The following is a 115,343-nucleotide window of genomic DNA, read 5'->3' as shown; positions in this document are numbered from 1 at the left end:
TGACGCATTTTTGGCTTCGTTGACGGAAGCAGAACGTGAAATGCGTTTACAATCACGGAGTTAATTTATGGAGATGACTCAAATGTCTCCACGTCGCCCTTATCTATTGCGGGCACATTATGAGTGGTTGTTGGATAATGAAATGACCCCGCATATTGTTGTGGATGTTAGTCTTTACGGCGTAAACGTTCCATTAGAATATGCACAGAATGGGCAAATTATCCTGAATATTTCACCGAGGGCAGTTGGTAATTTGGAATTGACCAACGATGAAGTTAGATTCAATGCCCGCTTTGGTGGTGTTGCACGTCAAGTCACTGTCCCAATGGAGGCTGTTCTTGCGGTTTATGCCCGTGAGAATGGCGCGGGAATGATGTTTGAACCCGAACTCGCCTATGAAGAGAATAGCGAGTCAGAAGAAGTGGATTCGCCGGTAGCAGACAATTTGGTACTTATCCACGATAAGAAAATTTCTCGTGATGATAAGTCACCAGACGATGAACCACCTCAACCACCAAAAGGTCGCCCAACCTTGCGTGTCGTAAAATAATTGCGCAGTGAACGACATTCCAATCTGAATTTCAAGTTGCAGCCTATAAAAGCAGCAGTTTGAAATAAGAAAGGAATAGCAATGGTGTAAAAATAAAGGAGACATTGTTCTCCTTTATTTTTTAGATCCGTTTATTTTTTTGTCAAAAATAGATACTGGCTGCCTTTTCAATTTCCCATCGACACGTTTCGATATTGTCCCGATTTTTTCCACGCTTAGACTGATCTGCCTCTTTTAGGCTGTCCATCGCGCTGTTAAAAAATGCTCTCTTTTTCGATATTCCTATTATCGTTGGAGGAATATTACAGATATCAGCAAATGAAAGAACGCGATGTTTGTTTGTCAATTCTAATACCTCAGCAGGATTATTAACCAAAGCAAGTGATAAGGCGTTAGTGATCTGTTTTGAAACGGTTGGGTGAATATTTTGGGATAATTTGAAGGCAAGTTGTATCCATTGGCTATCACCAGTTGCGATGTTATGGGTAATATTACTCCATTCTCGTTCTTCGCTTAATTCAGCCACAACAGCATTCACCCCTCTTTCCTGCACTTGCTGCATGATCTTTTCGGGCGTAGCGAATCTGGCAACCGATGGCAAACTTATCAAGCAGATGAAGGAGAAGAAGAGTACCTGTGTGAATAAGCGCATATATTTCTTCCTAGTTATTATCACTCTAATGGTCTTTTAATTTAGTTCTATTTAATCAGTTACACTGAAAAGTTTTCTGTTCGAAAAAAATAAACCTTGTTGCTGTATTACGGTATTGCACTATTGTTGTATTGCTGTAACGAGTGGGTGATTAAATTGGAATATTTGACTTTAGGATATAAGAATAATCGCATAAATCCAAAAAAGAAAATCAGTGTGGTAGTAAGAACAAAATAAAAAAACAGGATTATTTTAATTTATTGAAATTTTCTCCGGCAGAAAGCCGGAGAAAATAGGGGGAAATGAAGAGGGAAAATTAAGTATTACACTTCAAGATAATCAAGAACGCTGGAAGCGGCTCTTCTGCCTTCAGCGATTGCAGTGACTACTAAGTCAGAACCGCGTACTGCATCTCCACCTGCGAATATTTTGGGGTTACTGGTTTGGAAAGGTAATTCACTGGATTCGGGGGCGATAATACGTCCCTTTTGATCGAGAGCGACTTGATGTTCGTCCAGCCAGCTCATCGTGTGAGGCTTAAAACCAAACGCCATAATCACCGCATCAGCTTCTATCAGGAACTCGGAGCCTTGAATGATTTCAGCTTCACGACGGCCTTTTTCATCCATGGCACCTAGCTGTGTTTTCACGACCCTGACGCCACAAACTTGTCCAGTGCTATTAACTTCAATACTAATTGGCTGAAGATTGAAGCGGAACTCAACACCTTCCTCTTTAGCATTTTTCACTTCCCGGCGAGAACCGGGCATATTTTCTTCATCCCGGCGATAGGCACAGATAACGCTCGTAGCGCCCTGGCGAACTGAAGTACGAACGCAGTCCATGGCTGTATCACCGCCACCCAGAACCAATACACGTTTACCTTTCATATCAACATAAGGCTGTTCTGGCAGAGAAGAGAAGCCCATCAACTGACGGGTATTAGCGATTAAAAAAGGCAGGGCATCATATACCCCGTCTGCATCTTCGTTTTCCAGCCCGGCGTGAATGGATTGGTAAGTGCCCACGCCAAGAAATACAGCATCAAATTCTTTTGTAAGTTCGGTCAGTGAGATGTCTTTACCGATTTCAGTATCTAAGCGGAATTCGATCCCCATATCGGAGAACATTTCACGGCGACGAATCATCACCTCTTTTTCCAGTTTGAAAGCAGGGATGCCAAATGTGAGCAAGCCTCCGATTTCAGGATGGCGATCATAAACCACGACTTGTACGCCGTTACGGGTGAGGACATCTGCGCAGGCCAATCCCGCAGGGCCAGCGCCAATCACTGCCACCCGTTTGCCTGTCGGGGTTACATGTGACATATCCGGTTTCCAACCCATGGCTATCGCCGTGTCGTTAATGTAGCGTTCAATGTTGCCAATAGTGACTGCACCAAAGTCATCATTCAGCGTACAGGCGCCTTCACACAGGCGATCTTGTGGACAAACCCGTCCGCAGACTTCTGGCAGGCTGTTGGTCTGGTGTGATAACTCTGCGGCTTCGATGATGCGCCCTTCATTGGCAAGTTTCAGCCAGTTTGGAATATAGTTATGTACGGGACATTTCCATTCACAGTACGGGTTCCCGCATGCAAGACAACGATCTGCTTGTGCTTGCGCCTGAATTTCTGAAAATGATTCATAAATTTCCACAAATTCTATTTTCCGGATTTTCAACGGCTTCTTCGGCGGATCGACACGCTGTAAGTCGATAAATTGATAAACATTCTGGCTCATTATTGACTCCTTACTGTGCCTGAACCCGCAATTCCGCAGAAGAACGGCTACGGTGTCCCAACAACGCGCTGACATCACTGGATTTGGGTTTAACCAGCGCAAATTTATTGACCCATTGTGACCAATTCTCCAATAGGCTTTCGCCATGTTGAGAACCTGTCAGACGGACATGTTCGGTGATTAATCCCCGCAGATGTTCCTTGTGAATGGCGAGGGCATCCATGGAGAGAACTTCCACCAGCTCTGGATTAACACGTTTGCGGAAATCATCGGACTCATCAAGCACGTAAGCGAATCCGCCGGTCATGCCTGCACCGAAGTTTACCCCGGTGTTGCCGAGAACACAGACGATACCGCCGGTCATATATTCACAGCCGTTATCGCCGATCCCCTCGATCACAGTGATAGCACCGGAATTACGTACTGCGAAGCGTTCGCCAGCACGCCCTGCAGCAAATAATTTTCCACCTGTCGCGCCATAAAGACAGGTATTGCCGATAATGGTGGCTTCGTTACTCTTGAAGGCTGAGCCAACAGGAGGGAGGATAACGATTCTGCCTCCTGCCATACCTTTACCGACATAATCATTGGCATCGCCGGTTAAGGTCAATTCGACGCCACTTGCATTCCAGACGCCAAAACTTTGCCCGGCCGTACCGGTGAAATGCAGTTTGATTGGATCGGCAGCTAACCCTTGGTCGCCATATCGCGCCGCAATCTCGCCGGAGAGGGATGCTCCCACAGAGCGGTCAGTATTTTGGATATCAAAATAGAACGTCTTACTCTGCACATTTTCCACATAAGGCATGGCTTGAGTGACAATGGATTTATTTAACCCACCTTGATCGAAGGGAGGGTTATCCTCCGTACAATGTAAATCTTTGCCCGCGTGAGGCTCTGCGGTTTCCAGCAAAGGCTCAAGATTGAGCTTACTTTGTTTGGCAGAAATCCCCTCAAGTATTTCCAGCAGGTCTGTTCGGCCAATCAAATCAATAAGCCGCTTCACGCCTAATTGCGCCATCAACTCACGTGTCTCCTGCGCAATAAAGTGAAAGTAATTAATGACTCTTTCTGGCAGGCCATGATAGTGAGACTGACGCAGTTTTTCATCTTGCGTCGCAACGCCTGTCGCACAGTTATTTAAGTGGCAGATACGCAGATACTTACAGCCAAGGGCCACCATCGGGCCAGTACCAAAACCAAAACTTTCCGCCCCTAAAATAGCTGCTTTGATGATATCCAGACCTGTTTTCAATCCCCCGTCAACCTGAAGGCGGATTTTATGGCGCAGCCCATTGGCAACCAGTGCCTGTTGCGTTTCCACAAGCCCCAATTCCCACGGACAACCGGCATATTTTACGGAAGACAAGGGGCTCGCACCGGTTCCTCCGTCATAACCGGCAATAGTAATCAGATCGGCGTAGGCTTTGGCGACACCTGTGGCAATTGTTCCCACACCCGGCTCTGAAACCAGTTTCACTGAAATCAGCGCCTTCGGATTCACTTGCTTAAGATCGAAAATCAGTTGAGCCAGGTCTTCGATAGAATAAATATCATGATGTGGTGGTGGCGAAATCAGTGTGACTCCCGGTACAGAGTAACGCAATTTGGCGATATAAGGCGTTACCTTATCTCCCGGTAACTGACCGCCTTCCCCCGGTTTTGCGCCTTGTGCGACCTTTATCTGAATTACATCGGCGCTGGTCAGATATGCTGGCGTAACCCCGAACCGACCCGAGGCGACCTGTTTAATGCGGGAAACTTTCTTTGTACCGTAACGAGCGGGATCTTCCCCGCCTTCGCCAGAATTGGAAAAACCACCCAAGGTATTCATCGCTTCTGCCAGCGCTTCATGAGCTTCAGGGCTTAGCGCCCCAATCGACATGGCTGCTGTGTCAAAACGTTTGAACAGGGCTTCTGCGGGTTCAACATCCTCAATGGCTATTGGCTCGCCTTTCGGTGCAATAGCCAGTAAATCCCGCAGCGTTGTGACAGGGCGTCCATTCACCAATGCGGAATATTTTTGATAATCGCTGTACTTGCCGCTGTGAACCGCAGCCTGCAAGGCATTGACGACATCAGGGTTATAAGCGTGGTATTCCCCATTATGGACATATTTCAGCAGCCCGCCCTGATCGATGGTGTGACGATGTAGCCATGCGCGTTTGGAAAGGTTCCGCAAGTCTTGTTCAAAATCGCTGAAATCCGCCCCTCCAATACGGCTGACAACGCCATTGAAACAGACATCTGTCACCTCAGGATGCAGGCCGACAGCTTCGAACAATTTAGAGCAGCGATAAGAAGAGATAGTGGAGATGCCCATTTTGGACATAATCTTATACAGCCCTTTATTAACCCCGTTGCGATAATTCAGCATAACGCGGGCATATGGCGTGTTGATTGTGCCATCATCCACCATTTTTCCCAGTGATTCATAAGCCAGATAAGGGTAAACCGCAGTAGCACCAAAGCTCAGCAATACAGCAAAATGATGCGGATCACGCGCGCTGGCCGTTTCTACGATCAAATTGGCATCGCAGCGCAGGTTTTTCTCAACCAAACAGTGCTGAATGGCACCGACAGCCATTGGGGCAGGGATTGGCAGCTTGTCGGGTGAAATATTGCGGTCGGATAGCACCAGTAATACCGCGCCATTACGGACGAGTTTTTCGGCACTTTCACATAAGGTTGCAACTGCACTTTTAAGGCTGGTTTCCTGTGGATTGAAGGTTAAATCCAGCGTATCAGCACGATAATAGGATTCTTGCTGCGTAGTCAGTTGCACGAAATCAGAGTAGAGCAGAACCGGAGATTCAAAACTCAGTCGATGCGCTTGCCCTTCCGCTTCACAAAAGACATTCATTTCTCGCCCAATACGGGTAGACAATGACATAACATGGGCTTCACGCAGTGGATCGATGGGGGGATTGGTGACTTGGGCAAATTGTTGACGGAAATAATCATAAATGATGCGCGGGCGGCTGGATAGTACAGCAAATGGCGTATCATCTCCCATTGATCCGGTAGCTTCCTGAGCATTTTCACCAAGGGTACGGATAATCTGATCCAATTCCTCATTACTGTAGGCAAATTGCTTGTGGTAAGTTGCCAACAGCCGATCATCTAAATCCCTTTGACCTACTTGATCCTCCGGCAATTCCTCAAATGGGGTTAAACGCTTAACATTCTTCTCCAGCCATTCTTTATAGGGATGTCTGAGTTTCAAATCATTATCCGTTTCAGCGGAATGAAGAATGCGGCCTGCATAAGTATCAATGACCATTAACTCACCCGGCCCAACGCGGCCTTTCTCCACGACTTCATCGGGCTGGTAATCCCAAATGCCCACTTCAGAAGCACAGGTAATCAGCTTATCTTTGGTAATCACATAACGGGCAGGGCGCAGGCCATTGCGATCCAGATTACAGGCCGCATAGCGCCCATCAGAAATAACGATGCCGGCAGGGCCATCCCACGGTTCCATATGCATGGAATTGAAATCGAAGAATGCGCGCAGGTCATCATCCATATCCGGGTTATTCTGCCATGCTGGCGGAACCAGCAGTCGCATCGCGCGAATTAAATCCATACCGCCATTGAGGAACAGCTCCAGCATATTGTCCAATGAACTGGAGTCTGAGCCTGTTTCATTTACGAAAGGTGCCGCGGTATGCAAATCAGGGATCAGTGGCGTGCGAAACTTATAGGCTCTCGCTTTCGCCCATTCACGGTTGCCTGTAATGGTATTGATTTCCCCATTATGCGCCAGATAACGAAACGGTTGTGCCAGAGGCCAGCGGGGAACCGTATTGGTCGAAAAACGTTGGTGGAATAAACAGATGGAAGATTCCATCCGCAAGTCGGCCAAATCTGGATAGAAACGGGGTAAATCCGCAGCCATGCACAGCCCTTTGTAAATTGTGACCAGATTAGACAGGCTGCAAATATAAAAATCATTGTCAGTGATGCGTTTTTCTATACGACGCCGGGCAACGAATAACCGGCGTTCTAAATCCTGCGAGCGCCATCCGGCAGGTGCATTGACAAAAATCTGTTCAATGCGAGGCAGGCTTGATAGGGCAATATCCCCCAAAATATCGCGATTGATGGGAACTTCCCGCCAACCCACAATAGATAAGGTTTCGTTTTGTAATTCTTGTTCGATGATGTCACGACATGATTGAGCTATTTTGGCATCCTGACTTAGAAACAGCATACCGACAGCATAGTTCTTGGCTAGCCGCCATGAATGTTCGTTGGCGATCATCTGAAAAAAACGATCGGGCTTTTGCATTAATAAGCCACAACCATCGCCCGTTTTTCCATCCGCTAAAATCGCGCCCCGGTGCTGCATCCGAGCCAGTGCATGTATGGCGGTGCGCACCACTTTGTGGCTTGGCTCCCCTTCAATATGTGCGATTAATCCAAAACCACAGTTGTCTTTTTCCTGCAAATTATCATACAACATTGTAAAGCTCCCCAAGTTCTGTCCAGCTCTCACATCACTCGCGAGATGATATAGATATATTATTTCTACGGGCGTCTGATTTGCGCCCTCAGTCAATCGCCACTTGTTTTATTGGCAATAACTTTATTGGCAATAACAAGCGGTAAATCAAAATGATGTTGTGTTACTGCATAAATGTGTTACTGCATAAATATGAGCCGAGTGATTATCCGGCAGGTGATTTTCAGTGAATTCCCAACTTAACGGTAAAAAGAGAGCAGGTCAAATAGTGTCAAATGACGTTTATTGCAATGATATTTTATTTATGTAATTGAATTTAAATAATAAATAATGTTGTTTTGTGTTTTGTGACCAAGATCATAAGCCTTAACTGGTGTGAGCTATATCACTAAAATTGTCGCATTATCTATTTTAGATATGCTCTAAAATACGACATTACTAGTGTTTTAATCTAAATTTTTTTATTTTTTGGGAATTTTGTTGCATATTTTATGTTTGATAAGAATAAATGATTGATTGTTTTTTGATCCAAAAAAGAGGTTAAAAAAATTGAATGAATAATTATTCTGTTTTTGTGTGTTTTTATTCTCTTGCGGATTAGAGGTGATATCCCTCAACGAAGTCGAGCCTTTTTTACGTTATGATTCAATCTGGTGACTTTACTGGAAATTATTTTACTGGGAACGGTTATGAAGCTGATTCGAGGGCTTGCCCGATATTATGTAGATTTGATGATGAAGCTAGGGTTGGTGCGTTTTTCGATATTGCTTGCCTCTGCTCTGGTTATTCTTGCGATGGTCATGCAAATGGCAGTTACATTTGCATTGCATGGGGAAGTGCAGCGCATTGATTTAATTCGCTCTATCTTTTTTGGTTTAGTGATTACCCCTTGGGCCGTTTACTTTCTTTCTATCGTTGTGGAGCAACTTGAAGAGTCTCGCCAACGTTTATCCAGTCTGGTCGATAAGCTGGAAGAGATGCGTCAGCGTGATGCTATTTTGAATCTGCAACTCAAAGAAAATATTGCTCAATTGAATCAAGAGATCAGCGACAGGGAAAAAGCGGAAAAAGCGCATCTGATATTGCTGGATAAACTTAAATTGGAAATGGAGCATCGTGAAAAAACGCAGATTGAGCTTGAACAGCAATCAGTACTATTGCGTTCATTTTTGGATGCTTCTCCGGATTTGGTTTATTACCGCAATGAAGACAATGAATTTTCCGGCTGTAATCGGGCGATGGAACTGCTGACTGGCAGAAGTGAAAAACAGCTTATTGGCCTGACTCCGACGGAAGTTTACGATAAAGAAATTGCCAGTAAGGTGATGGAAACTGACGAAAAAGTATTTCGCCACAATGTCTCCCTGACTTACGAACAATGGCTGGTTTATCCCGATGGGCGCAAAGCCTGTTTTGAACTCAGAAAAGTCCCTTTTTATGATCGTGTTGGAAAGCGGCATGGATTAATGGGATTCGGACGGGATATAACGGAGCGTAAGCGCTATCAAGATGCTTTGGAGAATGCCAGCAGGGATAAGACCACGTTTATCTCTACGATTAGCCATGAGCTTCGTACGCCTTTAAATGGCATCGTTGGCTTGAGCCGGATCTTGATGGATACCGACCTGACACCAGAACAGAGTAAATATTTGGAAACTATCCATGTCAGCGCCATTACTCTTGGAAATATTTTCAATGATATTATTGAGTTGGATAAAATTGAGCGGCGTAAAATCCAGTTGGACAATCAGCCGATCGATTTCACCGGCTTTATGGTGGATTTGGAGAACATCTCAGGATTACTGGCACAGCCGAAAGGCATTAAATTCGTACTGGAACCTGCATCGTCACTGCCTGCTAAGGTTTTGACCGATGGAACTCGCCTGCGGCAAATTCTATGGAACCTGATTAGCAATGCCGTGAAATTTACGCCTAAAGGGGAAATTCGGGTGCGTATCTGGCGTGAAGAAGGAGAGCGGCTGTTATTTGAAGTTACGGATTCTGGCATCGGTATTCCTTCTGATGAGCTGGAAAAGATCTTTGCCATGTACTATCAGGTGACAGACAGTGCTGGCGGACGCCCCGCGACAGGAACAGGGATTGGTCTGGCTGTCTCGAAACGCCTTGCTCAAAGCATGGGAGGAGACATTGCTGTGACAAGCACGCTGGATCAAGGCTCTTGCTTTACTTTGTCTGTGGTTGCTCCGGCCATTGATGAACATCCTGAAGGAAAAGAAGAGCAAGATACCTTGCCATTGCCTGCTCTTAATATTTTGCTGGTAGAAGATATTGAACTGAACGTCATCGTTGCCCGTTCGGTATTGGAGAAATTGGGAAATAGTGTCGATGTTGCCATGAACGGGCATGATGCGCTGGCGATGTTTGATCCTGATGAATATGACTTGGTGTTACTGGATATCCAATTGCCGGATATGACAGGGCTCGATATTGCGCGTCAGTTACACCAGCGTTACTCCTCTCAATCCTTACCTCCATTAATCGCCCTGACAGCCAATGTGTTAAAGGATAAGAAAGAATATCTTGATGCAGGTATGGATGACGTTCTCAATAAGCCGCTTTCCGTCAAGGAATTGATTGCCACAATGGAAAGATATTGGGGTAAGACATCTGATTCTGAAGGCAAATTACCAGAGGCTGATATTGTGAAGAAAGATGAAGAACGACTCGATATGGAATTGCTTAACCAGTATATCGAATTGGTTGGGCCAAAGATGATTGCTGACAATCTGGCTATTTTCGAAACCATGATGCCCGGTTACCTCGCTTTACTGGATTCGAACATGACTGCCAGGGATCAAAAAGGCATTACGGAAGAAGCGCATAAGATCAAGGGTGCTGCGGGTTCTGTTGGATTGCGTCATTTGCAGCAGTTGGCCCAACAGATTCAATCACCTGATTTACCGGCATGGTGGGATAATGTGCAGGAATGGGTGGATGAGTTAAAGCTGGAGTGGAAGAATGATATAGAAATATTGAGAAATTGGTTGTCGGACGCTACAAAAAAATAACCCCAACCGAAGTTGGGGTGCGCTAATACTGCGCCAACACCAGGGAAACTTGTTTACCCGCTTATCTAAGATTTATTTTCGATGCGAGTAATGAAAGAATTCTTCTACACAGAACACAGGTACCAACATAGCAAAGATAAGATTTTTTGTTACAAGATTCATTAAAATCTGTGATGAAGATTGGTGTTTAACCCTCTAAGGGGTTAAGCATTAATCTACTACAAATGGAGAGAAATATGAAATCTATTGCCGTTATATTGAGTGGTTGCGGAGTGTACGATGGAAGTGAAATTCACGAATCAGTTCTGACTATGCTCTCTTTAAGCCGTCTTGGCGCTGAAGTGTCTTTTTTTTCACCTGATGAGGTACAACATCATGTTATTAATCACCTTAATGGAGAAGAGAAAGAAGAAAGCCGCCATGTAATGGAAGAATCTGCCCGAATAACACGGGGAAATATACAACCTTTATCGCAAGTTGATATTAATGAGTTGGATGCTTTAATTATTCCGGGAGGATTTGGTGCAGCCAAGAATTTATGTAATTTCGCATTTAAAGGATCAGATTGCGAAATAAATAAAGAATTATTAAGTATTATACAGGGAATGTATCAACAAGGCAAACCTATGGGGTTTATGTGCATTTCGCCTGTTATGGTACCTAAAATATTAGGCAAACCGATAAAAGTCACCATAGGTAATGATCCTGAAACGGCTGCACAAATAGAGAAAATGGGCGGTATACACGTTGAATGTCCTGTTGATGGTATTGTCGTTGATTTTGAAAACAAAATTGTAACAACCCCGGCCTATATGCTCGCAGAATCTTTGTCCCAGGCAGAAAAAGGTATTGATAAATTGGTTAGGAAAATATTGGAAATGATTGAGTAAGCGGATGAAAAATCCTTTTTCAATATTATGGTGCTGGCTGAAAAGAATTGTCGTATGGTTCACAGTTCTATGGTTTGTTGCTGTAATCGCGTTTTCATTTCTGCCGGTGCCGTTTTCTATGGTGATGATAGAGCGACAAATAAGCGCCTTAATGTCAATTAATTTATCTTATGTTTCTCGTTCCTCATGGGTGGATCAGAATCAAATTTCGCCTTATATGACATTAGCCGTTATTGCCGCCGAAGATCAAAAATTCCCAAAACATTGGGGATTTGATTTTGATGCTATCGAAACTGCAATGGAGCATAACAAAAAATATCAGTCGCGCATGCGGGGAGCATCGACGATTTCTCAGCAAACAGCCAAAAATTTATTTTTGTGGGAAGGGCGTAGTTGGGTAAGAAAAGGACTGGAGGCGGGAATAACGGCAGTACTGGAATTACTGTGGTCAAAGAAGCGTATCCTGACGGTCTATCTCAATATTGCTGATTTTGGCAATGGCATTTTTGGTGTGGAAAAAGCGGCTCAGCATTACTTCGGTAAACCCGCCAGCCGATTGACCGCGTCTGAAGCTGCTTTGCTCGCGGCTGTATTACCAAACCCTCATCGTTATAAGATCAATGCCCCTTCTGCCTATATATTGCAACGTCAGCAATGGGTTTTGCGGCAAATGCAGTTAATGGGGGGAGAGCATTTTCTCAAGCAACATCATTTGAGATAGAAAATCAACTCAGGTAAGAGTGGGGAACCAGTAAAAAAGCGGCACTGATTTGTGCCGCTTGTAGGTTGTCGTTGAGCGTTTAAACCGAATTCTTTAGTTGAGGTCAGTAAAGGCTGTTGTCACGCGTCTGACGCCGCTGGTTTCACTGGCTATTTTCGCTGCGGCTGCCCCTTCTTGTTTAGTCACAATGCCGAACAAGAAGACCTCACCGTTTTCAGTCACGACTTTGATACTGGAGGATTTGACTGTATCGCTGGTTAAAATTTTCGAACGCACTTTGGTTGTCAGCCAAGTGTCTGCGGAGGCAGTACCCAGAGCAACCGGGTTGCCTTGGCGGATCTCGTTATATACCACGTCGGTGCCTTCAACTTTTGAAGCAATCTGCTTTGCCCGATCAGCCAGAGCCATATCGGGGCTTTGCCCAGTCAGAAGAACTTTGCCTTGATATACAGTGACCACTACCCGGGCTTGTGCCTTAATTTGTGGGTCCTTGCTAATCGCATTGCTGACCCGGGCTTCCAAAGTCGTATCGTCAACTTGCTGCCCGATAGTCCGTGGATCTGAACCTGCTTTTGTCGCAATCGCGGCGGAACCCACGACAGCAGCGCCAATACATCCTTGTAATAACATTGCACTGAAACATACCAATAAGAGAGAAAATAATCGCATTAGTTGGCTCCTTACTCGTCCTGATGAGGAAATAACGTATTGTCGATTAAGTCGCACAGACAATTGATTGTCAACATATGAACCTCTTGGATCCTGATGCTATGGTGTGAGGGGATCCGGATTTCAACATCCTGCGGCCCCAATAATCCCGCCACTTCTCCACCATCGTAACCTGTTAGCGCAACAATCGTCATATCACGCGTGACAGCCGCTTCCACTGCTTTAATGATATCCCGGCTGTTTCCATGCGTAGAAATGGCGAGCAGAACATCTCCGGCATGCCCTAATGCTCTGACTTGTTTGGCGTAGATTTCGTCAGGCTGTTTACTACTGGTGATGGCAGTGATCACCACATTATCAGTATTCAATGACAACGCTGGCAGACTTGGGCGCTCTGTTTCAAAGCGATTTATCATGCTGGCGGCAAAACGCTGTGCGGTTGCGGCAGACCCGCCGTTACCACAGCAAAGAATTTTGTTGCCGTTCAGCAGTGATTGAACCAGCATCATTGCGGCGCGTGATATTGCGTCGGGTAATGCTTCTGCTGCTGCGATCTGAGTTTGAATACTTTCTGTGAAGCAGACTTTAATTCTATCCAGCACGTTATGACCTATGTATATTGGGTATGTTTATTTAGCGAGAAAACTGAGAATCTACAGGAATAGGTTCTCATTCAGGGTGAAAGCATTTTTCAGCCATTCAAATTTCTGACCTGTTATCGCACAAACATCAAAGCGGCACGAGGCCGTTTCCAGACATTCATTGCGTTGATACAACCAAACAGCGGCTGTATGCAACAGCTTCTTACGCTTGTTTTTGGTAATTGTAGCAATGGCATCTCCGTATTGTGAGTTCTGACGGAAACGGACTTCAACGAATACCCATGTGTGTTTATCACGCATGATCAGATCGATTTCCCCGCCACGAATTTTCACATTCTCTGCAACAAAGGCAAGCCCTTGTTTCTGTAAAAACTGTTTAGCCTGATGTTCGTAATGGCGTCCCAGCGCATAGCGATTAGTTGTTAGTTTTTTCATCCTGAAATAACCAATAAAACATGATATCTATTGATTTACAGTCAGTGAGGCAGAAGGCGCGTCAACCGTTGAACGCGCCTATATTCATGCCATGTATTTGCGTTATTTATTACGTCAGTGCGGTGCTTATTGTACCGCATTACTTTGACCCGAATTATTCACATTATCTGAATCGTTCACATTGTCGGGGTTATTTATGCCGTCAGTGCCAGTGCTATTTTCCACGCGATTGGAATTTTCAGGTGTGATACGGCCATTGCTGAACTGCATCCAGGGTAGCTGTCGCGAAATAATGCAATTATCTGTGACAGAAAGTTCCCCTGATGCGCCATTCAAACGGAACCCACTCTCTTGTTGCATCTGCGTAAACTGATTTGCCAGTGACCATGCGTCTATCCCCATTGCGTAAAGGCGCATCAGGCTGTAATCATTGGTAAATTTTTTGGCAGCTTGCTGCATCAGCGGAACGTTCGTACCTGTCAGCAATGGGATGTCGCTGAACTGCATGCCATCCATTTCTAGTCGGAAATCCGGGCCTGTACCTGATTTATTACTGCGTGAATTGGCATAAAGAGCTGGTTTTTTGCGGGAACTGATCGCCATATCGATCATTGGCTTAATAATTGACAGTTCATCCGCTGTTGCAACAATGTAAACCGCATCCACTGGGCCATTGGCAGAGCTTGGGGAAATAACCTGTGCATTGGTATTGTTCTGAGAAATATTGTTCTGAGAAATATTGCTCTGAGAAATATCGTCCTGAGAAATATTGCCCTGAGCTGAATCTGTCACAGAAGCACTGACCGGAACCCGTGTGCCAGACATGCGAATGCCAACGCCACGGTTCATGGATTGTCTCATTTCTCCTGTAGTCCCGAAAGTTTGCTGTAATACCGCCTGACCGCCTAGTTTCTGCCATTCTTTTGCAAAGGCTTTTGCAACCCTGCTGCCCAAATCGGTACGAGGTATTAAGATCAGGGGATTACGCTTCTGTTGCTGCCAAATATGTATGGCAGCACTTTTCGCTTCATCTTCAGGAGACAGTGAGAAATAACAGATATTCGGCCGTACTTGTGGCGCATCCAATTCATTGAGGGCCAGAATATTCAATGGCGTCTCAACCTGTACCAATTGTTCCACATTCGGTTTCAATAATGGCCCAACAACCAATGTCACGCCATCTTGCTCAGCTTGCGCGAGTAGATTTGCGAGTGGCTGGCTGTTGGTATCATAGACTTTTACGGCTGGATCATTAACCGGGGCATCATTGATTGTGGAAGAAGCAGTGGTTGCTGAAATTTCGGTTGAAGATAATTGGTTAGTTTCATCCGCAAGCGGTGTAGTACGAGTAACTGAAGTATTAGTAACTGAAGTACCAGCAACTGATTCTCCTTCTGGTGTTGATACCGCCGTGGTGACATCTGTATTCTGAGTACGTGCAGCGTTGGTTGTATCGTTACTGCCTGAATCTGAAACATTGGCTGGCAATGATGGCTTTGGCAATCCTTTTTGTGCATCAAGGAAACCCTGACGAATAGCTTCACCAAACACTTTTGCCTGACCACTCAAAGGCAGGAACAGGCCAATGGTTGCATGACCATCTTTTGATTTTTGCAGCATGTGTTGCAGCTCAGTAGGTAAGCTACGTGCAGCAGGATTATTTGAATAGCGGATTTGCCAATCGTGGATGGCAGAACGCAATTTATCGAGATCCTGCCTATTAGTCTGGTAAGCATTGAGTAAATCGAGCCAGCCCTGCAACGTATATTCATCGGCGTTAATTACCAACTCACTGAGTTGTTGTGGAGAAAGATGCGTCAGAACTTGCCATGTCTCATCAATATTCTTCTGTCGGCCAGCTTCATCTGTCGCATGAGGCTCCAGTGCAATGTAAGCACGGATCACATCAAGTGATGGTTGGTTATGGGCTGCGTCAATAATGGCCTGATAGCGGTTAATCTCTGCGCTGATCTTGTCTTGAGGCTGAGAAGTTGGTTGCCCTTGCCGTTCGGGCATGGTACACCCTGCAATAATCATAGTCGACAGTAAGGCTGTGTAGACTAAAACAGTTTTGAAACGCACAAAAATTGAGGGAAGCATACTGTATCCAGTGATGTTTTTTTCAAAGATGCTCAATTTTAAATCGGTCATTCGGATGAAACAATGAATCAAACCAATCGAGCAGTGGTTACGACATCCACGCTGTATGTTGTGCCAACCCCTATTGGAAATCTGGGGGATATAACTCAGCGTGCTCTTGAAGTTCTTAAACATGTCGATTTGATTGCAGCCGAAGATACGCGACACACTGGCTTGTTGCTTCAACATTTTGCCATTAATGCGCGCATGTTCGCACTTCATGATCATAATGAACAGCAAAAAGCAGATCAATTAATTGCGAAGCTGAAACAAGGAACGAGCATTGCATTAGTCTCTGATGCAGGTACGCCTTTGATTAACGATCCCGGCTATCATCTTGTTCGTCGTTGTCGTGAAGCAGGCATCAATGTAGTCCCACTGCCGGGCCCTTGTGCAGCGATCACGGCACTGTCCGCTGCCGGCTTGCCGTCTGATCGTTTCTGCTATGAAGGCTTCCTTCCTGCAAAAAGTAAGGGGCGCCAAGATACCTTGCGTGAGTTGGCGCAAGAAACACGCACATTGATCTTCTACGAATCGACACATCGGTTGTTGGACAGTTTAGAAGATATTGTGAAAGTGTGGGGGGCAGAACGCTATATCGTGTTGGCACGGGAGTTGACTAAAACGTGGGAATCCATTCAGGGGATGCCTGCGGGTGAGCTTCTGGCATGGGTCAAAGAAGATGAAACTCGCCGCCGGGGTGAAATGGTGCTGATTGTGGAAGGGTATCGCAAACCGGCAGACGATAGTTTACCGTTGGAAGCTCTGCGGACACTGGCATTGTTGCAAAACGAGTTGCCATTGAAAAAGGCAGCGGCATTGGCTGCGGAAATCCACGGTGTGAAGAAAAATGCGTTGTACCGCTATGCCTTGGATCAAAATTCAGCCCTTGAACAAATTGAAGAAGACGCGTGAAAACCCCTATACATTGGATAGCAAACCTCTTATAATCCGCGCCGGAGTTGACCAGACAGTCGCCGCTTTATCTCTCTTTCGGGAGAATTTTCTTTCAGGAGAACTTTCTTTCAAGAGAAATAGAGGGGAGGAAAGTCCGGGCTCCACAGGGCAGGGTGCCAGATAACGTCTGGGAGGTGAAAGCCTACGACCAGTGCAACAGAGAGCAAACCGCCGATGGCCCGGCTTTATTTGCAAAAATAAAGTTGGGATCAGGTAAGGGTGAAAGGGTGCGGTAAGAGCGCACCGCGCGACTGGTAACAGTTCGTGGCACGGTAAACTCCACCCGGAGCAAGACCAAATAGGGGTTCATAGGGTACGGCCCGTACCGAACCCGGGTAGGTTGCTTGAGCCAGTGCGCAAGTGCTGGCCTAGATGAATGGCTGTCCAAGACAGAACCCGGCTTATCGGTCAACTTCACAAATTCAGCCCTATAGAGCAAATGCTTTATAGGGCTTTTGTTTATTTCTGGGAAAATTTCCGGGAAAAAAGAAAATGATGCTGAATCAGTCAGCTAAATCAATCAAAAGCCCCCGGAATGGGGTATCTGCCAGCAATGTGACTTCCTGTTCTTCCTGAATAAAAACGCCATCCCCACATTTAATCTCAAGATTATTATGTTTATTGCCGTGAATGCGGGCATTGCCACTGATAGATTGCAGGTAGGCATGTTTGCCTCGCAAAGTCAGAATTTGGCTATCATGGTTTTTCACCGCAAGATAGCTTATCCATACCTGTTGGCGCAGATACATGCTGTTGTTTTCTGATGTAGGGGAAGCCAGCAATGTTAATGGTACATTTGGCAGAACCTTACGTTGTAATGGCTGGGGTTCTTGCTGGGGGCAGGCATTAAGCCAGAGTTGCAACCGTGTAAGGGGGATTTTGTCACTGGAATTGTGCTCACTGTAACTAATGTCCTGACGGGCAGAAAACAGCAGACAATCCCCTTGCTTCGCGTGGAAATGGTTTCCTTCGCTGTCACGGTATTGAGCTTCTCCTTGCAGGATAATATTCAGAATATCAACATGGGGATAAGACTTAGGCTGGAATTCGGCGTTAGGCGCTAAAACCTCCTGATTAAGAACACGTAGCGCCCGGTAGTTCAAAAATTTTGGGTCAAAATAATGGCCGAATGAAAAAGTATAGCGAGCTTGTAACCAGCCATAATCGGCTTTACCGCATTGCTTTGCTGTTCTCGTTATCATCATAGCTGTCATCTCTTTAACCAATAAACCTATTAGTCCCGATCTTAATTATCTGGACGTTGAAATGTTAGCCAGTTAATCTGGTGGCTATATTCAAAATTCCTGATTGAGAAAAATATGGGCAAAGAACGTGCGCTTACATTGGAATCCCTACGCGTCATGGATGCGATAGATCGACGGGGAAGTTTTGCGGCGGCAGCGGATGAGTTGGGGCGAGTTCCCTCAGCATTGAGTTATACCATGCAGAAGTTGGAAGAAGAGCTGGATGTGGTGCTGTTTGATCGTTCCGGCCATCGTACGAAATTTACCAATGTTGGCCGGATGCTGCTGGAGCGGGGGCGGTTATTGCTTGAGGCGGCGGATAAATTGACAGCAGATGCGGAATCGCTTGCTCGTGGTTGGGAAACGCATCTGACTATTGTATGTGAAGCTTTGTTTCCGATTTCATCGCTTTTTCCTCTTGTGGATCGATTGGCAAAAAAATCGAACACTCAGCTTTCGTTAATGACAGAAGTGCTGGCAGGAGCTTGGGAGCGCCTGGAAACGGGATATGCTGACATTGTGATTGCACCGGATCTCCATTTCCGGGCCTCGGCTGAAATAAATTCACGTGCACTTTATTCTATTAACAACGTCTATGTTGCCAGTGTGGATCATCCTATCCATCATGAACCTGAACCATTGTCTGATGCCACACGGGTGAAGTACCGTGGGATCGCGGTAGCTGATACAGCACGGGAGCGTCCTGTATTGACGGTTCAGTTGTTGGATAAACAACGGCGTCTGACGGTCAGTTCACTGGAAGACAAGCGCCGGGCGCTTTTGGCGGGATTGGGAGTGGCGACGATGCCATATCCGATGGTAGAACAGGATATTGCTGAAGGTCGATTGCGTGTTATTGGTTCAGAATATAGTCATGAAACCAACATCATTATGGCATGGCGGCGAGATAGTATGGGAGAAGCCAAGTCTTGGTGCTTGCGTGAAATTCCTAAACTATTTATGAAGAAGTAATGTTATGAAGAAGTAATGTTATGGAGAAGCAATGTCATAAAGAAGTAACGAAAGAATAAACCAAGATAAAAAAATCCCCTTGCTGATTATTCAAAGCAAGGGGATTTTGTATTATTTATTACCAGTTTTTCTTCAATGCACCATCAATACTAAATTTACCCGGCCCCATCATTGCCAGCATCAGATAGCCTGCACCAATGGAGAAGTTTTTCAGGAACATCGTCAGGTTCATTCCATCTGAAAAATCATTGTGGAACAGGACTGCTGTCAGGATACAGAAAATAAATATAAATACTGATGTGGTACGCGTTAACAGGCCGAACATCACAGCAAGTCCACCACCGAGTTCAAGTAAAATTGTTAATGGCAGTAAAATTCCTGGCACTTTCATGGCTTCCATAAATTCTTGCGTCCCCGCATAGGCATCACCCAATTTTCCATATCCTGCGATGATGAAAAGAACGGACATTAAAATACGAGCGATCAGCAAGCCATTATCTTCAAATTTTTTCATTATTGTCTCCAAGAATACCGCGGGTAACGATAAATAAGTTGTCTGTCTAGATTAAAATGACCAAAAAACGGACAAAAAAGCACAATTTGTTAATCATTATCTGATGGTGGCATTCTAAGGAGAGGCGTTATTTGTTGATAGTAAAGAATACTAACAATTTAATGCAGTTTTTTTGAAGGAGAGTTATTGAGGCTGGTTGGCTAATATCTATTCATCGTGTTTCGTATAGTTTTTATGACACCAAAAATACTGATCATTTGGCGTGACCAACGATAAAATTTTTGCGGATGGCGGCATAGCCCATAAAACAGCGTAATGCCAGCCCCGATGGCGACATAGGGTTTGAAGGCAAGGAGAGTCTGCCAGCCTTTATCATAGGGTTGTGTGATATCAAACCAGTGCTGACTGCAAGCAGAAAGTGATTGACGTTGCTGCTGGATCTCTTTCAATAACAGTTGCTTTCGTAACTCTCGTTGATGATGCCACGCTTTATTCATGATGATCATCCCCCAGCATTTTGCGATCAAGTTGCAGTTGTTCGCGGGTTGTATTAAAAAAAGTGAGTTTTCGGGCTTTTCTGACCGTCCAGATGGCACTAAATACGGCGAGAATCAGTAGCGTTCCGGCAGTAATAACCATTGCCGTTACCCGATAGGTCGGATCGATGGCCCAGAATATCAGCATGAGTAAGCACATCAGACCAAAGCCTGCGAATAACAATGTGAACCCTACCATCAGCAGGAGTTGTGCCAGCATCGCAGTACCTTCCTCCAACTCAACTGCAACGAGTTGGATACGCGTTTCAACCATGCGAACAATAATCGCTGCTACCCGCCGTAAAGTGTCAAATAGCCCTTTTCCCGGGCCTTGTGAATGGGATGGTGGAGTCATCTCAGCGCCTTGATAGCAATACACCTAAGACGATGCCAACGGCTGCACCAATACCAACACCTGTCCATGGGTTTTCACGGACATAATTATCCGCATGACCTGCAAATTCTTTCGTTTGATCGATCAGCTTATCACTGGCATCATTGAGGGTAACACGCGCATCTTTCAGCGTTTTTTCTGCTTTGCTCCGCAGTTTTTCCAGTTCCGCTTTTGATTTATCACCAGAATTATTGAGCACTTCTTCCAGAGTATCCGCAAGGGATTGTAATTCAGCACGTAGATCTTCAGAATTTTTTTTCTGTGGCATGACCTGGCTCCTTAAATATACGAGGGTTGAATTTCTACCATAGTCGCTTTTATAAGGAGTTTAAAGTGAGAATAGATGAAAAATTGTCACAATATATCGCAAATTAATCTTAAATATTGTTTAAGTGGATAAACGTAGCCGTTTAATGGACAAGATGCTGTGGGTAACCAAGCAGGGTGTCCTGCGGTATGTTTCTCCACAATATCAATCATAGGAAAAATACCACAGGAAAAAATGAAGGATTATGAAAGGGTATTATTGGAGCGTTTCTTGCGCCAAATAACGGTCAGGCTGCCAATTAAGCCGATAAGTAACAGACACACAGGTAACAGTACCAGAAAGTTCATCAGATACTCTTCGTATTGACGGAACAGAGGGCTTTTACCCAGCATATAGCCCAATGTTGTAAGAATAATCACCCACAAGAACCCGCTGAGCCAGTTGAATAGCTGAAATCGCCCGCTCTTCAGCCCCGCAAGGCCTGCCAATGTTGGCAGCAAGGTTCTGATAAAAGCAAGGAAGCGCCCTACCAGCAAGGCGGATAAGCCATGACGGTGGAATAAATTATGTGCGCGTTGATGATAATGGGCGGGGAGATGGGATATCCAGCCTTGAACTAATTTGGTATTGCCAAGCCACCGTCCCTGAAGATATCCAACCCAGCAACCAAGGCTTGCACCGGTGGTGAGAATGGCTAATGTCGCTGGAAAACTCATGGTTTCTTTGGCGATTAAGACGCCGACTAATATCAATAGGCTATCGCCCGGTAAAAATGCGGCAGGTAATATCCCATTTTCCAGAAACAGGATGATAAATAGCAGGATGTAGATTGCCCATACTAACGATGGATTAGCTAATGTTTCGTAATCCTGGTGCCAAAGTGCATAAATAAGGTCTGTTACAATTTCCATCAAATGTTCCTAAAACGCCGGTTAAGGACTGCATCTTACTTTTATGGTGCATTTATGGTGAATTTCTATTGGATGCTGAGTAAACACAAAGCATTAAATATCCGCTGTCATAAAATGCCCTCAAAATCCCTTCAAGATGGCATAAAGATTGACTGTGACACTTTAACAAAATCAGCACTGGCGAAACAGAAAATTTTGGTGATCAATTGAACATTAGTCAAAATGTGAAATTAAATTCATCCCGTTATATCGTTTGATTAATTATTTATTAAAGTTTTATAAAATAACATGAATATCCTATTTTACCTGCGGGTGGGTTGAATTTATGTTTTTTGCCAGTTAAATCCATTCCTGTTGATCGCTTTGTGCCGAAAAGTAATCTATCTGCACTTTTGGTGACAGAAAAACAATCTGTGATCATTATTGAGAGTATTATTTATTAACTTTATGAATATAAAGAAAAATAATAACTTTGAACGTAATGGCTTTTACTCCATGAGGCTATTTTAATGGGAAAACTGACGTTTTGATCACACAAATGTAAGCAATTTGTTATCAAATATTGCGTATTCTGTATATTGCAACTAGTTATTCTTTGCAGTTTTCTTAATTTCCTTATACTCGGGAAAGCAAACACAAAAACATCAGACTCATCGAACAAAAATATCAAATGGATAGGCTATGGAAAAACAACAAAAAGGCTTTGTGCAATATATTGTACAAGGAAGCCTAGTAAAACAAATCTTACTCGGATTAATTCTGGGAGTATTACTGGCATGGTTGGCGCCTTCTGCGGCTAAGTCAGTTGAACTGTTAGGAAACCTCTTTGTCGGGGCGCTAAAAGCGGTAGCGCCTGTTTTAGTATGGGTCCTGGTCATGTCTTCGATCGCAAATCATAAGGCAGGCCAGAAAAGTAACATTCGCCCCATATTGTTCTTGTATCTGATTGGCACTTTCTTGGCTGCGGTTGTGGCTGTTATTGGCAGTATGCTGTTTCCGTCGACGTTGGTATTGGTGACAAATGATGCTCAGATATCACCACCAGAAAATATTATTGAAGTGCTGAAAGGAGTGTTGCTCAACATCGTTGCCAATCCGATTGATGCAATCTTAAAGGGAAATTATGTCGGGATTCTGGCATGGTCAATTGGCTTGGGGATAGCTTTACGTCACGCTAATGAATCAACTAAGTTACTGGTTCAAGACTTATCAGAAGCTGTGACAAAACTCGTTCGTGTTGTTATCCGTCTGGCCCCTGTCGGTATTTTCGGTCTGGTGTCTTCAACCATTGCCACAACGGGTTTTGACACGCTATTGGGTTATGCTCACCTGTTAACGATACTCATTAGCTGCATGATTATCGTTGCGCTGATCGTTAATCCGTTGATTGTTTACTGGAAAATCCGTCGCAATCCTTACCCGCTGGTTTTTGAATGCCTGCGTGAAAGTGGTGTCACAGCATTCTTTACGCGTAGTTCCGCCGCTAATATTCCCGTCAATATGGCAATGTGTCGTCGGATGAATTTGGATGAAGATACTTACTCCGTTTCCATTCCTTTAGGGGCAACCGTCAATATGGCCGGGGCGGCAGTGACTATCACTGTATTGACACTGGCGGCAGTTAATACTCTGGGTATAACGGTAGATATTCCTAATGCAATATTGTTGAGTGTGGTTTCAGCCATTGCCGCATGTGGGGCATCAGGCGTTGCGGGAGGATCATTATTGTTGATCCCGTTGGCGTGTAGCATGTTTGGTATTTCCAATGACATTGCCATGCAGGTTGTTGCGGTCGGCTTTATCATTGGCGTATTGCAGGACTCTGCTGAAACCGGGCTGAACTCTTCTACTGATGTATTGTTTACCGCTGCGGCTTGTCAGGCAGAAGATAATCGCCTCGCGTCAGACCAATTAGCGCAACGTTAATTATTCGCTAGGTTTATTTGCTCGCTGGAATGAAACGGTGATAATAAGTTACAAATTATCACCGTTTTTTTATTAATCGCCACTTATTGGGCTTCTATCCATTAGATTTTAAACGCTAATCGCGTCCCTTGATCAATTGCTCGGCGGGCATCTAATTCAGCAGCGACATCCGCACCACCAATCACATGCACGCTTTTTCCCATTGCTTGTAAAGGTGAGTACAGCTCTTTCAGCGGCTCTTGTCCCGCACAAATAATGACGTTATCCACTTCAAGGCATTGTTGCTCATCACCGCGACGAATATGCAGCCCTTGATCATCAATTTTCAGATATTGAACGCTGTTTAGCATCGTCACGCCCCGCATTAACAGGCTGGCTCTATGTACCCAACCCGTGGTTTTTCCTAAACCATCACCGACTTTCGAGTCCTTGCGTTGCAGCAGGTAAATTTTCCGTGGGGAATGCTCTGCTTTTGCCCCTTCTGGGCATAATCCGCCCCGATGTATAATTGTTTGATCAATTCCCCATTCTTGTCTAAACGCATGGCTGCTCAAGCTGGAGCTTTGCCCGCTTTGGCTCAGATATTCTGCGGTATCAAAACCAATACCGCCAGCGCCGATAATGGCGACATGTTTTCCGACTTGCCGCTTGTGTTTCAATACATCCAGATAAGTTAGCACTTTTTCATGGTCAATGCCGTCAATATTGGGCATGCGTGGTGTAATGCCTGTCGCGATGACAACTTCATCAAATGAGGAAAGTTGATCGGTTGTTGCGGTCTGATTGAGACGAACTTCGACGCCATTCAATGCCAATTGGCGATCAAAATAACGCAAAGTTTCATGGAATTCTTCTTTGCCGGGGATTTGTTTGGCGATATTAAATTGTCCGCCAATTCTGTCCTCACGTTCAAATAGCGTGACATGATGTCCACGGCTGGCGGCTGTGACTGCAAAGGATAAACCCGCAGGCCCTGCGCCGATAACGGCAATGGTTTTGGGGGCTTTTGCTGGCTCGGCAATGAATTCAGTTTCGTGGCAGGCGCGTGGATTAACCAAACACGAGGTCAGCTTGCCGACAAAGATTCTATCCAGACAAGCTTGGTTGCAGCCGATGCAGGTATTGATTTCGTCCGCACGGTTCTGCTCCGCCTTCAATACAAATTCAGCATCAGCAAGGAAAGGGCGAGCCATAGAAACCATATCGGCACAACCTTCACTGAGAATTTGTTCGGCAACTTGAGGATCGTTGATACGATTGGTCGTAATCAAAGGGATGCTGACTTTCCCCATTAATTTTTGAGTCACCCAACTGAATCCGGCTCTGGGCACCATAGTTGCAATCGTTGGAATACGGGCTTCATGCCAGCCGATGCCGGTATTGATGATGGATGCCCCTGCTTTTTCAATCGCCAGCGCCAGTTGCTCTATTTCCTGCCAGTTAGAACCATCTTCCACTAAATCCAGCATGGAAAGGCGATAAATAATGATAAAGCGCTCTCCCGCTATGGCTCGGACGGCTTTGACAATTTCCAGAGCAAAGCGCATCCGGTTGTCGAAAGAGCCTCCCCATTTATCTTGCCGATGATTAGTGCGGGAGACCAGAAATTGATTGATGAGATAACCTTCTGAACCCATGACTTCAACCCCATCATAGCCTGCCTGTTGGGCAAGCCGGGCGCAGTGGGCAAAATCCTTGATTGTTTGCTGGATATCTTCCTCGGACATTTCCCGGGGCGTAAAGGGATTAATGGGGGCCTGAATGGCGGAGGGTGCGACAAGATTTTTTTGGTAGCTGTAACGTCCCGCATGCAGGATTTGCAGGGCAATTTTCCCACCAGCATGATGAACTGCATCCGTGACAATCTTATGGTGGGGCAGGGCATCTTCACTATTCAGGACGCTTGCTCCGGCTGTCACAACGCCCTGTGGATTTGGCGCGATACCGCCCGTCACAATTAATGCGACGCCACCGACCGCCCGTTCTGCATAGAACTGGGCCAACCGTTGGGCACCATTAGGATGTTCCTCAAGCCCCGTATGCATTGATCCCATCAATACACGGTTTTTTAACGTGGTAAAGCCCAAATCCAGCGGTGCAAGTAGGTGAGGGTAATTGCTCATTGCATTCTCCATCAAATATTTGGTTACTCAAAAAGTATTATTTTTTTCGTATGACTTAAGTTTTTCACTTGGTTATGGCTAAGTGGTCGGATGAGATAGTTATCAAATTTAGACAGTTCCAGCTTGATTGGAATCTCTTTGTTAATTGATTGTGACAAGTATCATGAAATCTATTGGGTATAGAATAAATATCAACGGCATTTGAATAAGAGCCTATTAGGCAAGAAATGGCTTTTATTTATGATTGTCGTGTATTTCTTAACTAGGCATACTGCCAATGTATCCTTCAACAATGGTCGATAAGCATGAAAAAAATCACTGATTGGATCACATTGGCAGGAAAAAGTGTAACCTTAGAGCCGTTGTCACATGATAAACATGATGAATTCGTTCGTGCCATAGACGATGGACAATTACATAAACTGTGGTATACCAGCGTACCTGATCCGACAAATGTCCAGGCGGAGATTGAACGTCGTCTGGCCCTGCATGCCAAGGGAAGTATGCTGCCTTTTACTGTCATCGATAATGCAACGGGAGCCGCCGTTGGGATGACAACTTATATGAATATTGATGCCAATACTCCCAGATTGGAAATTGGTTCTACATGGTATGCACGTTCTGTTCAACGCACTGCAATTAATACGGAAGCAAAGTTTTTGCTATTGCAGTACGCATTTGAAGAATTGGGATGTGTAGCAGTGGAATTTCGAACTCATTTTCTGAATCAACAGAGTCGCAGAGCGATTGAACGGTTGGGGGCAAAACTGGATGGTATTCTGCGCAGTCACTTGAGAGTTAAGGATGGTTCGATACGAGACACTTGCGTCTATAGTATCCTTCTTAATGAATGGCCCGCCATTAAGACTCATCTTACATGGTTAATGGCGCAGCCACGTTAAATGTCAGCCAAAGTATTCCTTTCTGACCGGGATCAGGCAGTAAGGGATGCTTTGATGCTGTTTTCCAATTCATCCAGTAATTGATAACGACGACGGTATTCGGCGCGTTTTTTACTGGGGATATCATCCAGCGCTTTTCTTTCTATGATTGAGGGTAAATGGAAATCATTATTTTCCTTTTTGATCCCACTTAATGATTCCCAGAAGGAGTTATAATCGGCCACCATCTGGTTTTTCTTTTTATGCCAATAACGAATGCTGCGGTAGATATGAGTCTCATTACTGACCGCCAAAATTTGCCCGCAATCCACATGTGCGGCAAAACAGCAGATAGCTTCAATCAATAGACGCTTAGGAAATAATCCATAACACTCTTTCGTTGCATGGCGGATAATCTCCAGAGAATTATCCCCTTTGGCTGGCCCTTGTAATACACCAATAAACAGCGTTTGTTTGCCATCCACCATTAATAAAGTAAATGCACACTTTGCCAGAATGACATTTTCTGCGGTGGTAATATATAAAGAAAGCTCCCCTTCTTTATTCAAATTATCCAGTGAATCAATGTAAATCATAAATGATTCATTCTTTCCCTGAATAGTTGCCAATAGATAAGCATGAATATCAAATATACGACTGATAACAGTGGGCTCTAATTGCTGGAACAGTAACTTATAATGTTCATTCAGCGCGCAGACAATCTGTTTGCGTTTAAAGTTAATACTTAAATACGGGCGATGTAATTTGCAAGGTAAACTGGGTTGTTTTTTTAAAATATCCAAATAGCGTGGCGTCTTGGCAAGACTATCCAAGAGCTTCAATGTAGAAACAGGTGTCAGGATGCTGCGAAGTGCAAATTTAGTGCGGTTACTGGAAGAATACCAGTGTTCCCCTGGAGTAACACGTTTCCCGATAAGATCGGCAAATAGCTTTACTCCTGAAGATGCAGATTGTTGTAGGTAATTCATTAATGCTCAGACTCAATAGAAATAAAAATACTTATACGCTCCTCATTATATCATTGATTTTGTAAACTTTACTTAAATGTTTACAAAACATTCCATTATTTTACTTTAGGTTTATTTATTTTATATAAAGCCTATTTGTTTTGTATTATTTTTAAATCTTATTGTAATGCAGATTAATTTATAATAATCATTCGATTAATGAATTAATTAGCGTTTGTTTACTTTTATTAATGATTGTTCTTTTTGTGTCCTATATAACTATTGGATAAGTCTTGTTTTTTCTATAGGATGGTTATTATTGATTATCCAGAAAACCTCAGAACGAGGTTTAGCATTCAGATAATGATTCTATTTTTATAGGAATATTGAGCGTTCAGACCAGTTTCATATGTGACAGTTTCATATGTAATAGTGGAAACGGATTTCCTTGCCCATCAAGCTCTGAGCGGGAAAAAACCTGAAAACCCATATGTTGGTAGAAGCCAACACCTTGTGTATTTTGTTCATTGACATCCAACTCACTGATTTTTAATTTATCAATGGCAAATTTCAGCAACATCTTGCCAGCCCCCGTCCCCCGGGCTTGTGGTGTAATAAACAACATTTCCACGCGATGTTGAGCGGTACTGATAAATCCGACGATGTTATGTTGCTCATCCAACGCCTTATAGACAGTGAGATTGGGCAAATAATCATTAAGGATTTGCGGACGCAAGATCTCAATCATGGTCTTAGGAAGAAAATCATGAGTAGCAAGTACGGAGGCTTCCCAAATCTGAATAAGTGTTGTGAAATCAGCTTTGGTGGCTTGTTGTATTTGCATTTAATACCTCCACATATTTTTATCGCTTTCGGTTTTTGGTTGAGCGTTTTTTCAGCTATCTTAAAGTAAAAAGTTACACTATCTGGTTAGGGCATTCTGTGAACTAATATCAATCCCAGAGAGCCACCATTCTAACACTTTCTCCAACTTCCTAATTTGCTCTTGGTACCTTGCTTGATTTTTAGCTAAGCACTGAATATTCATTAGCTTCCATCGGATTGCGGGAAGCTCAGCGGCTGATGATTCATCAAACAAAGACCAGTCAGGTTTACCTTGCTTGAACGATAACAGAAAGTCTCTATCTCGCTCGGTAAATTGAGCTTGTAGTTCAGCAACCATGCGAGAGCGAGTTTCTATTAGCTGATGTAATTCAACAGGTTTGTTTGTCATTCCGGTAAATTCAGAGTGAAAATTTTTTTCTATTTCTTGCCAGAGTGGTGCCATTACTTCGTGTATGGGACGTGGGTGACTTAACGTATAGGTAAGAAAACCAACAAATATTTCTCGAGAGATCCCTTCTTCTGCAAGTAGAATTTGTACATCAAATAAATCTCGTGGATGTTGCCTATCCATAGCTGCGCATAGCTTGCCTCCATATAAATCAGGCAGGCTAACTACAGAAATTTCGGCATAACCAAACTCTTCTTCGATTGATTCAACAACTGGGAGTAATTTGGGTTCGTGTAGTGTTCCCCTTGCGACGGGAGAAACTTCAATCTTGATCGTTGCTTTATCAGTAGTAACGATAATTCGTAACTCATCTCGCTTGTTATCCTGCAAGGTTGCTTTTACTAAGGGCTGCATATTTATCCGTTCAGTCATTCGCTCAAGTATTTCGCGAACATGGTTTAATGCTTCATCCCTTGGCTTTAGAGGAAGATAGGCGAGATCAATATCTACTGATAAACGAGGAAACTCTCGAACAAATAGATTAATTGCTGTGCCACCTTTTAATGCAAAGACTGTTTCCTCTGCAATCACAGGTAACATCTTAATTAATAAAGAAACCTGTTGGTAATAAACGGAGCTTCTATTCATAATTGCCTTCTTTTTTATTTCAGAATTAGCGACTCAGGGACGGTGATTTGGTAGCGATCATCATATCGACCATTTACAACCACCTGACGCTTGCCTGAACCGAGGATGATCTGTGACTCATCGAGTCGTTTAACCCATTGGTGACCATAATAATGGCTTAAAAAAAGAAATATACGGTTGGTTTGAACAGCGTTACTGCGATTAAGTAAAGATTGTACTTTTCGGGGACTCAAGTTGACTAATCCCTGAAATAATTCGGCGGCATGTTCAAAGCTGATGAACTTACCTATAGCATCTACTACTTCATAGGCTGCTAACTCTGGGCTGCTTGCTTTAAGTTCTTTTCCTTTAATAGAGATTGTAGTGAAGTCTTTTTCAGATAATTCACTGAGTTTGTGATTACCACAATATAGCCAGCGTTGTTCAGCAAACTCGCGAAACCATTTAGGCAAGGATTGCTTATTTTTAATACCAATCCAAACTTGTTCTGAGTTTAGCTGTAAATAGTGGCTCAGCCCTTGATGTGTAAGACTGCTCAAACCAGCCAAGTGTGCTGGCAAATATAATTGTTGAGTAATTGCTTGTAACGCATCGTCCCAGCTAGGTTTGAGCGTGCCACTTGATCCCGGGCGATAGTAAACGCCAGCACTAAATTTTTTAAGCCAACCGCTTTCTGCATATTTCTGCGCTAACGAATAACGGATACCATTTTTTGTCAGCCATTGCTGAACCACTAAGGAACCGGGATAGGTATGATTAACTAACCAGTTTATCTTCGATGACATTTTTACACTCTTGATTTGATCATCACAGTAAACATATTTGTTTGCTTTATTTGAAATATTAACACTTATGGTGTGAAAATCCAGTTTCGGATAAACAAGGGCTGATCTTGAAGAAGTTATTTGAGGGCTAAAAATAAAAAAACGCCACAGTTTGTGGCGCTTTCATCAGTTTCAGGATTATTTTGTATTAGCTTGCCAATACGCGGTCTTTGCGACGCAGGCTTGCCAGTAGCATATAAATTGCAGTAGCTAACAAAACAATAAAAAAGAAGCTCATTAACCCGTTATGCTGTCCATTGAAATAGTGTTGTAGCATAAAATGCCCCGCGCCCAGAGGCCCGATAGCAGAACCGATACTGTAACTTAACAGCATGACTTGGCTTGCGGCTACGATATAGGATGAATCCAGCTTGTCGCAAGCCAGGGTGATAGCAACGGGATACAGGGCAAAAGAAGACATTCCCAACAGAGCCAGCGCCACTATCGTCACAATATAATGTTCAAAAAGAAACGTCATTCCTACGGCAAACACACCCAGTAATGAAACTAAAGCCAGCAGGAACGTTTTGCTCATGATAACAGATAGCTTACTGATAATTGGCTGTATAACCATTCCACCCAGAATAATTGCAGCCATCAACACACCAACTTGATCGGCATTGAAATGACTTTGGCTTAATGACAAAGGCATCAACCCGTAGATAGTGCCCATGACAATGCCGGATGTTATACAACCAACGATAGCGGGCTTACTGAATTGGGTGATTTTTCTTAGTGATAAACTCTGATGATGAAGCGAAGGCGGTTGCCCATGACGCACAAATAATGGTGGCAAAATCGCTAATAGCAGCAGAGCAGAAACGACCATAAAAGGGAGCATTCCCTGAGTCCCGATAGTCCCAATCAACAACTGACCCAAAGTTGTTCCGCCGTAGAGTGACGTCATGTAGAAGCCTAAGCGTTTTGCACGCTCTTTGGGATTATCTCCAATCAATAGCCAGGATTCGACCACGACAAAAACCCCGGCAACAGCGATACCAGCCACACAACGAATAAGCAACCAGAGTTCTTTATTTGGAAAAAAAGGCAATACAATCACTGTTGCAGCCAGAAGCAATAAAAAAACAATAAAGGAAAGACGGTGACCTATCTTCGCAATAATAGGTTCAATCATCATTGAGCCTATTAATAGACCTGTATAATAAGCACTGGCTAACCAACTGGCATAAATCGTATCGATGTTGAAACTTGCCATCGACAATGGAATTAAGCTCATTAGGTAACCAGAAGCAATTGCAAAAACAGTCAAACCCGTAACAGGTACAAATGCACTGTTATTGTTGCGCAGCAGTTTCACTACTGTCGTCTCCACATAAAAAAATCAGCCAGAAATGCGCTGCTTCTCATCAAGATTTTGCCGAATGGCGATCACGATATATGCCAAGGACTGGGATATATCTTGGTGATTTAAGCAGTAGGTAAGTCACTCAATGACCTTGAGTGGTGCGGACTATAGCTGTTTCTTACACAGAGATACAACGAGAAAAACTGATACTCATGAGTGAAAAGATTTATGAAGGCAGATCTCTGTATCAGGGGAATCAAGACCGAAAAACTAGCTCTCTGCTTCAGAATTGATCCGTACTTTTCTACAGTAATTAATTTCTGAAATAAACAACGGAAACGTACTTAAGGCCATCGGGTTAACCATTCGATGGCCTTTAATGTTTATGCCCAGCGCTGGATCACTATCGAAGTATTGATACCACCGAAGGCAAAGTTATTACTTTGGATAAACTCGGTCTGGATTTGACGAGGCTGGTGCATGATGTAATCCAACTCACCACAAGCGGGATCAACGTCGTTGAGATTGATGGTCGGGGCAAACCAGCCTTCATTCATCATTTCCAGCGTTAACCAGGCTTCAAGCGCGCCACAGGCACCCAGTGTATGACCGAAATAGCTTTTCAGTGAAGAGATTGGCGTTTGGTTGCCAAAGATATTGGCAGTGGCTTGACTCTCTGCCACATCTCCCCGATCGGTTGCCGTCCCGTGAGCGCTGATGTAACCGATATCGTTTGGCTGTAAGCCTGCTGATTTCAACGCCATTTTAATACATATCTGCATAGTTTCGGATTTTGGCTGAGTGATATGGGAAGCATCACAGTTAGTCGCAAATCCGATAATTTCACCATAAATTTTGGCACCACGTGCTTTGGCGTGTTCCAGCTCTTCAAGGATCAGAGTGCCAGCACCTTCACCAATCACCAGCCCGTCGCGGTTAATATCAAATGGGGAAGGTGTGGTTTTTGGGGATTCATTTTTCTGGCTGGTGGCGAACAGGGTATCAAATACCGCTGCTTCGGATGGACACAGCTCTTCCGCACCACCTGCGACCATCACGGTTTGATAGCCATGACGGATAGCTTCCCACGCATAACCGATCGCCTGACTACCCGATGTACAGGCACTTGAGGTGGGGATCACTCTGCCACGCAGACCAAAGAACAGCCCTGTGTTGACGGCAGTGGTATGTGGCATCATCTGTACATAAGTTGTACCTGTGATGTTATTGGTGTGCTTTTCCGTCAGCATGGTTGCAAATTCACTGACCGGCTTGGTACTGCCTGTCGAAGAACCGTAAGCAATGCCTGTTTCTCCATTGGTCAGGATGGGATCATCCAGTAAACCTGCCATCTCTAAAGCCAGCTCTGTAGCGCGCGTAGACATCAGAGAAACACGCCCCATGGATCGAATGCGTTTACGGGTATAGTGTTCGGGCAAAATGAAATCCGTGACTGGCGCGCCAAGATGGGTATTAAGCCCGTTATATTCTGACCATTCTGGCATTTGTTGGATGGTGTTGATACCCGCTTTCAAGCCTGCGGAAACAGATTGCCAGTCGTGTCCCAGAGCGGTAATGCCGCCCATTCCCGTAATAACTACCCTGCGAGTTGTTCCATTATGGCTCATAGCATTCCTCCGTTGATTGAAATGACCTGACGGGTCACATAGCCCGCGATATCAGACATCAGGTAGCTGGCAAGGCCGGCGACTTCATCGGCTTGCCCCATGCGTTTCATCGGGATCATATTCATGGCCTCTTTCAAGGCGGCTTCTTCCATTTGGATCATATCCGTGCCAATTAATCCTGGCGCAATGCAGTTCACCGTGATTTTTCTTTTCGCCAGTTCGATTGCCAGCGCTTTGGTGGCCCCGATAATGCCCGCTTTGGCTGCACTGTAATTGACCTGTCCGCGGTTGCCCATCAAACCAGACACGGATGATAAGGTGATGATTCGTCCTCCCTGACGTAAACCGATCATTGGCATTACACAGGGATGGATAACATTGTAGAAACCATCCAAATTGGTATGGATGACGCTATCCCAGTCACTGCCTTCTAAAGCAGGAAAAGCCCCGTCTTTGGCAATTCCGGCGTTGCAGACGATGCCATAATAAGCACCGTGGGTTTCGATATCTTTTTCCAGTACTTCACGGCAGGTTGTGCGATCTGAAACATCAAATTTCAGTACACGGCCATGACCGCCATTTGCCTGAATTTGTTCCAGTGTTTTTTCTGCGCCTTTAGCATCGCTGTGATAATGAACGATGACGTTGAATCCGTCTTCTGCCAGTCGGCAGGCAACTGCTCTGCCGATCCCTTTGCTGGCACCGGTCACTAGAACTGAACGCATTATGCTACTCCATCCCTTTGAAATAATTGTTTAAGTTCTGTTTTATCTGGTTGGTAGGTATTTAGGCGGCCAGTTGTCAGCACAGTGCCGTTACAACTGATCGAACCTTCAAAACTGCCAACTTTTTCATCTTGTAGTAATAGATTCATCTGGATATCCAGCACACTGCCCTGTGTGAAAACAGGCGCCTGGCATCGTACTGCGCGCCCACCGAGTAACATGCCCAATGCGGAATCTTCTTCTTTTCTTTCCTTGCGATGCCAGCCAGACCAAACGCCAATGGTTTGTGCCATGATTTCAACGGCAAACCAACCCGGCAGGTGGCCTTCTTCGTTAAGAAAAGGAGACAGAACACCTTCTTTGCTGACGGTGACTTGGCAATGGACATGGTCACTGGAAACGTTGATCACGTTTTCCAGTAACACCATCGGTACTTCATGGGGGAGATAACAATCTACTGGTAAATAGTCAGGCATTATACGGCTCCCAATATCAGGCTGGTATTATTTCCACCAAAGGCAAAAGAATTCGACATGATGATCAGTTTTTCCAGTGGCTTGGGTTGAGCCAGAAGGCCACAGGCAACCAGTGAGGTATCAACGCCTGAACGCGAGAAATCTTGTACAGGCAGAGGTAAGTTGCGGGTAAGCAATAACCAGCAAAGACCGGCTTCACATGCGCCAGCCGCACCCAGAGTATGACCGGTTAAATATTTGGTTGAACTGCACGGAGTGTTTTCGCCAAAAATCTGATTGATGACGAGGGATTCCATTTGGTCATTTAATTTTGTGCCAGTGCCATGCAGGTTGATATAACCTATTTCGGCGGGAGATAACCCTGCGTTGTCCAATGCCATGTTGATGGCTTCAATTGCCCCTTTTCCTTCAGGATGAGGGGCCGACATATGCCATGCGTCGCTGGATTCGCCGACACCGAGCAGCGCAATAGGCTGAGTCTCCCGTGTTAGCAGCAGTAATGTTGAGGCTTCTCCGATGGTAATGCCTTCGCGGTTTTCACAAAATGGCTCACACAGCGTTGAAGAGAGAGATTCAAGGCTATCGAATCCATTGATTGGCATGCGGCTTAGTGTGTCTGCACCACCGACAATCGCCACATCCACCATTCCCATTTCAATCAGGCGCTGACCAGTGATAACCGCCCGTGAACTGGATGAACAGGCCGTGGAGATGGTAAATGCCGGCCCGTCAGTATCAAGGTAATTGGCAAGGAAGCGGGAAGGATCGCCCAGTTCCTGCTGGTAATAATGATATTGTTCATCAGGCTGCTGGTTAATTGTTCGGCTAACATGCTGATCACCTTCGTCAAGGCCAGATGTACTGGTTCCCATGATGATTGCGATGCGCTCCCGTCCGAAACGGGCGATGGCTTCATCCACTTGTGGTTTTATTTGCATCAAGGCAGCCAGCAGTAAGCGGTTATTACGGCTGTTGTGCTTATACAGAGCATCAGGAATGGCGGGCAATTCACCGTCAACGCTGCCCAGACAGCAGGTTTTATCAGGTTGTAACCAGCCAGAACGCGCATACATGCCGGGAGCTTGGCCGAGCACGAGGTTCTGGGCGATTTCATCCGCATTATTACCCAAGGCATTGAGCATACCCACGGCAGAAATATAAATCATGTTTTACTCTTCCAGATGCTGAATGGCGATGTCATAGCCAAAAATGAACTGCTGGACGCGAATCGGGCGTCGTTTGCCATTCACGGTATCATAATGAATTGCTGTGATTAATTTCCCATCCTTGTCATGTAGTTGGCGGAAATTGCCGCTGTCCTTGAGTGTCCAGCCAGAAGGAAGCCGGGTCTGCCAAACGGAAACAGGCCAATAACTCAGCATGATATCAGCCAATACTTGATTGGCGGGTGGAAGTTCCGGCAAAACAATAGACTGCTCGGTATGGATGCCGTTTTTGTCGTAATCCAGTTTGAATAACCGAATGCCTAACGAAGACAACCCTGCCAGTGATAAGTGCTGTTCATTGGCACTAAGCAACACAATCAATGATTGTTGTTTGCCTTTGACGGTGGCTGTTAACAATTGTTGCTCATTAATCGCAGGCGTAATGCTCGGTTCTGGCAGGGAAACACGTACACCCGGCTTTAGCCACGCACTGGTCGAGCTATCCTGTGGGAAATTCGTACACGCTGCCAACAGGCAAACCAGAGATAAGACAGCTATCCGTATCATGATTTCTTTTTCCTTTTTGGGCGCTCAGGCATTGCCAGTGGAGAGAGCAGGAATGCGGTAAAAATCCCACTGCATAACACAATGCCAAAGCTACTGATTGCTTGGGTACTACTGAATACCAACATGCCCAGCGTGAGCAATGAAGTACACATTGCTACGCTGATTGCCAACAAAGAGGTGAGTGGCGTACCACGGGGATTGCTGAAAAACAGGGTATAGTTGATACCAATACCTAGCACCAAAACCAGCGCCAGAATGGAGAATAAGTTAAGGCTATAGCCGCTAAAACCGAGAACAGCCAACCCACACCCTAATGACAGCAGTGATGGCAATATACTGATAACACCCCGGCGCAAGCCCAACCGGATAATATAACTGACGGCGATCAAGATAATTGAATCCACCAGCAACCAGCCAAGCATGGTGCGGTAAAACTGAAACATTTCATCAAAAGCCAGTTTACGGTCGATCCAACTGACACCTGCCTGTTTCTCCGCTAATTGGCGCATCAGCACACTGTCTTTAACATCGTTGACGGGTAGCAGGACGCCGCTTTGACCGTTTGGCAGGGTTATCCACATCAGACGCCAGCCTTCACTGACCACACTGTTGAGCCAGTCATTCGGCATGACTGTCATAGGATGGGTATCTGGCTGTTTGATTATCAGTCCTGCGTCTGACAAACGAGCGATGATATTGGGAATAGCTGCCTTGATAAGCCCAAGATCCCGCTGCTGTTGCGCCAGAGAGGAAAGGGGCAGACGCTGGTAATGGCTGATATTACCTTGCTGTTTTTCTGCATCCAGTTTGGGGATAAAAGACTCTAATCGTTGTAATGTTTGTTCTGCATTATCGCCATAAACCACGAACCATTTTTGGTCACTTCGCTGCCCGGTCAGCGCGGCAATGTGTTTTTCCTGTTGATGGATATCCTGTGGCAGAGCCTGTAATTGGGCAATGTCATCATTGACGTGCAAACGAGAGATTCCCAATAAGGCAAAAATGACCAGCATAGCGGGTAACCCGATATAAAACAGGCGATTACGTCTCCACAAAGCCAGCCAGCGCATTAGCATAATCATGGCAGGAATTGGGCGCACAGGCAGATTTTTAGCCAGTCGGGGATACCAGCAAACGACGGTTAAGCAGGACGCTGTCAACCCCGCAGCGGCAAATACAGCCAATTGGCGCAGGCCAGGGAAGGGGGCAAACATCATGATGAGATAGGCAATAACGGTGGTCGCTAATGCCATTAATAAGGCAGGCAGGACTTTTCGCATGCTTTGCCACGGTGTGACTTCCTGTCCATGCACCATGCGCTCAGTCAGATAATAAATGGCGTAGTCAGCAGAAATACCGATGATGCTGATGCTCATCACCAGCGTCATAAAATGCAATTCGCCAAAGACACCTAAAGTTGCTACGGTTCCGGCCAACGCGCCGATACTGATGGACAGAACACACAACAGCAACGGCTTCAAAGAGCGGAACATTCCATAGATGAGTAGCAGTACACCAAGTACGGTAGCGCTACCTAATGTCGAAATATCGTGCTTTGCCTGTTGTGTCGCGTAATCGCTGTAAAACAGGGTTCCTCGTGAAATGACTTCGGCATCAGGATATTGCGTTTTCAAGGTTTGCTGCAATTTATCGAGTTCAGTGACCGCATGATGTCCTTGCTGCATATCAAAAGAGGAACTGTTCAGCTCTCCGTGGAGCAGATACCAGTTTCTTCCTGACTCATCTTTAGCAACCAACCAGCCATCCTGAAGGCGTAGTTGGCTGGATGTTTGCTGAAGCGCCAGTTGCGAACCCCTGACCAGCATTAAGGGATCATTGTTGAGCTCTTGTCCACTGACACCGGAAAAGGCGGAGTAAACTTGAGACAGTATCCAGTTTGCCTGCTGATTGCCATCGTCTTTCAGCCTGTCACGGGTAGCAGGATCGAGCATCGCATTGCGGTGTTCATAGTAAAAGCGTCCCCAGGCTTGTTGCTGTTCTGCGGTCATTGGCCCTTTGACATGGGTCAGAAAGGCGGTTTTTTGCAGATGTTCCAGCCAATATTGCGCAGGTGCAGGATCTTCTTTCTTTCCCGGGCTGACCATCCAGACCAATTGGCGATCAAGACGTTGTATAAACTCTTCTTGCAAAGCGGGCGGCATCTCTCCGGCACTTTGTGCAGGCAGTAAGGCCAGTACGCTGGTGGATAAGCGGGATTGAGGTAATAAGGCTGCCAGTGATATCAGTAAGATAGTGCACATGAGCAGCCAGAATAATGCCAGCAGACGCGGCTCAGAATTTGAAGTGTTGCTCTTCTTCATGGCTTAGCGTCTCAGGAGTCAGTCGGTGTTGAGTAAACGATAATTCTGTGCGATCACCTTGGCGATCGGTGAGTAAAATAGCATCAAGATTAGTTTGACCGTTCAGGGTAATCGCTGTGAAAAGTTTGTCCAAAGGAGAGGTTTTTGGAGTTAATACCAAACGCCACTTTTCCTGTCCTAAGTCACTGAACTCGATTTTGAAATTTTCTTCCAGCACAGCACGATCGGCCTGAAACAGGGCCCGCATCAAATGATTGAACTGAAACAGTTGTGGATTAGAGTCAGCGGTAATTACCTGAGGCGCTTGCCCCGGCATGATTTGCACCATATGGCTGTCATCCAATACCAGTGTCAACGGGAAAGGTTTCTGCTGATGCCACCACAGCCCTTTATGCTGTGAAACCAACATTTCACCATTGGAACGCAGTGGTTGAGGCATACCCTGAATTTGGCGCTCCTGTGTAAAGTGAGCCCGAACAACAGGCTGGTGCGTAAAGCGCTGTTGTAACTCTTCAAGGGTAGTGGCATGTGCCACGTTATTGATTATCAGAAAATTTGCTGTCAGAAATAGCAGCATCCAGCGCCATTTTTTCACGGCCTAACTCCCATGCGTTCGAATAGAATGTCCGGGCTGACAAAACTCATCTCCTGTGTTTCTTCGGAAACGGCAACCTGAATGGTGTAGCCCATCGTTGTTTTTTGGCCGCTTGCAGCATCAAAAATCTGGTAGGCAATTTTCAGGCGGTTTTCAAATTCTTCAATGGTGGCCCTGACGCGTATTTTTTGTTCGAAGCGCACTGATGCACGGTATTTGATTCGGGCATCAACGACGGGCCAGACATAGCCGGATTCGCGCATTTCGCTATAACCATAATTGAATTGGTTCATCAGCGCTTCACGGGCAATTTCAAAATAGCGGAAATAATTCCCATGCCAAACGACACCCATGGGATCTGCGTCATGAAATGGCACGGTGAATTCGACCTCGGCGGTAAAACGGGGATCAGTCAGCATTTTTTATTCCTTATTTGTCCGATCGGCTGGCAATTGCCAGAAATCGAAAAAATTGAACCAATCAAGGGGAGATTGCAGGGCGTAATGTTCCAGACGGGAAGCGTAGTGATCCACGGCCTGTTGCAATGCCTGTTCTCTTTGTTTACGCGGCAATTCCAGCGGGTTGGCGAAGTGCTCGCAATAAATTCTGAATTGGCTATTTTGTCGGAGAGCGAACATTAACAATACTGGGCAGTGCAACACGGATGCAAGGATAAACGGCCCTTGCGGAAAGGGAGCGGGGTGACCAAGGAACTGGCTCCAAACAATACGTTGGGTATTGGCGCGGGAAGGATTAACCGCAATCCGATCACCGACAATAGCTACCCATTCACCGGCATCAATTTTTTCTTTCAGCATGATGGCGGTATCGGCTCCCACATCCGTCACAGGCAATAAATTGATTCCTGCCTGTGGTGAGACTTCTTCAATAATTTGTTTGAAACGTTGGGCATGTTCAGTAAACACCAGCGCATTGATAGTTTGTTTCCCTGTCTTTTGTGCCAGTGCCCGACAGACTTCAATGTCGCCCAGATGAGAAACCAGAAGCAGCTTGCCACCTGAATTCCCATCCAAAAGCGTCTGTTCTGCGTCTGGTGCAAATTCGATATCTTTTCCCCATTTCAAATCACCGCGCCAGCTTGCGATTTTATCCAACATGGCTCCGCCGAAACGCAGGTAATGGCGGTAACTATCAAGGCGTGGTGGAATGGGGAAACCTTTACGTTGCATGGTCTGTTTCAGACGCGCAAGATACTGGCGGGATGCCTGACGTTGTGAGCCGCCCGTGGCCCAGAAATAGCCAACAACAGGATAAAGCAGCCACTCAAAGGGTTTGCGTCCGAGCCATCGATAAACCGCCAGCATAAACTTCATGCCAAGCAGCCCCTTGCGCTCTTTAATATCAGACCAGTGACGCTGGTTGCGCCATAATCGTTTACGCCATAACAGCGAGGGAATACGTGGTAACATGCCGAAAAACAGACGGGTATGCATCCATGAGATGCTGAGGTTATCCCGCAGTGCATCGAAATGGGATAAGCCATTTTCAGGATAAATCACTTTTGTCGGCACAAACTCACTTTCTGTTCCTTGCCAATAAAGCCGCACCATGATTTCGATATCAAAATCCATCCTGCGACCAATGTCTTTTTTAGCCAACAGTTGTAGCGTAGGAGCCAACGGATAAACCCGGAAGCCGCACATACTGTCTTTGATGGAAAAAGAAAGCGTCTCTACCCAAACCCAGAAATGAGTGACATAGCGTCCATAAAGGCGGGATTTTGGCACGGAAACATCATATATCGGATTGCCGGAAATCAAGCTGTTGGGATACTGCTGCGCTTTTGCCAAAAACGCGGGAATATCGTCAAGACAATGTTGCCCATCTGCATCAACCTGCAAGGCGTGGCTATATCCTGAATCTGTGGCAGCTCGCATTCCTGCCATAACGGCACCACCCTTGCCCTGATTATGTGCAAGGCGGATAAGCGTCACATTGGGAAGCGATTTTGCCAAATCTTCAAGGCGATGTTGAGTATCCGCTGCACTTCCGTCATCTACGATAAAGCAGTGAAGTTGATAGGGCGATAACCTTTCTAATACAGCAGGTATGGTTGCGCCGTGGTTATAACAAGGAATAACCACGCAGGGCGTCATGATGTTCACGCTCAGCGACATAACTTTATCTTTCCTTGGCTTGCAGTCTGATATTCGCTGCCGTTTGGAACTTCTACTTCATAGCTAAAGGTCAGAAGCTGTTTTTCTTCTGTCCACGTCATTTTTAACAGAAGTTTGTCACCGGGTTGCAGGGGAAACTGGAATTTCACCATTTCAATCGAAGAGAAAGACCAGCCTGGCGCAAGTAAACTCTCAGCATAGTGCATAACCCAATCGATTTGGGCCACACCCGGCAAGAGTGGCTGAATGGGAAAATGCCCACGAAACCAAGTCAGATCGGGATCTAAATACAGTTGTATAATGGCCTCATTTTGAACAGGTTGCTCGCGGTGAATTTCAATGGGTTTCATTAAATAGCTCCTGTAACGCAGGCCATGCGCGTTTGCTTTGGGCATTCAAGGGAATGGATTCGATAACTCGCCAGTAACGGGGTAATGCGACGGGTTCCAGCCAAGGCTTCAATTGGCAACGCCAATGTCGGGAAAATTGATGAATACCTTGTTGCTGATAGCGTTCGTAGTCTTCGTGTTCTAAAACCACGACTGCGCCAATGTAGTTGCGTCTTCCCCGATTGATGAGCAGTGCCGCAGCATCAGCGATGCCATGAATGTCACACAAACGGCGCTCAATTTCAGACAGTGAAATGCGTTTTTCTTCAATTTTTACCAGCCGGTCACGACGTCCCAATAGAGTGAAATTACCCCGGTCATCGAAGGCAAACTGATCATCCAAAATTAAGCCTTTGGATTCAGTCACCAGCGGAGAATAAACGCGCAGATTTCCTTCCTCATCTTCGCGGAACGAAACGTCCTCAAATGTTGTCCATACGGCATTGTCTGTTTTACGCTTGCGCCAGGCCATGACGCCGGTTTCGGTACAGCCATAAATTTCATTGGGGAGAATATTGAGCCACTGTTGCGCCTGTTCTGCATGGACAAAATGCAAAGGGCCGCCCGCCGAAACCACAAAAGCGCATTCTGGTGCGGCAAGTTTGTCATCCAGCCTTTGTAAAAAGGCGGGGCTACTGATCAGGGCGCAACGTGGGCTACCGATAAGTTGTTCGGGAAACTCCACCATTTTGCGGTCAAATGGCAAACCCAATGACATAGGCAGCCAGATACGGAAGGTCAGACCATACAAATGTTGATGACTGACCGACGCTCTGACAACGCAAGATTGCAGTTTATCTCCCCATAAGGCCGCCAGCCATTGGGATTCAAGATCCATGGCTGCGACAGGTTTGATCACTTGCTGAGGTGTCCCCGTTGAACCGGAAGTAAACATCACCAAAGCGGCATCAGCCGGGATAATCGGTAATGTGATGTTAAGTGAAGTGTTTTCCATAACATCAACATCTGGATTAGGCAGTAAGATTTGCCAGCAAGGACAGGATAAGGCCAGAGGTAAATCGGTTAATACACCGTCAAACAGAGATTGTTGTTCCTGCAACTGAGCCTCACGGCAATGACCGGGAATCACGGGAGTCTGGCCGGCATGAAGTGTTGCCAGCAGTGCGACACAGAAATGGTAACTATCTTCAAAACACAGCGCCCAGCGGAGAGTTTTCCGTTCTTGATCTTGCAAACCCCGCTCTTTGAGACGCAAATACAGGGCGATGACATCCTGCCGGAGTGTATTCAGGCTGATAGCATGATTACCCCAACCGATGACTCTATTGGGGCAATTATCCTCTGATAGCCATTGGGATATGGGTTGTACTTTCATCTTTTCTTTACCCGTTGGCGTATCAGCCATTCAACGGTGATGAGTATCCCGATTAATAGATAACTCACCATTCCGTTCCACAATGTCCATAATGCCATATCGTTATACAGGCAAGTCCCAAGTGCGACAGCGCCATTGAACATAAAGAACAGGCACCAGATATGAGTGACTTTACGTGTATAGATAACGCCTTCTGGAGGTAAATTCGGCTCTTGGTAACGGGCCATTCTTTCAATGATGGGAGGCCCATAATGCAATGAACCACCGAACAGAATCAGCAGAACGGTATTAACGACTACTGGGTAGTACATCAGCAATTGATGATTGCGCAGGAATAAACTGGCTAGCCCCAGGATTATTCCGGCCATGGACAATATCCATCCGGCATTCCAACCCGTTTTTTGCTGATTTTGCGTTTGGTATTTGCTTAACAGTAATCGCAAAACAAAAAACAGAATAATGACAACTAATATTGCATAAAATTGCCCGTAGTTGACCATCGCCCACACCAGGAAAGGCCAGGCGATCAACATCACGGTATTGGCAATACGGAACAATAAAATCAATGGCTTCAATTAACTACCCAGATGCTTGTTGTGTTGTACTGATTATTGTTCTTTCAGTAATTGTTCCACGGCATCCACAACGTCCTGAACCGTGCGGACAGATTTGAATGCTTCTGGTTTGATCTTGCGGCCGGTTTTTTTCTGTAAATGGACGACCATATCAACCGCATCAATGCTGTCGAGTTCCAGATCTTCATAAAGACGTGATTCAGGCGTAATGTCTTCAGGGGACAGTTCAAACAATTGAACCAAGAGTTGTGATACTTCCTGAAAAATAGCTTCTTTTTCCATGATGACACCTGTTCTTATACTTGTTGTGACTGGATATAAGTTGCCAGTGCGGCGACAGAAGAAAAGTGCTGGCGCACCTCTTCACTTTCGGAAGATAAGACGATGCCATAACGATTTTTGACTGCCAAACCCAGTTCCAGCGCATCAATAGAGTCTAGCCCTAATCCATCGCCAAACAAGGGAGCATCGGTTTCAATATCAGCAGGTGTGAGCTCTTCCAGATTCAGGGTATCTATGATTAGTTGTTTTATTTCATTGTGTAATGCTTGCATCATCGTATCCGATATCGATTAATTTTATGGTGTTAATAAATGAGTAAGCTGGCGATTGAGCTGACGGGCAGCGATGGCGTGTCCGTTCTCTGTATCAACAGCAAAATTTTCATTGGTGAGTTGTTCACCAATGGTGATCGTATAAATGGGTTTTTGGGGTGGAATTTGATACCACTTGCTTTTCTTATCTAACATTCTTTGGCTGCAAGTAATATGTATGATCCGTAAATCGCACTCACATCGTACAGCGATATTGGCAGCCCCACGTTGAAGCGAAATAGGGTGTCCCGGAGTCGTGCGCGTTCCTTCCGGGAAAATCAAAATATTGTGCCCGGAAGCTAACCGTTCGCGGCAAACAGGAAGCAAAGTTTCTGCATCGCTGTTGATGAGGTAACGGGCTGAACGGATGGCACCACTGACAAACGGATTGCGCAGCAGCGCTGATTTTACGATGCAATCCACATCTGGCAGGGTTGAGGCCAGTATGACGTAATCCAGCAAAGTAGGATGATTCGCAACGATCAAACAGCCTTTGTCGGAGCGAATTTTTTCCAGACCACTAAAATGGTAATCCAGTGCGCCTAATTTTCTGGTTAAAAAGAGAAACAGACGGAAGCTGAACGAAATGCTGTGACGAGCAAGGCGGCAACGTTTGTCTTCATTGCGTTGAAAAAATAGCAATAAATTAAACCAGATAAGGGAAAGCAGTAGCCCACCTATGCCAAACAGGACGAAACAGAACCCCGTCATGAGCAGACGCCAGAGCCAGTGAGTTCGTTCAGCGATATTGACTATAATCCTTTTCGCCATCTTATCGGTTCCAATTCCATTGGCAACGATCCCCAGTAACCATGAAATTTTGCTCACCCCGCAGCCAGCCATGAAGAAACTGTAAGCTTTGGGGAAGATTAGGCTCGGTTTCCGGGGAAGACTGTTTTGTACAGCACAGGCCAGTACCCTGCTCCAATAGCAGCGCTACCGCAAACGGATAGGTTGGGGTATTGGCATCAATGACATTGTGATAAAAGCCGGGGATCTCACCATCAAAATCAACGAGCAGGATTTTACGCTGACCCGCGTGGAGCAGTGTCAGGGCTTCAAACAGACCTTGCTGAAAACTGTCAATGCCTGCCGAAATGGAAGAGGAAACCAGAGGCGCTTTAGCCACAATGGTCAGATTGCCGACTGAAGAGTTATGAACTGACATGGCAAAATTGGTTGGCGAAATGCTCTCTGCCTGTGCCAGATTCTGCAATATCTGGTAATTGCGTTCCAGCTCACCATGACGACTGCTATAAACAATAGCATCGACTTGATTGCGACGCAGAATACTCAAGCCACAATCGACGGCAAGGCGGCTACCTGAACTGAGACGACGCGCTGTCATCATGGGTAACTGGGTGCATTTTGCTGATCGGCATGAACCATCAATAACGGCAGGTGTTGTCGCAGACCACTCTTTCCATTCTTCAGCCATGGAAAGACCCGGTGCGATGGCTTGCCAATCTGTAATATCCAATGTCAATTTCATGAAATACCGTTCGTTACTGCTTTTTGCAGATCAGTAATGTGTGTCCAAGCCCTAACTGATCAATTTGGCTTTCTATCACCAACCCTGCTTTATTCAGGAATTGGGTAAAGTCATCAATACTGTAAAAACGGCTATTGCCATTTGCCATACAAGTAAAATAAAGCGAGGTCGCATTAAGACTATAAGCCGCTGCTTCAAAAGGCTGGCAGTCCCAGAACAGCTCCATAATGCAAATTCGTGCATCAGGTTTCATTGCTGCTGAGATCTTGCGTAAGATGCCTATAATTTGTGTTTCGGAAAAACAATCCAAGAATTGGCTCATCCACCAGATATCTGCTTCTGTGGGTAAATCGTTATCCGATAACATGTCAACAGGATAGCCGAAAATACGGTCAGCCATACCTTGGCTGCGTATATTTTCTTCAGCCAGTTTTATTTGCTGGGGTAAATCCAGAATAGTGACGCTGACTTTACTGTCATATCGGCAGCAGCGCAATGCCCATTTTCCTGTATTGCCACCGACATCATAAATCACTTTAGGATTCATGGAGAAAATGGCTTTCAAGGCTGCGCTAAAGGCGGAATCAGAATAAAAATGATCGAATGAAAACCAGCTCGTTTTTGCAGGTTCAGGCAATTGGCTAAGGGCAGGATAAATGGTTGGCCATTCACCGAATACTTTTAACCCGGCAGGCTTATTTTTCATAAGCGATTCTTTTAGATGAAATAACCCCTGATAACAAACGTCTTGGGTAAAATCCATATTGACGCGGGTCATCTTATCATGCAGCAAATAGTGGCCGATTTTACTGAGAAAATAACGATCCTCTTGTTTGATGATAATTTTACCGCTCAATCCCATATCCAGCAAAATACCCACGCCGTAGCTGTCTAATTCTGAATTGCTACAAATTTCATCTTTAGTTGCACCATTCTTATGATTTTTATCCAGGAAAGATAAAATTCCACAATCGCGCAATCCGATTGCAGTTTGAAATAGCATGGGAGCAAAAGCAATGCGCTGAGCTTCAGTAATCGCTTCCAGAGCACTGAATTCGTCTTTATCATAATTGTAGGGTGCAGTCATATATCCCAATATCCGATATGTCTATAGCCAGAAAATATATTTAAAGATTAAAGCCTATCTCATCAGGAATTTTTACCTATTGAAGTAGGCTCTAAGATGATGTTATTGATTAGCCAGCAGGGCTAAATTTGACTGAATATCTTTATCCAGGTTATTGACCCAACGATTGTAATTGCGGTGAATTTTGCCGTTACTTTCTCTCAATTCATGGCTGGTGACATAATTAATAGAGTAGTTTTTAGCGGTATAATTGATGCGTATTTGAACGTCATGTTTGCGATTTTTCAGGAAACCATCAATAACACCCGGAGAAACTTCAGTCATGACCCATCTGCGTTTTTTACCTGCTTCCAAAATAGCTTTTTTCACGGAAGGCAGGGAGTTATGTGTCGCGATAGTAGTTTGAGGCGTTAATATTGGCGCATTCCGTGCACAACCTGCGAGCGTGACGATGCAAGCCAGACTGATTAACAGTTTATGTAAAGTTTTCATCATTTTTCTCTTGTTAGATGAGGCAATATAGCTTGTGACATAATTACTTTGCGTAGAATATCTTAAATAAATTCTTACAATACTGCTACATCTATCATTTCACTATAAATATTATTAAGAAAACCTCCACTTCCCATCCGATTTTTATCTCTATGTTTTACTGTTTTTTCATGAATAATTGACTGTACAAAAGTACATTTGTATGTATTTATACTATTGGTTTGAGGTTGGATGATGAAGGTTAATTGTGAGTGTTTGCTTTGTATAATTAATATGAATTCTATTCTTGGATTTATTTATATGGTGAATGAATTATTTTGTAATATGAGTGATAAAAAGACAGCGAATAGTCACGTCTGTTATTTTTATTATTAATATTTTAATGGTATTTCAGGGAGGCTTTTCATCAGTAGAGAATGTAGTCATTTTTCCTTATTATTAAAAAGAAAATATAACTCATATTGGTTGGTTAGTAGTATCTGAGTGCAATAACCCCGCCATCCTCAGAGAAGTGTGCATCATTGATGTAATCTTTACTCGGTCAAGTTTTATCAAATTTTATTAATTCGTTATCTATTATTTTATGTCATCCTGCCAACAAAACATGCAACTCACCAAGCTATTAACCAATTGAATTTAGTCAAGCCGTACTCTCCAGTATTGATGAACCAATTTATTAATGTTCACAGGCGGAGAAGTACCCCACCGCCTTCATATTATTTAGCAATGTGTATTGTTGATTAAATGAGGGAATAAACTATGAATATTCAAGATAAAAAGCCTGACACACCTATCTCAGAAGATTGTGATTTAGTCGTAGTACCAACACCGGAATATGTTAAAAGTTCGGTCAAGGACGCGGTTGATAGGCATGCGAAAAGCCGTAACCATCCTGATGCAACTCTTAGAGAAAAGGGGTTCGTTATCTTAAATAACGAAGTAGATATATTCAGCTCATTTAATTCATTCGCTGCGTCGATAATATCCATGTTATTTCTCGCTATTTGTTGAGGTGACGGTAGAGAGGGAATATATCGTCAGCAATATCGGGGTGAGCTTCATTGAATTCTCGCCATTGTGATACTCTCTCTGATTTTGTTGTTGATTCCAGAGTGCGACTCATTCCAGTATTACGCCCCCAAGCCACAGGCTCCATATTTTCATATTCAGCGAGCTTTTCTACTGCATCGCAAAGTTGTATTATATTTTTAGGATATATCATTAAATCAAGGTTATTAACTTCTCTGAAATATCTTTTTATAACCTCAGTATCATTTGATTTCATGAATTCACTTTCTGCTAACAATACCGCTTCACTGCGTTTTTTCATTTCCCGCGCCAATTCAATCACATCATTTCTCATCCCCATTTCTCCGTAATTATAGTTTCTGGTAGTGATATGAAATATTTATCCCAAAATACATCGCAACTTCTCCAGTCAATAACCTATGAGGTACGCGAAGATGGATAGTTTCGTTGACGAAATCTTCGATGACGAGTTCTTCCGGCAGGAACAGGAATTCACATCGCCTGATGGTAATAGCCGAAAACTGGTCTGTATCGTTTTCCCAGCCGGAGAGGATGACCTGAAAATTCTGCCGGAAGGGGATCGCTATAACCCAACCGTCAAGGTGTTGACTCAGGAAGAAGTGAAAGTGAAAGACCTGCTTTTCTGGAATGGCTACCGCTGGCGCATCGTCAGTAACGCACGTTGGAATGACTATGGATACTACGACTCTCTCGCAACTCGATATGAGGGCAGTCAGACAGACGATAGCGACGGTTTTGAAATCACGTAAGGAGTTGCCAGTACTGGATGGTGATGGTGAAACTGATGTCTCTGATATGGGCCATTTTATTACGGTCAATCGGGTGACATCGGAACTGATAGGCGAAGAATACAAGTTCGATGCCAAACGTGAAGTCGAAATTATCACCGTCACCCGTGAGACGCTTATTTCTGTCAACGCTTTCGGCAAGAACTCATATCTCATTATTGAAAAACTCGCCACTGTTCTGAGAACCAGCTACGCGCAATCCCTGCTGACCCGTATCGGGGTTGGACTGGTCAGGAAATCCCAGATTCGAAACCTGCCTACCGCTATTGCGGGTGGTAAAGAGCAGCGGGCGCAAATCGATTTAACTCTCTCTCATATCCACCGAATAGAAACGCCAATAAATCAGGCGAGAACGGTCGATATTACTCTCTATGAGGATTAGCAATGAGCTTATCTATTAAAGAGGTGGTCAATGCTCAGATCATGCCACAGGCAATGGCGGCACAGCGCCGTGATTTGAGCATGGTCGCCATTTTCACGCCTGAAATCGGAAGTGTGTTCACGGATGACACGACACGTTACATTATTGTGTCCGGTGCGCAGGATGTGGCTAACCTGTTCGGGACGAAATCAGAGGCATACAAAGCGGCGCAATCGCTGTTTTCTGTGCGCCCTCAGCCAAAACGCGCCGTCATCGGTCGTTGGGCGAAGACAAAGCAGGAAATCCCCGCGACCGCCAATGCGTTGAGGGGTTCCACCCTCTCTGCGGGTATTAACGCATTCAAGACTGTCACTGACGGATCAATGACACTGAATGCTGGTGGTAAAGATGTGCTACTTTCCGCTCTGAATTTCAGTCAGGCGATTGATTTTTCTGATGTCGCAGGCGTTATACAAAAAGGCCTGCCTGAAAACAGTAACCTGTCTGTTATCTGGGATGCCACCGGGCATCGGGTCATCATTCAGGCGCAGGCAGCAGGAGTCAATCCAGCGACCAAACTCGGCTATGTCACTCAGTCAAATGCCGGAACCTATGTCGGCAATATGCTGAAACTGGAAGACGGGCAGGCATCGATTATGGTCGGCAAAGCTGCGGTGACTGTTGAAAAAGAACTCCCCTCCGAGGCGTTGCATAGCCTCAAATAAGGAGCTGATCACCAAGGGGCTAACTAAAGTTATTCAAGCAGGTGGCAAAGTCATTCAGGTTATCACTAACTCAGTGAGGGCGGTTGATAAAGTCATCTCAGGTACAATTGGCTGGAAAAATGCCTTACTGGTACTGGCAGGCGTATTGGCAATAGTGAAGCGCGGTATGATCATGGCTTTTATTACCAACCCTGTCACATGGGTGATTGCGGCTATTGCAGGCCTGCTTCTGTTATTGGATGACCTGATGGTCTACCTTGACGGTGGCGATTCCCTGTTCGGTGATTTCTGGGGATCCTGCATCAAGTGGATTAAGGACGTTAAATCATGGTGGGACAGTCTCTCTGGTGAAATGAAAACCTCCATTAAGTTGCTCAGCGGTATGCTGGGGGTGATGTTCAGCACCAATATGTTCTTGGCAGTCACAAAAGGCGTCGGCGGATTCGCTAAAGCACTTAAGTGGTTGTTCTCACCGCTGACCGCAGTCGCCAAATACGCCCTAACCGCAGGGAAAGCCTTTATCTGGCTGGGACGGGCGTTATTGATGAATCCCATCGGACTAGTAGTTGCGCTGATTGCCGGGCTTATCTATGTGCTGTATGACCTGTATCAGTGGATCACAACGGGTGAATCAGCCTTCGGTGGACTCTGGAAAGCGATAGCCAAAACATGGCAGGAGATTAAGCGGCTGTTCAGGGAGGGATTCCGGTATATCCTCCGGCAGTTTGGTGTGAGTGAGCGCGATGCAAACCGGTTCGTTGATACGCTGAGCGAGATATTCAGCACCATCTGGAACTGGCTCACTTATCCTTTCCGAGCCGCTATAAAACTAGTTACCGGCCTGTACGACATATTCACCGATGATTCGACCACCTGGACACAGAAGCTCGGCAAAATCTTTGACCTGATTTGGGACTTGCTGACTACCCCGTTCAGGGAAGCGTTTAAATTCATCCTGAGTCTGTTCGGACTGAACGAGAAAGACGTGAGTAAGTTTATTGATGATATCGGCAGACGGTTCTCTGAGGTGAAGGAGTTGATTAAGAAGCCGTTTAAAGAGGCTCTGGATTGGGTGATGGAGTATTACAACAAAGTTGTTGCTAAGATTAATGCGGTAAAGAATTTCTTTAAGTTTAATTCTGATGCTGAGATTGCTCAATTAGAGCAAATTGCCGCCACCGTTAATGCTGGTGATGGCTCCATGATCGGTCAATCTACTGCTTATTCAATAGCTAACAGTAGTAATCAGACAACAATTAGGCAAGGGGATATAAAAGTTGAGCAACATATCACTGCGCCTTCACCAGAGAGGGCAGGTCAGTATGCGGCTGATGGTATCGGAAGGGAGCTTAAACGCACGAATTATGCGTTAGTAAGTACCTTATCCCGTTAGTGATTAATTGCATGTGTTTTGACAAGAATAAAATAAGGAAATATTATTCTTATTGGTGTCAGAACCGCGACCACAAATAAATCGCTTAAATAAAGCGAATGCAAGTAAAACTTAAATTTAACAATGCCGAGATGGTGGTGAATATAATACCCTCACGGGAAATCAACCCAGCCTTTCATGTGGTAGGCTTCTGAACATCTTGGCGCCTTAATTAGGGATGTTTAAGAATGAAAGCATTAGCTATTATTGCTCTTATATTTTCTGCTCTGTCTGTTTTTATTCCTGTTGGTGGTGTATTCATCGCTATGTTCTGTAGTGTTCTTGCTCTTATCACATTTTATAAGAGTCCAACATTATCCGGTGTGACATTTGGTATTAACGTCATTGCTACAGCCTTTTTATCGCCAAGTATTATGGCTACCGCTGCTACAATGCACAGTAATGGCGAAGATGGTGTAGGGCTTTATTGGTTCTATGTTGGCTTCCATGTCGTTCTTTTTGTATTGGCAGTTCTCGCCTCAATGATTTTAAAGAAAAGAGCAAGCAAAAAACAAACTGCAACAGCGGGTTAATTGCAAGATAAGCCCCTTACGGGGCTTTATAATCGCACCATAACTGGATGAAAAAACACTAACAAAACTTGACGTTAGGTGCTTAAATGTGCAATCAAAATAGTTGGTTAATTTAATGGAAACAGGCATCTAAATGAAAAAAGTATTGAAATGGGTTGGGATAGTGTTTGTTGTCCTGTTCGTAATTGGACTTATTGTTGGTAAGGATGAAAATAAATCAGTGGAAGATATTTCTGTTTCTTCTGCACCTTCCAGCTCTTCTAATAGCAAGAAAACAATTTCTTTGACAGCAAAAGAGGCTGAATTTATCAACTTTGCTATTGAGGATGATGCTGATGTGGCTTTCAGTGGTGGGGATGCTTTGATTAAGCCTGATGTTATTTTTGTAACAGCTAAAGAATTACAGAAAAATTATGCTGCGAATGAAGCAAGAGGCGATAAGACATACAAGGATAAGGATATGGTTATTACTGGTGTTGTGTCATCTATTGACTCAAGCATTGGTGATATTCCTGTTGTTACATTAAAAACAAATGACATGTTTAATACCGTTCATGTTAGATTCAAAAAGCAGTATAGGGATATTGCTATTGAACTAGACAAAAATAAAAAAATCACTTTCTTCTGTAAGGGGGATGGTGTGATTATTGGTTCCCCTACAGTGAGTAGCTGTATGCCTGTTGATGTAGCTAAAAAAGACTTCATTAATAAGCAAAAACAATATGTAAATAAGGCACTTGAAGGCGATAAAAGCGTACCTGATGAAGTAAAGGGAATTATACTTTTGACAAAAATAGTTGGAGAGGAAACCAATGATTTTGCGAAATGTGAAAAATTTGGTAAGAAATGTCTGGACTCTACCATGCAAAAAATGAAAGCATCGGGAAAGGATTCGAAAAGCTATCTAGAATCATCACCGGTTGCACAAGAACTTAAAGAAATATTAGGCGAGAAGAAGTAAGCAACAGGGGTTTTACGTTTTGGTAAAGCCCCTCATACTTTCTGGATGCGCTGATTAAATAATCATTAACACGGTTTATCCCCGCACCTACGGGGAACACTAAAAGGGGGGATCTGGATCTGACCTATAACTCGGTTTATCCCCGTACCCACGGGGAACACAACGTGAAACCTGACACAGCGCCGGATAAACGCTTTGGCACCGTATATTCATGGCCTGCCGCAGCGTGGTTAGCTGTGTATGGTATCGATTTATCTGAACTGCTTTAGCGACTGATACTAAGCCACGGATGGCTTTAATTTCGAAAGAGGTTATTTTTTACCCATAAAAGTTGATAATAGGTATTCATTGAATTACAATTGAATTACAACGTCATTCAATGAGAGATATTATTATGGCTACAAACCAGCTAGTACAAACCCGTATTGACGGTGAAATTAAAGCAGAAGCGGCTGCTGTTTTGGCTGCGATGGGACTGACTGTATCAGATGCCGTCCGTATGATGTTAACGCGAGTGGCAAGAGATAAGGTATTGCCGTTTGAGCCTCTGATACCAAATGAGACAACAATAGCCGCAATGAAAGAAGCTCGCAAAGGTGGCGGTAAATCATTTTCCTCAGTTAAAGATTTAATGGCTGATCTCAATGCGGACGACTGATTATACAAGCCAGTTTAAGCGAGATTACAAGAGAGAAAAGAAAGGTCGTCATCGTGAAACTCTGGATGACGCACTTATGACGGTGACTGAATTACTGGCCTCTGATAGCTTGCTGGAACCGAAATATTGTGATCATGCCCTTTCTGGTGATTGGAAGGATTTTCGAGACTGTCACATTAAACCTGACCTGATATTGATTTATCAGAAGCCAGACGCTGACGTATTGCGTCTTGTCCGACTTGGTTCTCACTCAGAACTTGGCTTATAGCATTTTTTGACAGAACAGAATCAACTTGAATATAACCCGCCTTTGAGCGGGTTTTCTTTTATAGGTACTCTATGGACTTACTCAGTGGCTTTAACACCACGCGCGCCTCAGTAATCACTCGCTCTAATGGTCACACTGCCACAATCGAACTGATGATCACCCAAATATTACACAGTGGTGAGGTGCTGGAGTTGCCGCCGCTGGTGGATGTTCCTGTTCAGTTTCCGCGAGCGGGTGGGTTTTGTTTTACGGTTCCTGTTTCTGCGGGTGACGAGGGACTGGCGATATTCTCAGAGCGCTGTATTGATGGCTGGTATGCAACGGGTAACAAATCCGTACCACTGGATGCGCGATTGCATGATTATTCTGATGCGTCATTTATTCCCGGCATTTGCAGTCAGCCTAAAAAAATCCCCGCCTTTTTTCATGGTGGTGCGTCCATGCAAACTGACGACGGCTCAACGTTCATTCGTATGATACACGGGAAGATCACCATTCAGGGTGATATTGAACATCTGGGAAACAGCAAACAGACTGGAAATCATCAACAGGCCGGAAACTGGAACCAGACCAGCGGCAACAGTGAATCAAGTGGCACAATCACTGCGGCCAGGGTTATTGGTGGTGGTGTAGATGTTGAAAATCACACGCACCCTGATTCACACGGTGGCAATACAGGGAGGCCAAATAAATGAGAGTGAGGCGGCTGGACAACAATCATGATTGGACATTTGGTAACACAATCTCAGGATTCTATACCCCACCATCAACGAGCGAACAGGTCACCGCAACACATTGGTTTGTAAACGGAATTGCGAACTGAATGGTTCCTGATACCTGCGACCATCCATCAGATGGGGTACTGGGATGTTGTCCAATTGCCTGTCCCCATTGAATAATCACGCCGCTGGGCAGTTTTTGATATCCTGATTTGGCGTGCCGGGACTCAAAAAACGACATATCAGGGATCTGATTGTGTCCGTTGCCGATGGTTCTATATACAGCGTCCGATAAACCGACGAATACGATGGATAGAACATCATGAAGCAAAAAGGCTGATTGATGAGTGCCCAGAACCGTTAAAATCCGTTGTTAAATTTGCTCTGTCTACAGGGTTGCGGCGTTCAAATATTATTAATCTGGAATGGCAACAGATCGACATGCAGAGAAAAGTTGCATGGATTTACCCGGAAGACAGTAAGTCAGGTAGGGCTATAGGGGTAGCCCTGAATGATACAGCATGTCAGGTTTTGCGTAACCAGATAGGCAATCACCAAAAATGGGTGTTCGTGCATAAAAAATCCGCTAATCGAAATGACGGGACCAGAACGCCAGTCATCCGAAAAATGCGAGTTGATGATAACAAGGCGTGGAATTCTGCATTGAAGCGGTCAGGAATAGAGAATTTCAGATTCCACGACTTGAGACATACATGGGCCAGTTGGCTGGTTCAGGCTGGCGTTCCATTATCAATTCTACAGGAAATGGGGGGCTGGGAGTCAATCGAAATGGTTCGTAGATATGCACACTTAGCGCCAAATCATTTGACTGAACACGCGCGTCATATAGATGCGATTTTTGACACCCAAGTCCCATCTACGTCCCAAGGGACAGTTATGGCTAGGGTAAATGGTGTGTAAGTTACTGAATAGATTGGTGGCCCCTGCTGGACTTGAACCAGCGACCAAGCGATTATGAGTCGCCTGCTCTAACCACTGAGCTAAGGGGCCGTTGAAGTGGGACGATTATACGGCACACTTTGGTATTAGGTCTAGTCCCCAAAATTCATATGCGTGTTTTATATACAATAATTAGTATTTTTTAACATGTTTACCGTCACGGAAGTGGTTTGAAATTATTCTTAGTGATGTTTGTTGCTTTTTTAATAAGTCTTTCTGATTATTTTCCGTTCTTTGCTTAGACTTTAGCCAACGAAAAATACCCTTGTAAATTAATATGAAAAAATTCCCTTTATCTGCGGCTATCTTGGCCTATCATCAAATAGAAGATCACTTTTTCTCATCTATCAGCCAGATGTATCAATATATCAGCGAAGATGTTCGGGTTTATGTGACGGGCGTTGAAACCCCTGCGTTAAATTTGTTACTGGTAACAGGCAGCTCTGTCAAAATCGCAGAAGAGCTTAAAACAGCTATTCGGCTGCTGGATGAACACGTTAGCCTGCCTTTCATGATGGCTGCCGTCGATCCAGATAGTCAAATTCTGGCGGTTATCCAGCAGGCAGGATTTGTCCCCGATCCTGATAGTGTCACTACAGCCATGCAGCTTGATTTGGCGGGTTGGCAGATGAGTGATGAATCAACGATGGAATATGAAATCAGGCGTGTTGACCATTGCCTGGATGATTGGGCAGCTCCGGTAGAAAGCGCATTTGAGACAGACGGTTCTACCTCTGGGCAATATCGAAAATGCCATCAGGCAGCATTGGAAGCAGGAAAAGATCTACAACATTATGCGTTATATGTTGAAGGGCAACCGGTGTGCGCTTTAACCTTATCAAGACAAGGTAATATTGCTCGTTTTGATGATATCGGCACAGTAGTGGAAATGCAGGGCAGGAGATATGCTTCTGTCTTGATTAATCAGGTATTGCACGAAGCCAAACAGCAAGGCGTGACTGAGTGCTATTTAGAGGCTTCTCGTGATGGTAATGGGTTGTATCGACGCGTCGGGTTTAAGCCATTATTTGAATATCAGGGACTTATCCGTGAATAATAAAAAAAGCGTCTGCCGGAACAGACGCTTTTCGGATTGATCAGCAAATTCGTTGATTAGTCATCAAGGAAACTGCGCAGTACTTCAGAACGGCTTGGATGGCGCAGTTTGCGCAATGCCTTGGCTTCGATCTGACGAATACGTTCGCGGGTTACATCAAATTGTTTACCCACTTCTTCCAGTGTATGGTCAGTGTTCATATCAATACCAAAACGCATACGCAGAACTTTCGCTTCACGTGCAGTCAGGCCAGCCAGCACATCGTGAGTTGCAGAACGCAGGCTTTCTGAAGTGGCAGAATCCAGCGGCAGTTCGAGGGTAGTATCCTCAATGAAATCGCCCAAATGTGAATCTTCATCATCACCTACAGGTGTTTCCATGGAGATTGGCTCTTTGGCAATTTTCAGTACCTTGCGGATCTTATCTTCAGGCATCAACATACGTTCTGCCAGCTCTTCTGGTGAAGGCTCACGGCCCATTTCCTGCAACATCTGGCGGGAAATACGATTGAGTTTGTTGATGGTCTCAATCATATGTACCGGGATACGGATGGTACGCGCCTGATCAGCGATAGAACGCGTGATTGCCTGACGGATCCACCATGTAGCGTAAGTTGAGAATTTGTAACCACGACGGTATTCAAATTTATCAACTGCTTTCATCAGGCCGATATTACCTTCCTGAATCAAATCGAGGAATTGCAGACCGCGGTTGGTATATTTCTTCGCAATCGAAATAACCAGACGCAAGTTAGCTTCAACCATCTCTTTTTTCGCACGGCGGGCTTTCGCTTCACCGATTGACATACGACGGTTGATATCTTTGACCTGTTCAATGGTCAGGCCGGTTTCTTCTTCGATTTGGCGTAGCTTTTGCAGGCTACGCATGATTTCTTCTTCAACTTCCAGCAACTTATCAGACCATGGTTTGTTCATTGCTTTTGCAGCGGTGAACCATGTGTCAGTGGTTTCATTGCCAGAGAACAACGTGATGAAGTTTTTCTTCGGCATTTTGCACTGTTCAACACACATCTTCATGATTTGACGTTCTTGAAGACGAACACGATCCATCATGGAACGCATGTTGTTGACCAGATAATCAAACTGTTTCGGTACCAGACGGAACTGTTTGAATACCTCAGATAAGGTCAATATTTCTGCTGCGGTATTTGGATGACTGCGCCCGTGTTTCTTGATTGACTGACGGGTCAGTTCATATTGTTCACGTAGTTCCAGAAACTTCTGGCGCGCCAGTTCTGGATCAATGCTGTTATCATCTTCGCTGTCAGCATCATCATCGCGTTCTTCATCGTCATCATCATCGTCGTCGTCAAGCTCTTCCTGAGGAAGTTCTGAGCCAACGTGAGTCGCTGTTGGTGCGAGATCTTCTTCTGCATTAGGATCGACGAAACCCGTGATCAAATCAGACAGACGGCTTTCGCCGGCTTCAACGCGATCGTACTGCTCCAGCAGATAAGTAATCGCTTCAGGGTATTCGGCAACGGAGCACTGCACTTGGTTGATGCCATCTTCAATGCGCTTTGCAATGTCAATCTCACCTTCGCGAGTCAGTAACTCCACCGTACCCATTTCACGCATGTACATGCGAACAGGATCGGTGGTACGACCGATTTCTGACTCGACACTGGATAACACTTGCGCAGCCGCTTCCGCCGCGTCTTCATCGGTGTCGTTTGTGTTTTCTGCCAACATGAGATCATCAGCATCAGGTGCTTCTTCCATTACCTGGATGCCCATGTCATTGATCATTTGGATGATATCTTCTATCTGATCAGAATCGACGATATCTTCCGGCAGATGGTCATTGACCTCAGCATAGGTCAGATAGCCTTGCTCCTTACCTCGGGTGACAAGTAGCTTTAGCTGTGACTGCGGGTTTTGCTCCATAAGACGGTATCCACACTTCAGAGTATTGGTTGGTGTCGGTCGGCGAAACAAATATGCCAACAATAACATTTGGGGGCGTTTTCATTGTATTGCCGCTGCCCTCAATAGCGACAATCGTAGGGCTGTCTCCCTACCTAATGCGGCAGTTAAGCCGTGAATTCTGTATCAGTGATTTTACACTTGGTATAGAACCTGTTTCATCAAGCTATCTTTCTTTAAAAAAATATATTTTCAAAAATTTATGTTTTTCGAAGATATATTTTCATCCAGTGATGTTACGAACATAAACGTATTGAGTAAGTCAGCCAAGTAATATAGTCTTCATATAATATAGCTGGTTGAGACAGATTCTTATTTCCTCACACCAGATTCCGTAATTAAGCGGACTTCTTTACGTTCTTCTGGTGTCAGTCCTTCTGTCCTCTCTTTGGCCATCAGAAAGTTAAAACGTTCATCAAGGGCTGACGCGAAAAGATGGTTCAGCGCATCGCTGAAAGTTTTCTCAGCAATTTCTTCTACCTGTATATCGTTCCATGCAGCGAGTTTTTCAAGCTGTGCTGCATACTTATTATCGCGATACTGCTCCAAAAGTTGCCCGGTTGTTAAACCTGGTTGAGCAAGACACGTGTCGACAAGCTCTATAAATAACGGTAACCCCGCTATCTGAGCAGAAAACATTCCCTGTAATGAAGGAACTAATGTCGCTAAATGCGGATTCTGCACCAGCAATGCGATAAGAATACGCATTGTTGTTGGTTTCAGTTTTAGCGCCTGATATGTATTGGTATCTTTTTTGACAAGTTTTGCCAAAGATCGTTCCAATTGTGTTGTATCAGGTATGCCAAGCAGTTTTCCAATTTCCTGGAGCAAGTAGAGCCGCAGTGCTTCCCCAGGAATTTGACTAATCAGAGGCATGGCAAGCGAACTGAGTTTGGTCGCACCTTCTGGGGTACTCAAATCTACCTGTGGTAATAGTGATTCAAACAAGAATTCAGATAAGGTTAATGCTTTCTGCATTCTTTGTTCGAACGTCGCTCGTCCTTCTTTGCGAACCAGTGAATCTGGATCTTCGCCATCTGGCAAGAACATAAAACGTAACTGCCGGCCATCATTCAGATAGGGTAACGCTGTCTCCAGCGCACGCCATGCGGCATCGCGGCCAGCCCGGTCGCCATCGTAACAACAGATGACATTATCCGTTGTGCGGAAAAGTAGCTGAATGTGTTCGGCTGTCGTAGATGTTCCCAACGAAGCCACGGCATAATCAATACCAAATTGGGCCAGCGCGACAACATCCATGTATCCTTCAACCACTAATAGCTTTGAAAGCGTATTGTGGCTCTGTTGCGCTTCATAAAGACCATATAATTGGCGGCCTTTATGAAATATTTCTGTTTCCGGTGAGTTCAGGTATTTAGGAAGTGCATCTCCCAGCACCCGGCCACCGAATGCAATGACACGACCACGACGATCGCGAATGGGGAACATCACACGTTCGCGGAAACGATCATAAGTGCGTCCATTGTCGTTAGTGACCAGCATTCCCGCGTCGTTTAGCTGTTTGCGATCTTCCACATTATGGGCAAAGCGTTTTAGCGCATTGTCCCACCCAGCCGGTGCAAAGCCAATAGCAAAGCGGTGGGTTATCTCTTCACTGAGCCCGCGTTGAGCCAGATATTGCCGGGCTGACTGAGCGCCGGGGGTTGTCAGTGAATGCTGATAGAAGCCGTTGAGCTTATCCATCAGTTGATAAAGATTTTGTCTTTGGTGGCGTTCAATATGACCACCGCCAGAGCCTGCTTCGTAAGGCACTTCCAGCCCGTGCATCGCAGCCAGTTCTTCGATGGATTCGACAAAATCTAACCTGTCATAATTCATCAGAAAATCAATGGCATTGCCATGTGCACCACAACCAAAGCAATGGTAAAACTGTTTATCGCCATTAACGGTGAATGAAGGGGTTTTTTCGTTATGAAAAGGACAGCACGCCTGATGGTTCTTGCCTTTCTTTTTGAGAGGCACCCTTACATCGATCAAATCAATGATATCGGTTCTTGCTAATAAGTCATTGATAAATGCGCGTGGAATTCGTCCAGCCATAAGCCCTTTTACGCCTGTTGATGAACGAGAATAAGCCGCGCTTCCTGTTGGAAAGCACGGCCTTTAACTGCAGTAGTTTGTTAATACAACCACTAAGCGGATTGACCGCAAGGATTAGTACAAACGAGTGCGGCGTGCGTTTTCACGAGCCAGCTTCTTAGCATGACGCTTAACAGCAGAAGCTTTAGCGCGTTTGCGCTCAGTCGTTGGTTTTTCATAGAATTCACGACGACGAACTTCTGCTAATACGCCTGCTTTCTCGCAAGAACGCTTAAAGCGACGCAGTGCTACGTCAAATGGCTCGTTTTCACGTACTTTAATTACTGGCATGTGCCTCTCACCTCAATGGAAATCGGGTTTGTCGCTGGCGTGATAGTGCCAGCCGTCTCTAAAATGGTGCGGAATTTTACTTCAATGAACACGGCTTTGTAAAGTGCCGAGGAAAATTGAAACCTATAACGCTACGGGTTACAGGATGCTTTTTTATATGTAAAACAAGCAATCTGATGTCGGCGTTATTAACATTAACCACACAGGATATTCAAGTAGGGTACTGATTATAGACTAAACAGGAAAAATAGCCAGCATGTAATGGTTCATGGATAGTGTTAAGCAGATAGTGTTACACTGACGCCCGTTCAGAGGAATACGAATGTATAGTGACGAGACGAAAACAACGAGACGAATAGTGCAATGCGAGTTTTAGGTATAGAAACGTCCTGCGATGAAACCGGAATCGCAATTTATGATGACAAAGCCGGTCTGCTAGCGAATCAATTGTACAGTCAGGTCAAGCTGCATGCTGATTATGGCGGTGTTGTGCCTGAATTGGCGTCCCGTGACCACATTCGTAAAACGGTTCCCTTGATTCAGGCGGCTTTGCAGGAAGCGGGCCTGACAAATAAAGATATTGATGCTGTTGCTTATACTGCCGGACCTGGTTTAGTTGGCGCGTTGCTGGTTGGGGCAACCATTGGACGTTCACTGGCGTTTGCGTGGGATGTGCCAGCTATTCCGGTTCATCATATGGAAGGCCATTTATTGGCACCGATGTTGGAAGACAATAGCCCAGAGTTCCCTTTTGTCGCCTTGCTGGTTTCTGGTGGCCATACTCAGCTTATTAGTGTCACGGGTATTGGTGAGTACAAACTGTTAGGGGAATCCATTGATGATGCAGCCGGTGAAGCCTTCGATAAGACGGCAAAATTGCTCGGATTGGATTATCCGGGCGGCCCCGTGCTTTCCCGTATGGCGCAACAGGGCAAAGCAGGACGTTTTGTCTTCCCGCGTCCAATGACGGATCGTCCGGGATTGGATTTTAGCTTCTCTGGTCTGAAAACATTCGCTGCCAATACAATCCGCAATAATATTCACGGTCATGATGCGGTTGAAGATGAGCAAACCAAAGCGGATATTGCCCGTGCATTTGAAGATGCGGTTGTGGATACGCTGTCGATTAAATGCAAGCGCGCGCTGGAACAGACGGGATTTAAACGTCTGGTGATGGCAGGCGGGGTGAGTGCAAACCGGACATTGCGTACCAAAATGCAGGAATTAATGGAAAAACTGGGGGGAGAAGTTTTCTATGCCCGTCCTGAATTCTGCACTGATAATGGTGCAATGATCGCATTGGCTGGCATGATCCGTCTGCAAGGCGGAACTGCGGGTGAATTGGGCGTAACGGTAAAAGCACGCTGGCCGTTGGCGGATCTTCCTGCTCTGCAAAAATGATAAAAAAACACGCTGTTTGATATGGGCTGAACGTCATTTGGCGCTCAGCCTTTTAAATGTCTTATTACCCTTGTTGAGGCCATCCACATCAATCGTCTTGTTGCTCCTGCTCTTTGGCAGCTTGGATTTTCTCTTTGTCCGTCATTTCTTTTTTCTTTTTCAACTTCTGCCAGATGCGACTTTCCTGCCCTCGCCAAAGGCGCTGGATATTATCATGGTGACGAACCAGCACCAGACATGACAGCATGGCGACGGGAAAAGTGAATTCAGGTTTGAACCACCAGACGTAGAACGGAGCGATTAATGCACCGATGATGGCGCCTAATGAAGAATAGCCACTTAACAGCACTGTCAGCAACCACGTGCCGGCGATTAATCCCATGAGATCCCAACCAATGGCGGCAATGGCCCCGAAAGCGGTTGCTACGCCTTTTCCCCCTTTGAAATGGAAGAAAATGGGATAAATATGTCCCAGACAGGCGGCAATGGCGATAACACCTAAATAAAATGGGGGAATATTCAGTTTGTACGCCAGCCAAACCGGAACCATCCCTTTGAGGACGTCACAAATCAGCACGGCTAATGCGGCCCATTTACCGCCGATGCGCAGTACATTTGTTGCCCCGGGATTGCCTGAACCATGCTGACGAGGATCCGGAAGCCTTGCCAAACGGCAAATCAATATCGCGCTGGATATAGAGCCACATAGGTACGCGAAGATGATCATGCCAAGCGCGATTGCACTCATAAGATATCTCCAATGATAAGGGTCGTTTTCTTAAGTCTAACAGTGGATAATACGCACATTTCGTCGGAAGTGGTATCTGGCGAACCGAAAAACGGGGAAAAGGCGTGATGGATATCGTATTTATTGAAGAACTAGCAGTGATTACCACGATCGGTGTTTATGACTGGGAACAAACAATTAAGCAGAAATTAGTGTTCGATATCGAAATGGGATGGGATAACAAACGAGCCTCTTCCAGTGATAATGTTGAGCACTGTCTGGATTATGCTAAGGTGAGCCAAGCCGTGATTAACTATGTGGAAAACCAACGTTTTGCCTTGGTCGAGCGGGTGGCGGAAGAAGTTGCGGACATCTTATTGACTCAATTTCATTCACCTTGGGTAAGAATCAAAGTCAGTAAACCGGGAGCGGTTGCACAGGCAAAAAGTGTCGGTGTGGTCATTGAGCGGAGTGCAGGTTAATTGGCTGGTTACTTAGCCGCACATATTAAAAAAGCGTCCTAATTTAATGAATTATCGGGACGCTTTGTTATTTATTATCGGCAACTAATCGATTGAATGCTGTTTCCAGTTTTCAATGGCAAGGCGTCGCTGATGTTCTAATTCTGTGCGAATTTCCGCGCCTTGAAATCCACGGGCAATCACTTCTTGGACGCTGACTTGGCTGGCAATGGTAAAAACTTTGCGTAAATAATTGCCTTGTGGATAGGATGCAGCTTCCGAGCCGGTATAGCCACGGTTATCTGCTTCACTACAGATAATTAATTGTTCGATTCGTTGTGGCTTACGCCAGGCATCCACCGCATTAAACAAGGCCAGCAGGGATTCGGGAGATAATTGCTCTGCGGTATGTACCCAACTGTGATATTGCGCCACAATTGTGGCTAAGTCGCGTACTGAGTTGGGAATACGCAGCCGTTCGCACATTTGCTTCACTGACATAATGCCGATATGGCTGCATAGTGAAGCGAAACGAATATCGGTCTCTTCGCTCAATTGGGTAGATATGCGCAAAACTTGCAGTGAGTGAAGCCCGGCATCAAGTCTGAGAGGCGTTTTTTCCTGTTGTTCGTCCCGTAATGGCAGAGGAATGCTAAACAAGTTATCAATCTCAGGAAAAAGAACAGCCAATGCGCCGCAATCGCGTAGCACTTGAAAATAGACCTGTGGTGATTGTGTGGTGAGTGCTTTTTCAGTTTCCCGCCAAACTCGTTCAGCGGTCAATGATGATAACTCACCGCTTGCGACCATCTCTGCAATCAATGATTGGGTTTCCGGTGCAATGGAAAAGCCTAAATGGGCAAAGCGGGCGGCAAAACGAGCCAAGCGCAATACACGCAAGGGATCTTCTGAAAACGCGGCGGAAACATGCCGCAAAGTGCGATTTTTGAGATCATCGGCACCATGATAAGGATCGAACAATTCGCCTTCAGGTGTTTGGGCCATAGCGTTAATTGTTAAATCACGGCGCAGCAGATCTTCTTCCAGTGTCACATCGGGAGCAGCATAACAGGTAAAACCGGTATACCCCTGACCAGATTTTCTTTCTGTACGTGCCAGTGCATACTCTTCATAGGTTTTAGGGTGCAGGAAAACGGGGAAATCTTTCCCAACCTGTTGATATCCTTCTGATAGAAGTGTCTCTGGATCCCCGCCAACGATCACCCAGTCCCTTTCAGTAACGGGCAGCCCCAATAATTGATCGCGAACGGCGCCGCCAACCAAATAGACTTTCACTCTTGCTTCCTTAAATCAGCTCATCCAGCGATCTTTCTTTTTGCGGCGTGGAATAATGTGCGGCAATACCAATCCCAAAATCAGACCGATTCCGGCCACGCCACCGCCATAGGTAAACCACTGTAAGATAATTTCTCTTTGTTTATCATCCAGTTGTAAATTAGCAGCTTCTACCTTTTTCTCTGCGATGGTTAATTTACTCTGGAGCTGTGCATTTTCTTTTTTTAGATCATTGATGATCTTATCACTGGTCGCTACCTTGTTTTGTAACTCTGCGGTGCGTTTATTCCACGTATCATCAATATTTGCCAGATTTTCGGTCAGCGTTTGGATTTTTTGCTCCATAGCCGGCAGGCGTTCACGCAGGCTTGGAATGGCACTGAGTTCACTTGCGAGGATCCAGCTTGTACGTCCTTTGCGGTCTTTTACCTGAAAGAAACCATTTTCTGATTTTGAGCTGAGCAGGATGACTTCCTCACCGGCATTCAGTGAGCCAATGATACGGTTTTGAATGTTTGGGCCGCTACGAATGTAGGCTGATAATTCATCAGAAATATAACGTGTTTCTTCAGCATGTACGGATAATGGCAGCGTGAAACCCAACAATAAGATAAATAATCGATGTAGTTTTTTCATTCTGTATTCAACTGTCTCTTTGTGTATGGACCAATCGTGATTCAAACTACTCAAATAATAGTAAAGAGTTAAGTTTGTGGGTGCAATCAGTAAACCAGAATCAATCCTCTCTCAACTGACCGAATACAGACCTTGTTAGGGGGTTTTTTAACAAGGTGAGCATGATGATTGTTGAGATAACACCCTATTGTGGTTTATTTTTCTCTTTTGTTAACGCAAGTGTGAACAGTATATAAAAAATTCTGTTATATGAATTGAGGAATAAAAAAATATGAGTTCTGTAGAGATAGAGTTGAAACTGTCTGTTAAGCCTGATGCGATATCAGCAGTCCGCCAGCAATTATTTCAGCTTCCTCATCAACACACTTCACCAAAGCATCTGACAAATATTTATTTTGAGACGCCGGATAATAAGTTGCGGCGCTGGGATATGGGATTGCGCATCCGTGGTTTTGACGGGCACTATGAGATGACAATCAAAACCGCAGGTAAAGTGATTGGTGGGTTGCACCAGCGTCCCGAATTCAATGTACCTCTGCATCATCCTGAGCTGGATTTAGCACAGTTTCCCCCACATATCTGGCCTGAAGATACTGATCTTGCTCATCTGCAAGCTGAATTGACTGCATTATGCAGCACCGATTTCACTCGTGAAAGATGGCTTGTGACTTATAGGCAAAGTGAAATTGAAGTGGTGTTGGATCAAGGAAGTATTTTCTCTGGAAAGACAGGTACTGGAAAGCAGACGTTACCCATTTGTGAGTTTGAGTTGGAGCTGATAAACGGCAATATCACCGATATTCTGTCACTGGCAGATACACTGGCATCACAGGATGGGCTGCGTTTGTCGAATAAAAGCAAAGCAGCACGGGGATATGCACTTGCTCATGGTTTGTCGCATAAGGCGTTATCCTGTGTCCCTGATGAATTGGAATGGCAGCAGCCATTGTCTGTGCTTCTTCCTGAAATTTTGACGCAATGGCAGGAACAGGAAGAAGGGTGGTTGGCGGGACTGAACGAAGGTAAAATGGGATTGATTCGTGTTGTACATTCGGTGATGCAGCTCACTGAAAAGCAGGCCGGACATTTACCCGCACTGGAGCGATTGTCTGATTTACTCTCTGAATTAAGGAAGAGCTTATCTGCTGCCGATGCAGCAGCAGAAATATTGTGTTACAGCGCTTCATGGCTGCGATGTAAGCTGGCGTTAACCCAATGTTTGATGGCTCAGTCTCGATAAACGGTAATCAAGGGAAACCCAGTCATGTTGCTATTTTCATCACCTTTAGCTCAGCAATTACAGCGTGTCATCGCGAATTTCCAGCCATTAGAAGGAACAGTCGCACCTTTTTCACTTCATGAACAGGCTGTCCTGTCATTAAGTGATTTTGTGGCAGAAAATTTACTTTCTCACCCCGCATGGCTGGAGGATATCCGCCAGAATCCGCCGCAACCGGATGAATGGCAATGTTATTCCCACTGGTTAGAACACGCATTGTCTACGGCAAATGATGAAAATGGATTGATGCGGGTTTTGCGCCTGTTCCGTCATCGAATGTTGGTCAGGATTGCATGGTCACAGGTTTTGCAAAGCAGCACGACAGAACAGACTTTACAGCAGTTAAGTATGCTGGCTGAAACCCTGATTGTTGCCGCTCGTGATTGGCTTTACCAGCGTTGCTGTCAGGATTGGGGAACGCCGACCAATAGCGATGGCGTGGCACAACCGTTGTTAATTCTGGGAATGGGTAAATTGGGCGGCGGAGAACTCAATTTTTCCTCTGACATCGACCTTATTTTTGCTTATCCGGCAAGTGGCGTCACCCAAGGCGGGCGCCGTGAAATGGATAACTCCCAGTTTTTTACTCGCTTGGGACAGAAATTAATTAAAGTGTTGGATCAACAAACCGTAGATGGATTTGTTTACCGTGTGGACATGAGGCTGCGTCCGTTTGGTGACAGTGGGCCTTTGGTGTTCAGTTTCCCTGCTCTGGAAGACTATTATCAGGAACAAGGACGTGACTGGGAGCGTTACGCGTTGGTGAAAGCGCGTATTTTGGGGCATGACGAGCAGGCTTATTCACAGGAATTACGTCAGATGTTGCGTCCTTTTGTCTTCCGTCGCTATATCGATTTTAGCGTGATCCAGTCCTTGCGGAATATGAAGGGCATGATTGAACGGGAAGTTCGTCGCCGTGGATTAAAAGATAATATTAAATTAGGCGCGGGCGGGATCCGGGAAATCGAATTTATCACTCAGGTTTTTCAGCTTATTCGTGGCGGAAGGGAGCCGAGCCTGCAATCCCGTTCATTATTGCCAACATTGAAGGCCATCGAAAACCTGGCCTTACTGCCACCGGAACAGGTAAGGCAGCTCGAAGAAAGTTATCTGTTCTTGCGTCGGCTTGAAAACCTGCTGCAATCGATTCGCGATCAACAAACACAAACCTTGCCGGATAATATATTGGATCGTGCTCGTTTATCCTGGGGAATGGGTTTTCCGGATTGGGATGCGTTGATGGCAGAAACAGAACGCAAAATGTATGCTGTGCGAGGTATTTTCCAGTTATTGATAGGCGATGAAAGCGAAGAGAATGGCGAGGAAGCTAACCATGTGCCATTTAAAAGTTTATGGCAGGAAGCTTTGAACAGGGACGAACTCATCGCATTGATTCCTCATCTTGATGAAGCAGAAGCCCGGAAAATGCTGGATGTGATCGCACTTTTTCGTCAGGACGTCAGTAAACGCACGATCGGCCCAAGGGGACGAGATGTACTTGACCAACTGATGCCACGCTTGTTGGCAAAAATTGGTGTGCGGGAGGATGCTAATACCGTTTTGGAGCGGATTATCCCGCTGTTACTCAGTATCGTCAGCCGAACGACTTACCTGGAACTGATGCTGGAATCAGAGCAAGTCATGGTTCACGTGATCCGCCTGTGTGCCGCTTCCCCGATGATTGCCAGCCAGCTTACCCGCCACCCCTTGCTGCTGGATGAGCTGCTCGATCCAAAATCGTTGTATCAGCCGTTGCCGATGGAAGCCTATCGCGATGAGCTTTATCAATATTTGCTGCGTATCCCTGAGGATGATGAAGAGCAATTGCTGGAAGCCTTACGTCAATTTAAGCAGGCCCAATTATTGCGGATTGCAGCAGAAGACATTGTAGGCGCTTTGCCGGTGATGAAAGTGAGTGATCACCTGACTTATCTGGCAGAAGCCATTATTGGTGCTGTTGTGCAGCAGGCATGGAACCAGATGGTCAAGCGCTACGGCACTCCTGTTCATTTATCCCGGCGAGGGGGGCTAGGGTTTGCCATTATCGGTTATGGCAAATTGGGGGGCTGGGAGCTAGGTTATGGTTCCGATTTGGATCTGGTTTTCCTGTTGGATTGCCCAATGGGAGTAGTGACCGACGGTGCACGCTCTATTGATGCCCGTCAGTTTTATTTGCGCCTTGCTCAACGCATCATTCATCTGTTCAGTACTCGAACAGCGTCGGGAATATTATATGACGTTGACGCCCGCTTGCGTCCATCCGGTGAATCAGGAATGTTGGTCAGCACGCTTGAGGCTTTTGATGACTACCAGAAAAATGAAGCATGGACTTGGGAACACCAAGCGTTGATTCGGGCACGCATGGTTTTTGGCGATGAGAAAATGCGTAGTGACTTTGAGCGCATTCGTCGTGAAACATTATGTATTCCTCGCGACCCTGCGTTTTTGCGCCAGCAAGTGCGTGAAATGCGCGAAAAAATGCACCAGCATTTAGGCAGTCAGCAACAGGATCAATTTGATATCAAGGCTGATCCGGGCGGGATCACAGATATTGAGTTTATTGCCCAGTATCAGGTGCTGCGTTATGCGCCGGAAAACGCCAAATTGACCCGTTGGTCTGATAATGTGCGAATTTTCGAATTAATGGCGAATCATAATATTATGGATGAGCAGGAAGCGATGGCATTGACGCAGGCTTATATCACCATGCGTGATGAACTCCACCATCTTGCCTTGCAGACACTACCTGGCCGGGTTTCATCTGACCATTTTAGCCAGCAGCAGACATTGGTGCGTGATAGCTGGCAGAAGTGGCTAGCAGATAATCGTTGAAATGGCCGGTTTTGCTGTTGATCTTACTGGCATTCAGATGGGTTATGGTAATATCCACCACAGTTTATTTTGATATTTGGAGCATGGGATGAAAGTAACACTCCCTGATTTTCACCGCGCAGGTGTTTTAGTTGTTGGTGATGTCATGTTAGACCGCTATTGGTACGGCCCAACCAGCCGCATTTCACCGGAAGCACCGGTTCCCGTGGTTAAGGTGGAAACCATTGAAGAGCGTCCTGGTGGCGCGGCGAACGTCGCCATGAATATTGCGTCACTGGGGGCAAATTCACGTCTGGTCGGGTTGACGGGGGTTGATGATGCAGCAAGGGCATTGAACGAAAAACTCAGTAGTGTGAAAGTCCAATGCGATTTTGTTCCTGTTCCAACGCATCCAACTATCACGAAATTGCGTGTGTTATCACGTAACCAGCAATTGCTTCGTCTGGATTTTGAAGAAGGTTTCCAGAACGTAGATGCTCAGCCGATGCTGGAGAAAATTCAACAATCTTTGCCACATATCGGGGCGTTGGTTCTGTCGGATTATGCAAAGGGAGCGCTGAACCAAGTTCAGGCAATGATTAAGCTTGCCAACAAAGCCGATGTTCCTGTGCTTATCGATCCAAAAGGCAGCGATTTTGAGCGTTATCGTGGCGCAACATTGCTCACGCCAAATATGTCAGAATTTGAAGCAGTTGTAGGGCACTGTAAAGATGATGATGATCTGATACAGAAAGGCACGCAACTGGTACAGGATCTGGAACTGAAAGCATTGCTGATCACACGTTCTGAGCGTGGCATGAGCTTGCTGCGAGTCGGGCAGCCACCTCTGCATTTGCCAACTCAGGCACAGGAAGTTTTTGATGTCACAGGTGCGGGAGATACCGTAATTGGGGTATTGGCAACGGCTCTTGCTGCTGGCAAGCCGCTGAATGAAGCTTGTTACCTTGCCAATGCGGCGGCAGGTGTTGTGGTTGGCAAGTTGGGAACTTCTACTGTTTCGCCTGTCGAACTGGAAAACGCAGTGCGTGGTCGTGCAGAAACCGGGTTTGGCATAATGAGCGAAGCTCAACTGAAAGAGGTGGTTGCACAGGCTCGTCAGCGCGGCGAACGTATTGTGATGACTAACGGCTGTTTTGATATCCTTCACGCCGGGCATGTTTCTTATCTGTCCAATGCGCGCAAATTAGGTGATCGTTTGATTGTTGCCGTTAATAGTGATGCTTCCACCAAGCGACTGAAAGGGGAAACTCGCCCGGTCAACCCACTGGAACAGCGTATGATTGTGTTATCGGCACTGGAATCCGTGGATTGGGTTGTGGCGTTCGAGGAAGACACACCTCAGCGTTTAATTGCAGGTATCCTGCCGGATATTTTGGTCAAAGGGGGCGATTACAAACCAGAAGAGATCGCCGGTAGCGAAGAAGTTTGGGCGGCTGGTGGCGAAGTTAAGGTCTTGAACTTCGAAGATGGTATTTCAACCACCAATATCATCAAAACCATTAAGCGCCAGTAAGTTTGGCATTGTGTCCGTTATGCTTCTTTGTGAGCATAACGGCATATATCTTTTATTTCTTAAGTGACTTATCATTTTTTCTTCCGATAATACAAAAATGAATAATTTACTTGGATAAAATAATAATTATGATAATAAATTGTTTAATTTATTATTCGTGATGGATTTATGAGTCTATTTAAATCTGCTTTCTTGTTTTTGATATTATTTCCTGTTTGTGTTTCAGCGAAAATATCTTCAATCACCCAGAAAGATTGCCAGAAAATGGAATTATCTGGTGTGATAACAGAAAATAACCCCATTCCTTGCCATCGATTAAATGTCGTTAATTTTAAATACATTGATCTTTCCGGAAATGAAAATACGGGTAAAATAGTGGTGCTTGATATATTTTCACCACAGGTTGAGAATATTTTTAACGAATTATTGTTAGTCAATTTCCTGATACATAAGGCATTACCCATGGAACACTATAATGGTGATGATCAAGCCTCAATGCGCGATAATAATTCATCGGCATTTAATGGAAGGAAAATAATAGGGGCTTCATCATGGTCAAAGCATGCGTATGGTGCCGCCATAGATATTAACCCCGTGCAGAACCCATTTTTAGGCTTTAATCAATTTGGTGCTCCCTATGTTTTACCCGAAGCGGGTGCAGAAAAATACCTCAATAGAATAGAAAAAAGACCGGGAAAAGAGGTCAGAGAAGGGATGGCAGAAAAAGTCATTGATATCTTTCTGTCGAATGGTTTTATGCGGTGGGGGGGATATTGGGATACGCCGATAGATTACCAACATTTTGAAGTGGGAAGCGTCGATTTTATTGAAGACTTATTAAAAAAACCATTATCTGTAGCAAGGGCGGAATTCAAAGATTATGGAGATAAATATAAGGCGTGTATGAAAGACTCACATCAAAATGACAGAGATGTTATTAGAGTAAAATGTATAGAGAAAAATATAAGATAATTTTTTATGTTAAAAATGAAGGGAAACGTTGGAGGAGAACGAAGCTACGATAGCCATTCTCCTCACACCATTATTCAGCCTGCTCGGTTTTCTTGTCTGAACCTTCCAGACGGGTTTCCAATTCAGTCAGGCGTTGTTCCAGCGCAACCAATTTTTCACGTGTACGCAGAAGAACTTGTGTTTGGACATCAAACTCTTCACGGTTGACAAGATCCAGCTTGCTCAGTTGAGATTGCAGTACAGTACGCAATTTTTTTTCTACATCGTCACCAAACTCTTTAACACCTTTCGGCATTGCATTGTGGATTTGGCGGGCAATTTGTTCAATTTTCTTTGGATCAAGCATGATGATCATCCTTTTAGGCATAATTGTGTTGGCGGTATTCTAATACTTGATGATGAAAGCATAAATGATTGCGAGCCAGGTTTCATATTTGATTTTGTAGATTGCCCCTACAGATTATTAGCGCTATAGTGAAATTGTTTATCTCAGGGCAGGGTGAAAGTCCCTACCGGCGGTAACATGAAATGATCGAATGATAATTTTATGAAGCCCGCGAGCGCTCTGTTTGTTGTTATTCGTAACGAAATAAAACAGAGGTCAGCAGATCCAGTGTGATTCTGGAGCCGACGGTGATAGTCCGGATGGGAGAGAATAACAGCATCAATCGAGTGCTTGCGCTCGTCTGTTGTTTTTGTTGCCGTATTTTTGTGCAGCATGAACTCCTCAAAATTGCCCTGATTCTGGTAATCCATACATTTAAAGAGGTTTCTTTACCATGAATCAGACGCTACTTTCCTCATATGGGACGCCATTTGAACGTGTTGAACGTGCGCTTGTTGCTTTGCGTGCGGGACAGGGTGTGATGGTATTGGATGACGAAAATCGTGAAAATGAAGGCGATATGATTTTCGTTGCCGAAACAATGACGGTAGAACAAATGGCATTAACCATCCGTCATGGCAGTGGAATTGTTTGCCTTTGCCTGACCGAAGAACGTCGTCAGCAGCTAAATTTGCCCATGATGGTCGAAAATAATTCCAGTCAGTACCAGACAGCTTTCACTGTCACCATTGAAGCCGCACAGGGGGTAACCACCGGCGTGTCTGCGGCAGATCGCATTACCACGATCCAAGCCGCCATTGCAGACGATGCTCAGCCAAACGATTTGAATCGGCCTGGACATGTTTTTCCTTTGCGGGCGCAACCGGGAGGCGTTTTGACTCGCCGTGGTCATACTGAAGCCACCATTGATTTGGTTAAACTGGCCGGTTTCAGGCCTGCGGGAGTACTGTGTGAATTAACAAACGACGATGGTTCAATGGCCCGTGCACCTGAAGTGATTGAATTCGCAAAACTGCATGGTATGCCGGTAGTCACTATCGAAGACTTGGTGGACTATCGCTTAAAAATAGCAAAGGCGGCGAGTTAATAGCCTCCCTAATTAGTATGGATAGAAAACAGTGGATGGAAAACAAATCAGATAGAATATATCGGTTATACTCAACAGATTTTGAGTTACTGTGCGGTATCACAGTAACTTGAAAGATGGGGAAAAATATCGCATGCACGTATGAAAGGCTACAGCCCATCTTCTGTGGCCTTTCAGTATTTTTGAAACACTCCATCATTTTTGATTGACTGTATTCAGGGAAGAAAAGTCTTAATCTTGTCATAGTTTTTTTACCGTAACTCACAATCCATTATTCTAAATGTTTAATTTGCTGTATAAGGGGCGAGAATGAGTCTCCTGAGAATGCCTGCATTGTTCATTGGTCATGGTAGCCCAATGAATGCCATTGAAGATAACTGCTATTCACGCGCTTGGTTTGAACTGGGAAAAAAATTGCCCAGACCAAGAGCGATTCTTGTGATTTCTGCTCACTGGTATACGGAAGGTACAGCAGTGACAGCCATGGCTCAGCCCAGAACGATCCACGATTTTGGTAATTTTCCCAGAGAGTTACATGAGAAGCAGTATCCGGCCAAAGGGTATCCTGAGCTCGCTGTATTGGTACAAGATATTCTGGAGCCGATTGAAGTCGAGACTGATTTTAAAGACTGGGGATTGGATCATGGCTCTTGGGGAATATTGGCTAAAATGTATCCTGATGCAGATATTCCCGTTGTCCAATTGAGCATGGATCGCACTCAGCCCGCGTCTTTTTATTACGAAATGGGCAAAAAATTAGCCCTGCTTCGTGATGAAGGCGTCTTAATTATGGGAAGCGGTAATGTCGTACATAATTTGCCGGCCAGGGTATTGGGGGCAGAGCCTTTCCCATGGGCGCTCTCTTTTGAGCAGTTTGTGCGTGAGAGCTTAACTAGCTTTGAAGAGCCTCATCCTTTGGTTAATGCTCTGGATAGGGAAGATGGTCAGCTATCTAATCCAACACCAGAGCACTTCCTGCCGTTGCTGTATGTGATGGGGACATGGGATAAAAAAGAGCCGATTTCAACCCCGATTGAGGGTATTGAAGACGGCTCCTTGAGTATGTTGTCTATTCAGATTGGATAATTGAATTAATCCAAAATAATATGCGGGTAGAAACGTGAAAGATCTTGAGTTATTAACTCTCGATCTTCACGGATACAGATACCCGCCGATTGATCATTCACCAACCAACTTCCCACCAATACATAGCTATCACCAAATTTTGGCAATGAATGGAATTGCTGAACGATCGTGCCTTCTTCCCCATAAGGGCCATCGACACTGGCTATTTCCTGTCCATTTTCGATGATACGAATATTGGCACCTTCACGGGAAAACAGCGGCTTAATAACATAGCTATCCATATCTGAAGGGCGTTCATCCGCAAAATAAGCAGGCAGCAGATTAGGATGATTCGGGAACATTTTCCACAGCATTGGCAATAATGCTTTGTTGGAGATAATGCTTTTCCATGCCGGTTCCAGCCAACGCACACCCGCATCAGCCAGTTTGGTGGAGAACATCTCACGCAACATAAATTCCCACGGATACAGTTTAAACAGATTACCGATCACTTGATCCTGTAAGTCAGTAAACTGCCCTTTTTCGCCCAGTCCGATATCTTCAATAAACAGGAATTCAGTTGGAATACCGGCTTCCGCAGCACAGTCCTGTAAATATTGGATGGTGCCACGATCTTCCTCAGTATCCCGACAGCAGGCCATATGCAGCAGGCCAAATCCATGTTTTTCACGTAACTGTACAAAACGATCAATCAGCTTTTCTTGCAGGCTGTTGAACTGATCTGCATCTGACGGCAGGTTGCCGGCATTGATCTGGTCTTCCAGCCAGATCCACTGAAAGAAAGCGGATTCATACAGAGACGTCGGGGTATCGGCGTTGTTTTCCAGCAATTTGGGCGGATTTTTGCCATCATAGGCTAAATCCAGACGGGAATAGAGTGAAGGCTGGCTGGTTACCCATGAAGAACGGATAAACTCCCAGCAGTGTTTTGGGATCTGAAATTTTGTCAGCAGCTCTTCGCTGTTGGCCACTTTTTCCACGACCTGCAAACACATTTGGTGCAGTTCTGCTGTCGCATCTTCAATTTCTTCAATCTGGTTCAGAGTGAACTGGTAATAAGCATCTTCACTCCAATAAGGCTGACCATACATAGTATGAAAGTTAAAGCCATATTCTTCAGCCTTTTCGCGCCAATCCGGGCGCTCGGTAATACCAATGCGTTTCATCTTTAATTAACCACCCATAGAACGGGAAGAACTGGAACTTGAGCTGGCAGACGAACGCTGCATGGCTGATTGTTTCGCCACAGATTCACCGAATCCACCGCGGGTAATCGTGGTTGTGGTGGCGGGTTTTGGGGCCATCGCGGTTTTTGGCACAGTCATGCTGCGACCACCTGCGGTAGCAGAGCCATAGCTTTTACCTGTCGCATCAACAAACTTGCCGTTAGCCGGGCTGGAAGCTGATTTTGAGGTAAACAGCGGTTGTGATGGTGCAGAGCTGCCGCCCATTAAGCGACCCATCATATAACCTGCCATCAACGGCATCCAGAAACTGCCGCTGCTGCTGTTTTGTGCCTGAGCCTGACCGACGCCAGCCTGAGCCGGTGTTTGCGTACATTGTTGTTCACCAAACTCTGCAACACACTCTTCGCGAGAGGCATATTTCGGTGCGGTTTTTTCCGCTTCTTTCAAGGCATTGTTGTAAGCGACTTTACATTGTTCGCTTTGAGAAGGATTCGCCTGAGAACACTCATCGGCATTGGTATAGAGTGATACCGTTTCATCGTTTTGTTCACAGGCAGAAAGCATAAGCACAGCACTGACAGCAAGCGCTACCGGTGCCAGACGATAGCTTCGCCAGGTTTTGCGAAAAGAATCGCGGTTTATCTCTTTTGTCCGTTTCCTGGGTGTTAAGGAAATAATTGTCATAGGGGGCATCCATCTTAAAGGTATCTGATTAAGAGCGTGTCCCACGTAGGATATCCAGGGGATTGGCTCTCTGGGATATGCTTAAAAAGCAGCCCACACAATCGGCGGGCTGCTTTTTTAGTATAGCGTCTTTAATATAACGTTTTTTAATGTAAAACGATAGAACATTAAATCAGCGAATTGATGGTGTTTCCATCTCTTTAATGATATTGCTGGCAGAGGTTGAGATTTGCGTGCCTAACATCTTGTTCAACTCTATCAAATCATTTTCATTCAAAGTGCCACGAGCCAGTTGGTTACTTAATTGGGAAAGCAAGTAATCGTAGCGTGCCTTAGACAGATTTTGTTTGGCTTGATAAAGTTTGGTTGTCGATTCCAGCACATCAACGATAGTACGTGTTCCTACCTGATAACCGGCTTCCATTGAATCCAATGAACTTTGCGCAGAAAGTACCGCCTGCTTGTTGGCGTCAACACTACTGATCGCCGCAGAAATATTGTTGGTAGAGGAATGCACTTCTTGTGTGACTTGGCGATAAGTGTTTTCCAAATTCTGGCTGGCACTGACGAAATTATATTTCGCTTGTTCTACTTGAGAATAGGTAGCTCCACCACTGAATAAGGGGAGGCTTAAGGATACTCCAACAGAGTTATTTCCGCTGTAGGTATTTTCGTATTGAGCACCACGGCTATGATCGTTGCTGACGCCTGTAGACGCCGTTAATTCAACGGTTGGCATATAGCCTGTCTGTGATTCCTTGATCTGTTCGCGGCTTAGATCTTGTTTTAAACGCGCTGACAGCAGGCTCAGGTTACTGGCTTCTGCTTCTTTTAGCACCTTATCAGCAGACTCTGGTTGTTTAGTTTTAAATTGATCAATATTCAATGAAGCCAGTTGTGGATAGTAAGTACCGGTAATCATGCGTAGTTTTTCCAACGCATTATCCAGAGTGTTACGATCAGAAACTTCTTGTGCCCGAATTGAATCATACTGGGCGCGGGCATTTTGTACGTCAGTAATGGCAACCAGACCGACATTAAAACGTTGGGTAGTTTGATCCAACTGACGATATAGTGAGGCTTTCTGGGCTTCTCTATATGTCAAGGCATCAATACTATTCAGAACGTCAAAATAAGCTTTGGCGGTCTCCAGAATTAATTTTTGTTGAGCTGTTTGGTAATCGATATCGGCAATACCAGCACGTTTCTCAGATTGATTTAACTGATTCCATTTCGCCATATTAAAGATGGTTTGGGTCAATTGCAGTTTAGCACTGCTACCATGACTTTCTGATTGTTTATCTTTTGGAACTCGAAAACTTTTGTTGTAATCAACACCCGCGCTCAGCCCCAATTGAGGCAATAACGTACTACGCGTTTCATTAATCTTTTCAACTACTGAATTGCGGTCAGCTTGTGCCTTAAGCAATTCCGGGTTTGTTTCTTTTGCCTGCTGATAAATCTGGAGTAAATCCGCAGCATGGCTTGAAGTACTAAAACCTACCAGATTCATAGCAATAAAAAGAGAGAGCAATTTTTTCATTTGCGTTCCTTGTTGTGCAGCTATTTTGCTTAAGTTGCCTCTGCATAAAAACTAAGTACCACAGATTCTAGCAGAAAATACCAATAAGGCAGGGTGACTGTTTGTGCCATATTGCCTCATTTTTCAACTTGTTTGTATCATCAAAATGAATTTATTTAGACAATGTAGAAAAATACCTTTTAATAATAGGAAATTTTAAAAATAATCAGGAGCCTTTATGAGCGAAGATCTTTCCCCTTCACGTACTTTTACAAAACAAGATGTTGAAGTTATTTCCCAAAAAACGCTCTATCGCGGTTTTTTTTCCATGACGGAATATCAATTCAGGCATCGCCTGTTCCGGGGTGGTTGGAGCGAAACCGTTAAACGCGAGGTTTTTGAACGCGGTCATGCGGGGGTTTTATTGCCTTATGATCCGGTACGCGATGAAGTTGTTTTGATTGAACAAATTCGCATCCCTGCGGTTGAAACCAGTGATACACCGTGGTTGTTGGAAGTGATTGCCGGCATGATCGAAGAGGGCGAAAATGCTGAACAGGTCGTGCGCCGTGAGGCAATGGAAGAGGCAGGGATTGACGTTAAGCGCTGTCAGCCTGCGTTGAGTTATCTTTCCAGTCCTGGTGGTACAACAGAGCGCATGTATATCTTCGTTGGCGAAGTGGATGCTTCTACCGCGTCAGGCGTTCATGGTCTGGAAGGCGAGCATGAAGACATTCGCGTTCTGGTTGCCAGTCGTGAACAGGCTTATCAGTGGGTGGAAGAGGGGATTATTGATAATGCTGCTTCGGTTATTGCAATACAGTGGCTTGCGTTGCACCATGAAAAACTGAAGAGAGATTGGTTGGGGGAATAATTCCTAATTTATGCTGGAAAATGGGAAGTGTGCCCCAGTCAGCAGATCTTTTACATAAAGACACGCTAGAATAATCCTTATGATCGACAGGAAAAGGAAACCATTTGGAAAGCCTGCTTGAAATACCTGTGGCAGAAGGCGCCACAGCCAGAATACTGCAAATCACTGATACGCATCTTTTCGCCAATAAGGGTGATTCACTGCTAGGCATCAATACTTATCGTAGCTATCATGCTGTGTTGGATAAGATCCTTGGGCAGGATCTTGATATTGATTTGATCGTTGCGACAGGTGATTTGGTTCAGGATCAGACAATCAATGCCTATCAGCATTTTGCTGAGGGGATTGCCCGTTTGCCTGCGCCTTGTGTTTGGCTGCCCGGTAATCATGATTATCAGCCGGTGATGGTTGATACGTTGGCAGCAGCAGGGATTTCACCTTCCAAGCAGATATTTATCGGCCAGCATTGGCAATTGATTATGCTGGATAGTCAGGTGCAGGGTGTTCCTCATGGAGAACTGACGGATTATCAGCTCGAATGGATGAATAAATGTCTGGATGAGCACAGTGAGCGCCATACCATTGTCATGTTGCACCATCATCCCATCCCTTCTGGATGTACATGGTTGGATCAGCACAGCTTACGTAATGCCCCTGAATTATCAGAGTTTTTGAAAGGCAGGGCACAGGTAAAAGCCATACTGTGCGGGCATATCCATCAGGAAGTTGATGAAATGTGGAATGGCATTCGTGTTATGGCAACACCATCAACCTGTGTGCAATTTAAGCCACATTGTACTAATTTTATGCTTGATACAGTGGCTCCGGGATGGCGTTACCTTGAACTGTCTGTGGCTGGCAACGAAGAAGCAAGATTGCAAACACAGGTTCACAGGCTTGAGAGTAACGAGTTTTGCCCGGATTTAGATTCGGACGGGTATTAATGTCAACGTTACTTTATCTACATGGTTTCAATAGCTCACCCCAATCAGCGAAAGCCAATGCGCTGAAAACATGGTTGCACCAGCAGCATCCCGAAATTGAGATGCTGACGCCGCAATTACCGCCTTATCCTGAAGAGACGGCGATCTTGCTGGAAGAACTGGTGATGGAGCGCGCCGGTGAAAATATCGGTCTGGTGGGCTCTTCCCTTGGCGGCTATCTGGCTATTTGGCTTTCCCAGTGTTTTGGATTGCCTGCCGTGGTCGTTAACCCTGCGGTACGCCCATTCGATTTGCTTCAGGATTATCTCGGGGAAAACGTGAATCCCTATACCGAAGAGCGGTATACTCTCGAACAAAGCCACATACATGATCTCAAAGTGATGCACATTGACCCGCTGGAATCGCCCGATCTTATCTGGTTATTGCAGCAAACCGGGGATGAAGTGCTCGACTACCGCCAGGCCGTTGCTTACCTGATGCAGTGCCGGCAAACGGTCGAATCTGGTGGGAATCATGCTTTTGTTGGCCTCGAATACTATTTCCCTCAAATCATCAATTTCTTGGGTCTGACCAGTGGCAATAGTAAAAAAATTGCCAAAAATAGGTAAGCGACTGGTATTATCAACAGTATATCAATACTGATTGGCCCTCTAATAACGAAGCAACCGACAGAATTACAACATGACTCAATCTAGTTACAACGCAGAGGCCATTGAAGTCCTCAGTGGCCTGGAGCCAGTTCGTCGTCGTCCCGGTATGTATACCGATACAGCCCGCCCGAACCATCTGGCACAGGAAGTGATCGATAACAGTGTGGACGAAGCTCTGGCTGGTCACGCGAAGCATATTGAAGTAATCCTTCACAGCGATCAGTCTCTGGAAGTGATAGATGATGGCCGTGGTATGCCGGTTGATATCCATCCTGAAGAAAAAGTTTCTGCTGTTGAATTGATCCTCACCCGCCTGCATGCGGGGGGAAAATTTTCCAATAAAAATTACCAGTTTTCTGGTGGCCTGCATGGTGTTGGGATCTCGGTGGTCAATGCCCTGTCCAAACGGGTAGAGGTCACGGTTCGTCGCAACAGCCAGGTTCATCAGATCGCTTTTGAAAATGGCGAAAAAGTACAAGAGCTGGATGTTATCGGCAGTTGCGGTAAGCGCAACACCGGAACGAGTGTTCACTTCTGGCCGGATGAAAGCTATTTCGATATCCCCCGTTTTTCTGCCACTCGTTTGACACATTTGCTGAAAGCCAAGGCGGTATTGTGTCCGGGTGTTGAAATTGTCTTTAAGGACAAATTGAGCGATACAGAGCAGAAATGGTGTTATGCCGACGGGCTGACAGATTATCTGCTGGAAGCCGTTAATGGGTTGGTCACGTTGCCACAGGCACCTTTTGTAGGCACACTCCGCGGGGATACTGAAGCGGTTGACTGGGCATTGCTTTGGTTACCGGAAGGCGGAGAATTACTGGCAGAAAGTTACGTTAACCTGATCCCGACAGTACAGGGCGGAACCCACGTTAATGGCTTACGCCAAGGTTTGCTTGATGCCATGCGTGAGTTTTGTGAATTCCGCAACATCCTGCCACGTGGCGTTAAACTCTCGGCGGATGATATCTGGGATCGCTGTGCTTACGTGTTATCCCTCAAAATGCAGGATCCGCAATTTGCAGGGCAAACCAAAGAACGCCTCTCTTCGCGTCAATCTGCGGCTTTCGTTTCTGGTGTGGTGAAAGATGCGTTCAGCCTGTGGTTGAACCAGCATATTCAGGAAGCAGAACAACTGGCTGAAATGGCGATTGCCAGTGCGCAACGCAGAATGCGTGCGGCGAAGAAAGTTGTACGTAAAAAGCTGACCAACGGCCCTGCATTGCCGGGTAAATTAGCAGATTGTACCGCCCAAGATCTCAATATTACGGAGCTGTTTCTGGTGGAGGGGGATTCGGCCGGCGGATCTGCTAAACAAGCCCGCGATCGTGAATTTCAGGCAATTATGCCGCTGCGCGGAAAGATCCTGAATACATGGGAAGTTTCTTCCGATGAAGTACTGGCTTCGCAGGAAGTGCATGATATTTCTGTTGCGATTGGTATCGATCCAGATAGTGACGATTTAAGCCAGCTTCGCTACGGTAAAGTCTGCATACTGGCGGATGCGGATTCAGATGGATTGCACATTGCCACCCTGCTGTGTGCCCTGTTTGTCCGCCACTTTCCGACGCTGGTAAAACGTGGGCATGTCTATATGGCAATGCCGCCACTGTACCGTATCGACCTCGGCAAAGAAGTGCATTATGCGCTGGATGAAGGGGAAAAGAGCGCCATACTCGATCGCTTGAGTCGCAAACGGGGTAAGCCGAATGTCCAGCGCTTTAAAGGCTTGGGTGAAATGAACCCAATGCAGTTGCGCGAAACCACGTTAGATCCCAACACTCGCCGTCTGGTGCAGTTGACTATCGACGATGATAATTATCAGGAAACCCTTTCAGTCATGGATATGCTTCTGGCGAAAAAGCGCTCAGAAGATCGCCGCAACTGGCTGCAAGAGAAGGGTGATTCCATCGATATTGAAGTTTAGCGCATTGAGATATAGCGCAATAGATAGTCAATACAGATTCTGAGGAAATTAATACATGAGTGAGATAACTCACGATGGTGTGGAGCGTCAGCCGCTTCACACATTCACTGAAAACGCCTATTTGAACTACTCCATGTACGTCATCATGGACAGGGCGTTGCCTTTTATCGGTGATGGTTTAAAACCTGTTCAGCGCCGTATTGTCTATGCGATGTCAGAACTGGGGCTGAGCAACAGCGCCAAATTTAAAAAATCTGCCCGTACTGTGGGTGACGTGCTGGGTAAATACCATCCGCATGGGGATGGCGCATGTTATGAAGCTATGGTTCTGATGGCTCAGCCTTTCTCATACCGTTACCCGCTGGTTGATGGGCAAGGTAACTGGGGTGCCCCGGATGATCCGAAATCTTTTGCGGCAATGCGTTATACCGAATCCCGGTTGTCCAAATATGCTGAATTGCTGCTGAGTGAGTTGGGGCAAGGCACGGTGGATTGGGTGCCAAACTTTGATGGCACATTGCAGGAGCCGAAAATGCTGCCTGCACGCCTGCCCAATATTCTGCTTAATGGTACTACCGGCATTGCCGTTGGTATGGCAACGGATATTCCACCGCATAATGCCCGTGAAGTGGCGAATGCGCTGATTGCCATGCTGGATAAGCCTGATCTATCGCTTGATGAGGCAATGGAGTATGTCAAGGGGCCGGATTATCCCACCGAAGCCGAGATCATCACGTCAAAAGAAGATATTCGCAAGATCTACAAAAATGGCCGTGGTTCGGTGCGTATGCGGGCGGTTTGGTCGAAAGAAGAGGGCAACGTTGTCATTACAGCCCTGCCACACCAAGTGTCCGGCGCGAAAATTTTGGAGCAGATCGCCAGCCAGATGCGGGCGAAAAAGCTGCCAATGGTGGATGATCTACGCGATGAATCTGATCACGAAAACCCAACCCGTTTGGTCATTGTTCCACGCACGAATCGTGTTGATGTCGAACAAGTCATGAACCATCTGTTTGCGACGACCGATCTGGAAAAAAGCTATCGCATTAACCTCAATATGATCGGTTTGGATAACCGTCCTGCGGTTAAAGGCTTGGTTGAGATCCTCAGTGAGTGGCTGGTTTTCCGTCGTGAAACAGTGCGTAATCGTCTGAATCACCGCTTGGAAAAAGTCCTTAAACGTTTACATATTCTGGAAGGGTTGTTAGCGGCTTATCTTAACATTGACGAAGTCATCCACATTATTCGCAATGAAGATGAACCAAAGCCAGTGCTGATGCAGCGTTTTGAATTAACCGAAACGCAGGCCGAAGCAATTCTGGAGCTGAAATTGCGTCACTTGGCGAAATTGGAAGAAGTCAAAATTCGTGGCGAGCAGGATGAATTGGCGAAAGAGCGTGACAAACTTCAGGCGATTTTGGGTTCCGAACGTAAATTAAATACCTTGCTGAAAAAAGAGATTATTGCCGATGCTGAAAGCTACGGTGATGTTCGCCGCTCCCCGTTGAAAGAGCGCATGGAAGCGAAAGCCATGAGCGATCATGACATCCTGCCATCTGAGCCAATTACGGTTGTTATGTCTGAAATGGGTTGGGTGCGCAGTGCGAAAGGGCATGAAATTGATCCGGCTGGCTTGAATTATAAGTCTGGTGACAGCTTCCGCAGTGCAGTACGAGGTAAAAGTAACCAACCCGTAGTCTTTATTGACAACACCGGGCGTAGTTACTCTATAGATCCGTTGGATTTGCCATCAGCCAGAGGTCAGGGCGAACCGTTAACGGGGAAATTGGCATTGCCGGCTGGAGCATCCGTTGAGCATCTTCTGATGGCGAAAGAAGAACAGAAATTTCTGATGGCATCAGATGCAGGTTATGGTTTTATCTGTACTTTCAGTGACCTGATTGCTAAGAACCGCGCAGGTAAGGCATTGATTACTCTGCCTGAAAACGCCAAAGTGATGTTGCCGTTGGAAATTAACAACGAGCAGGATGATATGCTGCTGGCGATAACCAAAGCGGGTCGTGTGTTAATGTTCCCTGTAGCGGATCTTCCTCAGCTTTCCAAAGGCAAGGGCAACAAGATTGTGTCTATCCCCGCAGCTCAGGCCGCATCAGGGGAAGATATGCTGAGTTGGTTGCTGGTACTGCCTCCACAATCCACCATTACGCTCTACTTTGGTAAGCGTAAATTGCAGCTCCGCCCAGAGGACTTACAGAAATTCAGAGCGGAAAGAGGGCGTAAGGGAACTTCACTGCCTCGTGGATTACAGCGCGTGGAACGTGTTGAAGTGGAAACGCCTAACCAATAAATTAAGTAACAACAAAAATCATAATTGCGGGCCAGTATGATACTGGCCTGCTCTGCAAGAGGCTGCTATGCTAGCAATCATTCGTGGAATTATTGTTATTCTGTTTACAATCCTGATCTTTATTTTTGGTTGTCTCTACTGTTTATTCAGTCCGCGCAATCCACGTCATGTGATGACCTTCGGCCATGCGTTTGGCAAACTGCATAAAATATTGGGTATTAAACTAGTGGAACGTATTCCGGCAGACGCTCAGGAATACGGGCCTAGCATTTATATCGCTAATCATCAAAACAATTACGACATGGTTACCATGTCTAATGCAGTGCAGCCACGTACCGTCACTGTAGGCAAAAAAAGTCTGGTTTTTATTCCGTTCTTTGGTCCGCTTTATTGGCTGACAGGTAATATTTTGATCGACAGAGAAAACCGCACAAAAGCACACGGTACAATCTCACAGGTTGTTGATCAAATTACCAAAAAACAGGTTTCGATCTGGATGTTCCCGGAAGGAACGCGCAGCCGTGGTCGCGGATTATTGCCGTTTAAAACAGGAGCTTTTCATGCCGCCATTGCAGCAGGTGTACCTATCGTGCCAGTGTGTGTTTCTTCAACACACGGTAAAATAAAACTGAATCGTTGGAATAATGGCACTGTGATTGTCGAAATGTTGCCTCCGATTGATACCACGAAATATACCAAAGATCAGGTTCGTGAATTGGCGGGGCATTGTCGGCAAATGATGCAATCTAAAATTGAAGAATTAGATAAAGAAGTTGAGGCGCTGAATAAGCAAGGATAATTTCAGATGACGATAAAATGTCCGAAATCGTCAAATATATTTCCCCACACTTTGGATGGATTTTGGCTATCAATTTAAGATAGTTTTAGAATTTCTTTCCCATTCGCGATATGATTGCGTTTAATAACTTAATGTTTTTATTAAACGCAATCGATAGAATAATAAATCCTGATAGCCACAATATCGGGATATTCATCCCAGTAATTATTTGAATTTTTTTAGTCATTGTTAGTGGTTGCGTTTACATAAGCAATCATTGTGGGTTGCTATTCTTGTCGTAGATACTATTTCTTGTCATAAATACTATTCCTGCTGTGGAGAAAGTATGTCACTGAGTCGACGCCAGTTTATTCAGGCATCTGGTTTGGCAATGTGTTTAGGGGCGCTTCCTTTTGCGGTTCGAGCCAACAAAAATCAACAAACGAAATTGCCACTTCCCCCCTTACTGGAACCCCGAGGCGGACAACCTCTATTTTTAGCCATACAGAAAGCCAGATGGTCATTTAATGGTCAGAATAAAGTTCATGTTTGGGGCATCAACGGGCACTATCTGGGGCCGACTATCCGGGTTCGTCGAGGAGACGATGTCAAACTGATATATAGCAACCGTCTGTCTGAACCGGTTTCAATGACGGTAGGTGGTTTACTGGTGCCTGGAACCCTGATGGGAGGCTCGGCCCGTTTGATAGCACCGGGTGAAAATTGGTCGCCCGTTATCCCGATAGATCAACCAGCGGCTACCTGTTGGTATCATGCCAACACACCACACCGAATGGCACGACATATTTATGCTGGCCTGGCCGGAATGTGGCTGGTGGAAGATGAAAGCAGCCGTGGTTTGCCTTTACCTGAACATTATGGCGTTGATGATTTCCCAGTTATTTTGCAGGATAAACGACTGGATAATTTTGGCGTACCACAATATGACCCGCCAGCCAATCAGGGTTTCCTTGGCGATACTTTAGTGGTTAACGGGGTTGAAAATCCTTTTGTTGAAGTTGCCAGAGGTTGGGTCAGGCTACGTTTGCTGAATGCTTCTAATGCCCGGCGATTTCAATTAGAACTCAGCGATGGACGTCCTTTCTATATGGTTGGAACTGATCAGGGGTTGTTGCCTGCTCCTGTAGCCATACAGCAACTGCCACTTGCCCCGGGCGAACGTCGTGAAGTCTTGGTTGATATGTCGAAAGTGGAAAGTGTCACTATTACTGCGGGAGAATCCGCAAGCGTGATGGATCGTCTGAAAGGGTTGTTTGAACCTTCAACCAAATTGTTATCCACCACAGTATTGACACTTAAAGCCAGTGGTTTGCTCCCTTTGGTGACGGATCAATTACCTTCTCAGCTCGTGCTGGATAATACACAAATCAATTCTTCTATCCGAAGCAGGCAGCTAGCTTTGGGAGATTATTCGCAGGGAATTAATGGTTCAGTGCTGAATGAACATCGAACCGACATAGTTAGCCAGCAAGGTACATGGGAACGTTGGATAATCACAACCTCAACGCCTCAGCCTTTCCATATTGAAGGCGTAAGATTTAAAGTTATCAGCCTTAATGGCAATCGCCCAGAGCCACAGGATTATGGTTGGAAAGATACTGTCTGGATTGATGAACGGGCAGAACTACTGGTCAATATGATGCAGCCCTCTTATGAGAATTTCCCCTTCATGTATTACAGCCAGATACTGGAAATGGCGGATCGTGGGGTTGCAGGACGGCTAATTGTTAACTCTGCCAGCTTTAGTATTGGATAAAAACCGCATCAAGAAATAGTAACCTTTGGAAATAAATAACCTTGAGAAATGGCAGCAGCTCAGAATGGCAATGAAAAGCGGTAGTGTATACCCCATCCGATTGAGTCGGGCTGCGATGAGGGCGCTTTTTTGTTAACCAGAAGTTGATTACGCTATAAATTGCTTAACATTTAGCGGGTAAACTAACAATTTGTTCTGAATAAATTGCTAATTTTATCGACTGAGCGTAACCCTTTCCGTATAGTGTCCCAAATTTTCATACTACTTGCCTGTAAGGTGACTTAATGAATATCAGCTTGATTGCTGCGATGGCCATGGATCGAGTTATTGGTATGGAAAATTCCATGCCGTGGACTCTGCCAGGTGATTTAGCCTGGTTCAAACGCAACACACTCGGAAAGCCGGTTGTGATGGGACGAGTTACTTATGAATCAATTGGCCGTCCTTTGCCGGGACGTCTGAATATCGTGATCAGCAGTCAACCTGCAAGCGATGATCGGGTCACTTGGGTAAGCTCCATCGAAGCTGCTTTGGCTGCGGCTGGTGATGTTGAAGAGATTATGGTGATGGGAGGAGGAAAAATTTATGAGCAGTTTATTCCTCTGGCTAATCGTATGTATCTGACTCATATTGATGCAGAAGTGATCGGTGACACGCACTTCCCTGATTATGAACCTGATGAGTGGAATTCAGTTTTTACGGAATATCACGATGAAGATGAAAACAATTCACACAGCTATTGTTTTGAAATCTTAGAACGCAGAAAGTGATTTAGTTTTACGTGCGGAGTGCTCAGGCACTCCGGCGTCGTCAATTCAGTCTTTTGATCTTGTGAGCATTGAATCCTGACTGAAATACTGTTTATCTTCCCAACGTAGCATTGTCAACTTACCTCCCCAACAGCAGCCCGTATCCAGCGCATAAATACCATCCGGAGCGCCTTGTCCTTCCAGCGCAGCCCAGTGACCAAACGCAATGGCATAATCTTCAGGAATGTTGCGCGGTAATTCGAACCAAGGTTTCAACGGGGCAGGGGCATTTTCGGGCTTAGATTTACAGATCATATCCAACTGACCATTTGGGAAACAATAACGCATCCGGGTCAGTGCATTGGTGCTGTAACGCAGCCGGGCAAGGCCACTTAATTCAGGGACCCAGTTATTTGGCATATCCCCATACATTTCATTAAGAAATAAAGGATAACTGTCACTGCGAAGAATGGCTTCCACTTCACGGGCGCATGTTTTGGCCGTTTCTAAATCCCATTGTGGGGTGAGCCCCGCATGAGCCATGACCAATTTCAACTCATCATCAATTTGTAACATTGGCTGTTTTCTCAGCCAATTTATCAATTCATCAATATCTGGTGCAGTGAGCAATTCATCCAGCAAGTCTTTCGGCTTATTACGGCTGATCTTTGCGTAAACAGCCAACAAATGCAGATCGTGATTACCCAGCACCAGTTTAACTGCTGTGCCGAGCTGCTTGATATAACGAAGTACTGCCAGAGAATCAGGACCACGGGCAACCAAATCGCCCGTTAGCCACAATGTATCTTTGCCGGGATGAAAATCAGCTTGTTCTAATAAGGCACGTAATTCACGGTAACAACCGTGAATGTCGCCGATAAGGTATGTTGCCATAATTAATTAATCAGTGTCGGAATTGCCAGTCGAAATACGGGAATGGTGGCACGAAATGGGTGGCCTTCGTGATCAATCATTTCATAATGACCTTCCATCGTGCCCAGAGGTGTTTCCAGAATTGTCCCGCTGCTGTAGCTATATTCTGTTCCTGCCGGGATCAAAGGTTGTTTCCCCACAACCCCTTCACCCTGAATTTCGGTTCGGTGACCATCACTGTTGGTTATGCGCCAGTAACGGCTAATCAGTTGCACTGGGAAATGCCCAAGATTGCGAATTGATATTGTATAAGCAAATACAAAGCGCTGCTGTTCCGGCTGTGATTGACTTTCTACATAGGTACTTTGTACTTGAATATAAATTCTTGGTTCATTGAGCATAGGTGCCTCCTGTTACTGTAACGACTGTTTGTTGGTTTCAGGCAACTTCAGACTGAGACGATAACCAGTTTGCCATTTTACAGTATTGCTCGACAGAGATGTTTTCAGCCCGCGTGGTTGGATCAACACCCAGTTCAGATAACTGTTCAACAGAAAAAATATTGCCAAGGCTGTTACGGATAGTTTTTCTCCGTTGGTTAAATGCCTGAGTTGTGATCCGGGCTAATATGTTAATGTCCTGAACCGGATAAGGTATGGTCTTGTACGGGATCAGGCGCACAATAGCGGAATCCACTTTTGGTGCTGGTGTGAATGCTGTGGGCGGCACTTCAAGAACAGGGATTACTTGACAGTAGTATTGAGCCATCACACTTAAACGCCCGTAGGCTTTGCTGCCCGGGCCAGCGACAAGACGATTCACCACTTCTTTTTGCAGCATAAAGCTCATATCAGCGATAGCATCAGTATAGCTGAAAAGGTGGAACATTAATGGCGTGGAAATATTATAAGGCAGATTACCAAATACACGCAGTGACTGCCCGCGCTCTCTGGCAATCTGACCAAAATCAACAGTCATCGCATCTTGTTGAATGATTGTCAGCTTATCTTTCAGTTTCGGATGGACATGCAGTCTGGCCGCTAAATCGCGGTCAAGCTCGACGACTGTCATTTTATCCATGCGCTCACCAACGGGTTCAGTCAGTGCTCCCAGACCCGGGCCAATCTCCACTACAGCCTGATCGGCCTGTGGGTTTATCGCATCGACAATGCTGTCAATAATAAACTGATCGGTTAAAAAGTTTTGCCCGAAACGTTTACGGGCATGGTGCCCCTGATGGACTTTATTATTCATTACTGTTTTGTATCATTTTAATTGCTAGATTTAATGCGGTGATAAAACTACCCACATCAGCTTGACCTGTCCCCGCCAGCTCCAGTGCTGTGCCATGATCGACAGAAGTTCGGATAAATGGCAGGCCCAATGTGATATTCACGGCCCTGCCAAAACCCTGGTATTTTAACACGGGTAACCCCTGATCGTGATACATTGAAAGCACCGCATCGGCATTATCCAAATATTTGGGCTGAAATAGTGTATCCGCGGGCAATGGGCCTTCCAGCCACATCCCTTCTGCTCTCAGGCTCTCCAGCGCAGGAATGATCACGTCTATTTCTTCATGCCCCATATGCCCGCCTTCACCCGCATGGGGATTCAGGCCGCAAACATAGATGTGGGGACGCCGGATACCGAATTTGGTTTTCAGATCATGGTTGAGAATGGTGACAACTTCCCTGAGGGAATCAAAAGTAATCGCCTTGGGAACATCTAAAATTGGCAGGTGTGTCGTTGCCAGCGCAACCCGCAACTCTTCTGTTGCCAGCATCATGACTACCCTTGAGCATTGGCTGTGGTCAGCAAAAAACTCAGTATGTCCGGTAAAGGGCACGCCAGCTTCATTAATGACGCCTTTATGCACCGGGCCTGTCACCAGAGCAGAAAACTCCCCATTCAGGCAACCATCGCAGGCTTTTGTCAGCGTTTCCGTGACATAAGTACCGTTTTCTCGGTTCAATTCACCCGCAATAGCCGGAGATTGGAGAGAGACAGGCAGAATCGTCAGGGTTCCGGCCGCTTGTGATGAGGAAATGTGTTCAGGGGAGTATGTTTGTAGTCTCAGAGGTAAATTCAGTTGTCTGGCCCGGGAGAGCATCAGCTCTGGATCAGCACAGACTACCAATTGGATGGGCCACTCTTTTTGGGCGAGGGCAATGACTAAATCAGGGCCAACCCCGGCTGGTTCGCCGGGGGTGATGACAATGGGGTTGATAGAGGGTTTATTGTTGTGCATTGCTACCATCTAAAATTTTCACATAAGCGGAGGCGCGTAATTCCTGCATCCAGCTTTGTGCCTCTTCATTGAATTTACGGTTGAACAGCAGACGGTAGGCACGATCTTTCTGTGCTGTATCCGTTCTGTCAACTTTGCGGCTATCAAGCAGTTGAATCAGGTGCCAGCCGAAAGAAGAGTGAACGGGTTGGCTGATCTCACCTTTTTGCAGTTTGGTCAAGGCATCACGGAAAGCAGGGTCATAAGCACTCGGCAAATTCCAGCCCAGTTCTCCACCACGCATGGCGGAACCGGGATCTTCAGAATACTCTTTCGCTGCTGCTTCGAATGTCGTTTTGCCGCTTAAAATTTCTTCCCTGAGTTTCATTAATTCGTTACGTGCCTGCTCGTCGTTCATAACCGGTGATGTTTTCAGCAGAATATGACGGGCATTCACTTCAGTAACCGCAATCGGCGTCTGACCACCACGGATATCATTTACTTTCAGAATGTGAAAACCCACACCAGAACGAATCGGGCCAATAATCTGCCCTTTGTGCGCAGATTGGAGCTGTTCAGCGAACAGGGTAGGCAATTCTTGCAGCCTGCTCCAGCCCATATTTCCCCCTTTCAGGGCTTGGCTGTCACCAGAATACGCGATAGCCAATTTGCCGAAATCTCCGCCACTCTTGAGTTCAGACAAGACTTTTTTGACCGTGGTTTCAGCTTTTTCTACCTGAGCCTGATCTGGATTTTCTGGCAGAGGGATCAGAATATGGCTGATGTTCAATTCCGAGTCCTGACTATTTTGGCTTTCGAGCTGATTCGCCAGTGAATCAACTTCCTGTGGCAGAATAGTGATGCGGCGGCGCACTTCATTATTGCGTACTTCCGCGATCGTCATTTCCTTGCGGACTTGGTTGCGGTAGGTGTCAAAATTAATACCATCTGCGGTCAGGTTCTGTTTCAGTTGGGCCATGCTCAGGTGGTTTTGGTCAGCGATATTGGTAATTGCAGAATCCAGGGCTTGATCGGGAATGGTAATTTGCATCTGTTTTGCCATTTGCAAAACGATGTCATCCATAATCAGGCGCTCAAGGATCTGATGACGCAGTGCTTTTTCATCCGGTATTTGCTGACCTGCATGCTTTGCATTGAGTTTAACGGATTGTAAGAGGCTGTTGACGTCACTTTCCAGTACGACATCATTGTTAACAACGGCAGCCACCCTATTGAGTTCCTGTGGTGCAGCCACTGCGACAGTGGTTACTGAAAACATCAATCCGAGAGTGAGCGCTTTCCAGTTCTTCATACATTTCCCATCATATCAATCCCGCCTTGGCGGGGTTATTGTGTATATCGGTATCAGAGTTTATCGGTATCAGAATGCGCGTTGGTATGGAAGAATACCTTGCTGTAGCATTTTCTGACTACCCAAACTGTGATTGTTACTTAAGCCACGAAGTTCAACATTGAATGACCATTTGTTGTCATACTGACTGCTGCCGAATCTCCAGTTGACGATCTTGCGTTCATAGCCCACATTGACTGCCCAACAGCAAGTGTTGTATTGCAGACCCACCATCTGGTTCGCAGGTTGTTTCTCTTTGGTATCGTAGTAATACGCTCCGACAAATGCCCAGTGATCCGTCAATGGCCAGCTTGCCACCATTCCAACCTGCGAAATACCCTGTTGATAAGCTGGCGCACCGCCTTTGAGCGTGGCCTGAATATAATCGCGGTCAACAAAACGATAGTTTAACTGCAATATGCGATCAGCATCACGACGGTATTCCACTACTGCATTACCCATGGTTAAACTACCCAGACGGTTATCGTATTGCAGCCCGCCTTTGAGCCCCCAGGAATCATTGACTCTCCAGTGCGCATCTCCAGCCCATGTCGTGGCGCCCGTTCCCTTTTTGTTTCCGATGATATCTTTAGAACCTGAATTAGGTTCAGTATCTTCAGTACGTGGACGTTCAAAGTAGTAGATTTGACCTACGGACAGGCTAAAACGTTCAACTAAATCTTCATCATAAATGCGGGTAGTTACACCTGTCGTAAATTGATTGGCAGATGAAATGCGGTCTAAGCCACTGTAGAAGCGGTCACGGAACAATCCGGTATAGTCCGCTTGCAGCAGGGAAGAATCAAAGTTGTTAATGTTATTTTGATTCTTGTAAGGCACATACAGATACTGAACGCGTGGCTCCAGCGTCTGGGTATAGTCCTGATTAAAATACATGGCGCGTTCAAACACCATCTTGGCATCTGATTTAAATACAGGCAGGAGACGGTTTACTGATCTCTCCAATGAAGCCGTATCTTTATTGGCTTTGGTTGCAGCAGTAAGATCCTGTTGGTAATGCGTCGCCATCAACTTAAATTCGTTATTGATGCTGGCCCAGCCATTGGAGAGTGGCAAGTTAATGGTGGGTTCCACATGCAAACGTGTTGCATCAGGCCACTGGTTACCAACGCTGGTAAATTTAGCTGCTTGGGCATAGGCATGAAAATCAAATGGTCCTAAATTGTTTTTATAATAATTCAGATCCAACTGAGGGGCTGCCCGGTAGGCTCTTCTTCTATCGTCGATGGTAAAAATCTGGAACTGTTTGGTTGCGAGTGTGGCATTCCAGTTCTGTTGCGCATAACCAATACTGAATTTCTGGGTCGCATAGCTGTCCGTGCTAGAACCATACTGAGAAGTAAAGTCATTAAAATAACTTGGATCACTGACTTTGGTATAGTCGGCGTTAAAACGCCAGACCTGATTCATGACTCCGCTATGGTTCCAATAAAACAGCCAGCGATTATCACTCTCTCGTTCAGGTCTGATGTTAAGTTTTTTGTCTTCCCTGTACAGGCGGTCGTGGCCTATCCAATCCAATGCAACAGTACCTGTACCGGCTTGAGTCAGGTAACGGAATTCATTGTCCAGTTTCAAGCCACGCATAGTGATAAGGTGCGGAGTGATCGTGGCATCATAATTAGGTGCAATATTCCAGTAATACGGCAGCAGGAATTGGAAGCCATCTTTATTGGAGAAACTGGCATTGGGGATCAGGAAACCAGAGCGGCGTTTATCACCAATCGGTAACTGCAAATACGGACTGTAAAACACCGGCACATTGGCAATCCGGAAACGGGCGTTCCAGATTTCAGCCACTTCTTCTTCGCGATCCAGGATCACTTCGGAACCGACAACACTCCAGCTATCATTGCCCGGCAAACAAGAGGTAAATATCCCGTTATTTAAAATGGTATAGCGGTTTTCATCACGCAGCATCATCTTATCTGCGCTGCCACGTCCCTGGCGGCCAACCATCTGGTATTTACCTTGTTCCACGTCGGTGTCTTTATTGTTTAAATTAGCCCAGGCGCGTGGCCCTTTCAGAATGATCTGAGGGTCATCATAGCTGACATTACCTGTTGCGGTAATAGTACGAACGAGTTCTTTATCTTGTGTTTGTTCAAGCCTGACTTTATCGGCTGTCAGCGTTTTATTTCCCTGCCGGATATCAACATTACCAATGAACTCAACCGCATTAGGATATTCGCCACGAGTATCTTCGGATTTAATGTTAACGGGCATTTTATTGGGATCACCTGTGATAATCGGCTTATCATAGACAGGGATACCCAGCATACATTGTGCTGCGAGGTCAGCATGTGCTTGCTGACTGTAAAGTGCGGCCCATACCATTGTGGCCAGCAGGGTAGGATAACATTTGTTCATAGATGTTTATGCGGTTCCGTCATCAGTGCCATCGTGCCGGCAAATGTTCAGAGACTAACGTAGTTGAGATATATGCACCAGAGTAAAGTTTAACTTTGCTTATCTTGTTGTTAGGCACAGAGCTTAATGAATAGTATGATAATGCAAAATTGCGCTAAGGGCATTGGGGAATTGAAGACTATATGCAGTATTGGGGAAAATTATTTGGATTAATATTTGGTATTGCGTCTGGTGCTGGTTTTTGGGGGATTGTGATTGGCGTGTTGTTGGGTCACATTCTTGACAAAGTCAGGGCACGAAATTTAGGTGCCGATGCTAAAGGCCCGACCCGGCAGTCCCTGTTTTTTCGCAGCACTTTCCAAGTATTGGGGCATATAACTAAAGCCAAAGGCCGGGTAACAGAAACAGATATCCAGCTTGCCACTCAACTGATGGACAGAATGCAGCTGCATGGTGAAGCCAGGCTTGCCGCCCAGCAGGCATTTCGTGAGGGCAAACAGCCTCAATTCCCTCTGCGTGAAACATTACGGCAATTACGGCGTGCTTGCGTTGGTCGTTTTGACCTGACCCGGATGTTTTTGGAAATTCAGTTACAGGCTGCATTTGCTGACGGTGAACTGCATCCTAACGAAAGAAAAGTTCTATTTGTTATCGCCGAAGAACTGGGAATTTCCCGTATTCAATTTGAACAGTTCCTTGCCATGATGGAAGGCGGGCGTCATTTTGACGGGCAGAATTTTGGTGGGCAGCATCAGCAATACGGGCATTATCAAGGTCGTGGGCAGCAGCGTGCGACGTTGGCAGATGCCTGTAAAGTATTGGGCGTCAATGAACAGGATGACGCCACAACCATTAAGCGCGCTTATCGAAAACTAATGAGTGAACACCATCCAGACAAACTGGTAGCGAAAGGTTTGCCTCCAGAAATGATGGAACTTGCGAAACAAAAAGCGCAGTCCATCCAGTCTGCTTATGATTTAATTAAAAAAGAGAAGGGCTTTAAATAGCGCTTATCCAAATGTACCAAAAAAGCATGCGTTAAAAATCTGCCTGGCACTCAAAATGTATTGGAGTGCCATAAGCCGGATGAGTAATGAAGAGTTCTTGGGCATGTAATTGCAGGCGAGGTGCCAATACCCTTGCCTGTTCGTGGGCATAGAATCGATCCCCCAGAATAGGGTTGCCAAGGGCTAACATATGTACACGGAGCTGATGAGAGCGTCCTGTGATTGGTGCCAGCCTGACCCGCGTTGCTTGTGCTTCATACTCCAGTACCTGATACTCTGTCTGTGCCGATTTGCCGGTTTCAAAACAGACTTTTTGTTTCGGGCGATTCGGCCAGTCGCAGATTAACGGTAGATCCACCAATCCTTCTTCCGGCTCCAGTTTTCCCCATACCCGCGCGATATAGACTTTTTTCGGTTCACGCTCACGGAATTGACGCTTCAATTCACGTTCGGCGGCTTTAGTCAGCGCAACAACCATAATACCGCTGGTGGCCATATCCAATCGATGCACCGATTCAGCGGTGGGAAATTCCGCCTGTATCCGCGTCATGATACTGTCCTTATGCTCTTCTGCTTTGCCCGGCACAGAAAGCAATCCACTGGGTTTATTGACAACCATAATGTGCTCGTCTTGGTACAGCACATATAACCAAGGATCTGTCGGGGGATTATAAGACTCCAGCATAATAGCTCCCATATGTTGAAGGATGATCGTGTTGAAAAATAGTCGTGTTAAAAAATAGTCGTGTCGAAAAATAGTCGTGTCGAAAAATAGTCAAATCGGAAAAATGACGGGGGCTTTCGTGAAGAAAACCCCCTGAGTTTAAAGCAATGATTGGCGATAAGCCATTATTGATAAGCCGCTATTACTGGCGAGAAACTATTATTGATGAGAAACAACCACCAGACGAATAGCATCCAGACGCCAGTTAGCTTGATCAAGGTTAAGCAACAGATGCTTGTGCTCAGATTCAATCGCTTCCAGCTCATCATCACGGATATTCGGGTTAACCGCTTTCAGGGCTTCCAGACGTGACAATTCTGCTGACAGGACTTCATCTGCTTCTTTTTTGGCTTTCTCAATCAATTTACGCGCTTGTTTTTCAATCAGAGGTTCTGATTGTTGCAAAATCGCATGAACTTCTTTCTGTACCGCATTAACCAGTTTGCTGGCATTGTGGCGATTGATGGCATTTAACTGGCGGTTGAAACTCTCAAACTCTACCTGAGGAGCCAGATCGGTGCCTTTCAGATCCAACAAGAGGCGCACAGGCGTTGGTGGCAAGAAGCGGGTTAATTGCAGATGTTTAGGCGCTTGTGCTTCAACAACGTAAATTAACTCAACCAATAGCGTACCGACCGGCAGTGCCTTGTTTTTCAGAATAGAAACAGCGCAGCTTCCGGTATCTCCTGACAGGATTAAATCCAGGCCATTACGGATAATTGGATGTTCCCAGCTCAGAAATTGAGTATCCTCACGGGATAGCGCTTTTTCACGGCTAAACGTAATGGAGCAGCCATCTTTCGGTAATCCGGGAAAATCAGGTACCAGCATATGATCAGATGGTTGCAGGGCGATAATATTATCACAGCGATCTTCCTGATTGATGCCGATGATATCGAACAGGTTCAGGGCAAAATTCACCAGATCCGTATCGTTATCTTGTGCGGCGATTGTTTCTGCCAGTTTTTGGCCTTGCTCGCCACCGTTAGAATTCATTTCCAGCAGACGGTCACGGCCTTGTTCCAGTTGCTGTTTGAGTTGTTCGTGATGCGTGCGGCATTCCGCAATAAATTCATTGAAACCCGCCTGCTCGTTTGGCTTGGCAAGGAAATTCAACAGAACTTCATAATACTTGTCGTAGATAGAACGGCCTGTCGGGCAGGTATGTTCAAACGCATCCAGACCTTCGTGATACCAGCGCAGGAGAATCGATTGCGCCGTATTTTCCAGATAAGGCACGCTGATCTTGATATCGCGGCTCTGACCGATACGATCCAGACGTCCGATACGCTGTTCCAGCAAATCAGGGTTAAATGGCAGATCAAACATGACGAGCTGATTGGCAAACTGGAAGTTACGCCCTTCGGAGCCAATTTCAGAACAGAGCAGCACTTGCGCCCCTTCTTCTTCAGAAGCAAAGTAAGCCGCTGCGCGGTCGCGTTCCAACAGGGACAAGCCTTCATGGAATACGGCACTGCGGATACCTTCGCGCTCCCGCAGAACTTGCTCCAGTTGCAGCGCAGTTTCTGCTTTGGCACAGATCACCAGAACTTTTTCGTCACGGTTTGCCATCAAGAAACCCAACAGCCATTCTACGCGAGGATCGAAGTTCCACCATGTGGCGTTTTCACCTTCGAACTCCTGATAGATCCGCTCAGGATAGAGCATATCTTTGGCGCGTGCTTCCACGGTTTTTTTGGCGCCCATGATTTCAGAAACTTTGATTGCCGTCTGGTATTGGGCAGGCAAAGGTAACTTAATCTCGTGCAGTTCGCGATGAGGGAAACCTTTCACGCCACCACGGGTATTACGGAACAGCAACCGGCTGGTGCCGTGGCGATCCATCAGCATAGAGATCAGTTCACGGCGAGCATTTTCACTCTCTTCATCCTGATGGCTGTTTGCTGCTTTCAGAAGAGGTTCAATATCCTGCTCACTGATCAACTCAACAATCACATTTTGCTGGTCATTATTCAGCGTTTCACCGGACAACAATAACGTGACGGCATCCGCAACAGGACGATATTTCTGTTGTTCATCAATAAATGCCTGATAATCGTGGAAGCGGTTTGCGTCCAGCAGACGCAGACGGGCAAAGTGGCTCTCTTGCCCCAACTGCTCAGGTGTCGCTGTCAACAGCAGAACAGAAGGAATTTGCTCTGCCAATTGTTCGATAGCATGATATTCGCGGCTTGGGGCTTTTTCGCTCCATGCCAAATGGTGAGCTTCATCCACCACCATTAAATCCCAACTCGCCTCCAGCAGATGTTCGAAACGCTGCTTATTGCGGCGAACAAAATCCAGAGAACAGATAACCAATTGCTCGGTTTCAAATGGGTTGTCACTGTCATGCAGCGCTTCGCTATATCGACCATCATCAAACAGCGAAAAACGCAGGTTGAACCGGCGCAGCATTTCTACCAGCCATTGGTGTTGCAAGCTGTCTGGCACAATGACCAACACCCGATCGGCACGCCCGGCCATCAATTGCTGATGGATAATCATGCCCGCTTCAATGGTTTTCCCCAGACCAACTTCATCCGCCAGTAACACACGAGGGGCGTGACGCTTACCCACTTCATTGGCAATGTGTAACTGGTGAGGGATCAAACTGGCACGAATACCACGCAACCCACTTTCAGCCAGACGAAATTGTTCGCTCTGGTGCTTACGGGCGCGAAAACGCAGTGCAAAGCGATCCATGCGGTCAATTTGACCGGCAAACAGACGATCCTGCGGCTTATTAAACGTCAGCTTGCTATCCAGAAAAACTTCCCGCAGGCAGATATTTTCTTCTTCGGTATCCAGACGAGTACCGACGTAGATCAGCAGGCCATTATCTTGCTGAACATCATCGATCTTGAGTTTCCAGCTTTCGTGACTGGTCACGGTATCGCCCACATTAAACATAACGCGGGTAATGGGGGAGTCATTGCGTGCGTAAAGGCGGTTTTCTCCGCTGGCAGGAAAAAGCAACGTCACCATGCGCGCATCAAGCGCTACGACTGTTCCTAATCCAAGTTCGCTTTCTGTATCGCTTATCCAGCGTTGACCAAGAGTAAATGGCATAAATTTTGGCTCAGTTTTCTGTTAGACAATGTTATTTATGGTTGCAGGATGGCTGCTTTTGTTGGATATCGATCATCATTGGTTATCGATAGGGATAGTTTTCAATGGACTTTATAGCGCCTGTTTTTTTGATAACGAGGTCACAAAAGCACCATTCCCCTTTAGAGGGGCGATATGTTAATTGATGCTGAGCAAGCCGTCACCTGCAAAAATATCCATTACTCAAAAGAGATGCTCATTTGCCCTGTCAGCAAGGTCATAAAGTCATCCTGAATAAATGGCAAGATAGCATCGGCAATCGGCATCAATTGCTTATTGATATAGTGCTCATAATCGGGAGGTGAAGTCTGATTTTCCAACGGTTCAGGCCCGGATTGAGTGATGATATAGTTGATCCAACCTCCGTTTTGGTACTGCAATGGGCGATTATGCTGTTGGTTATATTCATCCGCCAAACGTGCAGCCCTGACATGAGGGGGAACATTGCGCTGGTAATCAGACAATTTGCGGCGTAGCCGTTTGCGGTAAACAAGATGATCATCAAACTCACCTGCCAGCGTTTTGGCAATATACTCACGGATATAATTCTGATGGGGTTTCTGATGGAAGATCAGAGTATATAACTCCTTTTGGAATATTTGTGCGAGTGGCGTCCAGTCAGTTCTTACCGTTTCCAGCCCTTTGAAAATCACTTTATCGCCACTCAGCCCGGCATAACGCTTTTTACTGCCTTGCTCCGCACCTCGTACTGTTGGCATCAGGAAGCGCCGATAGTGCGTTTCAAATTCTAATTCCAGCACACTTTCAAGGTTGAATTCGGTTTTGAGATGATTTTTCCACCACTGGTTAACAAATTGCGCCAGCGCATGCCCAATTTGGCTGGCTTCTTTTTCAGAATGGGGGCGTTTCAGCCAAACAAACGTAGAATCCGTATCGCCATAAATCACCTGATAGCCTTGTGATTCTATTAACTCACGGGTTTGATGCATGATTTTATGCCCACGCATGGTGATTGAGGATGTCAGGCGAGGATCAAAAAAATGGCAGCCGGAAGCACCAAGCACCCCATAAAACGCATTCATAATAATTTTCAGGGCTTGGGAAAGCGGAGCGTTTTGTTGTTTTTTGGCCTTGTCACGTTCGTACCAGATTTGCGTAACGATATCGGGCAGGCAATGTTGTGTCCGGGAGAAGAAGGCTTGCTTAAAACCGGGGACAGCATGTTCATAGTCGGGAGCGGCAATTCCTTCGACCATACCAACCGGATCGATCAGGAATGTGCGAATAATCGAAGGATAAAGACTCTTGTAATCCAGCACCAATACCGAATCATACAACCCCGGGAATGAATCCATCACAAACCCCCCCGGACTGTTATCATCGAAATAAGTTGGCTGAACGGGAGCGACATAGCCAATCCGGTGCATTCTTGGCAGATAAAGATGGGTGAACGCAGCCACAGAACCGCCGCTGCGATCCACCGCCAAGCCTGTTACCGTAGCGCGTTCCAATAAGAACGCCATGAGATCCGCTTTCTCAAAAATACGATTGACGAGAATACAGTCCTGCAAATTATAGTGGGCGAGGGCGGGCTTATCTTCCTGAAAGCGACGATTGATTTCATCCATGCGGTCATAGGGATTATCAAGGGATTTCCCTTCTCCCAATAGCGTTTGTGCAACATATTCAAGGCTGAATGAAGGAAAATTCCACGTTGCCGTTTTCAGCGCTTCAATACCATCAATAATCAAGCGGCCTTCTGCTGCGGCAAAAAAGTGGCCTGCTTTGAAGCCATGTTCCCGCCATTCGAGCAAACCCTGATTACGGCCGAATTTTAGCGGCACGTTATAGCGCTCAGCATGTTGCTGTAACACCCTTAAATCAAACTGAATCAGATTCCAGCCAATAATGGCATCAGGGTCGTAATGAGCCAGCCATTCATTGAGTTTTTCCAGCATCAGTGGACGGCTGGCGACATATTCCAGTTTGAAATTGAGATCCTGCTGGCTGCCATTCTTCGGCCCTAGCATAAGCACCGTTTTCTCACCACATCCCGCTAAGCCAATGGAATACAATTCCCCATGCTGACTGGTTTCAATATCCAGAGATACCCATTTCAGCTTAGGGCGATAGGTGGGATTGGCCTTCATTTGATAACTTCCGTCAGGTTTCTGGCTGAACCAGACAGGGGCAGTAATAAAGCGCTCCATCATAAACCGATCGGGCGGCCGAATATCAGCCTCATAGAGCGGAATATCCTGTTCTTTAAAGGTTTTCTCCAGATATTGCAGGTGGTGATATTGTAAACAATATAGTGCTGCGACAGGCTGACGGTTGAAATCTTTCAGTGACAATGCTTTTAGTTGGAAATGTTTTTCTTGTGCCAATAAACGCTTGGCTTTAGGTAAATCATGTTGAGGAATAAAGGCAACGGCTTTTTGGTGAGGAATTGTGATGCGACGTGCCCCGTTATCTGTCGCCAGCCAATACACCAACTCGATGCCAGACGAGGTATCTTTCCAGTGACGGGTCAGTATAAGACCTTGTTCAACGTGATTTATCTGCATGGTTTTTTATTAAAAGTAATCAGCTATATCTGGTTTTGTAAAGGTAATTTCAATCATAGCACTGATAGTGGTTATTTATACAGTATTTTTGTGGAATTAAGTCTTGGGGTAGGAATAAAAATTCCCTAAAGAAATCGTATTTATTAATTAATATTGTAAGTAAAATTTAGAAATTCATTTCAATAGATTTAATTTTATTAAGTTAATATCAATGATATTAACCAACTATAATATATTTAATTATCATATAGTTATGATAATAGCCTTTTGTTGTTATTTTTAATTGTATAAGATGATATCTATTTTTATGGAGAAGATAAATGTTAATTGAATCTGGTAAATATTGATGAATAAACCCAATAAACTGACTCAGACAGATATCAAAGTATTACTGTTATTTCTGGCTTTCACGTTGCTTTATTTATTACCTGGTATTTATGGGCATACTCCGTGGAAACAAGATGAAAATTATAGTTTTGGTATTATTCAAACCATGTATGAAACGGGAAATTGGTTAGTGCCCAAAAATGCGGGGCAACCTTTTATGGAAAAGCCCCCTCTGTATTATTGGACAGCAACCTCGTTTATACATTTATTGTCCCCTTGGCTTCCGATGCACGATGCAGCCAGAACCGCCACTTTATTTTTTTCTATAATCAATTTTTCCTTTTTTATTTTGTTATCCCGGCGTGTATTTGATGCCAGACACTTTACAGACAGCCGGATATGGATCGCCTTTGCTTTGTATGTAAGTGCTCCCGGCTTGGTTCGTCACAGTCACGATATGTTTACTGATACCTCATTGATAGCAGGAACAACCATCGGCTTATATGGCTTACTGGGGTTAATCAAACAAGAAAAAACAAGTTACTCCTGTTTATGGTTAATTATCGGTACAGTTATGACATTGTTATCAAAAGGGGTATTTATTCCGGGATTATTATGGATTTGCTTGCTTCTTGCCCCCATTTTTCTAAAACAGTGTCGCACTAAACAATATGGGTTAAATACTTTTTTGTCAGGCATTATTGCACTGGTATTCATCCTGCCGTGGCCAGTCATGTTACTTATTGAACATCCTGATTTATTTAAAGTCTGGTTTTGGGATAATAATATCGGTCGCTTTTTAGGTTTCTCTGTTGAAGACCTCGGAGCCAGAGGTAATTTAACTATGATCCCCGAAGCCGTGCTTTTATTCGCTCTGCCATCAGGAGTTTTGGCTTTCATCTTCATATTAATGAATCCAATCAAGTCATTGTCTGATGAACACTATTTCCTTTGCTCCGCATTTGTTGTATTAGGTGTTGTTTTATTACAAATATCAGCCTCTGGCCGGGCATTATATTTACTGCCTTTTATTGCACCTATGGCGATTTTAGCAACACAGACCTTCATTAAAATACCTCAAATAATCTATAAATATTTGACCTTATTTTCCTCCATACTTTGGTCTGTTCTGATTATATTTTTATGGGGCTGTTATTTCTTAGCACTTTTCACGGATTATAAACACTGGTTAACGCCACTTGGCAGATGGTTGCCAATGAGTTATCAGATACATTTTTCTGGATTTATATTTACTATCGCTGTTTTAATTACAGCAGTATGGGTAGCCAAAAATTGGCTTATTTCTAAATCTCCCGCTTTGCGCGCCGCCCAAAATTGGGTTCTGGGTATCGCCACAGTTTGGGGATTAGTCTTTACATTATTTGTCGGTTGGATTGACTACACCAAAGGTTATCAAGGCACTTTTCTTGATTTAAAGGAGAAGTTAGCAGGGGTATATCAAGATAATGACTGCATGGCTTCATATAATATTGGCGAATCTGAAGCGCCAATGCTCTATTACTATGCCCATATTTTGCATCAACAACAGAAAACCTTTGATGCCCCCAAAAAATGTGATTGGTTGCTTGTTTTATTTTTATCTGAAGAGATAGATCCTGCACCTAAAGGCATGGTGTTATTTTGGCAGGGGCATAGGCCGGGTCAAGATCGTGAAAATTTGGTGGTTTATAAAAAGGCGGGGTTGGGAGATAATAAATAATTTAAATAAAGCGCCATTTAATGGCGCTTTATTTATAGCTATCTATCCCCAAAATCACCGCCTCATCAGCCTCTCCACTCATCAATTTATCTGTTGCACCATCATAATGAATTTTCCCATCCACAATCAGTAACGAACGTGGAGCGATTTTTGCTGCGTCATCAAGATTATGAGACACCATCAATAGAGTAATTTGGCGTTCACGACAGATTTGATCCAGCAATTCCAGCATTTCATTACGTAAAGCAGGATCAAGCGCTGAAAAGGGTTCATCCAGCAATAAAATAGGTTGATGGCGAACCAAGCAACGTGCTAATGCTGCGCGTTGGCGTTGACCGCCAGAAAGTTGAGCGGGTAAGCGAGAGAGGCATTCCTCCAGCGATACCTGAGTAGCGATCTGCTGGAGTATTTGCTTTTGTTCGGTATTTAAGCGCAATCCGGGGTGTAAACCTAAACCAATATTTTGCGCAATGGTTAAATGGGAAAACAGATTGTTTTCCTGAAATAACATAGAAACAGGCCGCTTAGAAGGAGGGGTATTCGTATGATCTTCATTATTCAGCCAGATTTTTCCATGCTCAGGAAATTGGAAACCCGCCATTAAACTTAATAAGGTACTTTTGCCTGCTCCGCTTGGACCAAGGATCGCAATGCGTTCCCCGGCTTTAACGTTCACATCAAACTGCATGGCAAGATGTTCGTAAGTATAAGTGACATTATCGAGTTTAATCATGGCGTCGGCTCGGTAGACGTTCAATAACAGTGAATAAAATAAAACAGAGAAGAAGCAGTAAGAACGCGGTGACTGCACCATCCTGACTGCGGTATGCCCCAATTTGTTGATAAAGATAGAAGGGCAGAGTACGAAAATCTTCGTTGCCAAATAATGCGACAACCCCAAAATCACCAATTGACAGTACACAGGCGAAAGCCAGTGCTTGTGCCAATGGGATTTTCAGAGCTTTAAGCTCGATGAGACGCAGCCGATGAATACCCTGAATATTGAGGGAACGGCATAGAGGGTTGTAGCGTTCAGCCAAATCACGCATTGGATTTTCTAATACTTTTAAAGCATAAGGGATCGCCATCAGTGCGTTGGTCAAGATAACCAATCCGTAAGGTGATTGGGGTATGCCAATAGTGGTATTCAGTAAAAGGAAAAAACCTGTAGCAAGGACAATACCCGGCATGGCAAGAATCAGCAAACCGCTGGTTTCCATCGCTTGTCCCCAGTGCGATAAATGACGTAAACGTAATTCGCGGCTACTCCATAGCAGCATCATGGTCAGTACGACACAAAGTAATCCGGCGCCCAGTGCAATCACGATGGAAGTGATAAGGGCCTGCCATAAAGCGGGCTGGCTCAGGACAGTAAAAATACTGAGGTTCAGTCCATCGATAATGACGGCTAGCAAAGGAGGCAGCAGAAGTAGTAACGCCATGCTAATCAGTAAACCATCGGATAGTTTTCTCAGCCATGAATCCTGTGGATTACGCCATTTTTGTTGATGGCTGTAACCGACAGAAAAGGTGCCTTTGAGTTTTTGGCTGAGTAATACCAAACTGAGGCAGCAAAAAAGTTGTATCAGGGCGAGCAGGGCAGCTTGAGAGAGATCATAGTCATAACTGATTGCCTGATAAATAGCCAGTTCGATAGTGGTAGCCGCAGGGCCGCCACCCAATGCAAGCACAGTGGCAAAACTGGCAAAACACAGCATGAAAATCAGTGCGCCTGTCGGCAAAATTTGGCGACGCAGATAAGGCCACTCCACAAAACGAAAATGTTGCCATTCACTCATACCAAGTTGGGCTGCAAGTTGCCGCTGTTCGGTGGCAATATTTTCCAGAGATTGCAGCAATAAGCGTGTTGCCATCGGCATATTAAAGAAAATATGCGCCAGTAGAATTCCTTGTAACCCATAAGGCGTAAAACGGTATTCAACCCCTATCCATTGGGAAATATTTGCCAGCCAGCCGGTTTGACCGTAAACAGTGAGAATACCAAACAGAGCGACCAAAACAGGAAGGATCAATGTCATTGCGCATAAGCGCAGAAACAGCATCTTGCCCGGAAAATGGCGGCGATAAAGCGCCCTTGCAAGGAAAATGGCGGGTATTACCGATAATACGGCAGATAAGAACGCTTGCCGGAAGGTGAACTGAATCACATGCCAGAGATAATTGTCATGCAGGAATATCTGCCAGTCGCTTTCAGGCGCATTGAACCACAGCGTACCAAATGCCGACAGGGCAACGATAATTAACAGGCCGGAGGCAATAACCCCCGGCAATATCCAACCCGCAATTAACGGCTGACAGCGCTTTGCCATATACGGATCCATTTGGTACGGTGTTTTGCCACATCATCTGCATTGAATAGCAGGGATTTCTCAGGAACCGTGAGTTGCTTGAAAACCTCAGGCAAAGGAATATCAATCACGGGGTACATCCATTGAGTCGTCGGGAGGGCTTGCTGGAATGCCGGCGATACCATGAAATTCATGAACTTTTGTGCCAGCTCAGGCTGTTTGCTTGAGGCTAATTGGGCTGCGACTTCAATCTGCAAATAATGCCCTTCCTCAAATATCGCCGCCGCATAATTATCTTTTTTCTCTGACATAATGTGATAGCCCGGTGAAGTGGTATAGCTCAGCACCATATCACCTTCGCCTTTTAGGAACAGGCCATAGGCTTCACTCCACCCTTTCGTGACAGTAAGCGTCTTTTTGGCTACTTTCTGCCACTCCTGTGCGGTGTTATCGCCATAGAGCTCCTGCATCCAGAGCAGGAAGCCCAAGCCCGGAGTGCTGGTGCGCGGGTCTTGATAAATAATCTTCCAGTTCTGGTGACTATTGATTAATTCATCCATACTTTTTGGTGGGTGAGGTAAGGTGTTCTTGTTGTAAATGAAGGCAAAGTAACCGTAATCGTAAGGAATAAATGTTGTATTGTTCCATGGGATGGGTAATTTCAGTTTTGATACATCAACATGGCTTGGTGCAAACAACCCTGTTTGTTGGGCGGCTTGGATCAAGTTGTTATCCAAGCCCAGCACGATATCTGCTGATGTTTTTTTGCCTTCCATTCTCAAACGGTTCAGTAAGGATACGCCATCTTCCAGAGCAACAAGTTTCAGTTCACAACCACACTCTGCTTCAAAGGCTTTTTTAATGGCTGGGCCAGCTCCCCATTCAGAGGCAAATGAATCATAAGTGTAAACTGTCAATGTTGGCTTCGATTGAGATGCTTGGGCAAAGACACAGGCAGAAATCAATAGCGTATTGATGGCGATAAAACTGAAAAATAATTTCTTAAACACTTTGCTCTCCTGTAGTTGTAGGCATTAGTTGTAGGCATTAGTTGTAGACATTAGTTATGGACATTAGCCATTAACGTTCGTTATTAGCAGATTGGCAAAGGATCTGAGAAGGTGCTAAATGAAAATTACTTATTTTATATCAAGGATTAGCGTCTCAAATCCCTACGCCGGTACTAACCGGTTCAGGTTCGACGGGTTTGTTCTCAGCAAAACTGTTTCATTACAGCCGCACCCCGTTGAGATGGCGGTATTGTAGAGACTTAAGCTACGTCTGCAAAGTCCAATCATAGAGGTTTACCGCTTGAGGTGAGTGTGAAACAATTAGCCATCTTTTCAAATGTATTTTATCGAGAGGTAGTCTGGTGATCGATGATGATGGCTACCGCCCGAATGTAGGAATTGTAATTTGTAATCGCCAAGGGCAGGTTCTGTGGGCCCGCCGTTATGGGCAGCATTCCTGGCAGTTTCCTCAGGGGGGTATCAATCCGGGGGAATCACCAGAGCAAGCGATGTATCGCGAGTTGTTCGAAGAAGTTGGTTTAAGTCGCAAAGATGTACGGGTCCTCGCCTCGACCCGTAGTTGGTTGCGTTACAAATTACCCAAGCGTTTGGTGCGTTGGGATACAAAGCCTGTTTGTATTGGGCAAAAGCAACGCTGGTTTTTATTGCAGTTGCTGTGTAATGAAGCAGAAATTAATGTGCAGCGCAGTAAAACGCCGGAATTTGATGGCTGGCGTTGGGTTAGTTATTGGTATCCTGTCCGGCAAGTGGTTTCTTTTAAACGGGATGTATACCGCCGCGTGATGAAAGAATTTTCTTCCATTGTGATGCCAATACAGGAATCTGCTTCACAGATACATTCACCTTATTTACATCGTCGTAGAAGAAGTTAGGTAATTGTTATGCTCACGCGCTTACGGGAAATTGTCGAAAAAGTGGCTATGACAGCTAATTTATCTGAAGCGCTTGAGCTGTTGGTCAATGAAACTTGTCAGGCAATGAACACGGATGTCTGTTCTATTTATCTGGCAGATCATCAGCGACATTGTTATTACCTAATGGCAACCAAAGGGTTGAGAAAACCCCGAGGTCAAGCGATCAGTCTGGCTTTTGATGAAGGCGTCGTGGGCGAAGTCGGACGTTTGTCTGAACTAATCAACCTCGCAGATGTCCGCGAACATCCTAGTTTCAAATATATCCCCCAAGTCAAGGAAGAAAGCCTGCGGGCTTTTTTAGGTGTGCCTATTATTTATCGCCGTCAGTTGCAGGGAATATTAGTTGTTCAGCAACTTGAACGGCGGTTGTTTGATGAAAGTGAAGAATCTTTCATGGTTACACTGGCGACTCAGCTTGGTGTTATTCTTGCCCAGGCGCAGACAAAAGGGTTATTTGGTCAGTACCGTCAAACCCGGATTAAGGCTCTCTCTATTTCTAATGGCATTGTTATGGCTCAGGGATGGCAGGATCGTTCACAACCTTTGTTGGATCAGGTATCTGAGGCATTAACGCTGGACTATCAGGCTGAACGATCAAGACTGACTCGGGCCCTGGAGCAAACTACAGCGGAGTGTCGCCGGATTAGCAAGCGTTTCACTGTGAGTTCACAGAAAGAAAGTGCTGCCATTTTTGATCTCTATTCTCATTTATTAAATGATCCCCAACTCAAGCAAGATCTGTTTTATTCCGTCGATAATGGTTTTATGGCGGAATGGGCGATCAAAGTCGTGATTGAAAAATACGCCGAACAGTTTGCCAGCTTGCAAGACCCCTATATGCGAGAAAGAGCGTCTGATCTGCGGGCGCTTGGGCAGCGGGTATTGTTTCATCTGGATGATTCTTTCGCTGGCGCTGGTCAGTGGCCGGAACGCTTTATTCTGGTTGCCGATGAGCTTAGTGCCAATTTGTTGGCCGAAATGCCGCAAGAACAGTTAGTTGGCGTAATTGTGCGTGACGGTGCGACGCATTCCCACTCTGCGATACTGGTTCGTGCGATGGGGATCCCGGCTATTATGGGAGCGGATATCCAACCTGAACTACTGCATAACCGGACGCTTATCCTTGATGGCTATCGCGGAGAAATTTTCGTTGAACCAGAGCCGCTTATCGCTCAGGAATACCAGCAGATCATCGAAGAAGAACATGTCCTCAGCAAGCTGGCTGAAGGTGAACAGCAGCAGCGAGCACAGCTCAAGAGTGGTGAGCGGGTTTTGGTGCAACTTAACGCAGGCCTGAGTCTGAAACATGAGCAGCAAATAGCGGATAGTATTGATGGCGTCGGGCTATATCGCACAGAAATCCCCTTTATGCTGCATAACGGTTTTCCATCAGAAGATGAGCAGAAAAATCGTTATCAGGAGATGCTGGAACTTTTTCCTGATAAGCCTGTAGTATTGAGAACACTGGATATTGGTGCAGACAAACAACTTCCCTATATGCCCATCAGTGAAGATAATCCCTGTCTCGGCTGGAGAGGAATTCGTATCACTCTGGATCAGCCTGAGATTTTTCTCATTCAGCTTAGGGCAATGCTGAAAGCCAATATACACACCGGCAATCTAAAAATACTTTTGCCAATGGTGACAAGTATTGAGGAAATTGATGAAGCTCGAAAACTGATTGAAAGAGCGAAAGCTGAGGTTGAGCAAACCATCTCTGACATAATCCCCATGCCCCAGATTGGTATCATGATTGAAGTGCCATCTACGATTTTTCTGTTGCCACAATTAAAGAAGCGGATTGATTTTGTCTCTATTGGCACGAATGACTTAACCCAGTATTTACTTGCAGTGGATCGCAATAATACCCATGTCGCCTCACTCTATGATAATTTACACCCTGCGGTGATTAGGGCGCTAAAACTGGCCTTTGATGAATGCCAACGCCTTGATCTTCCTATCAGCATATGTGGTGAAATGGCGGGTTTACCGATGGGGGCATTAATATTGCTTGGTTTAGGTTATCGTAGCCTGAGCATGAGTGGCCGAAGTGTTCCACGCATCAAATATTTGTTGCGCCAATTGGGTGTGAACAAACTCGAAAGCCTTATAGATGTGGTACTGAAAGCCGAAACCAGCCAGCAGGTAAAAACTTTGTCAGCCGAGTTTATGGAATCGCATGGGCTAGGAGGATTAATCCGAGGCGGTATTTAGCATTGAACCAGCTCAAAATTCCTTGGATTAGGCACTGGAGTTAATCCAAAAACACCGTAAATTTTATGCCTGAAATTCGATGTCTGACGATAAGGGCGGAGAACAGTCACTTGGCTATGCTATTATTTGTCTGGAGTTATTCAAGCAAAGTAATTTATTCGCATAAGATAATTTATCTTCCATATCATTTATTCACACAACATTACTTTTAGTGGGGAACGATGAGCACTAGCTATCTGGAATTTCCTAAAATTGACCCAGTCATATTTTCAATCGGGCCTGTATCCCTCCACTGGTACGGTTTTATGTATCTGGTTGGTTTTGTTTTTGCCATGTGGCTAGCAAATCGCCGTGCAGCAAAGCCAAACAGTGGCTGGAATAAAACCGAAGTTGAGAACTTACTATATGCAGGGTTTGTCGGGGTTTTCGTCGGTGGACGCCTCGGTTATGTTCTGTTTTATAACCTTCCAATGTTCCTTGATAATCCTCTCTATCTGTTTAAGGTTTGGGATGGCGGCATGTCCTTCCACGGCGGGCTGGTAGGAGTTATCTGCGCCATGTGGTGGTTTTCCCGCCGGACTAAACGTCATTTCTTACAGGTCGCTGACTTCGTTGCTCCATTGGTTCCTTTTGGTTTGGGCATGGGGCGTATCGGTAACTTTATCAATGGCGAACTGTGGGGACGTGTCACGCTTGATACGCCATGGGCGATGTTATTCCCGGGTTCCCGCAGTGAAGATATCGCATTGGCGACAACCGATCCTTCTTTATGGCCGATTTTGGAAAAGTATGGTGTCCTGCCTCGCCATCCATCACAGTTATACGAGATGGTGCTTGAAGGTATTGTGCTGTTTATCATCCTCAATTTATTTATCCGTAAATCACGCCCGATGGGAAGCGTTTCAGGTCTGTTCCTGATTGGTTACGGTGCATTCCGTATAATAGTCGAATTTTTCCGCCAGCCTGATGCGCAGCTCGGGTTGTTTGAAGGGATTAGTATGGGGCAAATCCTTTCTGTGCCAATGATTCTGGTCGGAATTTTAATGATGGTATGGGCGTATAAAAGCCCTGGCAACAAAGCTCGAAACAACGATTCCCGAAACAATAAGATACAAGAGGCAAAATGAAACAGTATCTGGATTTAATGAAAAAAGTGCTGGAAGAAGGCACGGCAAAAGATGACCGTACCGGTACGGGAACTCTCTCTATCTTTGGTCATCAGATGCGTTTCAATTTGCAGGAAGGTTTCCCGCTGGTAACAACCAAGCGTTGTCATCTTCGCTCCATCATCCATGAACTGCTTTGGTTCTTAAATGGTGATACCAATACCCAATATCTGCATGATAATGGCGTGACCATCTGGGATGAATGGGCTGACGAAAATGGCGATTTGGGGCCTGTTTACGGTAAACAATGGCGCGCCTGGGGCTCGGCGGATGGTCGTCAAGTCGATCAATTAACCCAAGTTCTTGAACAATTAAAAAATGATCCTGATTCACGCCGGATTATTGTTTCCGCATGGAATGTTGGCGAGTTGGATAAAATGGCATTGGCGCCATGCCATGCTTTTTTCCAATTCTATGTGGCCGATGGCAAACTGTCCTGTCAGCTTTACCAACGTTCCTGCGATGTGTTTTTAGGATTGCCGTTCAACATTGCCAGCTATGCTTTGTTAGTGCATATGATCGCTCAACAGTGTGATCTTGAAGTGGGTGATTTTGTTTGGACAGGTGGAGATACCCATCTTTACAGTAATCATATGGAACAAACTAAACTTCAGTTAAGCCGTGAGCCACGTGCATTACCTAAATTGGTTATTAAGCGCAAGCCTGATTCATTGTTTGATTATCGATTCGAAGACTTTGAAATTGTGGGTTATGATCCACATCCGGGCATCAAAGCCCCAGTCGCAATTTAAGAAACGATACCAATAGTTTCTTAACGTAATACCAAATTATTAAAGAGCGGGTTTTGCCTGCTCTTTTTACATTTATCGTCAGAGGTTCTCAATATTAAAAATTAGCTGCTTATCACTTTTGCGTGTTGCCTCCCAAATAAAATGAAAGAGATTATTTCATCGTTATTTTTCCCTGAAATCACTTCGCATAATGAAATAAATTGTCTTCCTATTTTTCTATGAATCAAAGATATTCTCGCCGAAAGAAGCACGCCTTAATTATAAAAGGAATTGGCGTATAAGAGATTGATATGAGAATAATTATTAAGAAGACAAATACTAAGGTAGAAAATTATCCCGAAAATAGTTTATTAAATTGCAAAGCAAATAGGCGAGTAAACAGACCTGAACAATCAGGATTTACATTATTGGAGTTATTGATAGCGATGCTGATTATCTCCATTAGTTTGTCTTATGGGCTGTATTATTGGGGGCAATATCAAAACCGCCTGAGCTTGCAATCAGCGGTGCACAATGTTTTGTCCTTTATGGAAAGGCAACAGGCTTTGGCAAATTATCTGAACCAAGATCGTACACTATGGTTAGTTATGGGTCATTCTTGGTGTCTGATATCTTCTGTGACCAAGGTATCTGATTGCACTGCAGAACATGGAGAACGGGTTAATTCTCCTCATGGTGATGTTTTTTTGGCATCATCTACGACTGAACGCATTGATTTTTATGGTATTAGAAACACGGCAATGCCGGCCAGTTTCATGATGGCAAATTCTGCGGGTGAAATTAGTATTGTGATTTCGGGACGCGGTCGGATTAGAACGTGCAGTAATACAATTAGCCAACTTCCTGATTGTGAGGGAATAAAAAATCCATGATCATGATGCTGACTGCTTTTTGCTTTAAAATTACTTTTCGTTTTAAAACTACCTTCTGTTTTAAGGCTATGTTCTGTTTTAAGCAAAAACAGACAGGGTTTTCCTTGTTGGAAATAATGGTAGCCATGTTGATTAGTAGTGTTATTTTTATTGCCATGACCAAAACCTATCCGGTTTTATCTGGTCAGGTCTTCGATCTCTATCGTAAATATCGGCTGCATTATTTAGTGAATAGAACCGTTTATTTGATGGAAAAAGATATCCGGCGGGCAGGTTATTGTCAGGATAAAAAACAGTGTGAAGGTGAACCATTGATCATTAAAAATAAGAATACAGAACCTGCCAGCTCCTGTTTTATTGTCGCTTTTGATCTAAACCTAAATAATCGGTGGGAAAAACCTGATCATATTGAATCCGAGTTTTTTGGCTATCGCCTGAATAACCAGGCACTTGAATGGAAAAGAGGGGCGAGTGATTGTCAGGAAAATGGTTGGGAAAGGTTATTTGATCCTAAAGAGATTGTGATTGATACCTTTCACCTTGAAAAATCACAGGCAAAAAAAGGGCTGATTTTTGTCACGCTGTCCATTAAAGCCCATTGGCTGAAATCTTCATCTATTGTCTATCATCACCAAACGACAATCCGGCTACGTAATGTCAGGGAATAAAGAAGATATGGCAAACAAGCAGCAGGGAAATATTTTGCTGGTATCGATAATAATGTTATTGGCGCTGAGCTTAATGATGTTGAAAGCGCTCCATTATCAACAAGAAAACGCGATGCTTATGATGATGGATGAACAACATTATCTGAATGCTTTCCTGCGGGCAGAGTCCTCATTGGCATGGGGAAAGGTGCAACCATGGCAGATCAATCAGCAAGAAATGGATGATTGGTTTTGTTTGCAACAGACAGAGTTTAATTTGAAAAGCTGTTTAAGACGTTATTCGGATGAGCTTTTTTTATTAAAAGGGATAGCTCCATTCACCTCAGGGGAAAATATTGAACTTTATCAATGGATGAAACAGATGAAACACTTAAATCAGGATACACTTATTTCTGTTGGGCTGATTCCCGTTGAAAGTGGTTGGTTAGATTTTTGCCCTGTTCCTCAGGTTGAATTTTGTTTATGAAAAGGAACCTTCACCTCGGGCGGCAAGAAGGCATGAGTCTGCCAGAAGTTCTGGTAGCATCTGTTGTATTTGCGATCTCGTTATTGGGTTTAATGCGCTACCATCAGGCATTGTCAGCAAATTTTCAGCAATATTGGGGGCAACTTAAGGCAATCCGTTATGCCCATGATCAGTTGGAACAGTATGAACGTTTGGAAGGGCAAATAGGCTCGGGTAAAACAGAAGGAGAAATGGCGTCAAGGCAGAAATGGAAAATGGAGTTTCAACGAGAGTTTCACTCTTTGGAATGCTTTCAGGTAACGGTTAAATTGACAGTATATTACAATAAACCCAATAAATTAGAACGCTGGTTTTGTGCAAATGGGAGGCATAAAACTAATATCTCTTAAGGTCTATTTAAGTAAATAACTACAAGTAAAATAAATGAATTTATCATTTTAAATTCTATTTAAGTCTACTGTTGTCTTTATAAATATATACAATTTATTGTATGGTTTGGTCACGTATTCAATCCGTTGATGGTGGTATATAATTCCCCTTTTTTCGGAGAAATTAAATGGCGATGATTGAAGTAAAATGTCGATTTTGCCAACGAACAGAATTCGTCAAAAAGCACGGTAAAGG

The 115,343-nt window shown here is 45.2% G+C and carries 107 protein-coding genes, 1 tRNA gene, 1 other RNA gene, 1 pseudogene and 2 riboswitches (1 of these 112 running past the window's edge); of the genes and pseudogenes, 48 read left to right on the top strand and 62 right to left on the bottom strand.

All coding sequences use genetic code 11. The features are described from left to right. Window positions 1-64, top strand: the end of a protein-coding gene (gene sspA / locus Xenpb_RS06655) for a stringent starvation protein SspA (protein ID WP_099115585.1). Its footprint begins 578 nt before the window's first position; the window shows 64 of its 642 coding nt (coding positions 579-642); its start codon lies beyond the left edge, outside the window; its stop codon occupies window positions 62-64. A gap of 3 nt (window positions 65-67) precedes the next feature. Beyond that, on the top strand, window positions 68-550 hold the full coding sequence (gene sspB, locus Xenpb_RS06650; protein ID WP_099115584.1) for a ClpXP protease specificity-enhancing factor: 483 nt from the start codon (window positions 68-70) through the stop codon (window positions 548-550). A 142-nt stretch (window positions 551-692) separates the two neighbouring features. Here sspB and Xenpb_RS06645 read toward each other — a convergent pair whose 3' ends face one another. The 3 genes from Xenpb_RS06645 to gltB form a co-directional block, all read right to left on the bottom strand. Continuing rightward, window positions 693-1,202, bottom strand: a complete 510-nt coding sequence (locus tag Xenpb_RS06645; protein WP_187653614.1) for a hypothetical protein — start codon at window positions 1,200-1,202, stop codon at window positions 693-695. Between the two features lie 323 nt (window positions 1,203-1,525). Continuing rightward, window positions 1,526-2,944, bottom strand: a complete 1,419-nt coding sequence (locus tag Xenpb_RS06640; protein WP_187653613.1) for a glutamate synthase small subunit — start codon at window positions 2,942-2,944, stop codon at window positions 1,526-1,528. A gap of 10 nt (window positions 2,945-2,954) precedes the next feature. Further along, entirely contained in the window at window positions 2,955-7,412 is a 4,458-nt protein-coding gene (gene gltB / locus Xenpb_RS06635) for a glutamate synthase large subunit (RefSeq protein WP_187653612.1), read from the bottom strand. Window positions 7,413-8,101: 689 nt separating this feature from the next. On the opposite strand from gltB, the gene arcB reads away from it, so the two are divergent. The 3 genes from arcB (at window position 8,102) to mtgA (ending at window position 12,052) form a co-directional block, all read left to right on the top strand. Further along, window positions 8,102-10,441 (top strand): aerobic respiration two-component sensor histidine kinase ArcB, encoded by a 2,340-nt coding sequence (gene arcB / locus Xenpb_RS06630; RefSeq protein WP_187653611.1) that lies wholly within the window; start codon window positions 8,102-8,104, stop codon window positions 10,439-10,441. A gap of 236 nt (window positions 10,442-10,677) precedes the next feature. After that, window positions 10,678-11,331: an isoprenoid biosynthesis glyoxalase ElbB gene (elbB, locus tag Xenpb_RS06625; protein ID WP_187653610.1), complete on the top strand. Its 654-nt coding sequence runs from the start codon at window positions 10,678-10,680 to the stop codon at window positions 11,329-11,331. A 4-nt stretch (window positions 11,332-11,335) separates the two neighbouring features. After that, window positions 11,336-12,052 carry a monofunctional biosynthetic peptidoglycan transglycosylase gene (mtgA, locus tag Xenpb_RS06620; RefSeq protein WP_187653609.1) on the top strand — a complete coding sequence of 239 codons (717 nt, stop codon included), beginning with the start codon at window positions 11,336-11,338 and terminating at the stop codon, window positions 12,050-12,052. A 93-nt stretch (window positions 12,053-12,145) separates the two neighbouring features. Here the strand turns inward: mtgA and dolP are convergent, their stop codons facing one another. The 4 genes from dolP to Xenpb_RS06600 all read right to left on the bottom strand — a co-directional run bounded on the left by dolP (window position 12,146) and on the right by Xenpb_RS06600 (window position 15,858). Further along, window positions 12,146-12,721 carry a division/outer membrane stress-associated lipid-binding lipoprotein gene (gene dolP / locus Xenpb_RS06615; RefSeq protein WP_187653608.1) on the bottom strand — a complete coding sequence of 192 codons (576 nt, stop codon included), beginning with the start codon at window positions 12,719-12,721 and terminating at the stop codon, window positions 12,146-12,148. Window positions 12,722-12,732: 11 nt separating this feature from the next. Next, window positions 12,733-13,323, bottom strand: a complete 591-nt coding sequence (gene diaA, locus Xenpb_RS06610; protein ID WP_047964279.1) for a DnaA initiator-associating protein DiaA — start codon at window positions 13,321-13,323, stop codon at window positions 12,733-12,735. A gap of 51 nt (window positions 13,324-13,374) precedes the next feature. Continuing rightward, on the bottom strand, window positions 13,375-13,758 hold the full coding sequence (locus tag Xenpb_RS06605) for a YraN family protein (protein WP_187653607.1): 384 nt from the start codon (window positions 13,756-13,758) through the stop codon (window positions 13,375-13,377). A 126-nt stretch (window positions 13,759-13,884) separates the two neighbouring features. Continuing rightward, on the bottom strand, window positions 13,885-15,858 hold the full coding sequence (locus tag Xenpb_RS06600) for a penicillin-binding protein activator (RefSeq protein WP_187653606.1): 1,974 nt from the start codon (window positions 15,856-15,858) through the stop codon (window positions 13,885-13,887). 63 nt (window positions 15,859-15,921) lie between these two features. Between Xenpb_RS06600 and rsmI the strand changes: the two genes are divergently transcribed. Beyond that, the gene (rsmI, locus tag Xenpb_RS06595) at window positions 15,922-16,812 is read left to right on the top strand and encodes a 16S rRNA (cytidine(1402)-2'-O)-methyltransferase (protein WP_187653605.1); all 891 of its coding nucleotides are present in this window, start codon (window positions 15,922-15,924) and stop codon (window positions 16,810-16,812) included. Window positions 16,813-16,855: 43 nt separating this feature from the next. Beyond that, window positions 16,856-17,274: RNase P RNA component class A (rnpB, locus tag Xenpb_RS06590), an RNA gene on the top strand. 83 nt (window positions 17,275-17,357) lie between these two features. On the opposite strand, the gene Xenpb_RS06585 is transcribed toward rnpB, so the two are convergent. Next, complete coding sequence (locus Xenpb_RS06585) at window positions 17,358-18,059, bottom strand: pirin family protein (RefSeq protein WP_187653604.1); 702 nt, start codon at window positions 18,057-18,059, stop codon at window positions 17,358-17,360. 114 nt (window positions 18,060-18,173) lie between these two features. Here Xenpb_RS06585 and Xenpb_RS06580 point away from each other — a divergent pair, with 114 nt between their 5' ends. Further along, a complete protein-coding gene (locus Xenpb_RS06580; RefSeq protein WP_187653603.1) occupies window positions 18,174-19,070 on the top strand; it encodes a LysR family transcriptional regulator in 897 nt (298 codons plus the stop codon). A 118-nt stretch (window positions 19,071-19,188) separates the two neighbouring features. On the opposite strand, the gene Xenpb_RS06575 is transcribed toward Xenpb_RS06580, so the two are convergent. The 5 genes from Xenpb_RS06575 to Xenpb_RS06555 all read right to left on the bottom strand — a co-directional run bounded on the left by Xenpb_RS06575 (window position 19,189) and on the right by Xenpb_RS06555 (window position 21,693). Next, a complete protein-coding gene (locus Xenpb_RS06575; protein WP_187653602.1) occupies window positions 19,189-19,584 on the bottom strand; it encodes a DoxX family protein in 396 nt (131 codons plus the stop codon). A 200-nt stretch (window positions 19,585-19,784) separates the two neighbouring features. Further along, the gene (locus Xenpb_RS06570; RefSeq protein WP_187653601.1) at window positions 19,785-20,081 is read right to left on the bottom strand and encodes a YqjK-like family protein; all 297 of its coding nucleotides are present in this window, start codon (window positions 20,079-20,081) and stop codon (window positions 19,785-19,787) included. After that, window positions 20,074-20,475 (bottom strand): phage holin family protein, encoded by a 402-nt coding sequence (locus tag Xenpb_RS06565; RefSeq protein ID WP_187653600.1) that lies wholly within the window; start codon window positions 20,473-20,475, stop codon window positions 20,074-20,076. The genes Xenpb_RS06570 and Xenpb_RS06565 overlap by 8 nt, the downstream gene beginning before the upstream one ends. 1 nt (window position 20,476) lies before the next feature. Then, window positions 20,477-20,782: a YqjD family protein gene (locus Xenpb_RS06560; protein WP_187653599.1), complete on the bottom strand. Its 306-nt coding sequence runs from the start codon at window positions 20,780-20,782 to the stop codon at window positions 20,477-20,479. 242 nt (window positions 20,783-21,024) lie between these two features. Further along, window positions 21,025-21,693 carry a DedA family protein gene (locus Xenpb_RS06555; protein ID WP_187653598.1) on the bottom strand — a complete coding sequence of 223 codons (669 nt, stop codon included), beginning with the start codon at window positions 21,691-21,693 and terminating at the stop codon, window positions 21,025-21,027. A 681-nt stretch (window positions 21,694-22,374) separates the two neighbouring features. Here Xenpb_RS06555 and sstT point away from each other — a divergent pair. After that, the gene (gene sstT, locus Xenpb_RS06550; protein ID WP_187653597.1) at window positions 22,375-23,619 is read left to right on the top strand and encodes a serine/threonine transporter SstT; all 1,245 of its coding nucleotides are present in this window, start codon (window positions 22,375-22,377) and stop codon (window positions 23,617-23,619) included. 101 nt (window positions 23,620-23,720) lie between these two features. On the opposite strand, the gene Xenpb_RS06545 is transcribed toward sstT, so the two are convergent. Beyond that, the gene (locus tag Xenpb_RS06545) at window positions 23,721-25,742 is read right to left on the bottom strand and encodes an NADPH-dependent 2,4-dienoyl-CoA reductase (protein ID WP_187653596.1); all 2,022 of its coding nucleotides are present in this window, start codon (window positions 25,740-25,742) and stop codon (window positions 23,721-23,723) included. Window positions 25,743-26,047: 305 nt separating this feature from the next. Between Xenpb_RS06545 and Xenpb_RS06540 the strand changes: the two genes are divergently transcribed. Then, window positions 26,048-26,644, top strand: a complete 597-nt coding sequence (locus Xenpb_RS06540; protein WP_187653595.1) for a GNAT family N-acetyltransferase — start codon at window positions 26,048-26,050, stop codon at window positions 26,642-26,644. Between the two features lie 32 nt (window positions 26,645-26,676). On the opposite strand, the gene Xenpb_RS06535 is transcribed toward Xenpb_RS06540, so the two are convergent. The 23 genes from Xenpb_RS06535 to Xenpb_RS06425 form a co-directional block, all read right to left on the bottom strand. Continuing rightward, complete coding sequence (locus Xenpb_RS06535; RefSeq protein ID WP_187653594.1) at window positions 26,677-27,612, bottom strand: VirK/YbjX family protein; 936 nt, start codon at window positions 27,610-27,612, stop codon at window positions 26,677-26,679. Between the two features lie 373 nt (window positions 27,613-27,985). Then, window positions 27,986-28,435, bottom strand: a complete 450-nt coding sequence (locus tag Xenpb_RS06530; protein WP_187653593.1) for a GNAT family N-acetyltransferase — start codon at window positions 28,433-28,435, stop codon at window positions 27,986-27,988. A gap of 78 nt (window positions 28,436-28,513) precedes the next feature. After that, the gene (locus Xenpb_RS06525) at window positions 28,514-29,473 is read right to left on the bottom strand and encodes a nucleotidyl transferase AbiEii/AbiGii toxin family protein (RefSeq protein WP_187653592.1); all 960 of its coding nucleotides are present in this window, start codon (window positions 29,471-29,473) and stop codon (window positions 28,514-28,516) included. A 14-nt stretch (window positions 29,474-29,487) separates the two neighbouring features. Next, complete coding sequence (locus Xenpb_RS06520) at window positions 29,488-30,258, bottom strand: type IV toxin-antitoxin system AbiEi family antitoxin (protein WP_187653591.1); 771 nt, start codon at window positions 30,256-30,258, stop codon at window positions 29,488-29,490. A gap of 187 nt (window positions 30,259-30,445) precedes the next feature. Then, the gene (locus Xenpb_RS06515) at window positions 30,446-31,615 is read right to left on the bottom strand and encodes an MFS transporter (RefSeq protein ID WP_368666803.1); all 1,170 of its coding nucleotides are present in this window, start codon (window positions 31,613-31,615) and stop codon (window positions 30,446-30,448) included. Between the two features lie 371 nt (window positions 31,616-31,986). Then, the gene (locus Xenpb_RS06510; RefSeq protein WP_187653590.1) at window positions 31,987-33,231 is read right to left on the bottom strand and encodes a beta-ketoacyl-ACP synthase; all 1,245 of its coding nucleotides are present in this window, start codon (window positions 33,229-33,231) and stop codon (window positions 31,987-31,989) included. Next, a complete protein-coding gene (locus Xenpb_RS06505; protein ID WP_187653703.1) occupies window positions 33,228-33,959 on the bottom strand; it encodes a 3-ketoacyl-ACP reductase FabG2 in 732 nt (243 codons plus the stop codon). Before Xenpb_RS06505 ends, Xenpb_RS06510 begins: the two co-directional genes overlap by 4 nt. Then, window positions 33,956-34,432 carry a hotdog family protein gene (locus tag Xenpb_RS06500; RefSeq protein ID WP_187653589.1) on the bottom strand — a complete coding sequence of 159 codons (477 nt, stop codon included), beginning with the start codon at window positions 34,430-34,432 and terminating at the stop codon, window positions 33,956-33,958. Before Xenpb_RS06500 ends, Xenpb_RS06505 begins: the two co-directional genes overlap by 4 nt. After that, window positions 34,432-35,598: a beta-ketoacyl-[acyl-carrier-protein] synthase family protein gene (locus Xenpb_RS06495; protein WP_187653588.1), complete on the bottom strand. Its 1,167-nt coding sequence runs from the start codon at window positions 35,596-35,598 to the stop codon at window positions 34,432-34,434. Before Xenpb_RS06495 ends, Xenpb_RS06500 begins: the two co-directional genes overlap by 1 nt. A 3-nt stretch (window positions 35,599-35,601) precedes the next feature. Next, entirely contained in the window at window positions 35,602-36,165 is a 564-nt protein-coding gene (locus Xenpb_RS06490) for a DUF3261 domain-containing protein (RefSeq protein WP_187653587.1), read from the bottom strand. Continuing rightward, a complete protein-coding gene (locus Xenpb_RS06485) occupies window positions 36,162-38,486 on the bottom strand; it encodes an MMPL family transporter (RefSeq protein WP_187653586.1) in 2,325 nt (774 codons plus the stop codon). The genes Xenpb_RS06490 and Xenpb_RS06485 overlap by 4 nt, the downstream gene beginning before the upstream one ends. Continuing rightward, window positions 38,458-39,063 carry an outer membrane lipoprotein carrier protein LolA gene (locus Xenpb_RS06480; protein ID WP_187653702.1) on the bottom strand — a complete coding sequence of 202 codons (606 nt, stop codon included), beginning with the start codon at window positions 39,061-39,063 and terminating at the stop codon, window positions 38,458-38,460. The genes Xenpb_RS06485 and Xenpb_RS06480 overlap by 29 nt, the downstream gene beginning before the upstream one ends. A gap of 14 nt (window positions 39,064-39,077) precedes the next feature. After that, the gene (locus Xenpb_RS06475) at window positions 39,078-39,500 is read right to left on the bottom strand and encodes a thioesterase family protein (protein ID WP_187653585.1); all 423 of its coding nucleotides are present in this window, start codon (window positions 39,498-39,500) and stop codon (window positions 39,078-39,080) included. A gap of 3 nt (window positions 39,501-39,503) precedes the next feature. After that, window positions 39,504-41,213, bottom strand: coding sequence for a glycosyltransferase (locus Xenpb_RS06470; protein WP_255523063.1), 1,710 nt, complete (start codon window positions 41,211-41,213; stop codon window positions 39,504-39,506). Continuing rightward, window positions 41,210-41,569 (bottom strand): hydroxymyristoyl-ACP dehydratase, encoded by a 360-nt coding sequence (locus Xenpb_RS06465; protein ID WP_187653583.1) that lies wholly within the window; start codon window positions 41,567-41,569, stop codon window positions 41,210-41,212. Before Xenpb_RS06465 ends, Xenpb_RS06470 begins: the two co-directional genes overlap by 4 nt. After that, entirely contained in the window at window positions 41,556-42,944 is a 1,389-nt protein-coding gene (locus Xenpb_RS06460; RefSeq protein WP_187653582.1) for an AMP-binding protein, read from the bottom strand. Before Xenpb_RS06460 ends, Xenpb_RS06465 begins: the two co-directional genes overlap by 14 nt. Beyond that, window positions 42,941-43,519, bottom strand: a complete 579-nt coding sequence (locus tag Xenpb_RS06455) for a hypothetical protein (RefSeq protein WP_255523047.1) — start codon at window positions 43,517-43,519, stop codon at window positions 42,941-42,943. The genes Xenpb_RS06460 and Xenpb_RS06455 overlap by 4 nt, the downstream gene beginning before the upstream one ends. A 33-nt stretch (window positions 43,520-43,552) precedes the next feature. After that, window positions 43,553-43,804 (bottom strand): acyl carrier protein, encoded by a 252-nt coding sequence (locus Xenpb_RS06450; protein ID WP_187653700.1) that lies wholly within the window; start codon window positions 43,802-43,804, stop codon window positions 43,553-43,555. A gap of 11 nt (window positions 43,805-43,815) precedes the next feature. Next, complete coding sequence (locus Xenpb_RS06445; RefSeq protein ID WP_187653699.1) at window positions 43,816-44,073, bottom strand: phosphopantetheine-binding protein; 258 nt, start codon at window positions 44,071-44,073, stop codon at window positions 43,816-43,818. A gap of 24 nt (window positions 44,074-44,097) precedes the next feature. Further along, window positions 44,098-44,883 (bottom strand): 1-acyl-sn-glycerol-3-phosphate acyltransferase, encoded by a 786-nt coding sequence (locus Xenpb_RS06440; RefSeq protein ID WP_187653698.1) that lies wholly within the window; start codon window positions 44,881-44,883, stop codon window positions 44,098-44,100. Between the two features lies 1 nt (window position 44,884). Next, window positions 44,885-45,604, bottom strand: a complete 720-nt coding sequence (locus Xenpb_RS06435) for a beta-ketoacyl synthase chain length factor (RefSeq protein WP_187653581.1) — start codon at window positions 45,602-45,604, stop codon at window positions 44,885-44,887. A gap of 13 nt (window positions 45,605-45,617) precedes the next feature. Next, window positions 45,618-46,691 carry a class I SAM-dependent methyltransferase gene (locus tag Xenpb_RS06430; protein WP_187653580.1) on the bottom strand — a complete coding sequence of 358 codons (1,074 nt, stop codon included), beginning with the start codon at window positions 46,689-46,691 and terminating at the stop codon, window positions 45,618-45,620. Window positions 46,692-46,793: 102 nt separating this feature from the next. Beyond that, window positions 46,794-47,183, bottom strand: a complete 390-nt coding sequence (locus tag Xenpb_RS06425; RefSeq protein WP_187653697.1) for a hypothetical protein — start codon at window positions 47,181-47,183, stop codon at window positions 46,794-46,796. A 759-nt stretch (window positions 47,184-47,942) separates the two neighbouring features. On the opposite strand from Xenpb_RS06425, the gene Xenpb_RS06420 reads away from it, so the two are divergent. Then, entirely contained in the window at window positions 47,943-48,194 is a 252-nt protein-coding gene (locus Xenpb_RS06420) for a hypothetical protein (protein ID WP_187653579.1), read from the top strand. Here the strand turns inward: Xenpb_RS06420 and Xenpb_RS06415 are convergent. Further along, the gene (locus Xenpb_RS06415) at window positions 48,184-48,546 is read right to left on the bottom strand and encodes a hypothetical protein (RefSeq protein ID WP_187653578.1); all 363 of its coding nucleotides are present in this window, start codon (window positions 48,544-48,546) and stop codon (window positions 48,184-48,186) included. The genes Xenpb_RS06420 and Xenpb_RS06415 overlap by 11 nt on opposite strands. 100 nt (window positions 48,547-48,646) lie before the next feature. Here Xenpb_RS06415 and Xenpb_RS06410 point away from each other — a divergent pair, with 100 nt between their 5' ends. The 9 genes from Xenpb_RS06410 to Xenpb_RS06370 all read left to right on the top strand — a co-directional run bounded on the left by Xenpb_RS06410 (window position 48,647) and on the right by Xenpb_RS06370 (window position 54,654). Then, window positions 48,647-48,982 carry a hypothetical protein gene (locus tag Xenpb_RS06410; protein WP_255523046.1) on the top strand — a complete coding sequence of 112 codons (336 nt, stop codon included), beginning with the start codon at window positions 48,647-48,649 and terminating at the stop codon, window positions 48,980-48,982. Then, complete coding sequence (locus tag Xenpb_RS06405; RefSeq protein WP_255523045.1) at window positions 48,906-49,403, top strand: hypothetical protein; 498 nt, start codon at window positions 48,906-48,908, stop codon at window positions 49,401-49,403. Before Xenpb_RS06410 ends, Xenpb_RS06405 begins: the two co-directional genes overlap by 77 nt. Window positions 49,404-49,405: 2 nt before the next feature. After that, window positions 49,406-50,107 (top strand): DUF3383 family protein, encoded by a 702-nt coding sequence (locus tag Xenpb_RS06400; protein ID WP_187653576.1) that lies wholly within the window; start codon window positions 49,406-49,408, stop codon window positions 50,105-50,107. Continuing rightward, window positions 50,064-51,500 (top strand): hypothetical protein, encoded by a 1,437-nt coding sequence (locus tag Xenpb_RS06395; RefSeq protein WP_187653575.1) that lies wholly within the window; start codon window positions 50,064-50,066, stop codon window positions 51,498-51,500. Before Xenpb_RS06400 ends, Xenpb_RS06395 begins: the two co-directional genes overlap by 44 nt. 227 nt (window positions 51,501-51,727) lie before the next feature. Further along, complete coding sequence (locus Xenpb_RS06390) at window positions 51,728-52,072, top strand: hypothetical protein (protein ID WP_187653574.1); 345 nt, start codon at window positions 51,728-51,730, stop codon at window positions 52,070-52,072. A gap of 133 nt (window positions 52,073-52,205) precedes the next feature. Continuing rightward, window positions 52,206-53,033, top strand: coding sequence for a hypothetical protein (locus Xenpb_RS06385; protein ID WP_187653573.1), 828 nt, complete (start codon window positions 52,206-52,208; stop codon window positions 53,031-53,033). A gap of 394 nt (window positions 53,034-53,427) precedes the next feature. Then, window positions 53,428-53,691, top strand: a complete 264-nt coding sequence (locus Xenpb_RS06380; protein ID WP_187652387.1) for a type II toxin-antitoxin system RelB/DinJ family antitoxin — start codon at window positions 53,428-53,430, stop codon at window positions 53,689-53,691. Beyond that, window positions 53,678-53,959 carry a type II toxin-antitoxin system YafQ family toxin gene (locus Xenpb_RS06375; protein ID WP_187653572.1) on the top strand — a complete coding sequence of 94 codons (282 nt, stop codon included), beginning with the start codon at window positions 53,678-53,680 and terminating at the stop codon, window positions 53,957-53,959. Before Xenpb_RS06380 ends, Xenpb_RS06375 begins: the two co-directional genes overlap by 14 nt. Before the next feature lie 71 nt (window positions 53,960-54,030). Then, window positions 54,031-54,654, top strand: coding sequence for a Gp138 family membrane-puncturing spike protein (locus Xenpb_RS06370; protein WP_187653571.1), 624 nt, complete (start codon window positions 54,031-54,033; stop codon window positions 54,652-54,654). 58 nt (window positions 54,655-54,712) lie between these two features. On the opposite strand, the gene Xenpb_RS06365 is transcribed toward Xenpb_RS06370, so the two are convergent. Beyond that, complete coding sequence (locus tag Xenpb_RS06365; RefSeq protein ID WP_187653570.1) at window positions 54,713-54,919, bottom strand: hypothetical protein; 207 nt, start codon at window positions 54,917-54,919, stop codon at window positions 54,713-54,715. Window positions 54,920-54,963: 44 nt separating this feature from the next. Here Xenpb_RS06365 and Xenpb_RS06360 point away from each other — a divergent pair. After that, window positions 54,964-55,599, top strand: a pseudogene (locus tag Xenpb_RS06360) (site-specific integrase); the annotation flags it as partial. A 14-nt stretch (window positions 55,600-55,613) separates the two neighbouring features. Here Xenpb_RS06360 and Xenpb_RS06355 read toward each other — a convergent pair. Further along, window positions 55,614-55,689, bottom strand: a tRNA-Ile gene (locus Xenpb_RS06355). Window positions 55,690-55,915: 226 nt separating this feature from the next. Between Xenpb_RS06355 and Xenpb_RS06350 the strand changes: the two genes are divergently transcribed. Next, window positions 55,916-56,695, top strand: coding sequence for a GNAT family N-acetyltransferase (locus tag Xenpb_RS06350; protein ID WP_187653569.1), 780 nt, complete (start codon window positions 55,916-55,918; stop codon window positions 56,693-56,695). A gap of 56 nt (window positions 56,696-56,751) precedes the next feature. On the opposite strand, the gene rpoD is transcribed toward Xenpb_RS06350, so the two are convergent. The 3 genes from rpoD to rpsU all read right to left on the bottom strand — a co-directional run bounded on the left by rpoD (window position 56,752) and on the right by rpsU (window position 61,032). After that, complete coding sequence (gene rpoD / locus Xenpb_RS06345) at window positions 56,752-58,602, bottom strand: RNA polymerase sigma factor RpoD (protein WP_187653568.1); 1,851 nt, start codon at window positions 58,600-58,602, stop codon at window positions 56,752-56,754. A 351-nt stretch (window positions 58,603-58,953) separates the two neighbouring features. Further along, window positions 58,954-60,702 carry a DNA primase gene (gene dnaG / locus Xenpb_RS06340; protein WP_187653567.1) on the bottom strand — a complete coding sequence of 583 codons (1,749 nt, stop codon included), beginning with the start codon at window positions 60,700-60,702 and terminating at the stop codon, window positions 58,954-58,956. Window positions 60,703-60,816: 114 nt separating this feature from the next. Further along, a complete protein-coding gene (gene rpsU / locus Xenpb_RS06335) occupies window positions 60,817-61,032 on the bottom strand; it encodes a 30S ribosomal protein S21 (RefSeq protein ID WP_001144069.1) in 216 nt (71 codons plus the stop codon). 363 nt (window positions 61,033-61,395) lie between these two features. Here rpsU and tsaD point away from each other — a divergent pair, with 363 nt between their 5' ends. Continuing rightward, window positions 61,396-62,433 carry a tRNA (adenosine(37)-N6)-threonylcarbamoyltransferase complex transferase subunit TsaD gene (tsaD, locus tag Xenpb_RS06330; RefSeq protein ID WP_187653566.1) on the top strand — a complete coding sequence of 346 codons (1,038 nt, stop codon included), beginning with the start codon at window positions 61,396-61,398 and terminating at the stop codon, window positions 62,431-62,433. Between the two features lie 88 nt (window positions 62,434-62,521). Here tsaD and plsY read toward each other — a convergent pair whose 3' ends face one another. Then, window positions 62,522-63,181, bottom strand: a complete 660-nt coding sequence (gene plsY, locus Xenpb_RS06325) for a glycerol-3-phosphate 1-O-acyltransferase PlsY (RefSeq protein WP_187653565.1) — start codon at window positions 63,179-63,181, stop codon at window positions 62,522-62,524. 107 nt (window positions 63,182-63,288) lie between these two features. Between plsY and folB the strand changes: the two genes are divergently transcribed. Continuing rightward, window positions 63,289-63,642, top strand: coding sequence for a bifunctional dihydroneopterin aldolase/7,8-dihydroneopterin epimerase (folB, locus tag Xenpb_RS06320; protein WP_187653695.1), 354 nt, complete (start codon window positions 63,289-63,291; stop codon window positions 63,640-63,642). Between the two features lie 84 nt (window positions 63,643-63,726). Here folB and Xenpb_RS06315 read toward each other — a convergent pair whose 3' ends face one another. Next, complete coding sequence (locus tag Xenpb_RS06315; protein ID WP_187653564.1) at window positions 63,727-64,917, bottom strand: multifunctional CCA addition/repair protein; 1,191 nt, start codon at window positions 64,915-64,917, stop codon at window positions 63,727-63,729. 15 nt (window positions 64,918-64,932) lie between these two features. Then, complete coding sequence (locus Xenpb_RS06310; RefSeq protein ID WP_187653563.1) at window positions 64,933-65,553, bottom strand: TIGR04211 family SH3 domain-containing protein; 621 nt, start codon at window positions 65,551-65,553, stop codon at window positions 64,933-64,935. A gap of 271 nt (window positions 65,554-65,824) precedes the next feature. Between Xenpb_RS06310 and Xenpb_RS06305 the strand changes: the two genes are divergently transcribed. From Xenpb_RS06305 to Xenpb_RS06290, 4 genes are all read left to right on the top strand, one after another. Beyond that, window positions 65,825-66,793 (top strand): inorganic triphosphatase, encoded by a 969-nt coding sequence (locus Xenpb_RS06305; RefSeq protein ID WP_187653562.1) that lies wholly within the window; start codon window positions 65,825-65,827, stop codon window positions 66,791-66,793. A 24-nt stretch (window positions 66,794-66,817) separates the two neighbouring features. Next, entirely contained in the window at window positions 66,818-69,664 is a 2,847-nt protein-coding gene (gene glnE, locus Xenpb_RS06300) for a bifunctional [glutamate--ammonia ligase]-adenylyl-L-tyrosine phosphorylase/[glutamate--ammonia-ligase] adenylyltransferase (RefSeq protein WP_187653561.1), read from the top strand. 88 nt (window positions 69,665-69,752) lie between these two features. Continuing rightward, window positions 69,753-71,177, top strand: coding sequence for a bifunctional D-glycero-beta-D-manno-heptose-7-phosphate kinase/D-glycero-beta-D-manno-heptose 1-phosphate adenylyltransferase HldE (hldE, locus tag Xenpb_RS06295; RefSeq protein ID WP_187653560.1), 1,425 nt, complete (start codon window positions 69,753-69,755; stop codon window positions 71,175-71,177). Between the two features lie 168 nt (window positions 71,178-71,345). Beyond that, window positions 71,346-72,149, top strand: a complete 804-nt coding sequence (locus Xenpb_RS06290) for a M15 family metallopeptidase (protein ID WP_187653559.1) — start codon at window positions 71,346-71,348, stop codon at window positions 72,147-72,149. 70 nt (window positions 72,150-72,219) lie between these two features. On the opposite strand, the gene Xenpb_RS06285 is transcribed toward Xenpb_RS06290, so the two are convergent. After that, window positions 72,220-72,495, bottom strand: coding sequence for an accessory factor UbiK family protein (locus tag Xenpb_RS06285; RefSeq protein ID WP_187653558.1), 276 nt, complete (start codon window positions 72,493-72,495; stop codon window positions 72,220-72,222). A 135-nt stretch (window positions 72,496-72,630) separates the two neighbouring features. Continuing rightward, window positions 72,631-72,810: riboswitch (FMN riboswitch) on the top strand. A 118-nt stretch (window positions 72,811-72,928) separates the two neighbouring features. Here Xenpb_RS06285 and ribB point away from each other — a divergent pair. Together ribB and ygiD are read left to right on the top strand one after the other, a co-directional pair. After that, window positions 72,929-73,582, top strand: a complete 654-nt coding sequence (ribB, locus tag Xenpb_RS06280) for a 3,4-dihydroxy-2-butanone-4-phosphate synthase (protein ID WP_047963974.1) — start codon at window positions 72,929-72,931, stop codon at window positions 73,580-73,582. 309 nt (window positions 73,583-73,891) lie between these two features. After that, window positions 73,892-74,668, top strand: coding sequence for a 4,5-DOPA dioxygenase extradiol (gene ygiD, locus Xenpb_RS06275; RefSeq protein ID WP_187653557.1), 777 nt, complete (start codon window positions 73,892-73,894; stop codon window positions 74,666-74,668). 5 nt (window positions 74,669-74,673) lie between these two features. Here the strand turns inward: ygiD and Xenpb_RS06270 are convergent, their stop codons facing one another. The 3 genes from Xenpb_RS06270 to tolC form a co-directional block, all read right to left on the bottom strand. After that, on the bottom strand, window positions 74,674-75,834 hold the full coding sequence (locus Xenpb_RS06270) for a glutathionylspermidine synthase family protein (protein WP_187653556.1): 1,161 nt from the start codon (window positions 75,832-75,834) through the stop codon (window positions 74,674-74,676). Window positions 75,835-75,840: 6 nt separating this feature from the next. After that, a complete protein-coding gene (locus Xenpb_RS06265) occupies window positions 75,841-76,539 on the bottom strand; it encodes a DUF1190 family protein (protein WP_187653555.1) in 699 nt (232 codons plus the stop codon). Window positions 76,540-76,711: 172 nt separating this feature from the next. Next, on the bottom strand, window positions 76,712-78,082 hold the full coding sequence (gene tolC, locus Xenpb_RS06260; protein WP_187653554.1) for an outer membrane channel protein TolC: 1,371 nt from the start codon (window positions 78,080-78,082) through the stop codon (window positions 76,712-76,714). Window positions 78,083-78,299: 217 nt separating this feature from the next. On the opposite strand from tolC, the gene nudF reads away from it, so the two are divergent. The 8 genes from nudF to folA all read left to right on the top strand — a co-directional run bounded on the left by nudF (window position 78,300) and on the right by folA (window position 88,089). Next, window positions 78,300-78,935: an ADP-ribose diphosphatase gene (gene nudF, locus Xenpb_RS06255; protein WP_187653553.1), complete on the top strand. Its 636-nt coding sequence runs from the start codon at window positions 78,300-78,302 to the stop codon at window positions 78,933-78,935. Between the two features lie 104 nt (window positions 78,936-79,039). Continuing rightward, the gene (gene cpdA, locus Xenpb_RS06250; RefSeq protein ID WP_187653552.1) at window positions 79,040-79,879 is read left to right on the top strand and encodes a 3',5'-cyclic-AMP phosphodiesterase; all 840 of its coding nucleotides are present in this window, start codon (window positions 79,040-79,042) and stop codon (window positions 79,877-79,879) included. Beyond that, window positions 79,879-80,487, top strand: a complete 609-nt coding sequence (gene yqiA, locus Xenpb_RS06245; RefSeq protein ID WP_187653551.1) for an esterase YqiA — start codon at window positions 79,879-79,881, stop codon at window positions 80,485-80,487. Before cpdA ends, yqiA begins: the two co-directional genes overlap by 1 nt. Before the next feature lie 73 nt (window positions 80,488-80,560). After that, complete coding sequence (parE, locus tag Xenpb_RS06240) at window positions 80,561-82,456, top strand: DNA topoisomerase IV subunit B (RefSeq protein ID WP_187653550.1); 1,896 nt, start codon at window positions 80,561-80,563, stop codon at window positions 82,454-82,456. Between the two features lie 55 nt (window positions 82,457-82,511). Then, window positions 82,512-84,764 (top strand): DNA topoisomerase IV subunit A, encoded by a 2,253-nt coding sequence (parC, locus tag Xenpb_RS06235; RefSeq protein WP_187653549.1) that lies wholly within the window; start codon window positions 82,512-82,514, stop codon window positions 84,762-84,764. A 67-nt stretch (window positions 84,765-84,831) separates the two neighbouring features. Then, window positions 84,832-85,563 (top strand): 1-acylglycerol-3-phosphate O-acyltransferase, encoded by a 732-nt coding sequence (locus tag Xenpb_RS06230; RefSeq protein ID WP_187653548.1) that lies wholly within the window; start codon window positions 84,832-84,834, stop codon window positions 85,561-85,563. Window positions 85,564-85,888: 325 nt separating this feature from the next. Beyond that, window positions 85,889-87,319 (top strand): cell division protein FtsP, encoded by a 1,431-nt coding sequence (gene ftsP / locus Xenpb_RS06225; protein WP_187653547.1) that lies wholly within the window; start codon window positions 85,889-85,891, stop codon window positions 87,317-87,319. Between the two features lie 284 nt (window positions 87,320-87,603). After that, window positions 87,604-88,089 carry a type 3 dihydrofolate reductase gene (folA, locus tag Xenpb_RS06220; RefSeq protein ID WP_099113983.1) on the top strand — a complete coding sequence of 162 codons (486 nt, stop codon included), beginning with the start codon at window positions 87,604-87,606 and terminating at the stop codon, window positions 88,087-88,089. A gap of 45 nt (window positions 88,090-88,134) precedes the next feature. Here folA and apaH read toward each other — a convergent pair whose 3' ends face one another. The 6 genes from apaH to lptD all read right to left on the bottom strand — a co-directional run bounded on the left by apaH (window position 88,135) and on the right by lptD (window position 94,913). Continuing rightward, window positions 88,135-88,962 carry a bis(5'-nucleosyl)-tetraphosphatase (symmetrical) ApaH gene (apaH, locus tag Xenpb_RS06215; RefSeq protein WP_187653546.1) on the bottom strand — a complete coding sequence of 276 codons (828 nt, stop codon included), beginning with the start codon at window positions 88,960-88,962 and terminating at the stop codon, window positions 88,135-88,137. A gap of 2 nt (window positions 88,963-88,964) precedes the next feature. Beyond that, on the bottom strand, window positions 88,965-89,342 hold the full coding sequence (gene apaG / locus Xenpb_RS06210) for a Co2+/Mg2+ efflux protein ApaG (RefSeq protein ID WP_187653545.1): 378 nt from the start codon (window positions 89,340-89,342) through the stop codon (window positions 88,965-88,967). A 37-nt stretch (window positions 89,343-89,379) separates the two neighbouring features. Continuing rightward, window positions 89,380-90,195 carry a 16S rRNA (adenine(1518)-N(6)/adenine(1519)-N(6))-dimethyltransferase RsmA gene (gene rsmA / locus Xenpb_RS06205; RefSeq protein ID WP_187653544.1) on the bottom strand — a complete coding sequence of 272 codons (816 nt, stop codon included), beginning with the start codon at window positions 90,193-90,195 and terminating at the stop codon, window positions 89,380-89,382. Next, entirely contained in the window at window positions 90,188-91,201 is a 1,014-nt protein-coding gene (gene pdxA, locus Xenpb_RS06200; RefSeq protein WP_187653543.1) for a 4-hydroxythreonine-4-phosphate dehydrogenase PdxA, read from the bottom strand. Before pdxA ends, rsmA begins: the two co-directional genes overlap by 8 nt. Further along, on the bottom strand, window positions 91,179-92,483 hold the full coding sequence (surA, locus tag Xenpb_RS06195; protein WP_187653542.1) for a peptidylprolyl isomerase SurA: 1,305 nt from the start codon (window positions 92,481-92,483) through the stop codon (window positions 91,179-91,181). The genes pdxA and surA overlap by 23 nt, the downstream gene beginning before the upstream one ends. Before the next feature lie 69 nt (window positions 92,484-92,552). Then, on the bottom strand, window positions 92,553-94,913 hold the full coding sequence (gene lptD, locus Xenpb_RS06190; protein ID WP_187653541.1) for an LPS assembly protein LptD: 2,361 nt from the start codon (window positions 94,911-94,913) through the stop codon (window positions 92,553-92,555). A 182-nt stretch (window positions 94,914-95,095) separates the two neighbouring features. On the opposite strand from lptD, the gene djlA reads away from it, so the two are divergent. Further along, a complete protein-coding gene (gene djlA / locus Xenpb_RS06185) occupies window positions 95,096-95,920 on the top strand; it encodes a co-chaperone DjlA (protein WP_187653540.1) in 825 nt (274 codons plus the stop codon). Between the two features lie 31 nt (window positions 95,921-95,951). Here djlA and rluA read toward each other — a convergent pair whose 3' ends face one another. From rluA to Xenpb_RS06170, 3 genes are all read right to left on the bottom strand, one after another. Continuing rightward, window positions 95,952-96,605 (bottom strand): bifunctional tRNA pseudouridine(32) synthase/23S rRNA pseudouridine(746) synthase RluA, encoded by a 654-nt coding sequence (gene rluA, locus Xenpb_RS06180; protein ID WP_187653539.1) that lies wholly within the window; start codon window positions 96,603-96,605, stop codon window positions 95,952-95,954. Window positions 96,606-96,803: 198 nt separating this feature from the next. Then, entirely contained in the window at window positions 96,804-99,713 is a 2,910-nt protein-coding gene (rapA, locus tag Xenpb_RS06175) for an RNA polymerase-associated protein RapA (protein WP_187653538.1), read from the bottom strand. A gap of 218 nt (window positions 99,714-99,931) precedes the next feature. Continuing rightward, entirely contained in the window at window positions 99,932-102,280 is a 2,349-nt protein-coding gene (locus Xenpb_RS06170; RefSeq protein WP_187653537.1) for a DNA polymerase II, read from the bottom strand. 784 nt (window positions 102,281-103,064) lie between these two features. On the opposite strand from Xenpb_RS06170, the gene Xenpb_RS06165 reads away from it, so the two are divergent. Then, complete coding sequence (locus Xenpb_RS06165) at window positions 103,065-104,327, top strand: hypothetical protein (RefSeq protein ID WP_368666802.1); 1,263 nt, start codon at window positions 103,065-103,067, stop codon at window positions 104,325-104,327. Window positions 104,328-104,355: 28 nt separating this feature from the next. Here the strand turns inward: Xenpb_RS06165 and thiQ are convergent, their stop codons facing one another. The 3 genes from thiQ to thiB are packed head-to-tail and all read right to left on the bottom strand — an operon-like array spanning window position 104,356 to window position 107,646. Then, window positions 104,356-105,060 carry a thiamine ABC transporter ATP-binding protein ThiQ gene (gene thiQ, locus Xenpb_RS06160; protein WP_187653535.1) on the bottom strand — a complete coding sequence of 235 codons (705 nt, stop codon included), beginning with the start codon at window positions 105,058-105,060 and terminating at the stop codon, window positions 104,356-104,358. Next, window positions 105,053-106,657 carry a thiamine/thiamine pyrophosphate ABC transporter permease ThiP gene (gene thiP / locus Xenpb_RS06155; RefSeq protein ID WP_187653534.1) on the bottom strand — a complete coding sequence of 535 codons (1,605 nt, stop codon included), beginning with the start codon at window positions 106,655-106,657 and terminating at the stop codon, window positions 105,053-105,055. The genes thiQ and thiP overlap by 8 nt, the downstream gene beginning before the upstream one ends. Next, window positions 106,633-107,646 carry a thiamine ABC transporter substrate binding subunit gene (gene thiB / locus Xenpb_RS06150; protein WP_187653533.1) on the bottom strand — a complete coding sequence of 338 codons (1,014 nt, stop codon included), beginning with the start codon at window positions 107,644-107,646 and terminating at the stop codon, window positions 106,633-106,635. The genes thiP and thiB overlap by 25 nt, the downstream gene beginning before the upstream one ends. Window positions 107,647-107,787: 141 nt before the next feature. Next, window positions 107,788-107,892: riboswitch (TPP riboswitch) on the bottom strand. 116 nt (window positions 107,893-108,008) lie between these two features. Here thiB and rppH point away from each other — a divergent pair. The 8 genes from rppH (at window position 108,009) to Xenpb_RS06110 (ending at window position 115,108) form a co-directional block, all read left to right on the top strand. Continuing rightward, entirely contained in the window at window positions 108,009-108,539 is a 531-nt protein-coding gene (gene rppH / locus Xenpb_RS06145) for an RNA pyrophosphohydrolase (RefSeq protein ID WP_187653532.1), read from the top strand. A 9-nt stretch (window positions 108,540-108,548) separates the two neighbouring features. Beyond that, the gene (gene ptsP / locus Xenpb_RS06140; RefSeq protein WP_187653531.1) at window positions 108,549-110,795 is read left to right on the top strand and encodes a phosphoenolpyruvate--protein phosphotransferase; all 2,247 of its coding nucleotides are present in this window, start codon (window positions 108,549-108,551) and stop codon (window positions 110,793-110,795) included. A gap of 221 nt (window positions 110,796-111,016) precedes the next feature. After that, on the top strand, window positions 111,017-111,922 hold the full coding sequence (gene lgt, locus Xenpb_RS06135; RefSeq protein ID WP_187653530.1) for a prolipoprotein diacylglyceryl transferase: 906 nt from the start codon (window positions 111,017-111,019) through the stop codon (window positions 111,920-111,922). Next, on the top strand, window positions 111,919-112,713 hold the full coding sequence (thyA, locus tag Xenpb_RS06130; protein ID WP_187653529.1) for a thymidylate synthase: 795 nt from the start codon (window positions 111,919-111,921) through the stop codon (window positions 112,711-112,713). Before lgt ends, thyA begins: the two co-directional genes overlap by 4 nt. A 290-nt stretch (window positions 112,714-113,003) precedes the next feature. Beyond that, the gene (locus Xenpb_RS06125; protein ID WP_187653528.1) at window positions 113,004-113,585 is read left to right on the top strand and encodes a prepilin peptidase-dependent protein; all 582 of its coding nucleotides are present in this window, start codon (window positions 113,004-113,006) and stop codon (window positions 113,583-113,585) included. A 68-nt stretch (window positions 113,586-113,653) separates the two neighbouring features. Beyond that, window positions 113,654-114,253 carry a prepilin peptidase-dependent protein gene (locus tag Xenpb_RS06120; protein WP_187653694.1) on the top strand — a complete coding sequence of 200 codons (600 nt, stop codon included), beginning with the start codon at window positions 113,654-113,656 and terminating at the stop codon, window positions 114,251-114,253. A 7-nt stretch (window positions 114,254-114,260) separates the two neighbouring features. Then, window positions 114,261-114,719 carry a YgdB family protein gene (locus Xenpb_RS06115; RefSeq protein ID WP_244170903.1) on the top strand — a complete coding sequence of 153 codons (459 nt, stop codon included), beginning with the start codon at window positions 114,261-114,263 and terminating at the stop codon, window positions 114,717-114,719. Further along, on the top strand, window positions 114,716-115,108 hold the full coding sequence (locus tag Xenpb_RS06110; RefSeq protein WP_187653526.1) for a prepilin-type N-terminal cleavage/methylation domain-containing protein: 393 nt from the start codon (window positions 114,716-114,718) through the stop codon (window positions 115,106-115,108). The genes Xenpb_RS06115 and Xenpb_RS06110 overlap by 4 nt, the downstream gene beginning before the upstream one ends. Window positions 115,109-115,343: the final 235 nt, after the last annotated feature.

The sequence above is a fragment of the Xenorhabdus sp. PB62.4 genome (genome assembly GCF_014467285.1).
Classification (GTDB): domain Bacteria; phylum Pseudomonadota; class Gammaproteobacteria; order Enterobacterales; family Enterobacteriaceae; genus Xenorhabdus.
Note: the sequence above shows the minus strand (reverse complement) of the source record. Positions and strands in the feature narration are given on the sequence as shown.

Bases quoted from the DNA above. Each gene is read 5' to 3' on its own strand.
- Xenpb_RS06540 (WP_187653595.1), top strand. From the start codon at position 26,048: ATGAAAAAAATCACTGATTGGATCACATTGGCAGGAAAAAGTGTAACC.
- Xenpb_RS06445 (WP_187653699.1), bottom strand. From the start codon at position 44,073: ATGCAAGCATTACACAATGAAATAAAACAACTAATCATAGATACCCTG.
- rapA (WP_187653538.1), bottom strand. From the start codon at position 99,713: ATGCCATTTACTCTTGGTCAACGCTGGATAAGCGATACAGAAAGCGAA.
- mtgA (WP_187653609.1), top strand. From the start codon at position 11,336: ATGAAAAATCCTTTTTCAATATTATGGTGCTGGCTGAAAAGAATTGTC.
- arcB (WP_187653611.1), top strand. From the start codon at position 8,102: ATGAAGCTGATTCGAGGGCTTGCCCGATATTATGTAGATTTGATGATG.
- Xenpb_RS06560 (WP_187653599.1), bottom strand. From the start codon at position 20,782: ATGCCACAGAAAAAAAATTCTGAAGATCTACGTGCTGAATTACAATCC.
- Xenpb_RS06570 (WP_187653601.1), bottom strand. From the start codon at position 20,081: ATGAATAAAGCGTGGCATCATCAACGAGAGTTACGAAAGCAACTGTTA.
- Xenpb_RS06425 (WP_187653697.1), bottom strand. From the start codon at position 47,183: ATGAAAACTTTACATAAACTGTTAATCAGTCTGGCTTGCATCGTCACG.
- Xenpb_RS06440 (WP_187653698.1), bottom strand. From the start codon at position 44,883: ATGGCGAAAAGGATTATAGTCAATATCGCTGAACGAACTCACTGGCTC.
- djlA (WP_187653540.1), top strand. From the start codon at position 95,096: ATGCAGTATTGGGGAAAATTATTTGGATTAATATTTGGTATTGCGTCT.
- ribB (WP_047963974.1), top strand. From the start codon at position 72,929: ATGAATCAGACGCTACTTTCCTCATATGGGACGCCATTTGAACGTGTT.
- Xenpb_RS06385 (WP_187653573.1), top strand. From the start codon at position 52,206: ATGAAAAAAGTATTGAAATGGGTTGGGATAGTGTTTGTTGTCCTGTTC.
- Xenpb_RS06500 (WP_187653589.1), bottom strand. From the start codon at position 34,432: ATGCCTGACTATTTACCAGTAGATTGTTATCTCCCCCATGAAGTACCG.
- Xenpb_RS06640 (WP_187653613.1), bottom strand. From the start codon at position 2,944: ATGAGCCAGAATGTTTATCAATTTATCGACTTACAGCGTGTCGATCCG.
- Xenpb_RS06380 (WP_187652387.1), top strand. From the start codon at position 53,428: ATGGCTACAAACCAGCTAGTACAAACCCGTATTGACGGTGAAATTAAA.
- yqiA (WP_187653551.1), top strand. From the start codon at position 79,879: ATGTCAACGTTACTTTATCTACATGGTTTCAATAGCTCACCCCAATCA.
- surA (WP_187653542.1), bottom strand. From the start codon at position 92,483: ATGAAGAACTGGAAAGCGCTCACTCTCGGATTGATGTTTTCAGTAACC.
- lptD (WP_187653541.1), bottom strand. From the start codon at position 94,913: ATGAACAAATGTTATCCTACCCTGCTGGCCACAATGGTATGGGCCGCA.
- Xenpb_RS06430 (WP_187653580.1), bottom strand. From the start codon at position 46,691: ATGACTGCACCCTACAATTATGATAAAGACGAATTCAGTGCTCTGGAA.
- Xenpb_RS06375 (WP_187653572.1), top strand. From the start codon at position 53,678: ATGCGGACGACTGATTATACAAGCCAGTTTAAGCGAGATTACAAGAGA.
- sspB (WP_099115584.1), top strand. From the start codon at position 68: ATGGAGATGACTCAAATGTCTCCACGTCGCCCTTATCTATTGCGGGCA.
- thyA (WP_187653529.1), top strand. From the start codon at position 111,919: ATGAAACAGTATCTGGATTTAATGAAAAAAGTGCTGGAAGAAGGCACG.
- nudF (WP_187653553.1), top strand. From the start codon at position 78,300: ATGAGCGAAGATCTTTCCCCTTCACGTACTTTTACAAAACAAGATGTT.
- hldE (WP_187653560.1), top strand. From the start codon at position 69,753: ATGAAAGTAACACTCCCTGATTTTCACCGCGCAGGTGTTTTAGTTGTT.
- Xenpb_RS06120 (WP_187653694.1), top strand. From the start codon at position 113,654: ATGTTCTGTTTTAAGCAAAAACAGACAGGGTTTTCCTTGTTGGAAATA.
- ygiD (WP_187653557.1), top strand. From the start codon at position 73,892: ATGAGTCTCCTGAGAATGCCTGCATTGTTCATTGGTCATGGTAGCCCA.
- Xenpb_RS06605 (WP_187653607.1), bottom strand. From the start codon at position 13,758: ATGAAAAAACTAACAACTAATCGCTATGCGCTGGGACGCCATTACGAA.
- rsmA (WP_187653544.1), bottom strand. From the start codon at position 90,195: ATGAATAATAAAGTCCATCAGGGGCACCATGCCCGTAAACGTTTCGGG.
- Xenpb_RS06575 (WP_187653602.1), bottom strand. From the start codon at position 19,584: ATGAAAAAATTTGAAGATAATGGCTTGCTGATCGCTCGTATTTTAATG.
- rsmI (WP_187653605.1), top strand. From the start codon at position 15,922: ATGAATCAAACCAATCGAGCAGTGGTTACGACATCCACGCTGTATGTT.
- Xenpb_RS06370 (WP_187653571.1), top strand. From the start codon at position 54,031: ATGGACTTACTCAGTGGCTTTAACACCACGCGCGCCTCAGTAATCACT.
- Xenpb_RS06415 (WP_187653578.1), bottom strand. From the start codon at position 48,546: ATGAGAAATGATGTGATTGAATTGGCGCGGGAAATGAAAAAACGCAGT.
- pdxA (WP_187653543.1), bottom strand. From the start codon at position 91,201: ATGGTAGCAATGCACAACAATAAACCCTCTATCAACCCCATTGTCATC.
- tsaD (WP_187653566.1), top strand. From the start codon at position 61,396: ATGCGAGTTTTAGGTATAGAAACGTCCTGCGATGAAACCGGAATCGCA.
- rpoD (WP_187653568.1), bottom strand. From the start codon at position 58,602: ATGGAGCAAAACCCGCAGTCACAGCTAAAGCTACTTGTCACCCGAGGT.
- Xenpb_RS06270 (WP_187653556.1), bottom strand. From the start codon at position 75,834: ATGAAACGCATTGGTATTACCGAGCGCCCGGATTGGCGCGAAAAGGCT.
- Xenpb_RS06530 (WP_187653593.1), bottom strand. From the start codon at position 28,435: ATGCAAATACAACAAGCCACCAAAGCTGATTTCACAACACTTATTCAG.
- Xenpb_RS06460 (WP_187653582.1), bottom strand. From the start codon at position 42,944: ATGAAAGTACAACCCATATCCCAATGGCTATCAGAGGATAATTGCCCC.
- Xenpb_RS06290 (WP_187653559.1), top strand. From the start codon at position 71,346: ATGAGTCTATTTAAATCTGCTTTCTTGTTTTTGATATTATTTCCTGTT.
- Xenpb_RS06490 (WP_187653587.1), bottom strand. From the start codon at position 36,165: ATGATACGGATAGCTGTCTTATCTCTGGTTTGCCTGTTGGCAGCGTGT.
- Xenpb_RS06110 (WP_187653526.1), top strand. From the start codon at position 114,716: ATGAAAAGGAACCTTCACCTCGGGCGGCAAGAAGGCATGAGTCTGCCA.
- Xenpb_RS06410 (WP_255523046.1), top strand. From the start codon at position 48,647: ATGGATAGTTTCGTTGACGAAATCTTCGATGACGAGTTCTTCCGGCAG.
- rluA (WP_187653539.1), bottom strand. From the start codon at position 96,605: ATGCTGGAGTCTTATAATCCCCCGACAGATCCTTGGTTATATGTGCTG.
- Xenpb_RS06420 (WP_187653579.1), top strand. From the start codon at position 47,943: ATGAATATTCAAGATAAAAAGCCTGACACACCTATCTCAGAAGATTGT.
- thiQ (WP_187653535.1), bottom strand. From the start codon at position 105,060: ATGATTAAACTCGATAATGTCACTTATACTTACGAACATCTTGCCATG.
- Xenpb_RS06285 (WP_187653558.1), bottom strand. From the start codon at position 72,495: ATGCTTGATCCAAAGAAAATTGAACAAATTGCCCGCCAAATCCACAAT.
- dnaG (WP_187653567.1), bottom strand. From the start codon at position 60,702: ATGGCTGGACGAATTCCACGCGCATTTATCAATGACTTATTAGCAAGA.
- folB (WP_187653695.1), top strand. From the start codon at position 63,289: ATGGATATCGTATTTATTGAAGAACTAGCAGTGATTACCACGATCGGT.
- apaH (WP_187653546.1), bottom strand. From the start codon at position 88,962: ATGGCAACATACCTTATCGGCGACATTCACGGTTGTTACCGTGAATTA.
- lgt (WP_187653530.1), top strand. From the start codon at position 111,017: ATGAGCACTAGCTATCTGGAATTTCCTAAAATTGACCCAGTCATATTT.
- Xenpb_RS06600 (WP_187653606.1), bottom strand. From the start codon at position 15,858: ATGCTTCCCTCAATTTTTGTGCGTTTCAAAACTGTTTTAGTCTACACA.
- Xenpb_RS06305 (WP_187653562.1), top strand. From the start codon at position 65,825: ATGAGTTCTGTAGAGATAGAGTTGAAACTGTCTGTTAAGCCTGATGCG.
- dolP (WP_187653608.1), bottom strand. From the start codon at position 12,721: ATGCGATTATTTTCTCTCTTATTGGTATGTTTCAGTGCAATGTTATTA.
- rpsU (WP_001144069.1), bottom strand. From the start codon at position 61,032: ATGCCAGTAATTAAAGTACGTGAAAACGAGCCATTTGACGTAGCACTG.
- tolC (WP_187653554.1), bottom strand. From the start codon at position 78,082: ATGAAAAAATTGCTCTCTCTTTTTATTGCTATGAATCTGGTAGGTTTT.
- sstT (WP_187653597.1), top strand. From the start codon at position 22,375: ATGGAAAAACAACAAAAAGGCTTTGTGCAATATATTGTACAAGGAAGC.
- Xenpb_RS06475 (WP_187653585.1), bottom strand. From the start codon at position 39,500: ATGCTGACTGATCCCCGTTTTACCGCCGAGGTCGAATTCACCGTGCCA.
- Xenpb_RS06585 (WP_187653604.1), bottom strand. From the start codon at position 18,059: ATGATGATAACGAGAACAGCAAAGCAATGCGGTAAAGCCGATTATGGC.
- folA (WP_099113983.1), top strand. From the start codon at position 87,604: ATGAATATCAGCTTGATTGCTGCGATGGCCATGGATCGAGTTATTGGT.
- Xenpb_RS06535 (WP_187653594.1), bottom strand. From the start codon at position 27,612: ATGAATTACCTACAACAATCTGCATCTTCAGGAGTAAAGCTATTTGCC.
- Xenpb_RS06545 (WP_187653596.1), bottom strand. From the start codon at position 25,742: ATGAGCAATTACCCTCACCTACTTGCACCGCTGGATTTGGGCTTTACC.
- thiP (WP_187653534.1), bottom strand. From the start codon at position 106,657: ATGGCAAAGCGCTGTCAGCCGTTAATTGCGGGTTGGATATTGCCGGGG.
- Xenpb_RS06480 (WP_187653702.1), bottom strand. From the start codon at position 39,063: ATGCTGCTATTTCTGACAGCAAATTTTCTGATAATCAATAACGTGGCA.
- Xenpb_RS06115 (WP_244170903.1), top strand. From the start codon at position 114,261: ATGGCAAACAAGCAGCAGGGAAATATTTTGCTGGTATCGATAATAATG.
- Xenpb_RS06170 (WP_187653537.1), bottom strand. From the start codon at position 102,280: ATGCAGATAAATCACGTTGAACAAGGTCTTATACTGACCCGTCACTGG.
- Xenpb_RS06400 (WP_187653576.1), top strand. From the start codon at position 49,406: ATGAGCTTATCTATTAAAGAGGTGGTCAATGCTCAGATCATGCCACAG.
- gltB (WP_187653612.1), bottom strand. From the start codon at position 7,412: ATGTTGTATGATAATTTGCAGGAAAAAGACAACTGTGGTTTTGGATTA.
- Xenpb_RS06520 (WP_187653591.1), bottom strand. From the start codon at position 30,258: ATGTCATCGAAGATAAACTGGTTAGTTAATCATACCTATCCCGGTTCC.
- Xenpb_RS06390 (WP_187653574.1), top strand. From the start codon at position 51,728: ATGAAAGCATTAGCTATTATTGCTCTTATATTTTCTGCTCTGTCTGTT.
- parC (WP_187653549.1), top strand. From the start codon at position 82,512: ATGAGTGAGATAACTCACGATGGTGTGGAGCGTCAGCCGCTTCACACA.
- Xenpb_RS06435 (WP_187653581.1), bottom strand. From the start codon at position 45,604: ATGAAATTGACATTGGATATTACAGATTGGCAAGCCATCGCACCGGGT.
- Xenpb_RS06165 (WP_368666802.1), top strand. From the start codon at position 103,065: ATGTTTACTGATACCTCATTGATAGCAGGAACAACCATCGGCTTATAT.
- Xenpb_RS06230 (WP_187653548.1), top strand. From the start codon at position 84,832: ATGCTAGCAATCATTCGTGGAATTATTGTTATTCTGTTTACAATCCTG.
- Xenpb_RS06510 (WP_187653590.1), bottom strand. From the start codon at position 33,231: ATGAGCCATAATGGAACAACTCGCAGGGTAGTTATTACGGGAATGGGC.
- Xenpb_RS06350 (WP_187653569.1), top strand. From the start codon at position 55,916: ATGAAAAAATTCCCTTTATCTGCGGCTATCTTGGCCTATCATCAAATA.
- Xenpb_RS06310 (WP_187653563.1), bottom strand. From the start codon at position 65,553: ATGAAAAAACTACATCGATTATTTATCTTATTGTTGGGTTTCACGCTG.
- Xenpb_RS06125 (WP_187653528.1), top strand. From the start codon at position 113,004: ATGAGAATAATTATTAAGAAGACAAATACTAAGGTAGAAAATTATCCC.
- Xenpb_RS06525 (WP_187653592.1), bottom strand. From the start codon at position 29,473: ATGAATAGAAGCTCCGTTTATTACCAACAGGTTTCTTTATTAATTAAG.
- Xenpb_RS06565 (WP_187653600.1), bottom strand. From the start codon at position 20,475: ATGACTCCACCATCCCATTCACAAGGCCCGGGAAAAGGGCTATTTGAC.
- Xenpb_RS06365 (WP_187653570.1), bottom strand. From the start codon at position 54,919: ATGTCGTTTTTTGAGTCCCGGCACGCCAAATCAGGATATCAAAAACTG.
- plsY (WP_187653565.1), bottom strand. From the start codon at position 63,181: ATGAGTGCAATCGCGCTTGGCATGATCATCTTCGCGTACCTATGTGGC.
- parE (WP_187653550.1), top strand. From the start codon at position 80,561: ATGACTCAATCTAGTTACAACGCAGAGGCCATTGAAGTCCTCAGTGGC.
- ftsP (WP_187653547.1), top strand. From the start codon at position 85,889: ATGTCACTGAGTCGACGCCAGTTTATTCAGGCATCTGGTTTGGCAATG.
- ptsP (WP_187653531.1), top strand. From the start codon at position 108,549: ATGCTCACGCGCTTACGGGAAATTGTCGAAAAAGTGGCTATGACAGCT.
- Xenpb_RS06495 (WP_187653588.1), bottom strand. From the start codon at position 35,598: ATGATTTATATTTCTGCCGTGGGTATGCTCAATGCCTTGGGTAATAAT.
- Xenpb_RS06580 (WP_187653603.1), top strand. From the start codon at position 18,174: ATGGGCAAAGAACGTGCGCTTACATTGGAATCCCTACGCGTCATGGAT.
- Xenpb_RS06405 (WP_255523045.1), top strand. From the start codon at position 48,906: ATGGATACTACGACTCTCTCGCAACTCGATATGAGGGCAGTCAGACAG.
- Xenpb_RS06465 (WP_187653583.1), bottom strand. From the start codon at position 41,569: ATGAAACCCATTGAAATTCACCGCGAGCAACCTGTTCAAAATGAGGCC.
- Xenpb_RS06265 (WP_187653555.1), bottom strand. From the start codon at position 76,539: ATGACAATTATTTCCTTAACACCCAGGAAACGGACAAAAGAGATAAAC.
- apaG (WP_187653545.1), bottom strand. From the start codon at position 89,342: ATGCTCAATGAACCAAGAATTTATATTCAAGTACAAAGTACCTATGTA.
- Xenpb_RS06555 (WP_187653598.1), bottom strand. From the start codon at position 21,693: ATGGAAATTGTAACAGACCTTATTTATGCACTTTGGCACCAGGATTAC.
- elbB (WP_187653610.1), top strand. From the start codon at position 10,678: ATGAAATCTATTGCCGTTATATTGAGTGGTTGCGGAGTGTACGATGGA.
- Xenpb_RS06645 (WP_187653614.1), bottom strand. From the start codon at position 1,202: ATGCGCTTATTCACACAGGTACTCTTCTTCTCCTTCATCTGCTTGATA.
- glnE (WP_187653561.1), top strand. From the start codon at position 66,818: ATGTTGCTATTTTCATCACCTTTAGCTCAGCAATTACAGCGTGTCATC.
- Xenpb_RS06485 (WP_187653586.1), bottom strand. From the start codon at position 38,486: ATGAAGAAGAGCAACACTTCAAATTCTGAGCCGCGTCTGCTGGCATTA.